This window comes from Paenibacillus sp. FSL M8-0142, from assembly GCF_038597315.1.
In the GTDB taxonomy this organism is placed as follows: domain Bacteria; phylum Bacillota; class Bacilli; order Paenibacillales; family Paenibacillaceae; genus Paenibacillus_AQ; species Paenibacillus_AQ lactis.
In genome coordinates this window covers 345630-460972 of the sequence record NZ_CP152008.1, presented here as the reverse complement: position 1 = coordinate 460972, position 115343 = coordinate 345630, and the positions used below count along the sequence as shown (strand labels likewise).

Below are 115343 nucleotides of genomic sequence, written 5' to 3'. Positions count from 1 at the left end.
GCCGAGGTCGTTCATGTTCACGTCCATCAGCTCAACCTTCCAGCCCTGGGAATCGGCATAACGGGTGTACATCCGGTACAGATCGGACGCGAAGAGCGCCGCCTCGTCTCCGCCGGCTGCACCGCGAATCTCGACGATAACGTTCTTGTCATCGTTCGGGTCCTTCGGCAGCAGCAGAATCCGGATTTTCTCCTCCAGCTCCTGTTGGCGGGCGGAGAGCTCCTCGATTTCCATTTTCACCATTTCGCGCATTTCGTCATCGAGCTTCTCACCCTGCATTGTTTTTGCAGCTTCAAGCTCTTCCATTACATTTTTATATTCAACATAAGCCTCATAAGCAGGCTGCAGATCGGATTGTTCTTTGGAATAATCCCTTAGCTTCTTGGAGTCATTCGCGACATCCGGATCGCACAGCAGCTCGCTCAGCTTCTCGTAACGGTCCGCCAGGGATTGCAATCGGTCTAACAAGGAATTCACCTCTCTTACGTAATATTCCTGATTCTAGCGCCTATCGCTCCCTCGAATATGCGAAGCGTAAACGACTGTTTATTATAGCATGAAACGTCCTATTTGACTAGAAGGGCATAGGCGCGGGAAACGCAGGAAGCGTTCCCTGCCCTGCATGAAACATCCGCTTGGCAAAAAGACCATGATCCCATGCATCATCTGGCATGGAGCCATGGTCTTTGTATCATAATATGCTACACGTTGAAGCGGAAGTGCATGACATCGCCGTCATTGACGACATAGTCCTTCCCTTCAAGGCGGAGCTGTCCGCGCTCCTTCGCGCCGTTCATCGATCCCGCGGCAACAAGATCATCGTAGGACACCACCTCGGCCCGGATAAAGCCGCGCTCGAAATCGCTGTGGATGACGCCGGCCGCCTGAGGAGCCTTCGTGCCTTTGCGGATCGTCCATGCGCGTACCTCCTGCACGCCTGCGGTAAAGTAGGTGTACAGGCCGAGCAGGCTGTATGCCGCTTTAATGAGGCGGTTCAGGCCGGATTCCTCCAGGCCCAGCTCTTCGAGGAACATGGCCTTGTCTTCACCTTCAAGCTCGGCGATTTCGGCTTCCACCTTGGCGCTGATCGGAACGACGGCAGCATTCTCGGCAGCCGCGAACTCGCGGACCTGCTGCACGTACGGATTGCTGTCCGCGTCAGTCACGCCATCCTCGCTTACGTTGGCCGCATACAGCACCGGCTTGAGCGTCAGCAGATGCAGATCGCGGACGATCAGCTTCTCCTCATCGGACAGCTCGACGCTGCGTGCCGGCTGATCATTGTACAGGGCTTCCTTCAGACGCTCCAGCAGCTCTACTTCCTGGGCGTACTGCTTGTTGCCGCCCTTCATGTTCTTCTTCGTACGCTCGATCCGCTTCTCGACGCTGTCCAGATCCGCCAGGATCAGCTCCAGGTTGATGGTCTGGATGTCGCTCACCGGGTTGACCTTGCCGTCTACGTGGGTGATATTCTCATCCTCAAAGCATCGTACGACGTGCACGATCGCATCGACCTCGCGAATATGGGCCAGGAACTTATTTCCGAGCCCCTCCCCTTTGCTCGCACCGCGAACCAGTCCCGCGATATCAACGAATTCGAAAGCGGTCGGAACGGTTTTATTCGGCTGCACCAGCTCGGTCAGCTTATCAAGGCGCTCATCCGGCACCTCAACGACGCCGACGTTCGGGTCAATCGTACAGAACGGGTAGTTCGCCGATTCGGCGCCCGCCTGCGTTATCGCATTAAACAATGTGGATTTGCCGACGTTCGGCAAACCGACGATCCCTGCTTTTAAAGCCATTTATATGACAACTCCTTATCAGGTTACTCTATCACTTATATGCATTTTCTTTCAGAGGCTGTGGGGGTTTGTGCTCCCTTAAACCTCAGGTCCAAAACAATCTTATTAATTATAGCAGATACCCGATAGAGTTCAACACGTATTGCTGCAGATACTCCCGCGTGTTCCATAACGTTTCCTGCATGGCGATCAGTCCTGTCGTTATCGACCTTGCTTTGCGGTCGTTAGAGCTTTCAGTACAGACCACCTTGCTTGTCGTTACAACCCTTGCTTGCGGATCAGGCGAGTCGTTGACCTTAACGACTCGATATCTGGAGCCCCGATCCCCAGCATCGCGGTTCGAAGCTCCAGCTCCGTCTGAGCGAGGCGCCGGTCCAGCGCTTCCTCGGAATCGACGGCAGGCCCGAGCAATCCCCGCCCAAAGCCCGCCAGATCAGCGCCCAGTGCAATCGCTTTGGCGGCATCCACGCCGCTGTTGAGCCCGCCGCTGCCGATCATCGGAAAATCCGGAACAGCTTCCCGCACCTCGACGATACATTCCGCCGTCGGATTGCCCCAGTCGGCAAAGGCCTCCGCTGCGGCGCGACGTACCGGATCATTCGCCCGGAATTTCTCGACCTGGCTCCAGGAGGTGCCTCCCGCTCCCGCCACATCGATGAAAGCAACACCGAGCTCCATCAGCATCCGGGCCGTCTCCCCGTCAATGCCCCAGCCGACTTCTTTAACCCCGACAGGAACCTCAAGGCTGCTGCACAGCTCTTCAATCCTGGAGGCAAGTCCGCCAAATCGCGTATTCCCTTCCGGCTGGAACACTTCCTGCAGGGCGTTGAGATGCAGCACCAGCATATCGGCACCCGCAATGTCGACCGCCCGGCGGCAATCATCCGTTCCGAAGCCGTAATTGAGCTGAACCGCCCCAAGGTTCGCGATGATCGGTACGCTTGGCGCCCGCTCTCTCACGCGAAAGGTCGGGGCAAGCTCTTCCTTCTCCACCGCTGCCCGGATGGAGCCGACGCCAAGCGCCCAGCCCCGGCGCTCCGCCGCTTCCGCAAGCCGCATATTAATCTCCCCGGTTGTCCGGCTCCCCCCCGTCATGGAGCTGATGAGAAACGGCGTCCGTGTTGGAATGCCAAGAAAGGAGGTGTCGAGCCTGATGTCCTCGAAACTCACCTCAGGCAGCGCGCAATGCCGGAAGCGGTAGCGCTCAAAGCCTGAAGTAATGCCTACGGAGCCGACCTCTTCCTCCAGGCACAGCCGCACATGCTCAATCTTCCGCTCGCCGGTGGGGACATCCGGAAGCAGCCTGCCGCCGGATGACTCCAAGCCGTCTGCCCGATTACAAATTGCGGCAGGCTCCATCGTTCCGGCCCTTATTTTTTTCCATGCATTCATTTCCATAGCACCTCCTGTTTAAAAATTTTTGTGATCGATATTATGGCGGCTTGTAGGCTTGTCGAACCGATGGGTGCTCAGCCAGAACGATAAATCCGGACCGAACGAAATGCCTGTCCATACTGCGCCGCATCTGTCCGGCTTATTCGTGAATCATCACATATTAACGAGCTCCGCCCATGTTGTTATCCATATATTTCTCTTAAACGGCTGTTACACATCAGCCCAAATATTCCCTTGCACCCGAGCAACGCTACAGCAGCGGCGACATCAACCGCGCCGCGGATTCGAGCAGCCGGGTCATGATGCGCTTCTTCCTCGTGCGGCTTCGGTCATACAGCACTGCGTGCTCCAGATCCTGCTCAAAATCGGCTACCAGCTGATTGACGCTGTCCGTATGCACGAGAAGCGCGTTCACTTCAAAATTCAGGTGAAAGCTGCGCATGTCCATATTCGCCGTTCCGATAGTGGCAACCTCTCCATCCACAATGAGCAGCTTGGAATGCATAAAGCCCTTCTCGTATTCGAATACCCGCACTCCCGCATCCAGCAAAGCCGGGAAATACGAATGCGAGGCCAGAAACGGCAGCCACTTGTCCGGTTTCGACGGAAACAGGATCCGGACGTCAAGGCCGGACAAAGCCGCGACCCTCAGCGCCGTCAAAATATCTTCATCCGGGATAAAATAAGGCGTCGCAAGCCATACGGAATGACGTGCCGATGCGATCATGGAGAAGAAGATATGCTTGAGCGCCCGGCGCTCATTATCCGGTCCGCTGGCAATAATCTGCACGGCTCCGGAGGAGTGATCGACGAGATCCGGGGAGAAATACACCTGGTCTGTAGGCTGCTCTCCGGTCATATATTCCCAGTCCTGCAGGAACACAATTTGCAGCGTCCTGACGGCCTCGCCCCGGACCAGCATATGCGTGTCCCGCCAAAACCCGAAAACCTTGCTGCGGCTCAAATACTCGTCCCCGACATTCAAGCCGCCGATGAAGCCGACGGTACCGTCGATGACAACGATTTTCCGGTGATTGCGGTAATTGACCCGGCTCGTGAAGAATATCGCCTTCGGGCTGCCGAATACGGCTACCTTAATCCCCGCAGCTTTCATCTCCTCCAGGAAAGCGGGCGGCAGCTGCAGGCTGCCTACCGCATCGACCATGAACCGGACGGCAACCCCTTCCCTGGCCTTTCGCACCAGAATGTCCCGAATTTGGGTCCCGATATCGTCAGGACGATAAATGTAATATTCCATATGAATATGATGCTTGGCCAGCTCCAGCTCGCGAAGCAGTGCCGCGAACGTCTCCTCTCCGTTCGTGAGCACCTTGGTATCCGAAGAGAACGAAACCGGCGCACGCCCGAGGCGGGTGGACAGCTGCAGGAGCTGCTGGTGCTCCCTTTTAAAACGGGAGATATCTTGGTTGCTGCGCCGAAGCACTTCGCTGGTATAGGCCAAGCCGTCCTTTTGCGCCTTCTTGTCATATTTTCTGCGTTTAAAATAGTTCTGTCCGAACAGAAAATAAAAAACTAGCCCTACGATCGGTACTAGTGCAAGCAGTAGAATCCAGGCCATTGTACTGGTCGGATGCCGGTTCTCCATGAAAATCATGAACCCGATCGAGACGACGGTCAGGGTCGAAAATATCCCGATGATAGTTCCTGTCGTCTTGCCGAAATAATCGATGCCAAAATAATAAAACGCGAATAATAACGCGGTAATCAGTACGGCCTGTATTCCCTTTCTCATATCCTTCTACCCCTTGCTTCATCGCTTCATCTCTCTTTTGTATGTACGATGCTGGTCAACCCATATTCTACATGATAAGTCTCGGGAACTAAAGCATGAACTAAAAAGCCCCGATCCTCGTTAGGCCCAATAAAAAGACTATTGACAGAAGCAGCTCCGTTTGCTAAAAATATGACTAACGACCGTTAGTTAGGAGGATTGCGATGAGTGCCGCTGAGATAAAACAGTCCGCTCTGGCCCGCTTCGCCCAAGACGGCTATGAAGGAGCCTCGCTTAAACATATTGCCGATGATTGCGGAATAAAGAAGCCATCGATCTATGCTCATTTTTCCAGTAAAGAGGACCTGTTCCTGCAGGTGCTGGCCGATGTATTCGAGCGGCAGAAGCAGCGGATCGAAGACTATTTCGAGGAGCACACCTCCCTTCCGCTTGAAGCGCAGCTGAAAGGATTTGTGGTGGATTGGCAGCAGATTTACGAACGGGATGCGGAGAGAAAGTTTTTCCTGAGAATGGTTTTTTTCCCGCCAAGCGCTCTGTATGACGATGTCATGAATCTCGTCTATCCGTTCCTGGATGAGCAGGAACAGAAGCTGTCGAGGCTTCTAGCCGCAGGCTGTCCGGTACAAGGACGGATCATTCGGCACCCTAGGCAGGCCGCCATTGCCTACCTTACCTTGCTCGACGGCATTGCCGTCGAGATGCTGTACGGCGGGGAAGCCCGCACCACTCGGCGGCTTGAAGCCGCATGGCCCGTGTATTGGTCCGGCGTGTCGAGAGAAAGATAACGATACTTCCCGATCAAACATCGGCCTGACGCTCCAGCGCGAAATGGCACAATCCATAAAATTTGCGCAAAAGGAGCACTTCGTGTTAGTCAAGAAAAGGAGAGGAATCATCATGAATCGGAATTGGGTTTTTGTACTTTTGGCCGGCTTGGTCGAAATATTGTGGGTCATCGGCTTAAAACACGCTTCAAATACGTGGGAGTGGCTAGGAACCGCTCTGGCGATTGTCGCCAGTTTCTTTTTGATCATTGAGTCGGCTAAACGGCTCCCTGTGGGGACGGTATATGCGGTTTTTACCGGGATCGGCACGGCTGGAACGGTCGGCACTGAAATGCTGCTGTTCGGCGAACCCTTTAAGCTGATTAAGGTGCTGCTGATCGGAGTGCTGCTGGCCGGAGTCATCGGACTAAAGCTGGTCACCGCTGACAATGCCGAGCAAAACGGGGAGGTGAGCCGATAATGGCCTGGATCGCGCTTATTTGTGCAGGATTGCTTGAAATCGGCGGGGTGATCGGCATTAAAGGAGTGTCTCAGCGTAAGGGCTGGATCTATCTGCTGCTGATGTTCGCTTCGTTTGCAATCAGCTTCTCCCTGCTGTCGTTTGCCATGGAGAGCATCCCCATGGGTACGGCCTATGCCATCTGGACCGGAATCGGGACGGTCGGCAGCACCGTCACGGGCATGGTCCTGTTCGGCGAGCCGAAGGAATGGCGGCGTATCCTGTTCATCGCCATGATTCTGTGCTCTGCCGTCGGATTGAAGCTGATCACTTAAGCTACTTCCTTATTCGTAAATGTACGGTGGTTGCATGGGTTAGCCATTGATGCTTGCGAGCGGATGTAGCTTTTATGCGGCGGAAACAAGTCCCTTTTGAGTACTTGTGAGGCGAATATAGCCTCATGTGACGGTAACAAGTCCCTTTTGGGTTCTTGTGTGGCGAGTATAGCCTCATGTGACGGAAGTAAGTCCCTTTTAGGGACTTGTGAGGCGAGTATAGCCTCATACGGCGGAAACTAGTCCCTTTTAGGGACTTATGAGGCGGATATAGCCCCATGCAGCGGACTTTTCGGGACTTGTGAGGCGAATATAGCCTCATGCGGCGGAAGCAAGTCCCTTTTAGGCATGAGCGTTGCATAAATCTTTACATCTGCAAGCACTTGGATGAAATCTGAATAAGAACAATTAATTTACAGTTGTTTTTTCGAGAATTACACTAAAAGATCCAACACTTCTTAAATGTAGCTACGTTTTCCCATAAAATGTATTTTGTGCGAGATTTTCGTTTCCTAAGTCACTTTGCTTGTTTTAAAAATGCCAATGCTCGTTCGTAATTCAGGTACCTTCCTTGGTGCACCGCGTGGCTTTCCAGAAGTTGTTCGCGTAGGTGCTCGAAACAGAGCGTTCAAGAACTGGGACCACGGATGATACATGTGAATTCGAAACAATTCAAGGACACGCCAAACGCTTTTCTTGGTTTCTAGACGTAGCTGCATATACTGTGCCAGCACGTAAGCGATCAGCGCAAGGTAAATCTGGTTCCATATCGCTTGCGGCTTATAGCTGTGCAGTTTTTTTAGGCGCAGATGCTGCTTTATCCATTTAAAGAAAAGTTCAATAAGCCATCGGCATTTGTAGATATGAGCTACTTCTTCGGCCGTTATGTCCTGTCGAGAGGTAAGTAGGCGATAATAGCGCCCCTGCTCATCATAAAACTCTACGAGCCGGACTCGTTCCTTCATCTTGCGCCAACCGCTACCTACGTTCACAAGAGCATCTCGTGTGATCGGACTTCCTGGAGGGATTTCTCGTTCCTCCACAACATGGATTGAGGTGCGATCTCTCATTCGCATGACAAATTGAATGCCGCGCTCCATCCAGTTATCCATGTTTTTGTAGCTATCATAACCACGGTCCATGACATAAGTTGCCGCCTGCTCGGTGACCAGTTCGACCGCCCCGGCTCGGTCGCCTACGTTTAAAGTCGATGGGATGACAGCGTCCGGATATACCACTTCGGGTGAAGCGGCTACGAGCCGCACATGCAGCTTTACCCCGCTGGAGGTATGCGAAACTCTGGCCCAATCCCCAAGTACCAAGGGGAGTGTGATTTTCGACGAATCAATGAGTGCCAGAGGTCCAATGGTTGAAGAAATGCCCTGCTGGTGAGCCGTCAGCTTCTGGACACGGGCAACGCTATGGAGAAAAAGCATGTGCAAGATTTCCGTCGGGATTTCGCTGAGTTTCCGTGACAATTGGGCTGCGCTGATGCTGGGCAGATCAAGGATGGACCGAATTTCAGAGTGTGCATAAATTTGTTCTTCCATCTCGATATAGCTTTGCCAATGGTTGAACTGAGCCAGAATGAAAATGAGAATGCTTTTGTTGATGGTGAGCTTCTTGGCGTAGCGATCGGCATGAAGGAGTCGATCGTGTACATCCAAAGGCAGTAAAGAAAGCAGTTGACGAACGACAGTGTTTTGGGTTACGTTATCCATGGTTTGGACTCCTTTTTAGAGGTCGTGGACAACGTGCTACGTCTTCTAAATTAGGAGCCTTTTTTTGTTTTGTCCATGAAAAAGATACAGGTAGTTACAGAAATAGTAACTTCAGCAAAAGTTGTGATAGGTTTTATGCAACGCTCATGCCTTTTAGGGACTTGTGAGGCGAATATAGCCCCATGCGGCGGAAGCAAGTCCCTTTTAGGGACTTGTGAGGCGAATATAGCCTCATGTAGCGGAAACAAGTCCCTTTTGAGTACTTGTGAGGCGAATATAGCTCCATTGTTGCAAAATAAGTCCCTTTTGAGTACTTGTGTGGCGATTATAGCCTCATGTAGCGGAAACAAGTCCCTTTTGGGTACTTATGATGCGAATATAGCCCCATACGGCGGAAGCAGGTCCCTTATGGGTACTTGTGTGGCGAATATAGCCCCATGTGGCGGAAGCAGGTCCCTTATGGGTACTTGTGTGGCGAATATAGCCCCATGTGGCGGAAGCAAGTCCCTTTTGAGTACTTGTGATGCGGATATAGCCCCATGCAACGGAAACAAGTCCCTTTTGAGTACCTGTGTGGCAAATATAACCTCATACGACGCAAACAAGTACCTTTTGAGTATTTGTGAGACCGATATAGCCCTATACAGCGGAAACAAGTCCCTTTTGGATACCTGTGTGGCGGAAGTAAGCCCTTATTCATAACTAGTATAAGATCTTTCAAAAGAACGGCCTTTCACGAAAGTTGAAACGGCCGTTCTTTTTCCTTTATAATCGGAAATGACCGCAAGGTCAATAACGGAACTCTCAAGTTCCCAAGTGAGGTGAAATCAGGCTTGGCTGATAAAACGGCAGATAAAAGGCAGCAAATTCTCATCACTGCGATGCAGCTGTTTTCCGCGAAGGGCGCCTCGGAAACCTCCATGCAGGAGATCGCCGAAGTATGCGGGATGTCGAAAGGCAGCCTATATTTACATTTCAAATCCAAAGAGGAATTGGAAAAGAGCATCTACGAGCATATCATCGGCCGGATCAAGGATGAGATTTTGCGGGTGGATAACGATCCGCTCCTTGAACCGAGGGAACAGCTTCGCAAGCAGGCCGAGGTGCTACTTATCCATTTCATGGAGATTCGCGAATTTCTGCTGAAGCAGTTTCACGATCAGACAGTGCCGGGAAAGCCGCCGTTTGACAAGGATAACGCCCAGCAGGAAATTGTGCAGGCATTGCAGTGGTTTAACCATAAACTTCAAGTCATCTACGGGCCTGAAGCCGCTCCCTACACGATGGAGATCGCCATGCTCATGGGCGGTATATTGGGCACCTACATCCGGTTCCTGTTCATGCCGGACTTCCACCTGAATGTGGGACAAACAGCCGAACACCTTATTCAGCTGATGGACGACGTGATGGCAAGCATGCTTCGCCGGCGGCCGAAGCCGCTTATTCCGCTGGAGGTCGTTCTGGGGCAGAAGGATCTGTGTCAGGTCGACCTGCGGTCGCCGCGTCACCCGCTTATCGTGATTAAGGCAATGAAGAATGAACTAAAGCAGCTGAAGCTTGATCACGAGCTCCGGCAAGACACCCTGGAGTCCCTCGGGATTATGGAGAAGGAACTGATCACCCTCCAGCCGAGCCGGGCGGTACTGAAGGGAATGCTCAGAAACCTTGAAGGAATCGAAGGTCTGGAAGACTTATATGAAGAGCTGAAGAATACCATCACGACCGTACTGGAAACCTACTTAGCACCTGGCGGAATGACATAGGAAGATTTGTTCAAAGCTAGAGACATAAGTTATGGAGAGGGGAGAAACCCGACGCATGAAAGGAATTATTAATTTTTCGCTGCGGAACAAATTTGCCATCTGGCTGCTAACCATCATCGTAACCTTCGCCGGACTATACAGCGGGGTGACGATGAAACAGGAAACAATCCCGGATATTAACGTGCCGTTCCTTAGCGTAACCGCTGTTTATCCGGGCGCCGCACCCGAAGGCGTTGTGGAGGAAGTTACCAAGCCGCTGGAGACGCGTCTCCGGAATATCGATGGCGTAAAGACCGTCACTTCCACCTCAATGGAGAATGCGGCAAATGTCATGGTCGAATTCGATTACGGAACCGACCTCGACAATGCGACAGCGGCCGTTCGCGAAGCCATCCAAGAGGTTCAGCTGCCGGATGAGGCCCAGAAGCCGACCATCTCGAAATTCAGCATGAGCTCGATGCCGGTGGTCTCGCTGAGTATTTCGAACAGCAATAACATGAAGCTCGACGAATTGACCCGCATTACCGAGAATGACATCGTGCCTGCTCTCGAGGATCTGGACGGCGTAGCTTCCATCCAGGTTGCCGGCCAATACGTCAATGAAGTCCAGCTGAAATTCAAGCAGGACGAAATGGATAAGCTTGGCCTCACGGAAGATACCGTGAAGCAGATCGTCCAAGCTTCCTCGCTGTACGTTCCGCTCGGCATGTTCGAGATGGATAAATCGCAAAAGGCCGTTGCGATCGACGGCGGGATCATTACCATTGATGATCTGAAGAACTTGGCGATCCCCGTTATTCCAGGCGGTGCAGGCGCGCAAGCCGGTGCAGGAGCAGGGGCTCCGAACGCAGGCGGCGCTGGTCAGCCGGGAGCTGCTGCCGGTCAAGGGGCCGGAGCAGGGGCAGGCGACCAAGGAGCTCCACAGAACGGCACGGGTGCCCAGGCAGCAACGCAGACAGGCGCAGGCGCTCAAGGTCAGAGCCAGGGTGCCGCAGGCGCTCAGGGACAAGGCGCTCCAGGCGGACAAACCGGCGCTCCTGCCGGCATCCCTACCGTGAAGCTGAGCGAAATTGCCGATATTAACGTCATCGGCACCTCGGAATCGATCTCCCGCACCAACGGGAAGGAATCGATCGGCATTCAGATCGTCAAGTCCAATGATGCCAACACCGTTGACGTGGTCAACCTCGTGAAGGATAAGGCCGAAGAACTCGGCAAATTGTATCCGGACATGGATCTGACCATTATGCTCGACCAAGGCAAGCCGATCGAAGACTCTGTGCATACGATGCTTTTCAAAGCGTTGTACGGGGCGTTGTTCGCGGTCCTGATCATTATGATCTTCCTTCGCAATATCCGTTCGACGATTATTTCGATCATCTCGATCCCGCTGTCCCTGCTGATTGCGATTCTGTGCTTGCAGCAGATGGATATCACCCTGAATATGATGTCCCTCGGCGCGATGACCGTTGCCATCGGACGGGTTGTGGACGACTCGATCGTTGTTATTGAAAACATATACCGGCGCATGTCGCTTTCCACCGAGAAGCTTTCAGGCAGGGAGCTCATCAGCGCCGCCACCCGCGAAATGTTCGTGCCGATTATGTCCTCGACCATCGTAACGATCGCGGTATTCCTGCCGCTCACCCTGGTCAGCGGCATGGTAGGCGAACTGTTCATGCCATTCGCATTGACGATGGTATTCGCGCTGCTGGCTTCTCTCGTCGTTGCGATCACGCTCGTGCCGGCCATGGCACACAGTCTCTTCCGCAAGGGACTGAAGAACAAGCATGACCATGCGGAGAAGCCGGGCGCAATCGCCAAAGGCTATCGCTCCATCCTGAAATGGTCCTTGAATCATAAGGCCATTACCTTCCTGATGGCGGTAGCTCTGCTGGTCGGCAGCCTGTTCCTTACGAAATTCCTGGGCGTCAGCTTCATTCCGGAGCAGGAAGACAAATACGTAATGGTGACGTATTCCCCTGAGCCGGGCGTCCTGCTCGAGGATGTTGAGCAGCGTGCGCTGAAAGCCGAGAAGCTGATCATGGATCAGCCGGGCGTAGAGAAAATGCAGTATTCCATCGGGGGCAGCAATCCGCTTGGCATGGGCTCTGCTAATTCGGGATTGTTCTATATTATGTATGAATCGGACACCAAGAACTTTGAGGATGTCAAAACAGCCCTGATTGAAGACCTGACGAAGGCCGTTCCGGAAGGAACCTGGGCCAACATGGACATGGCCGGCGGCTTTGGCGGCAACCAGCTGACGGTGAACGTGTTCGGCGATTCTCTGGATCAGATCAAGCCGGTAGCCGATCAGATTGTGGAGCTCGCCAATAAGGACACCGCGACATTCGATAACGCCGAAACAAGCTTGTCCGAGGCGTTTGAGCAGTACACGCTGGTCGCTGATCAAGAGAAGCTGAGCTCGCTCGGTCTCACCGCCGGACAGCTCGCCATGAAGCTTAGCCCGGTACGCGAACGTCCGGTGCTGACAGAGGTAAACATTGAGGACAAAACCTATAATGTCTACATCGAAGCCGATACGACCACTTACAAGAGCATCAAGGAGATTGAGAACGAAACCGTAACATCCCCGCTTGGCATCGAGGTGCCGATCAAGGACGTTGCCGAAGTCGAGGAAGGAACGACTCCTGATACAATCACACGCATCGACGGTAAAATGGTTGTGACGGTAACTGCCGACATTTTGACCAATGACGTTGGAACAGCATCCAGCAACTTGGAAGCTGAAGTCGATAAGCTGGAAATTCCGGACGGCGTCTCCGTACAATTCGGCGGAGTTACGGAACAGATTAATGAAACGTTCGGGCAGCTGGGTCTCGCCATGCTGGCCGCGATCGCCATCGTGTATTTCGTTCTCGTTGTCACGTTCGGGGGCGCGCTCGCTCCGTTCGCGATTCTGTTCTCGCTGCCGTTCATCGTCATCGGGGCGATTATCGGTTTGCTGGTGACCGGCGAAACGCTTAACGTTTCCTCGCTGATGGGCGTGCTGATGCTGATCGGTATTGTCGTCACCAACGCGATCGTTCTGATTGACCGCGTAATTCACAAAGAGCGCGAAGGCCTCAGCACTCGCGAAGCGCTGCTAGAGGCAGGGGTCACCCGTCTTCGTCCAATCCTGATGACCGCACTCGCGACCATCGGCGCTCTGCTCCCGCTCGTATTCGGATGGGAGAACAGCGCAGGAATTATCTCTCGTGGACTCGGCATCACGGTAATCGGCGGCTTGATCAGCTCCACGCTGCTGACGCTTGTCGTCGTACCGATCGTGTATGAGTTCTTGATGAAATTCCGCAAGAAACAAGTTGCCGAATAAAACGGCTCGTCTATAACAATAAGGGCATCATTCAGGTCTGCTAAGACTCGAATGATGCCCTTTTGTTCATTCTATAGTATGCTTTCGGACCGAGTGCAGCCATCCAGACTTTCACATTCGCTCCATTTTATCCGCTTGGTTAATGTACTAGCTCCGCCTCACGGGATTGCCTCCATACCCTCAGCATCCGCAAATCCTGCACGAGAAACTCCTCCAGCAAGCGGAACAATGCGCGATAAAGCGGACTATCAGTCGAAGTCTTCATATCCTCACAGAGCGAGGGCACCCACGCCAGCAAATGCTCCTCCAAAAATTGTTCCTGTGCGGCCATCAGCTTCAGCAAGCCGTCTTCGCCATAGCAATTATTCAGCATCCGGTCGTGGAGCACCGTCATGAATTCCAGCTCGATCGCCAAATGATCGTCGGCCTCTCCGTGCAGTTTGTTAAACGCGACGCCGACCGTCTCATAACACTCGGCAACATCCCGAACGCAGCCGCTCTTCGTATACTGCGATTCGGACAGCGGGCGCTGCTTGTTCCGCTCGAGCAAACGGCGGTATTCCACCCCTTCGTACTCGCAGATCTTAACCAGCTCCTCGGGTGACCGGCCGCATAAATAATTCACCAGGTCGGCTCCCCCTTGGGTGCCTTCCGCTGCTTTGCCGATCCCGCTTCCGCGGCTCCATTCCGCAATCATAGACAAGCTGGGCGAGTTGCCCATAAAATCGATCAAAAGCTCATAAACCGTCCCTCGGTTTTCCAGCCACCGGTGACAGACGTCAGGTACCTCCAATGTTTGAACAGGTGATATCGCCATTTCGAACCTCCTAATGGTAACCTCTCTTGTTGGATGTGATATCCATGACAGTATAGCTTAGATGATTGTCTATTGAAAGTGATTTGAAATGATTTCCGAAAGTTTCGGAAAATTAAGGAAACTTTCGGAAAATGAGAATGCCGCGACTTCCTGCTTCCAAGGGGAGAAAGCGGTTATCTGCAGCTTCATTATAACAGGCAATGGTAAACGCTTTCTGTGAGACCGATCACAGGCTCATGAAATCTGATCCCGGCTTGTCCTATTAAAAACAGGGCTTACCCTCATTGACTCCTGTTCGGGGAATGGCTACAATGTGACCATGTCATGCAACTAAAGGGGGATTTCAATGATTGAGCCGCTGACAGACTCCTTCGGTCGGATCCATGATTATATCCGCATCTCGGTCACCGATCGATGCAACCTGCGTTGTGTCTATTGTATGCCGGAGGAAGGAATGGAATTCCAGCCCCACGATCAGATTATGAGTTATGAAGAAATTGCAGCTGTCTTGCGCGTGCTAGCCCCCATGGGTGTGTCTAAGGTTCGCTTGACCGGCGGCGAGCCGCTGGTGCGGAAAGATCTTGAAGCCTTAGTCCATATGATTGCGAGCATTGATGGAATTAAAGATATATCTCTTACCACAAACGGATTGCTGCTGCCCTCCAAAGCCAAGCTTCTGAAGGAAGCGGGACTGACCCGCATCAACATTAGCCTGGATTCGCTTCAGGAGGAGCGCTACGCCCGAATCACTCGCGGCGGCAGTGTGCATAAGGTGCTGAAAGGCATCGAAGCCGCTTATGAAGCCGGACTCGACCCGATCAAATTGAACATGGTGCTGATGAAGGGCTTCAACGAGGATGAAATCCGCGACTTTATCGCCATGACCCTGGATCGCCCGCTGCATGTCCGGTTTATTGAATACATGCCAATCGGCCATGCCTCCGAGGAATGGCGAGACTCCTACCTGCCGCTTAGCCGGGTCAAGGAAGTGTGCAACGAGGCGGGCTGGGAGGTTCGGGAGGAGAAGGGTCCTTCCGGCAACGGCCCGTCCCGCAATATGAAGGTGGCCGGCGCCGTCGGCACCTTCGGCCTGATTCATCCCGTCAGCGACCATTTCTGCGATTCATGCAACCGGCTCAGGCTGACGGCGGACGGCAACATTAAGGCCTGCCTGTATTGGTCCGACGAATTCAACGTCCGCCGGGTCATCGATGATCCGGTCGCGGTGGCGGACCTGTTCCGCAAGGCCCTGGGCGCCAAGCCCCTCAACCACGAGATGGCGCTCGCGCTCGAGAAAAAAACGCAAAGCCATACCCCGACCGTACGGCGCATGTCGCAAATCGGGGGATAATATCGAACGATAAATTTATCAACGATGGCTGCCGCACGATGCTCAGCATCGACGTTTGGACGGCAAGCCAATGACACGTCAAAGCTTTCAACATTTGCAAAAAGCCCGGCCGATATCCAATCAGCCGGGCTTTCTTTGATTCCCCTGACCTGCGCTTTCTTTGATTCCCCTGATCTGCGCTGCCGCCTTCGGATCCATGTACGGACTTTTCGTTGATCCGGCTCCAGAACATTTTCCCTCTTTTCCTTTTCCCCTTCCTTTTCCCAGAACCTGAACTTTCAGCGGCTCATCGCATCTTTTAATCCTCTGCATCCATACGACAAGCTTCCTCGTAATCCTCCGGGCGGTTCATGTTGAATACCGCTTTGCGTGGGGAGCATCCCATCAAGGCTTCCAGCTGGTCCTCCGGCACGAGCAGGGCATCCAGCTCTTCGACCCAATCGGTCATGCGCAGCTCCCCCTCCTGCAGTCTTCGCTCGAGACCAGCCGCCGTTTCCTTCCGGTACAAGGCCAGCAGCGGATGAATTCTCCCTTGGATCACCGGAATAACCGCTCCCGGCCCGGCTGCTGCCGGATCCCCTTGGCCTTGCCCAGCTTCAGCGAGACCGAGCAGCGCACCTAACAATGCCGGACTGATGAACGGCATGTCACATGCTGCGACCATATTCCATGGGCGATCGGACGCCATCAGGGCAGCATGAATCCCTGCCATCGGCCCTTGGCCGGGATAAACGTCCGGCACGCATTCCACTCCGAGATGCCGAAACGAATCCGGATCATTGGCCGATAGGAGGATTCGCCCGCAGACTTGTTCCAGGCACCGAACGGTTCGCTCAATCAGGCTTTCTCCGTTCAAGGACAAAAGCGCTTTGTTTGCCCCCATTCTACGGGAAGCCCCGCCTGCAAGAATAATGCCTGCCACCCGCTCGGACGGACTGCTGCGTCTCCACTCCCCAACCTCCATCATGTTTTGACCCCTTTCTGATATACAAGTTGACTACAGAATCCTCCAATTGGTAATTAAGTTAATTAAGGTTAAACTAACAAAAGATGGTTTGTATCCCTTTTCAATGCGTGATACATTGGAGAAGGTAAGCGGTGTGGTTATGCCGCAAACATAATGCATTCGGTTTGAAAGGAATGACCTGCTTGCGGAATATGGATAAAGATCAACCTTCTCTTACATCGCTCAAGCTGTTCAACTTCTTCATTTACGGAACGATGGTCATATTCACCGGTTTCTTTCAGCTGTATTTGCAAGATATCGGCATGAGCAAAATCGAGATCGGCAGTCTGATGGCCATAGCTCCCTTCGTGTCGATCTTCGCCAACCCCTTCTGGGGTTACTGGGGCGACCGGACAGCGAATATCAAGCGCGTGCTTCTGATGATGATGACCGGCACGCTGCTCCTGGTTCATTTTGTCTTCCAAGCGAATACGTATGCCATGATTTATATGGCCATGATTCTGTTTTATTTTTTTCAGACCCCGATGTTCTCGCAGACCAATTCGCTAATATTGACCTATATCGACGGAACCCGGCACAAATTCGGCTCTTTCCGGCTATGGGGCTCGCTCGGCTGGGCCCTGACCGCGATCGCAGCCGGCCCTGTCATTGATCAGCTTGGCTCCGGACGTATTTCCATCGTCTTCTCGATCATGCTGTTCGTGGCGGCCATCTTCATCTTCACGCTTCCCGGCGTGCAGAAGACGACCGGGTCAGCTACCGTAACGCTGAAGGGATTAAGCCAGCTGTTTTTGAATTCGTATTTTGTCTGGTTTATCGTTTTGGGCATTTTGGTATCCATCCCGAATACGGCCAACAATACGTTCATGTCGCTGTATATTTTGGAGCTTGGCGGCACGACGCAGACGGTGGGGCTGGCCATCTTCTTTTCTTCGGTGTTTGAAGTTGTCATTTTCCTTGTCCTGGACCGGTTCTTGAAACGGAAGATCCATGTGCTGGTCGGCTGCCTGGCGGTCGTGAGCCTGCTCTTTGCCCTTCGCTGGCTTCTGATGGCTGAAGCGAGCAGCCCGGTTCATGTAGCCTTGATCCAGCTGCTTCACTGCGTTACCTTCGGCGGCTACTTCTATGTCGGCGTCCAGCTTACGATGCTGTTCGTCCCGAAGCCGTACCGCGCATCCGGACAAGCGATCTATACCTTAAGCTGGAGCGGGATTTCCGGCGTCGTCGGCGGTCTCGCCGGCGGCTGGATGTTTCAAAACTTCGGCGCCCAAACGATGTACCGCACCGGGATGATGCTCGCGATCATCGGCGTCATCGGCTTCGGCTGGATGTGGTACAATCTGCACAAGCACGGGTATCAGCCGCGGCAGCCCGATGAACTGCCGGACGACGCGGAGGAGGAATACTCCACCGTCTGATCCTCACACTTGTACTTTCATCTCAAGGCTTGCCCTTGGCACGGGATGTATCCTGCTGTATATGACAAGACTCGAAGACGCCGCCCAGCGGAATCTTCGAGTCTTGTTGGTTAAGGGGGGCTGTGGTAACCGTTCTGCATCACAGTGCCCTGAGATGCTTATCTTTTCGGGAGCTGGAACGAGCTCTTCAGCGAGACGACCCGGTTAAATACTGGACGCCCAGGCTGCGAATATTTCGTATCGACATTGAAGTAGCCATGACGGAAGAACTGGAATTTATCCTGCGGCTTGGCATCCTTCATATTCGGCTCCACGAACCCGTGCACGATCTGAAGCGAATTCGGGTTAATATCGTCAAGGAAGGATTTCTCCGCAGCAGCTTCCGTGCTCTCCTCCGTTTCACCGATGGCCTCCTGCGTCAGTTCCGGCTCGGCTTCAGCCTCCTCGTCCTTGAACAGCGGCTCATACAGGCGGAATTCGGCAGGCACGGCCTGGCTCGCTTCGACCCAATGGATCGTCCCCTTGACTTTACGGCCGGTAAAGCCGGTGCCGCTCTTCGTCTCCGGATCATAGGTGCAGTGTATTTCGATGACCTTCCCGTTCTCGTCCTTGATGACATCGTTGCACTTGATGAAGTAAGCATGCTTCAGACGGACCTCGTTGCCCGGGAACAGACGGAAATACTTGCTCGGAGGATTCTCCATGAAGTCCTCCTGTTCGATGTATATTTCACGGGAGAACGGAATTTGGCGGGAGCCCATTTCCGGATTTTCCGAGTTGTTCTCCGCCTCCAGCCATTCCACCTGACCTTCCGGGTAATTGGTGATCACGACCTTGAGCGGATCCAGCACCGCCATCGTCCGCGGCGCCTTCAGCTTCAGATCCTCCCGGATGAAGTGCTCCAGCATTTGACGGTCCACCGTGCCGTAAGCCTTGGAGATCCCGGTCTCATAGACGAAGCTCCGAATCGCCTCCGGCGTGTAGCCAAGCCGGCGAAGGCCGGAAATGGTCGGCATGCGCGGATCGTCCCAGCCGTCCACATACTGCTCGTCCACCAGCTGCTTCAGCTTGCGCTTGCTCGTTACGGTCTGGGCAACGTTCAGCCGTCCGAACTCATATTGGCGCGGCGTGCATTCCATCTCGCATTCGGCGACCACCCAATCATAGAACGGGCGCTGATCCTCAAATTCCAGCGAGCAGAGGGAATGGGTAACTCCTTCAATCGCATCCTCGATCGGATGGGCGAATGCATACATCGGGTAGATGCACCACTTGTCGCCCGTATTGTGATGATGCGCGTGGGATATGCGGTAAATAACCGGGTCGCGCAAATTGATGTTCGGCGATGCCATGTCGATCTTGGCGCGCAGCACCCGCTCGCCATTGCCGAATTCGCCCCGGCGCATCCGTTCGAACAGCTCCAGATTCTCTTCCACGCTGCGGTCGCGGTAAGGACTGTTTTGACCCGGCTCCGTCAGCGTGCCGCGGGTCTGCCGAATTTGGTCGGCGGTTTGATCGTCCACGTATGCCTTCCCTTTCTTAATGAGCAGCACCGCGCGATTGTACATTTCCTCGAAATAGTCCGACGCAAAGCGCAGCTCTTCCCAATCAAAGCCGAGCCACTTTACATCCTCCTTAATGGAGTTGACGTACTCGATGTCTTCCTTCACCGGATTCGTGTCGTCGAATCGAAGATGGGTCCGTCCGCCGAACTCGTCGGCCAGCGTAAAATTAATCCAGATCGCCTTGGCATGTCCGATATGCAGGTAACCGTTCGGCTCCGGCGGGAAGCGGGTGACGATCTCCTTCACCTTGCCGGACTTCAGATCTTCGGCGATGATATTTTTTATGAAGTTGGAGGGGGTGCCCCGGTGGTTCTCCACGTTGATCAACCTTTCGTCCTGTAATTTCCGTCTATCTCCTGTATAAACGTGTTTCCCTTAAATATACCTGTAATATCCCGATTGTTCAAGGAACGCGGGCGCTTCCAAGGGATAAGGCAGTCCTTTCAAATAAACCGGATATATCCGCTGGGAGCCCTTATAGCCCCTGCTGCCCAGTGGATGTGAAGCTTCGCTGGGCAAGCCAGCAAAAAGCGGGCAATCCGCGAGTAAGCCAGCGCGTCTGCCGCGGCACTACATATGCTTTGACGGGTGCGGCTTGAATGAGGTAGCATGGATACAAAAACAGCCGACAGGAGGCAATCCTTCATGAGACCGATCAAGCTTGCCAAGGAACAGCGCGATCTGCTGGTCGAAGAAGTCCGCCATTATTTCGAAACCGAGCGCGGCGAAATGATCGGCCATCTAGCTGCGGAAGGTATCTTGGACTATTTTGCGGCAACCCTGGGACCTTACATTTACAATCAGGCACTCAGCGATTGCAGGCAAGTCGTAAATGAGCGGATGATTACGCTGGAAGAAGACATTTACGCGCTGGAAAAAAACACGAACACGAAGCGAACCCGCTAAAGCAGCGGACTAGGATCAATACAAAAGAGGGAGATACGAGATGTTTGGATATGCGCTTGACGAGCACGTCGAGCTGCGTCCGCTTGCGATCGAGCATGCGCGGGCGCTGTTCGAAATCACGGACCGTTCACGGGATCGGCTGCGGAAGTGGCTTCCCTGGGTGGATTCCGTACAGGAGGTTAACGATACCGTCAACTATATAAAAGGAGCCATGAAGCAGGCTGCGGAAAACGGCGGCTTCTCCGCCGGCATCTGGGTGAGAGAAGAGCTGGCGGGAACGATCTCCTTCCATGAGATCGATTGGAACAACCGCTCCGTCGGCCTCGGCTACTGGCTTGATCAGCAATTCACCGGACAAGGGCTGATGACGAGCGCTTGCCGGGCTTTCACGGACCATGCGCTCATGCGGATGGGGCTGAACCGGGTGGAGATTCGCTGCGCAACCGCCAACCACCGCAGCCGGGCAATCCCGGAGCGGCTGGGATTCGTCCTGGAGGGCGTTATCCGCGAGGCGGAGAAGCTGCCCCAAGGCTACGTCAACCATGCCGTCTACGGCATGATTCAGAGCGAATGGAAGCGGCTAGGCTAGATTGGAATTTTATTTTATTATCGAACGGGGGCAGGACGCAGCATCCAGACATCCGGCGAATCGCCAAGGTCATGGATGGAGGCGCCTGTCCCCTTTTACTGCCTAAGTCATAGCCTGGAAACCTATCCAGTAAAACTTCGCGGACCGCTTCTAGCTTGAGGGTGCGGTCGGCAAGCTGCAGGGTGCAACGCAATCAAGCTTTCGCTGAATTAGGATTCCCTTAATTTCTCCAGCGACTTTGCGAACTGCCCCTTCAAGCTTGCAGCCAGCTCCTCCAGCTCCAGCATCCGGCTTAGCGCCTCCTCATCCTTGCGGCCTTCCTTCATCACGCGCAGCACTTCCCGCACCGTTACACCGGAGCTGCGGCGATCCAGCCGGGTCACAGGGGAATCCGCGCTAACCTCGCCTTCCTCCAGGACGCGGAAATAAAACCCGCTGTAGCCCGTGTTCAGCACCCTGGCCGGCATATCCTTCACCCCGTGCTTGTGCGACAGCTTGAAGCACGGATATCTGGGCTGGCTGACCTGCAGGACTGCTTCGCCAATCCGAAACACATCGCCGATGCATACCTGGTCCTCCAGGAGGCCTTGCAGCGTTAAATTTTCCCCGAAAGAGGCATACTGCATATCCTTGCCCAGGGATCTTCGCCAATATGGATAGTGCTCGTATGGATAAGCGCACACCGCCTTGTCCGGACCTCCATGATTCACGAGATCGGCCTGACCGTCCCCTTCGAAATTCACATTGCTTAAAAATACCGGTCCTTGCACAGGCTGCTTATAGATTCCGGTTGTCAGAGCCTTGCCCTCATAATCCACCGTGACCGGCTTCCCTACATTCAGCGAAACGATTCCCAACGTCATGGCAACTTTACCTCCGTCTATCTGATCTTTTCATCATACTATATGAGGTTGTTCAAAAAGTCATCATTTGATCACGGGGCAACTCTAAAAGGCATATTCACATCGGCGCTTGCTCAACCTCCAGAGTCCGACACGCATACCGGTTATGACGTTGCATAAGGCCTGTACGCATACCGGATATGGCAATGCGTAAGGCCGGCCGGATACAGCAAACGGCCCGGCAGCAAGCGCCGGACCGTTCATCCCAAACCGCGCCCATCGCCGGGCCGGATGCTGAGCATTCCTGATATTTTTATAAAAAGCAGACACATCCATATATCATCCACATACCGGCCATCCACATAAAACTCCCGGACCAGCCTTCCCTCTTCCCGGAAGCCGCAAGCGCGGTATAAGGATAAGGCCGCAAGATTCGAGGACAGCACCCGGAGCCTCAGCTTGGCAATACCTTCTCCACTCGCCAGCTCCTTGGCCGCCTCGATCAGCTGCAGGCCGATGCCTTGGCGCTGATAGGACGGATGGACCGCAATATTCAGCTCCATCACATGGCGATGGCTTGCCAGCCCGCTGGGAGAGCGAAAGCCGACATAACCGCATAATATATCTTCGCAAGCCGCTACCAGCTGGCTTCCGGGAGGGCAATGCAGCAGAAACTGCTCCCTCGAGGTCCAATGCAGCGGCTCGGGGGCCGTATTCCTGTTCCACACCAGATGGTCCAGCTCCATCAGCTGGGCGGCGTCCTTCATCTCCGACAAGCGGATGGTGACGATTTCCTGACTGGCTTTCACCCTAGCATCCCCTCACTTTAAACAGCGCGTACCTCTTTATTATAACAGGTGGGGGCAACCGCTGCAGGGTAAGCTCGGTATGCAACAGCCTATCCTATATCGTTCGATCCGGCCGAGAGAACAATGGCAGCGGGGACCCTATGTCCAAGCAGAACCGGAATCCCCTACACACGGTATCTCATTGTACTCATCTATAACAACGGGTAAATTTCTGTCCAAATTGCATCCATGATCTCCTGCATTCGATCTTCCCGGCTATTCACCGCGATGACCGCATCTTTGCCGGGGAGAATGATGCATAGCTGGCCGGATGCCCCATCTGCACGATAGGCATCGTGAGTGCACATCCAAAATTGGCAGCCATACCCCTGAGCCCAATCGGGGCTGCCCTGCGTATCGATCTGTTTGGAGGCTGCGAATCGTATCCACGCTTCAGGCACAATCTGTTGTCCTTCCCACAATCCGCGCTGCAGCAGAAGCTGGCCAAAAATGCTGAGTTCCTCATTGCTGATAGATAAGCCCGCACATCCCAGCGTCACACCCAGCGGGGATGACTCCCAATGAACATTTTCTATACCCAAGGGCTCAAACAGGCGTGGAGTCAGATAGTCCCTTACCGTCTCGCCTGTCGCCGCCTGGAGCATAGCCGAGATCATAAACGTATCTCCACTGCTGTATGTAAACATGTCGCCCGGCGTCCGGTCAAGCGGTAGCGACATATAGTACTTAGCCCAATCCTTCTCTTTCAAGGATGCTCTTTCGTTTGCCCATAAGGGCGGCGAATCATGGCCCGAAGACATTCGAAGCAAATTGTATAGTGTGATGTTGCCGGGATCGAGAGACGGCTCCAGATTGTCAACTATCGAAGAGTTACTATTAAAAAATTCACCCAGCCGGCTGTTCAGCGCGAGCTTGCCTTCCTCAATGGCCAGGCCGACGGCCATACAAGTAAAAGATTTGCTAATGGAATGCTGAACACGCCGTTTGTCCTCCGTCAAATCGTACTTCCCCCACAGCCGGCCGTTTTGACGAACCCGCGCTGAGTGAACCTGCAATCCTCTGTCTGCGATGTAATCAATAAAGCCGGTTAATGAATGATTAGACATGGATTTACCTCCTATCCGATTAGGCATATTCGCTTCGGTCTCGTAAGACCGCAGCCCCTGAAAGGGTCTTCAGCAAGATTCATGCTCTCATCTCAGAATAACATGTTTCAACCCCAATAGAAACGTTTCAACAAACGATGATTTTTTTGCCAATACACGATTACAGGAATCCCTTGTATCCCCAATGAAATGAAAGCGTTTTCTATGGCGAAAACACACTCCATTTAGGGAAAAATATAGATTTCAGTCCTTAACTGGATCATTTCACATGAAAAATTATAATTTTTAAAAACGATATTGACAAAGATTTGATGTGCAATTATGATGTTATCGAAACGATTCGATAAATCGCTTTCATAAAATAACGATCATATCTTGAATCACATCGGTAACGGAACTGACAGGTACCTTCAGCAGTCCCGCTTGGATATTGCGAATATCGGGGGATGCTTAGATCCCTCCGCCTATTTGCCTAGATCGTTCACACTTGAAAGGGGTTACTTATGGCGCATATTACGATAGAGACCGGCTCCCCCACTTTATGCATGACGACAAGCATCCATGTCGTGTCGCCCGTGGAATCAGGCAAACCGCCGGATTACACACTCTATCTTCTTCATGGAGCAGGCGATAACGCAAGTACTTGGCAGCGCCTGACTACCGTTGAGCAATACGCACATCAATACAACTGCACTGTCATTATGCCGGAGGCAAACCGAAGCTACTATACAGACATGACGTATGGGCTTAACTATTTTTATTACATTACCCAGGAGCTCCCGAAGTTTTGCAGCCGATTGTTCCAACTGAATGAGGACCGGGCCCGTACCTTTATCGCCGGCTTGTCCATGGGCGGATACGGAGCACTTAAATGTGCGTTAACTTATCCCGGACAATACGCAAAAGCCGTTTCGTTATCCGGTGTAACCGATATTCGGAAGAGGATTCACGATATGGACATGCCTGCCGGTATGGTCAAGGAAATGCAGGCCGTATTCGGTCCGGAGCTCGACATCAAGCCGGATCAGGATCTGTACAAGCTCGCGGAAACGGCACTTGCGCAGACCGGAAAGCTGCCCCCGATCCTCTGCTGCTGCGGAACGGAAGATCCCTTTATCGAGATGAACCGCGAATTTGCCGCGTACCTGAGACAAAGCGGTTCCGACTTCCACTACGTGGAAGGACCCGGAGCGCATGAATGGCGATTCTGGGAGCAGCATCTGGAAACGGCATTTGATTTTCTTTTTAACGACAAGACTCAAGAAGAGTGAGGAGATGCCACTTGAAACCTGCAGCCTTAGGGCCCACCAAGAAACCGCACGGACGCTCAAAATTCAAGAAGCTTGCGTCTGAAATCAAAAAAAACCGAATGACCTACACCCTGCTGATTCCGGGGCTTGTCTGGCTGATCATCTTCGCCTACATGCCGATGGGCGGCCTGTCCCTCGCATTCAAGGACTACAAGGCCAATCTCGGGATCCTGGGGAGCCCTTGGGTCGGATTCGAAAACTTTAAGTATGTATTCCGGGATCCGACCTTTATCGATGCCGTCTGGCGTACGCTCTACATTAACATTATCAAGCTGGCGGTCACGTTTCCGGTTCCGATCATTCTCGCACTGATCCTGAACGAGCTGCGGATGAGCCGGATGAAAAAGGCCTTCCAGACGGTGCTGACCTTCCCGCACTTCCTGTCCTGGATTATCGTCTCCGGTATTGTCATCAACGTGCTCGCTTATGACGGCCTGGTGAACAGCACCCTTGCGATACTCGGTCTGCCGACCATCAACTTCCTCGGTTCGGAAAGCAACTTCATTCCGATGATCCTGCTCACGGATATCTGGAAATCCGCCGGCTGGGGAGCGATCGTCTACCTCGCCGCCATATCCGGTATCGATCAAGACCAGTATGAATCGGCTCAAATCGACGGAGCTACACGTATGCAGCAGATGTTCCGCATTACGCTGCCTAATATTATGCCAACCGTGACGATCATGTTCATCCTTTCGGTAGGCGGACTGATGTCCTCCGGCTTCGATCAAATATTTAACCTGGCGAATGCCGCAACCAAGAACGTATCGGAAGTGCTGGACGTCTACATTTACCGGATTACGTTCCAGTCGTCAACGGACTTCTCGTTCTCTACGGCGGTCAGCTTGTTCCGGTCTCTCGTCAACATGGCGCTTCTGCTTATTGCAGACAGAGTCGCCAAAAAAATGGGCGGAGACGGTTTATTCCGTTAAGAAAGGAGTCGAAAAGAAATGAGCACCATTACTTCAAGTCCCAAGAGGACGAAGTTTCGCAAGAACAAGATGAAGATGACTCTTCTCGATTATATTTTGCTGGCCGTGCTTGTCGTACTGGCTCTGCTGATCGTGATTCCGTTCTGGAATGTCATTATGATCTCGTTCTCCACGCCAAAAGAATACGCCGATAACCCGCTCATGATGCTGCCTGCTAATCCAACGCTGGAGAATTATAAAGCGCTGTTCGCCGACGGAAGCATCTTGACCGGCTACTGGAACACCTTCAAGCTCCTGATTATCGGTTTGCCGCTCAGCCTGTTCTTAACCATTACGATGGCTTATGCGCTCAGCCGGAACAAGTTTCCGGGCAAAAAGCTGATCTTTATGCTGGTCCTGTTCACCATGATCTTCAACGGCGGGATTGTTCCGCTCTATCTCATCATGAAGGCTCTGCACCTGACCGGAACGCTCTGGTCCGTTATTCTCGCAGGCAGCTTCAGCGCCTTCAACATGATTCTGATGATGAACTACTTCCAGGGGCTCCCGGAATCCTTGATGGAATCCGCCCGGCTTGATGGGGCCGGAGAATGGAAAATCCTCTTCTCCGTCGTCCTGCCGCTGGCCGCCCCGATTATTGCGACCATTACGCTGTTCTACGGCGTAGCCATTTGGAACAGCTGGTATGACGCCATGATCTTCCTGCGTAAGGCGGATCAGCTCCCGCTCCAGAACGTGCTGCGAACGATCATCGTCGAATCGCAGACCAACGCCTCCAACGCTTCAAGCGTGGATGCTGCCGGGAAGTCCAACTTCTCGACCGGTATGAAAATGGCGGCGGTATTCGTCAGTATGGTACCGATTATGTGCTTCTTCCCGATGCTTCAAAAGCATTTTGCCAAAGGGGTATTAACAGGGGCTATCAAGACCTGATTAATGCATAGATTTCAGCCAAAAAAATCTAATCATTCATGGGGGTAGAACATGAAAACGAACAAACGGCTGTCGGCTAAATCCATTCTGTTGCTGCTGCTGAGCATGAGCCTTGTGCTTGTGACCGCATGCTCGAAGGGAGATTCCTCAAGCAGCGGAGAAAGCGGGAAAGACGAGAACGGGAACTACAAAGATAAGCTGAAAATTTCCGTAGCAAGCACCGTTACGGTCAAGGACGGCGATATGGACAACGAGTTCCACAAGTACTGGATGGACAAGTACAACATCGAGTGGGATTACAACTTTGTCGAGTGGGATTCCTGGGGCGAGAAGCTCCGTCTATGGATCAACTCGGGCGATTTGCCTGATGTGGCTGTCTGGGATTATGTTCACGGCGATGCGATGAACTACATTGATCAGGGTCTCTTGTACAAATTCCCTGATGACTGGAAGGAACGCTGGCCGAACGTTGCGAAGGCTTACAGCCTGACCGGGCTTGGCGATAAGCTGGAAGAGCTGACTGGTGGAACTTACATTCTGCCAAGACCGGTATACTTCGAGAACAAACCAGCTGATCCGCTCACGAACCAGATTGGCGTTATCGCTATTCGCAAGGACTGGGCAGAAGCAGTCAATTTTGAACTCAAGGATGCTTACACAACGAGCGAACTCATGGAATACGCCCGTCTGGTGAAAGAGAAGGATCCGGGCAAGGTGGGATCGAAGCTCGTTCCGATTTCCTACAAGCCTGATGATGTCCTGACGAACATCATGATGCCGAACAGCGCACATTCCCGTGTGGAATCGGCGTTCTATAAAGGTGAAGACGGAAAATACAAGTGGGGTCCGGCAGATCCGGAGACACTTACCGGCCTGAAGCTGGTTCAGGAAGCATACAAGGAAGGCCTTCTGAATCCTGAATTCTATACCTGGAAGAGCAGTGAAGCCAGCAACAACTTCCGTGTGAACGGCACGGCTGCTGTCATGAGTCTCGGCGGACTGGCTTCCTACCGTCAAGACGTGGACAAAGACATGAAGAAGAACCTGAATCTGAACAGCGATGACGTTGTTCATACCGCTATCGTCCTTGGCGAAGACGGCAAGTACCGCAATCTGGAGCAGGTTAACTTCTGGTCCGCCCTGATCTTCTCGCCGGATATCAGCAAAGAGAAATTCGAGCGCGTTATGGACCTTGTTGATTTCTCCGTCACAGAAGAAGGACAAATGATTCTGAACATGGGCTTTGAAGGAACCGACTGGAAATACGGTGAGAACAAAGAATTGATCAGCCTCCTTCCCGAAGGAACGAGCGTCGGCGACAAATATCCTGGACGCTTTGAAGGTCTTTACTTGCTTGGCGACGATTTCAGCATGATCAACCCTGCAATCAAGCAAGAATACCGTGATACGGCAGTCAAGCATTACCAGAACAAAGCGAAGTTCGGCAAGGAAGGCGGCGCGCTCGCTCTGTACGATTGGGATGTCCAGCTGTATGATTCCAAGGCTAAAAACCAGGCAACCTTCAATTACGCTGAAGAATACACCAACCTGATTCTCCAAGATGGAGATTTGGAAACGAATTGGAAGAAATGGGTTGAGAGCAAGCAATCTCTTGTACAACCCGTCTTGGATGAACTCAATAACTTAAAAAAGTAAAACAAACAGCTTCAAACTAGAGTTGGCCTGAGGCATTCGCCAGCGGTACAAGTCCTTTGAACCCGGTGTGCAGGATTTCGAATGCAGCCGGGTTCTTGACTTCTGCCCTGCTCATTCTTCTGAATGAGGAGTTTGCACAACTACATGCCCATCCATGTTTTGTGCATGCTCCTGAGAAAGGAGATAGAGACATCAGTCAACCCGTTCTCATTCTATTTATTCTCGTAGATATAAAGAAGTGGAGGGAAATACATGGACCAGAAGCAGTTAACCGACCTTTTAACAAAGATGACGCTAGAAGAAAAGATAGCACAGTTGCTGCAGCTTACATCTAATCTCCATGAAGGCACGGAAGATCAGGGTCAAATTACAGGGCCCATGGAGGAAATGGGGCTCACCACAGACATGGTCCGTGCCAGCGGTTCGGTTCTCGGTCTGTCAGGAGCCGCTTCGATCATAGCATTACAACAGAATTATATGAAGAACAGCCGTCTCGGGATTCCGCTCTTGTTTATGGCTGATGTGGTGCACGGGTTTAAGACCATCTTTCCGATCCCGCTTGCCATCGGCTGTTCCTGGGATCTCGAGCTTGCCGAGAAAAGTGCAGAAATTGCCGCACGGGAGTCCGCCGTCTCCGGCATCCATGTCACGTTCGCTCCAATGGTTGACCTGGTACGCGATCCGCGCTGGGGACGAGTCATGGAAACAACGGGCGAAGACCCGTATTTGAACAGCTTGTTCGCCAGAGCTTTTGTGCGCGGGTACCAGGGAAGCGCGCTGGCGGAGGATAACGAACGCCTGGCCGCCTGCGTCAAGCACTTTGCCGCGTACGGGGCTGCGGAGGGCGGCCGTGATTACAACACGGTGGACATGTCGGAGAGACAACTGCGCGAATATTATCTCCCTGCTTATAAGGCCGCGCTGGATGAAGGCTGCGAAATGGTGATGGCCTCTTTCAATACCGTTGATGGCATTCCTGCTTCCGGCAATGAGAAGCTGATGCGCGGTATTTTGCGTGATGAGTGGGGATTTGACGGGATTCTCATATCCGACTGGGCATCCATTCGGGAAATGATCGCCCACGGGGCCGCAGAGGATGACCGTGAAGCTGCCTACCGGGCGATGCGCGCAGGCGTCGATATCGAAATGATGACCCCTTGCTACGTCCATCATCTTCCGAATTTGATCAAGAGCGGGCTCATCGATGAATCGCTGATTGATGAGGCCGTCATGCGTATTCTGCAACTGAAAAACAAGCTGGGATTGTTCGAAAATCCGTTCCGGGGAGCGGATCCGGAACGGGAGCGCGAGCTGCTCTTCTGTGACGAGCATCGCCAGGCAGCTTACGATCTGGCGGTGAAGTCCAGCGTCCTGCTAAAAAATAACGGTGTTCTTCCTCTTCAACCTGATTCCAATGTCGCTTTGATCGGCCCTTTTGCAGACCAGGAGGACATCCTCGGATGGTGGTCCTGTGTCGGCGCCAAGGAAGATGCCGTAAAGCTGGGTACGGCCATGAAAGAACGCATCAGCGGCAAGCTGACCATCACCGCCGGATGCAATTTTGACTCGATGGACGCAAAGCAGCTGGAATTGGCACTGGACGCTGCCCGTGAAGCAGATGTCATCGTTCTGGCACTCGGCGAAGAATCCGAAATGAGCGGTGAAGGCGGTTCACGCACGGATATTACGCTGCCAAAAGCGCAGCTTGAGCTGGTTCAACATCTGAAGCAGTTAAACAAGCCTATTGCTGCTGTCATCTTTAACGGCCGTCCACTGGATCTGCAAGGTATTTTCGATGAAGCGGATGCCGTGCTTGAAGCTTGGTTCCCGGGCAGCGAAGGCGGTGCAGCCATTGCCGATCTGCTGATCGGCCGCATGAATCCGTCCGGAAGGCTCACCATGTCCTTCCCGCAGTCCGTCGGTCAGGTTCCGGTTTATTACAACGTCTTTAACACAGGCCGTCCTATGGACCCTTCCAAAACCGGCGAACGCTATGTATCTAAATATATCGACAGTCCTAATGAGCCTCTGCTCCCGTTCGGCTACGGCCTGTCTTATACCACCTTTGAATTCGGTGAGCTTCAATTGTCCAGAAGCGAGATCACAGCAGATCAGCACCTTACGGCGCGGATTCGGGTGACCAATACGGGTGCAAGAACGGGTGTCGAAACCGTTCAGCTGTATATACGGGATATGACAGGCGAAGTCGTTCGGCCACTGCGCGAGCTGAAAGGGTTCCAACAGCTGAAGCTTCAACCGGGCGAGAGCAAAATCGCCGAATTCACCATTAGCGAAGATATGCTCCGTTACCATCACAGTGATCTCAGCTTTACTAGTGATCCGGGCCGCTTCCAACTGTTTGTCGGTCCTAACAGCCGGGATTGCCTGCAGGCTTCCTTTAAGCTTGTATAAATCTATTACAATATCGATTTTTTAAACTACATCACAACTGCCTTGGCATAGCCGCCGGACTTGGCGGTTACTGCCAGGATAGGAGGAGTGACCTACTTTATGACAACCATTACACAGGATCTGATTCACATTCAGGCGGGCGATCTTTGCTTTAGTTTCTGGCAAAGCGGTGACTTATATAAAGCCGTAAGCGGAAATACAATGATCAATCAGCTGATCTCCAGTCCGCTGGACGGCTCCATGAACAATATCTATTTGCGAATTCACAATGAAGCGGGCATAACCAGTTATCCCCTGCTCGGTATTCATTCCTCCAGTAAAGTAAGCACGGGAAAAGGAATGATCGTCTGGGAGGGTACAGCGGAAGACGTGGAATACAAGGTTTCGTTCGTACTCCAGCCGGAGGGCATCTGGTTCTGGGATGTTCAGACCCGTGGACAAGGCCAAGTCATTGACATCATCTACGGACAGGATGTAGGAATTGCTGACATTGGAGCGGTTCGCAGCAATGAAGCTTATCTGTCCCAATATATTGATTACCGCGTCTTTGAGCACAGTGAACAGGGTTATGTGGTATGTTCCCGCCAAAACCAACCCCAAGGCGGTGCCTTCCCTTATCTCCAGCAAGGTTCACTTTCGGGAGCTTCAGCATATTCAACGGACGGCTTTCAATTCTTCGGACTTTCGTACAAGGAAACGAACACGCCGGTCTCCCTGAATCAGGAGAAACTGGCCTGTGAAGTGTACCAATATGAATTTGCCTATACCGGACTCCAGTCTGAACAGAAGACCTTGAACGGTGAAGAGCGTTTTGTATTTTATGGCCTCTTTAAAGGAGATCACCCGGCTGCTGTTGAGGAGCTTGAATACTTAACGGAGGTTCAGCAAGCTTGGCAGTCCTATGAGAATCAGACTTCCAAGCATAAGCTCGAGCCCCTCCCCGCCACTCGTCTTAAACCGTACATCGGCGAACCGCTGCAAGCGCTCGAGTTGTCCGAAGAAGAAATCAGTGCGCGTTTTCCAGTAGGCAGCAGACATCAGGAGGAGCGAAATCAGGGTAACCTGCTGGCTTTCTTCACAGATACCTATGAACATATCGTTCTGAAGCAAAAAGAAATGCTCGTTGAACGCCCGCATGGGCATATTCTGTTGAGCGGCGACAACCTGAAGCTCGGTGCTGAAGTGATGGCAACTACCTCTTTCATGTACGGCATCTTCAACTCCCATGTCGTGGTTGGCAACACGAATATGAATAAAATGATGAGCAATTCCCGCAGCGCACTCAATGTGCCAAAAACGTCGGGCCAGCGGATTTATGTAGAAAAGGACGGAACGTATCATCTGCTGACGATGCCGTCTATGTTCGAAATCGGCTTTAACTATGCTCGCTGGTACTATAAAACGGAAGACGACATGCTGATCATTACGAACTATACGGTGCTGGATGCCCCCGAAGTGCGGCTGCATGTCCGATCGGAGAATGGAATCCCGTACAATTATCTAGTCACGAATCATGTGACGATGAACGTTAATGAGTACGAAACTCCGGTACACATGACAGAAGAAGCCGGAGTGCTGACGTTCCACTCCGATACGAATCCTGTATCGGCCAAAGCTTATCCGGAATTGCAATACCGCCTTTGGGTTGACGGTGCAAAGGTAACGGTTGGAGATGAAACGACGATGGCTGACGGTGTGGCACCGGGCTCCTCTTCCCTGGTAACCCTCCGTCTGGATCGCACAAGCGATTGGACGCTTACGATCCAAGGCCTGCTGGAGGGCAAGACCATTCCAGACCGGCCGCGCAGCGCATCCGAAGAAATCATTCGTTACCGCGAATACTATCGCCGCGTCATGAACGGCTTCCATCTCACGCGTCCCGGAGATGATGCAAATTCATTATTCAAAGTAAACGCACTAGCCTGGTGGTATACGCATAATATGTTCGTCCATTACTCGTCTCCTCACGGCTTGGAGCAATACGGAGGCGCAGCCTGGGGAACACGTGATGTCTGTCAGGGACCTGTCGAATATTTTATGGCTACACAAAAATATGAGCAGGTGAGAGATATTCTCAAAATGGTATACTGTCATCAATACGAGGATGGCGGAAACTGGCCGCAATGGTTTATGTTTGACCGGTATTTCGCCATACAGCAGGAAGAGAGCCACGGCGACATCATTGTATGGCCGCTGAAAGTACTAAGCGACTATTTAACGGTCACGCAGGATTTCAGCATCCTGGATGAACAAGTTCCTTATACTTTGAAGCATTCTTTCCAGTTCACGGAGAATAAAGCGTCGATTCTGGAGCATGCCAAAAAAGAAATCGAATATATACGCAGTCATTTTCTGCATGATACCCATCTATCCTCCTACGGAGACGGTGACTGGGACGATACCCTCCAGCCTGCCAATGCGCAGCTTAAGCAGTTTATGGTCAGCAGCTGGACAGTAGCCCTGACTTATCAAACGATGAAGCAGCTCTCTACAGCTCTGCAATCGTTTGATCAAGAACTGGCAGACACAATATCTGATATTGCAGCAAATATCGGGCAGGATTTCAAGAGGTACATGCTGAACAATGATGTTATACCTGGATTCCTCTACCTCGAGGATCCGGAACAACCTAAGCTTATGTTACACCCTGAGGACCAGGACACCGGTATACAGTACCGGCTGCTCCCCATGACCCGCAGCATGATTGCCGAACTCCTCGAACCGGAGCAAGCCCGTTCCCATTACGAGCTTATTCAGAGTACATTGCTGTTCCCGGACGGCGTGCGTCTGATGAACCGTCCAGCCTCTTATAAAGGCGGCGTTAGCACACATTTTAAGCGGGCGGAACAGGCTTCCAATTTCGGGCGCGAAGTAGGCTTACAATATGTCCATGCCCATATCCGTTACATCGAAGCGATGGCGAAGCTTGGACATGGAGAGGATGTATGGAAAGGGCTTGAAACGATTAACCCTGTCGGTATCCAAGAGGTGGTACCGAATGCGGCAATTCGCCAGAGCAATGCTTATTTCAGCAGCTCTGACGGCAAGTTCAATACCCGCTACGAGGCTCAAGAGCATTTTGATGACTTGCGCAGCGGAAAAGTGGAGGTCAAGGGCGGCTGGCGAATTTATTCCAGCGGACCGGGGATCTACATGAACCAGTTAATTTCAAACGCCCTCGGCATCCGTCAGGATCGCGGCGACCTGGTATTGGATCCGGTTATACCCGTCAGCATGGACGGACTTCATTTTGACTATGAATTCGCCGGCACCAAGGTAACCTTTATCTACCACGTTACGGGCAACAGCATCAGCCGCGTTGTGATGAACGGGACCGAGCTGACAGCTGAGCGTATCACTAACCCTTACCGAGAAGGCGGTCTACGCGTTTCCAGACAGCAATTCGAACAGATGATTCAGGGACGGAACAGGATTGAAATCTTCATGTAGTCTGCAATCCCGCCAGGGATTGGTTTATGAACGAAGGAGCGAGCAAAATTGGTAAGTATTAAGGATATCGCAAAAAAAGCCGGTGTTTCGATATCGACCGTATCTTATGCCCTCAACGGCAGCAGTAAAGTGACGGATGAGACGAGCTCTCGAATTTTGGCCATCGCTCAGGAACTGAACTATATACCGAATGCGGCAGCCAGAACGCTTAAAAAGCGAGAGTCCAAAATCATAGGCGTCTTTCTGACGGATTTCAAAGGAGAAGTGTACGGAGATCTGCTGGATGGCATGAAGGAAGTCGCCAACACGCAAGGCTATGATCTGATTGTATGCAGCGGCAAGCAGTCCCACCGAATGCTTCCCGAGCGGATGATTGACGGTGCCATTATTCTTGATCAGGCCTTCGAAAGCGAAGAGCTGCTGGAATATGCGGATCGCAATCACAAAATCGTTGTTTTAGACCGCGAGCTCGATCACAAAAACATCAATCAGGTGCTTCTAGACAATAAAGCAGGCGCTACGCTCGCTATGGAATATTTGATCGAACGCGGGCATCAGAAGATGTATATCGTTACCGGTCCGCCGGGATCCTTCGACTCCATGCAGAGAATGAAGGCCGTTAAACAGGCCCTGGACCGGGTAGATCACATCGAGTGGATCGAAATCGAGGGAGATTTCAAGAAAAGCGGCGGTGAAAAAGCGGCTAAACAAATCATAGCGGACTATAAGGATCCGGTAGCCGTATTCTGCCTAAATGATGAGATGGCCATCGGGCTTTGCAACCAAATAACCGAAAATTCTTCTCTGGTCATTGGCGAGCAGATTCATTTAATCGGCTTTGATAATATTGAGCTGACCCGCTATATGCAGCCGCGCTTGGCAACGATCGATTACTCCAAACGCAAGTGGGGGGCCCTTGCAGCCGAGCAGCTGATCAAGTTGATCGCTGGGGATACCGTTGAGAATGAACGCATCTACGTCACCCTGGTCGAAGGCGAATCGGTTGGATACGCCGTCAAATAATTTAACAGTACTAATATAAATATCTAAAGAGGGGTGTCCCAAAAGAAAATTTGGAACCCCCGCAGCAATAAAGTAGGATGGTATTCGAAAGAAATTAAGGAGCTAAGCGATTTATTCTCGCTTAGCTCCTTGTCTTTTGGCGTCGACGGAGGCATTGACGACTTGAAATTCAGCAGGCCACCCGGCCTGCTCTCTATCCAACCTTATTAGCATTCGTCTTGCTTGAAGCAATCACTTATAGCGGCAGGGTTTCCTTCGAAACGCCTCGCTGCCCGCCCACCTGTAAACGGCCGTCATCACCCAGGATGACGCTGCGGCTGATCCGGGCATGGACAACAAACGAGGCGAATGACAGCACCGCCGTGGCTGCGGCCAGCCAAGCCACCGGCGTCAATCCGCCGCCGTCATACATCGTGCCCATCGCGTACGGGCCAAGCACCCGCCCGGCTGCCCCCATTCCTCCGGCTACGCCTATGTAGAACGGGGCCGCCCGGCCGGCCCGCTCCGATATGAACGCCGGAATCGCCGGCGAGATCAGCATTTCGCCAAGGGTCGCCAGCACCATCGCCAGCACCATGCCCGGATAGCTGTGCATGGCGACGATGACAAGGTAGGCGGACAAATAGAATAAGGCGCTGACGGCCATCTGGCTGCTCTCCGTCCGGGCGAACCAGCGCTTGATCAGCTTGGTTACGGGCTGTGCCGCAAAGATCAGAATGCCGTTAAGCGTCCACAGATAGCCGTAAGCAGTCTTGGACATCCCTTCCGAAATGATGAAGGGCGACACGCCCGTGTTCCAGATGGAATTGCCGAACCAGAGAAACAGCGAGCCAAGCCCCATATAGAGGTAAATGCGCGTGTGCCCGAGAAGTGCCCATGTCCCTGGCCCTGCTGCGAGGGGCGCCCTCAGCTTCGGGTGCCGGTCTTCCTGCTGCACGGCGCCGCCATCCAGCTTGGTCAGATAGGACAAGAAGAAGATAGCGAAGCCGAGCGAGGTCACGCCGTTCAGCACAAAGCTCAAGTGATACGAAATTTCCGCCAGAAATCCGCTCATGGCGGTGCCCAGGGCAACGCCGATATTATTCGCTACATAGATCACATTAAAGAGCTCCCCGCGCCGATCGGCAAACCGGAAGCCGATAAACGCCTGGATCGCCGGCATCGATACGGCATTGCAAAAGCCGATGAAGCCCATCATCGCCACGAACAAGCCCCATAAGCCGTTAATGAACGGCAGGGTGAACAAACCCAGCGCATTCAAGAGGAGAGAGCCCACGATAAGCCGTTTCACGCCGACCCTGTGATACAAGCCCCCGCCCACCAGCTGACCGGCGATTCCTCCAAGCGATTGAATCAGGATGACGAAGCCTGCATCCTGCATGCTCCGTCCCAATTCGTCGAACACGTACATCGTGGTGAGCGGCCACATGAGCGAGCCGCCGGCCGAGGCCACGAGACTTGCCACAAGAAAACCTTTTACTTCCTTAGGGTACTGCTCCAACCATTTCATCGTCTCAATCTCCCAGCAGCCTCGCAAGCAGTATTCAGCAGTTAATGCCATGATCATTATCCAAATAAAAAAGCCCTTGGCGGGCTTGAATAGGTATCACTCGCAGGGCAATGGGCAGGATGCCACTCCCGCTTCTGCTGCAGTTTACATAACCTGTAACTTTGTGCTTGCCCAATCTCTAGTATCGCCGAAAGCGATGTAATTTCGCAAGCACATTTAGTGACGCTTTAATCGAGCAGCGAAACAGGACCGCTTCAGCTGCCCTGCTGCTCCGTTTTCCGCTCATCGCTCCGGTGCCCCCGTCTCCTCTTCGCAGGAATCCGGATTTGTACCGAGGTTCCGATGCCGACCCGGCTAAAGATGCTTACGCCATACTCGGGGCCGTAATGCAGCTTCACCCGCTCGTCGATATTCCGAATGCCGCAGCCGACATGGCTGTGATCCCCCGGATCGAAGATCTCGCGGATGCGTTCCGGCTTCATGCCCAGACCATCGTCGATGACCCGGTAGAGGATCGTGTCCCCCTCCTTCTTCACCAGCACCCGGATATGAATCCGGTCTCCGCTCCAAGCATGCTTCAGCGTATTTTCGATGAATGGCTGCAAAATCAGCTTGACGGTCTCGTAGGGCCAGATGTCCGGATCGATGTCGAAGGCAACCTCCATGCGCCTACCGTATTTCACCTTCTGGATATCCAGATAAGCCGAAGCCTGTTCGATCTCCGCGGCGATCGGGATCATCGTTCGGCCGGAATTCAGCGTCAGCCGGTAAAACTGCGCCAGCTGGACCACCATCTGCTGAAGCTTCTCCGTCTCGCCGAACTTGGCCAGCTGATTGATGGACGACAGCGTGTTATACAAGAAATGCGGATTGATCTGCGCCTGCAGCATCTCCAGCTCCGCCTCCTTCTTCTGAAGCTGGGTAAGATACACCTTATTGATAAGCGCTTCGATATCTTCCCCCATGGCGTTGAGCGCATCGGCGATCTGCGGAAATTCTCCCCGTCCCCGGTACTTGATCCGCTTGTTCAGGTTTCCTTCCCGAAAGGCGTTCAGCACGGATACGATCTTCGTAATTCGAATGGACAGATACCGGGACATGAGAAATCCCGTCAGGACGAATAGAATGACGCACGCCAAACAGATAAGAATAAAGACGGTGCGTACGCGCTTGGCCTCCTGCTCGATAATGTGAAGCGGGACCTCCGCAACGAGTCTCCAGGACTGCTGGGGAAGCTGTTCCTCCAAGACCAAAGCATTGTTCTTGGCGTCTGCCGCCGGTAGCGGGTCCATACCGGTTTTAAGACCATGGGCTTGAACGCCCCCGCCCGGTCTCCCGGAGGAATAAAGGACGTTCCCGGAGGCATCGACCACCGTCAGCGTGCTGCCTTCTCCCAGCTTCTTGTAATCTACGCTTTCGAACAACTCGGACAGGCGGACGCTGAACCGCATGATTCCCACTTCCTTGATCTCGAGCAGGTTCCCCATATCCACGATCCGCCGGATCAGCGAAATTCTGCCGTCCGTTTGATCCTCCTCGACCTGCCGCCACAGCATGGTTTTGTTGTAGCTCTCTTCAGGAAGCTCTTCATACCAGCGCTTATTATAAATGCGCTCCATATGATAGACATTGTAGGTTTGTTCACTGTAATCTTCGCGTCCTCCCCACAGCCGGTATATTTCGTCCAAGCTCTTATTATGGAAGTATACGGACAGCCTTAGATTCAGTCCGATTGCTTTGGAGGCGCTTTCCAATTTCGGGATGATGACCTTATTCATCCGGTTATAATTGTCCATCCGCTCGTCCATCCGCTTCACGCTTTGGATCAGGCTTGAGTCATTGTATAAAGTCGCGGAGGTTTGAACGATATCATCGACCTTGTAAGCCACATTATCCCGGATCTGTGCCAGCGTCCCCTGAATATTCTTCCGGGTCTGCCTCCGCATGCTCTCGTCGTACATGGTCTGGGATATATAAAAGTTCGCGGAAACCAAAAGGATAATAAACGCCAGATACGACAGCATCAGCTTGTAACCGATCGGTATGTATCCCGTCCCGCTGCCTTTGCGTTGTCCGGGTTGAAGGAATCGGCGGATCATTCGCTTTCTCTCTTTCGGTATTCCAGCGGTGTGATGCCGAATTTTTCCTTAAACTGCCTGCTGAAATAAGGAAGATACCGGTACCCCACCTGATCGGCCACTTCATAGATTTTCATGCCGGGCTGCTTTAACAGCTCGCAGGCCTTCTCCATCCGAAGCTGCACCAGCAGCTCATTGAACGTATGGCCCGATTTTTCCTTGATTAAATACCCGATATGGCTCGGTGAAAAGGAAAAATGCTGGGCGATATCCCGAATGGTGATATTTTCGCTCATATGCTCCTTGATAAAGCTGATCACGCTCCGGATGAACTTGCTGTCCTTGCTGTTTGCCTTCTCATACAGCTTCTCCGATATTTCGAACATGCGCCGGACCAGCCAGCCCCGGATATCGTTCACCGTCTCAAACTGCATCAGAATATCCAAGTGCTGCATCTCCATGCCGAGCAATTCGAACAAATCCTCATCTTTGCTGCTTAAATATTGATCAAGCTTCCAGATGATATAGCTGGACATATTGTGTACGGTAAATCGGGAACGCAGTCTCTTGACCGAATCAAACCATTTATCGAGCTCATCGCAAATCCGGACCAGCTCGTAATCCTCCATCGCTGCAAGCAGGCTCTTCATCCGTTCATCCAGCATCCGGGCATCCAGCATGGCCGGCTCGGCCCGTACATCCTCGTACTTGATCACGGTGCCCTTGCCCAAAAACATTTTGCCCTCCACCGCCTCTACGGCCTGCCTGTGCGATGCTTGAAGATCATCCGGCCCTTTAGCGGTTCCGCCGATTCCAGCGGTGACGGTTGCAGGCAATTGCCGACGGATCCGGTCAACCAAGTCCCGTACCATAGCGTCGGACTCGGCTTCCTCCAACAGCAGCGCGATCCGCTGGGAGGACAGCTTGCACCAAGTGACGATCCCGAGGGCCAATACGCTGTCCTGCACATGCTGCAAAAACTTGCGGGTCGTCTCCCGCTGCGAGGACATCCCTCCCGCCTGCTCCCACGGCAAATTGTCCAGCTCGATGACCGCTACCCGCACCGGCCAATGCATCCGGTCAAGCCCGTACGATACCATCTGTTTGGCCAGTGCTTCGCTGTCATCACTGTCCTCCCGTTCCAGCAGCCTTATCAGAATGTCGCTTTTGACAATCGGGATCATTTCCTGATAGGCCGTTTCCACTTCGCGCTGCTTGATCTCTTCATCCAAATCCCGCTTTGCTTTCAATAAAGAGGATACCAGCTCGCTATCGTTCATTGGCTTCAGAACATAGCTGTATGCCTTGAGGGATAACGCCTGCTGAACATAACTGAACTCCTGATAGCCGCTGACGAATATGATCCTGATGCTCGGCTTGCGTTCAAGCGCGATTCGGGCCAGCTCAAGCCCCGACATATAAGGCATATTTACGTCACTGACAAGAATGTCGATGTCTTCCTTCTCAATGATGTCGCATGCCGACAAGGCGTTGTTCACACTCCCCCTCACCACCATATTCAGGTCGGACCAAGGGATAAACCTCCTCATTCCCTCCAAATCAAGCTCCTCATCATCGACCAACAGAACCTTATACATGCCATCCCCCCTGTTCGAAATCGATCACAAAAGGAGGCCGCGGCGCTTCTGCGAAAGCCGCTGTGCTTTCCTGCCTGCGCCTGCGCCTGCTCCTCGCTCTTCCGTTCGTCTCTCTCTGCCTGTAAATTCCGTGATGTTTAACGCTCTCTTGCCGAAACCGGCAGTTACGTCTAACCACAAAGCCCTGTCTTTTGAAGCATCCTCCATCAAAACGGAGATATCCCAAAGAATCCACCCGCGGATTCTTTGGGACGTTGGGATAAGAATGGATAATATGTCCAGCAAGAGAAACTAGATTATTTCTGCATTTTGGCGAGGTTTTCTTGCCATTTGACCGTACGCCATTCCAGGAGCCTGTCATAACCCAGATCCATCAAGTCTTTATTGCCCTGGTCGAGGATTTTGTCGACTTCCTCGTCGCTTGCAGCCATGGACGACTTGGCATAGATCTCAAGGAACAATTCATCCACCGAAGTCCGGATAATGCCTTCCTCGGAATCGGTTGGCGGATTTAGTCCGGTAAACTCGGTCACATTCAATTGAGTCGGCCAGGTGATGGTCTGCTGATAACGTGCGACCCAGTCCTGCTCCTCAACCGGAAGGCTCTCCATGTACTTCCATTTGGCAGGGTCGATATAGCTGGTATTGCCCACGAACATCACTTTATCATTCTTGGTTTGAATCTCCGCCACTTCTTTCGGATCATAGTTCTCCGTGAAGTTCGGCTTGCCTTCTTCATCAAATCCTTTCCAGTTCTTCCCTTCCGGACCGAAGAACTGGACATTCATGCCTTCAGGTCCGGTATACCAATCAAGGAATGCAAAAATGGCTTCAGGGTCTTCGGCAGCCGTCGTGATATAAGCGGCATTCCAGCCGAAGCTGGTATACGTTCCCGGGTAAATTTTGTTCTTATCCAAGCCTTCCTTCCGGATCGGCCAAATCATGAAGTAGCCGGCATTCGGATCCGTCTTGGTTAATTCCTTGTGCGCCTCGCTGGCGAAGAGCGTAGGGTTCGCCGAAGCATAGACGGCTACTCTTCCGGTCATGACCTTCTCCTTAACCTGATCCTCCGTCTGGTTGAACGCATCCTGGGAGATCAGCTTTTCCCGATACAGCTTGGAAATATATTTCTGGGCTTCGCGGAATACCGGATCGGTTAGCAGCGATGTCAGCTTGCTGTCTTTCGGAACCGCCAGCAGATTCGCGTTCAGGTTCGTGTAGCTTGCTCCTTCTCCAAACGCGGTGTACAGCACGCCCAAACCTTGTCTTTCCTGGGCCCGATGCGGCTCGAACGGCACCACTTGGTCTCCGTACTTTTCTTTTACCTTGACCAGGTAGTTGTAGAGATCGTCGGTTGTTTCCAGTTTGGGTGAACCAAGCTCCTCATAGATTTTCTTGTTCACGGCATATCCCGCATTTCCGAAAGGACGGGAGGAGTACCAGTTCGGAAAGCGGTACAGCTTGCCGTCTGCCGAACGGAGCAGGTTCAAATCATCTCCCATCCAGGTCTTCAGATTCGTGTACTTATCCAGATAATCATCATAAGGAACGAGCTTGCCGGCCTTCTCCAGCCGGTCCATGTCCGGGTGGTCCCGGTCCGTCCAGATCATGTCAGGCAGATCATCGGAGGCCATCATGGCGCTCAGCTTTTGCGTATGGGCTCCGGCAGCTTTGATCATGTCAATCTTGACCTGCTTCTCCTCGCTGAGATATTTACCGATCGGCGTGCTTTCCCATTTAGGGAAGTCGGTATCCTGGTAATGGGCGTATGCGCTGAACTGGAGCGGCTTCTCTCCCAGCACCCACTTATCTTCTGTATTTTCTTTAGGCGGTTCATTCGGCTGTTCATTGGTCTTCGGTGGATTGTTTGTTGGCGGCGGCGAGCCTTCGTTGGACTTGGTGCATCCCGTCATGACGGTAACGAGCACCAGCAGCGCCGATGCCATGACCAGGAGCGGCTTTTTCATCTTGCTCATTCTCTTAACCCCTCTCATTCTCGAATTATATATGTTCAAAGCTGTTCGCCTTAAACCGATGCCAGGATTACTCTTTCAGCGAGCCTACGAGCACGCCCTTGACAAAATACTTCTGTACGAAAGGGTACACGAGGATAATCGGAGCGGTGACCACGATCATCATCGCCATCGTCAGCGATTTCGAGCTGGTGTTCTTGGAGCTTTCGATCAACGCAAGCGCGCTGCTGTCGATAGCGGAGCTTTGCGCTGTTTTGATATTGGCGTTCAGGGTCTCCCGCAATATCGTCTGGATCGGCAGCAAATCCTCGTTGGTGATATAGATGCTTGGCAGGAACCAGTCGTTCCAGTGACCGACCGCCGTGAGCAGCGCCAAGGTCGCGATGACCGGCCCCGAGAGCGGAAGCACGATCCTGAAAAAGGTCCCCCAATTGCTGCACCCGTCAATATGCGCAGACTCTTCCAGGCCGACCGGCAGCCCTTTAAAGAACGTGCGGAAGATGATCATATTCCAGACGCTCACCATAGAAGGAATGATAAACACCAGGAACGTATCCATCAGGCCGAGGGACCGGATCAGGAGGTAGGTCGGGATCAAGCCTCCGCTAAAGTACAGGGTGAATATAAAGAACGTCATGTAAAAGCTCCGACCATATAAATAAGAGCGGGTCATTCCGTATGCCACGATAGCCGTCATCAGAATCGAGGTGGCGGTTCCGACGACAGTCCGGGCGATCGAGATCATAAACCCGTTGATCAGACGCTCATCCTGCAGGATCACCTGGTAATTCTCCAGCGTGAATTGACGCGGCCAGAACGTGATGCCTCCTTTGGAGGTATCCACGCCGACGTTGAAGGAGATCGCCACCGCGTTCCAGAACGGATAGAGCGCTGAGAAGGCCAATAGACCAAGCAGAACGTATATGACGGCAAGCATGACCTTGTCTCCGAAGCTGATTCTTTTTAACATGCTGTACCTCCTAAGCTTGCGAATCTTACCACAGACTGTTGCCGGATCGGCGGGCCATGTAGTTGGCAATCGTCAAGAGCGTGACGCTGACGATAGCTTTGAATAGCCCGATGGCGACAGCATAGGAATAGCGGTGTGTGCCTAGCCCCACGCGGTAGACGTACGTATCGATAACATCGGACACCGGCCTCAGCACCGGATTCGTTGCGAGAAGCAGGATATCCTCAAATCCCGCGTTGACCAGGTTGCCAATGGCAAGAATCATGAAAATAATGACAACCGGCATGATGGAAGGCAGCGTAATGTTGAAAATCTGCTTGAATTTGCTTGCGCCGTCGATATCGGCTGCTTCATACAGTGCCGGGTCGATCCCTGCGATGGCAGCCATAAACACAATGGAGTTGAACCCGATTTCCTTCCACACATTCGCCGAGATTAGAATCGACCAGAAATATTCCTTCATGCCGAGGAAGTTAATCGGCTCGTTGATCAAACCTACGCTTTTCAGAAGCATGTTGACGCTTCCATTCTCTGTGGACAGCATCGACATCGTCAGACCGGCCACGATGACCCAAGATAGAAAATGAGGCAAATAGGTAAGCGTCTGGACCGTCCGTTTAAAGAACATATGGCGGACTTCGTTCAGCATAAGCGCCAGCAAAATCGGTGCCGGGAAGCCGATAAAGAACTTTAGCAAACTGATGACGAGGGTATTGCGGATCAGCCGCTCAAACTCCGGCGCGTTGAAGAAGGCTTCGAAATGCTTGAAACCGACCCATGGATTCTCCCAAATTCTCGAGCCCGTAAACAGGTTGTAATCCATAAATCCGGTAATCACCCCGTACATCGGCAAATATGAGAATATGAAGACGAGGATGACTCCGGGAATGACCATAAGCTGGACATCCCATTGTTTCATGAAGCGGCGCAAGAAGCTGGAGCTGTGGATTCGGGGCCCCGGGGTAACCGTTGCCGGCCGCTGTTTCGGTGCAGATTGGGACATGTTGTTCCTCCCGCTTGAAAAATATAGTCAAGGCGCATGCGAACATCCTTGCGACACACGTTAACGCCAGCCTAAGGGCTGCGGTCTTTCGGACTTAAGGACATTCTAACCTTGGCGATGGGGTGAAACTATATAACAAACCCGCGATTTTTTATACTTCTGACGGATGATCGGTACGGACACAGCTTGAAAAAGTATAAAGTCTGCCTGCCCACGGCATAAAAAAAGATGCCGCCTAATGATAGACGGCATCTTGATCTTATCAATTACTTTTTTTGTATCGGTTAAATGGATCGTTTCAGGGCATTGCCCATCGCATTTGAAGCACTGCACCCCGCGCATTCATTTAGCTCCGTACCGCTTACGGCATTCGCGCATATTCCGATATCGGGGAGAGGCCTCCCCTTCGGCTTATGTGCGCTTGATCTCGACAACGGTCGAGAAGAAGGTTGCCCCCTCACCCATGTCTGCCAGCCTGTCCGGCGTAAGGGCATTGGCCCGCTGCTTCCGGCCCTCGCCTTCCCACCAGAGGCCTTGGCTGACCACGGTGCCCGGCAGCATCTTATCCACCACTTTGGCGCGAGCCTCGTAGGTTCCGCGATCGTTGAACACAACGATCGGATCGCCGTCGGCAATCCCGCGCTGCTCCGCATCCTCGGGATGGATCTGGAGCGTCGGCTCCTTCTCCATCTTCTGATGCTTCTCGACATTGGCAAAGGTCGAGTTCAAGAAATTGTGGTTCGGCGGGGAAATGAACATCAGCGGATACCGGTTCCCCCGTCCGCGCCGCACCCCGTCATAGCCTTCCTTCAGCGGCACATAGGTCGGCAGCGGCGGAAGCTTGGCTTCCGCCAGTCTGGCCGAATACAGCTCGATCCGTCCCGAAGGGGTCGGAAGCCGGTCCAGGAAGCTCTCGAGAGGCGTCATGTCCAGCTTGACATGGCGCTCTGCCTTCAGCCTGTCCAGGGTCACTCCGTTTAAATACGGATTATCGGGATTATCAAGCGCACGGGCAATCATCTCTTCTTCCGATTCCCGGAAGGCTTCTTCCTCAAATCCCATTGCCCGGCCGAGCAGGGAGAACAGCTCAACATTGCTCTTGCTTTCCCCCTGCGCCGGAATAACCGGCTCCTGAAGCTGAACGTATTGGTGCCAGTACGAGGCGTACAGGTCCGTGCTTTCAAAGGAGGAGGTGGCCGGCAATACGATATCCGCATACTTGGCCGTGTCCGTCATGAATAAATCGTGAACGACCGTGAACAGATCCTCCCGTGCAAAACCCTCTTTCACGCGCTCCGTATCCGGAGCAACCACCAGCGGGTTGCTGCAATAGACGAATACCGAGCGGATCGGCTTCTCGGTCATGGCCAGCGCTTCCCCGATCCGGTTCATATTAATCGTGCGCGCACCCGGGTTCGGCCGCAGATCCGGCCGTTCCAAAGCCTCGCTGTTCATGCTGTTGTAACCCCCGTTTGATTTGGCGGCCCCGCCGCCCCGCTTGAGCCACTGCCCGGTCAGCGCCGGCAGGGCCGCAATGCTCCGCACCGTCATGCCGCCGTTATCATGATGCTGCAGACCGTTGCCGATGTGAATGTAAGACACGCCGGCACGGCCGTACAGCTCGGCCAGCTTCGCCACATCGTCGGCCGGAATGCCCGTTACGGAAGACACGTATTCCGGCGTGTACGTCTTCACATGCTCCCTCAGCTCCTCATGGCCGATCGTATAACGTTCCATGAACGCCTCATCCACCAGCCCGTCCCGGAACAGGACGTGCATGATCCCGACGGCAAGCGCGGCATCCGTACCGGGATACAGCGGAATGAACCAATCCGCCCATTGGCCGGTCTGATTTTTATGAACATCGATGACGACGACCTTCGCGCCCCGCTTGCGGGCTTTTTCGGCGAGCACCACCTGATGCATGTTCGTGCTGACGATATTGCCGCCCCAGACGATGATCACATCGGCGTTCACCGTGTCTTCAGGGACCGTCCCCCCGTTGAAGCCCATGACCGATTTCCAGCCTTCGTTTCCGGCCGAATTGCAGATGGACTGCTTCAGCTTGCTGGCGCCCAGCCTGTTGAAGAAGCGGCGGTCCATGCCGTCTACGCTCAAGATGCCCATGTTCCCGTAGAAGCTGTAAGGCAGGATGCTTTCCGGACCATCCGTTTCAATCAGCGCCTTGTACCGGTCCGCGATTTCCCGGATCGCCTCGTCCCAGCTGATCCGCTTAAATAATCCGGCCCCTTTCGGGCCGGTCCGGCGCAGCGGATAGAGCACACGCTCCGGATGGTATACCCGGTGAGCCATATTGCGGACTTTATTGCAGATCGCGCCTTGCGTGATCGGATGGTCGGGGTTGCCTGTAACCTTTACGATCTTCCCGTTCTCTTTATGCAGCAGCAAGCTGCAAGTATCCGGACAATCCAGCGGGCAAACCGCCGGAAATACGCCGTGTTCCTGATGAATCAATTTGTCCTCTCCCCCTTGTGCTCCAGCCTCTTTCGTATCCCCTTATCTTAAAAAAAATCAGCCTTATCGTAAAGTCATACATTTTTTTCTAAAGATGTGATTCACCCCTCGAACTCCCGGGTATATTTCTATCAAGAGCAAGGATGAGAAACCCAGACCCTTTCTCCTCCTCGCCATATCATGGACCACTCCCAAAAATTCGCCATGCATGTATCTCCTCCCCCGAGATACGGCATGGCGAATTTACATTACGGGCGGCTCAAGAAGCGGCCGCGAATGCTCTGTTCGGCTTGCTTCTTCGATAGGAGCATCCTCTTTTATCTGCACGCCTACCTTTTCCCCTCACCGCGTTTTCTGCTTTCCCTACCGCGCTTTCAGTTTCCAAATCTTCGCATTCAGCGATTTATTGCGTAAATCTGCAAAATAATGATCCCGCGAAAGTCCGTATCCTATGTAATCGCTTACTTATGGATCATTCGGTTCCTTACTGCCGAAAATAGCGGCAAAAGGCCGTTTTACAATCGAATGCCGCAGGCGTAATATACTATTCAGATTTCAAATCCAATATAATCTCACAGTTGATTCGCCGAATTTCCAGAGAGGAAAATGGGGGAACCAAAGCGTATGCCTGCCGATGCGGCAGCCATACTATGGGGTGAATCCTGAATAACCGCGGCCGGTCCCGCGCGGCATCAGGTAGGGCGACTCTCGCGCCCGAATCCGACAGCTAACCTCGTAGGCGTTAATGGGAGGGTTGTGAACTTGTGCAAAAAACACAGGCTCTAACCTGTGTTTTTTCTATGCCAAAAATCGAAAAAATCGAAATGGAGATGCATCCCATGCCCGGCCCTTGACCATTCACCCAAGCCACATAGCTTTATGCTTTTTTGGGGAGAACGACCCAAAATCCAAATCGAATCGGTGGTGAAACACGATGCTATCTTCCATCAAGCGCTTCCTCATCGGAAGACCGCTCAAATCCAATGAATTAGGCGATCAAAAATTGAATAAAACCAAGGCCCTGGCGATTTTGTCATCCGATGCCCTGTCATCCGTCGCCTACGGCCCCGAGCAAATCCTGCTGGTGCTGATGACTGTCGGCGCGGCTGCCTATTGGTATTCCATCCCGATCGCCATCGGCGTTCTCGTCTTATTGCTGGCGCTGATCTTATCGTACAGACAGATCATCTTCTCTTATCCGCAGGGCGGTGGAGCCTATGTCGTGTCGAAACGGAATCTGGGCATGTATCCAGGCCTCGTTGCCGGAGGCTCCTTGCTCGTCGACTATATCCTAACCGTTGCGGTCAGCGTATCGGCCGGGACGGATGCGATTACGTCGGCTTTTCCCGAGCTTCGTCCCTATAACGTCGGGATCGCCGTGCTGTTCGTCCTGTTTCTTACTGTGCTGAACTTGCGGGGCGTGACGGAATCCGCCTCGATCCTGGCCTATCCGGTCTACCTGTTCGTGCTGGCCTTGTTTATTCTGATCGGCGTCGGTCTCTACGATATTGCAACCGGCCACGCTTCGCCGGACCTGCACACCAAGATCGGCACGCCCGTCGCCGGACTGAGCCTGTTTCTGCTCCTGCGGGCGTTCGCTTCAGGCAGCTCGGCGCTGACCGGGGTTGAAGCCATATCCAACGCCATCCCGAACTTCAAGGAGCCCGCGCCGAACAACGCCGCCAAAACCCTGGCCGCGATGGGCTCCCTGCTCGCCCTGTTATTTTCAGGGATCGTATTCCTGGCCTATTATTACGGGGTCAGCCCCAGCGAAGAGGTGACGGTTGTCTCCCAAATCGCCGAGCATACCTTCGGCCGGAACGCGCTGTATTATTTCATTCAGGGGACTACTGCGTTAATCCTGATCCTGGCCGCCAACACGGGGTATTCGGCATTTCCTCTGCTGGCCGTCAACCTGGCAAAGGATAAGTTCATCCCGCGAATGTTCACGGTCCGGGGGGACCGCTTGGGGTATTCCAACGGCATCATCATCCTTGGCCTTCTGTCCATCGTGCTGATCGTGGCCTTCGAGGGCAAAACCGAGCATCTGATCCCGTTGTACGCCGTCGGCGTATTCATTCCGTTTACTTTGTCGCAGACGGGAATGATGGTGAAGTGGATTCGCGAGAAGCCTCAAGGCTGGATCCCCAAGCTGGTCATTAACTCGACGGGGGCTGTTATCAGCTTTGCGGTAACGTTGATCTTTTTCTTCACGAAATTTGCCCAGGTGTGGTCGGTGCTTCTGTTTCTGCCGCTTATCATCTGGATTTTCACCCGGATTCGGAATCACTATGAGGCGGTCGCCGATCAGCTGCGGATTACGACCTGCGAGCCGGCAAAGCCGATCGAAGGCAACATCATTATCGTGCCGGTAGCCGGCATTACGCATGTGGTGGAGAACTCGCTCAATTATGCCAAATCACTGTCCGCTGACCAAATCATCGCCGTTTACGTGAACTTCGAACGGGAAGACCAGATTGCTTTCGAGGAAAAATGGAAGAAGTGGCAGCCGGACGTCCGGCTGGTGACGCTGCATTCGCCATATCGCAGCATCATCTCGCCGCTCACTAAATTCATCGACACGGTACAGCGCAAGGCCAGCGAGTCCGACTACCAGGTGACGGTCGTCATTCCACAGTTCATTCCGAAGAAGGGGTGGCACAACTTCCTGCACAATCAGTCGAGCTTGCTCATTCGCGCTCATCTGCTTTACCGGCGGGATGTTATTCTTACAACGGTTCCTTATCATTTGAAGAAATAGCTGCAGCCCGGACCCATGGCGGGGACGGGCTTTTTTCTGCCTTTGCATCCGGTTCGCTTCCCACATCCGCTCCCAAGCGGCTGATGCTGATTCTTCTGAGATGGATTGGGAAGAGACTGGTAATTACCGAAGGAAAGCGTACGCGCATGGCCGCCAACACCTTCGACATAGGCTTTTTTCTGGGGACAGGCAGCCTTAGGCTTTCAAAGCGTCTTATTTTTCTTTATAATGTCGGAATGGATGGGTCATGCATCGGGGAAATCTATCTAAATAAACATCTAGGAGACTCCATTTATGAGCTTGAAACACAATCTGCTTCGCAAGAAGCCGATTCCGCCTTTGACAGGCGGAGAAGTGCGTTCCGCATTGAAGAAACAGCTCGGCGTCATGGACTTGATCGTCCTTGGCGTCGGTTCTATCGTGGGAACGGGAATTTTCGTATTAACCGGCGTGACGGCCGCCACCCATGCCGGTCCGGGACTGATCTTGTCATTCCTCCTGGCAGGGCTGGTATGCGCCTTCTGCGCACTATGCTATGCCGAATTCGCCTCCACCGTGCCGGTAGCCGGCAGCGCGTATACGTACAGCTACTCCGCCTTTGGGGAAGGCCTCGCTTGGCTGATGGGCTGGGATTTGCTCCTGGAATACGGCTTTGCAAGCGCCCTCGTATCCAGCAGCTGGTCGGGGTATGTGCAGAGCATTCTGTCCGGGTTCAATATTCATCTTCCTGTTGCCATTACAAGTGCCTTCAATCCTGCGAAAGGCACATACGTGGATGTGCCGGCGATCGTCATCGCGCTGTTGATTACATGGATCGTATCCCGGGGTGCGAAGGAATCGACCCGGCTCAACACCATCATGGTATATCTGAAGATAGCCGTCATCGTTCTGTTCATCGGTGTCGGAGTTTTCTACGTGAAGCCGGACAACTGGACGCCGTTCCTTCCGTTCGGCATCGAAGGGGTCATGACGGGGGCGGCCATCGCCTTCCTCGCATATATCGGCTTCGACGTCATCGCCACAGCTGCGGAGGAAGTGAAGCAGCCTCAGAAAAGCCTGCCAGTCGCCATATTAGGCTCTCTGCTTATCGTTGCCATCCTATACATTGCCGTTACGGCGGTATTAACCGGCCTTGTACCGTATCATCTCTTGAACGTGAAGGACCCTGTCGCCTTCGCGCTGCTGTATATTGAGCAGGACTGGATGTCCTACTTCATCTCGCTCGGAGCCCTCGCCGGCCTGACCACCGTCCTCATGGGGGTATTGTTCGGTCAATCCCGGCTGCTGTACGCACTCGGTCGGGACGGCTTGCTCCCGAAACGGATGAGCTCGGTCAATCCGAAGACGAAGTCGCCCGTATTCAGCACTTGGGTATCCGGGATCTGCATCGCGGCGCTGTCGGGCTTCGTTCCGCTTGGAAACCTGGCGGACCTGGCCAGCATCGGCACGCTGTTCGCCTTTATTACCGTTTCTCTCGGCATCATTGTCCTGCGCAAGACGCACCCTAACCTCAAGCGGACCTTTCGCGTGCCGCTGGTTCCATGGCTGCCCTTAATCGCCACGCTCAGCTGCTTGTACCTGCTCACGACGCTGCAGCGGATCACCTGGATCGGGTTCATCGTCTGGATCGGGCTCGGCATCATTATCTACGCCGTGTATGGTTACAGGCACAGCTCGCTGCGCCAAGACGCAGCACCAGACGAATCCTGACTTCGAGTGAACGTCTTGCGCGCTACCATAGATTAAACCAGCCTTGACCTCATCATTAACGAAGAGAAGAAGGGACTCTCCCGTAAGGTCCATTGACCTGGGACAGTCCCTTCTCTTTTCTTATAAGTAAGTTGTTGAGCTGAGCGCTCTAGGATTCCATCACGCCTTTAGGGGCAGCCGTCGGCCCGGCAGGCATGCCTTCAACCGGCACCTTGGCGGCGGGAAGCTTTATGCTGACGAACGAGGATACCAGGAATATGGCTCCTGCCGTGAAATATACCGCAATGATCGACGATGCCGCCATATACCATCCCGTCAGTCCGGAGCCGATCAGCAGCATGCCGGTAAAGACCGGCGTCATGACGCCATTGAGACGCCCGATATATTGTTCATCAACCTGCCGCATCATCAGCGCCATCAAGACGGTTTGCGCCAGCGCCATCAGCACGCCCGTAACAAAACGCATGGCACCGGTCAGGAGCGGCCACTTCGACAGTACTTCGATGCATGTGGACACCCCCAGGAAGGCAAGACCAGCAAACAGAAGATACGAGCCTTTCACCCTCCCGGCGATGACGGCAGCAATAATCCCCCCGATCAGCATCCCTGCACCCTCAAGCGCGGTAAACCACTGCACGCTGGTCATATCCAGCATCAACCGCTCGGTGATGACAAAGATATCGAGCGGCTGGACAAGTCCCGCCCCGAGCGCCAGAAGAACATAAACCACCAAAAGCACCTTCAGCCATCCGGTACGACCGATGTAGCGGAAGCCCTCCTTCAGTTCTTCTGTAAAAGAGCTTGCAGAGTCGGCCCTATCCGCTGCTTCATCCACATGCGAGGGGAGGAATGCCAATACGGCGGCAGAGCCGGCAAATATGACAAGCAGACCAATCAGTGACGCTTCGAGGCCGAAGGCTTGATAGATCGTCGTCCCGATCATCGGCCCTAGAATAATGAACAGCGACATGAGCGTCTGGGACAATGCCGTCGCCGACGAGACATGCTCATCCGGCAAGCAGCGCTTGATGATCTTGAACGAGGACGGCTGGGAGAATTGGGAGACAACGGCCGAGATCAGCGTCACGGCGAAGGCCGCCTGCCAATATCCTGCAAATACGACGAACAGGATGAGCAGCACGGATAAGAAACTCAGGATGTCCCCCCAAATCATCGTGCGCTTCGGCCGCCAGCGGTCGGCTAGTACGCCGCCGATAATCGAAACCAGAAAGATCGGCGCATATTCAATAACGGTCAGAAGCGATATGGCTACCGGGTTATGATGGCTTTTCTCCATAATGAAGTAGAGCAGCGCCATGTTGCGGATCCAGATGCCGATGTTCTGCAGGACATCCGAAATCGTGAGCAGTACAAATGCTTTGTTGCGAAACAGATGCTTCATTGTTCATGCCCCCTTAGTTGAAACCGACTAGTCGGTTTATTTATATTCATAAAAGCACGGAGCATGCCTTCGCATGTTCCTATGCTTTATCAAAAGAAGCTTGGTCATCCGGTCAGTCCTCGGCTCGCCCAGTCATCACCCCTTGCAGAAAAATGCTGACGCCCTTCCGGTACAGCATGCGCAATTCCTCTTGTGACCGTTCATAGAACGTGGTCGACAAGCCGTCGAGAAGGGATCCGAATATAACGGATACTTCCTCGATATCCTCCGGAGAAATGATTCCTTGATCGGCACCCTCCTCCAGGATTTCCAGGTACAGGGCCCGCGGCCCCTGCAGGATCGCCAGCAATTTATTCAGCAGCGTATTGTCATTCGGCTGGTTGATGTAAAATTCCTCTGCAACCTTCGTGAGCGGGTTTTGAAAATCATCGACCATATGATCAGCGATCCCATACAGCTTCTCTTCAAAGCTTCCGTACTTCGCCTTCTTCTCGTGCCATGCTTCCATCCATTCCTGATTCTGTTTGGCAAGTAGCTGGATAAAGAGATCCTCCTTGCTGTCAAAATGGTAATAGATGCTGCCCTTGCTGGCACCGGTAAACTTGACCAATTCGTCCATGGACGTTGCCGCATATCCGCGCTGGATGAAGAGCATCTTCGCTTTCTCCAGAATAAGGTCCCGCTTCCGTTGAGCTTTCTCTGTTGCCATCGAAAAGCACTCCTTGCTACAATGAATTGCCGTTACGGACAAGGTCCTGCAGCCCTTCTTGGGTGGAACCAGAGCCCGATTTATCGCCATTGTTCAAACCAATTCGTTGATTTCAGAAAAAAACCGACTATGCGGTTTAATTTCATCCATCATACCCCAACCCTCCCGCAATGTAAAGGAAAGGCCTGAATAACTAGAACAGGAGGGCTTTCGTTTTATCGAAAACCCTCCTGTCATCGTGCTGCCTACATTCTTAGCTATGATTCGTCTTATTCCAAATTCCAGACAGCTCTGTCCATCTTCATCGGATCCCCGAAGCTCAGCTGCAGACCTTTGGCATCTTTAGCTACCTCATAGGAAATTTCACCCTTCAGCTCCTCCCCGGGTGCTATGGTTCCATCGAGGGTCTGCACATCCGAGGAGATCGCCGGCGTATAGTGCACCTCCTGGTCATCTGTCAGCGCAAACGATAAGGCGGACGAAATGACCACCGGCTCGGTTCCGTTATTTTTAACGGTTAGATCGACAACCTTGAACATATTGCCATCCTGGGGCTTTTTATAATCGTCCCCTTCCGATTCCCGCAATCCGTTCAGCGTAATCACGATTCCGTAATAGTCGATCGTATCGCCGACAACGCCTGTCTCGCCGGCACTCAGCTTCTTGCCACCGTCCGGCGTAGCGGTCTGATCCTCTTGGGGCTTGGCTGAAGGGTCTTCAGCGGACCCTGAGGCATTGCCTGAATCGCCGCCTCCGCTTACGGCAGGGGGCTGTTCCGCCGGCGGAGCAGCCTGATCATTCGAGCAGGCTCCAATAAGCAGCATCGTCAGTATTGCAGCCGAAATTTTTATCATCATCGGATTCATCCTCATTCATATTACCTCCTATCGCAGTCATGGCTTGATTAGAATCTTTCCTTAATCCTGAACTTAAATAGTTTCGCCATGCGTTCGCAAAATCCTGCATAAACACGAAAAAGCCCCCTGGAAAGGGGGGCTTCGAAGGGATGAGTTATACGTGCACAGGTGTCTCGGTTTGGATTTCAGGCAGCGCCTGCAATCCCGCCGTATTCAGGAAGTTCCACGGCTTGTTGTAATGCGGCTGGAAGAAGAAATCGATAAAGGCCAGCTGGTCAATCGTCATCCGGTTCTGGATGCATACCGACAGCGTGTTGATCGACTGGGTCAAGTCTGCCTTGGAAATCACTTGGGCACCGATTACGCGGCGGGTTTCCGTCTCATATACGACCTTCAATGTTACCGATTCAGACGTAGGCATAAATTCCGGACGGTAATGATCGGTGATCGTTACGGCTTCGACCTGAAGTCCTTCATCCTTAGCGGCTCCTTCCGTCAGCCCAGTGGACGCGATGTTATGCTCATAAATTTTGAGGCCCGAGGTGCCTTGCGTCCCCATATAAGGGGTGGTGTGCTTCACCAAATTGCGGGCAACCAGCGTCCCCATCCGCACGGCGTTCGTCGCCAGCGGAATGTACATCATCTTGCCTGTCGGGTTATAGAGCACCGAGCAGCAATCGCCCGCTGCATAGACATCCGGCTTACTGGTCTGCATGTACGAGTTCACAACGATGGCTCCGTTGTCGAGCATGTCGACCTGTCCTTTAAACAGCCCTGTGTTCGGACGGAAGCCGATGCAGAGGATGACCAGATCCGTTTGGATTTCTCCCTTGTCGGTAATCACCTTGTTTACTTTGCCCTCCTCTCCCTGGAAGGAGGTTACCGTCTGACCGAGTGCCAGCTCAATTCCTTTTTCCCGGAAAGAATTCTCGATCTGATCACTGAATTCACGGTCCAAATATTTGTTCAGAATGCGGTCAGCGCTGTCGATCAGCGTAACCTGCTTGCCGTTTTGCTGAAAGGCCTCGACCAGCTCGACGCCGATATACCCGGCACCTACGACGGTGATATGCTTCGCATGACGCGCTTTTTCGATAATCGTATTGGAATGGCGGTAATTCTTCGAGAGCAGGATATTGTCCAGGTCAATGCCCTCAAGTTTCGGAACGATCGGCCAAGAGCCGGTCGTAATGATCAGCTTGTCGTACGTATCGTCAAAGGTTTCGGACGTGACCAGATTGCGCACCTTAAGGGTTTTGCGGTCGGTATCAACCGATACGATCTCGTGGCGCATCTTGGTGTCGACGCCCAGCTCTTCGAGCTTTTCCGGCGAGGAATAGAATAATCCATCCGGATCCTTCACGACGCCTCCGACATACAGTGCAATGCCGCACGATAAAAAGGAAATATTGTCATTGCGTTCATAAACGGTAATCTGTGCATCTGGATACAGCTTGGCGGTATTTACAATGGCAGACGTTCCTGCATGGGTACAACCAATAACGGCAACTTTCATGGTTTTTCCTCCTCCAAAGTAAAGCTTGTATTTGTTTAAGATGATCTGTTTGGCATGGAATCATGCTTGGTAACCGTTGATGCCATTTTGATCCGATGCCCAAGCTCGTTTGTGAATTAATTCACTTGGACTATGGTTTCATTATAATGTGATTTTATTCACATTTCAATAGGCTTTTGAAATAGCCACACTTTGTTCACAAATTCACAATCTTGTTGTGACTCATTCCATTGATTCTTATGATTGCGCAAACGGCAGACTGTTATTCCGATTTTGAGACTGGATAAAAGGGAATGAACGAGCTGGCTTCAGAGCATACTAATTCGGTCGTTTCCGCCAGGTACGTTTGACACCGAAGCCAGATGTTTTGAAAGGGGCTGCACAGCAAATAACAGGACTGCAGTGACCGGATCGTCCAGCTAGATCCCGGCACTTACAGCCCTGCTCTTCGCATTCGCAAAACTCTCGAAATCTTTAATCCAGCAGCGATTCAATTGCGCTTCTCATCGATTCAGGGCTCTCCCGCGGCTCAAACCGCTGCACGACTTGACCCTCCCGATCTACAAGAAACTTGGTGAAGTTCCAGGCAATCTCTCCGTTTCCTTCAGGACCTGGCTGCTGAGACTTCAAATATTGAAAGAGCGGATGGGCTTCTTCCCCGTTTACATCAATCTTCCCGAAAATCTTGAACGTTACGCCGTAATTCAATTGGCAGAACGATTCCGCTTCCTCGCTTGAACCCGGCTCCTGTCCTCCGAACTGGTTGCAAGGAAAGCCTAGCACCTCCAGACCTCTGGACTTGTACTGCTCATATAACTCCTGAAGCTCCCCGTACTGCGGAGTCAGCCCGCATTGGCTGGCCGTGTTCGCAATAAGCAGCACATTGCCCTTATAATCCTCAAGCGAAATGGCTTTGCCTTGTGTATCGACGGCTTGATAATCATAGATTGACATCATTCATTCCCTCCTCTATAGTGCGACCCTGTTTGGATTACGCTGATCCGGCGTGCACCATCTATTCCTCATCATACCTGAAATCATGGGGTGAACCAAATTTCCATACCTCGGACTGATACCCAAATGAAAACATTTGTATTATGATAATTTTATATGGGCAGGCGAGGAACATTCACAGCCTGTTTTGCCGTCCGTGCAGGTCTTCAGTTTCGTCCTATCCCTTCCCGGGAATGGGATTGGATGGGCGTACCCTGCTGCAGCATGGAGCTGCCATTTCACATGTAAGCGAGGAAGAAGCATGAAATTGTACCCAGAAATGTTTTTATCCCCTTGGCATCTCATTGTCCTCCTCTTTGTCCTGATTGCATGGGTAGGACTTATGATTGGCCGTTACGACCGGAAAACCATACTGCGCAGTACCGGCCTCACGGCTTTGGTATTTTATTTTATCGTGACGATTCCCGTGGGTCTGATCACCCAAGACTCCTTGTATAAGCAAGAAACGATGCTGGCCGAGCTGGACCAGAGTTTCGCGGAACAGAAGGAGAAATCCAGTTTGATGAGCGTCCAGGATCATATCATGGTTTATGTCGGAGCTTACAAAAATGATGATGGTGCCGATATTCTCGTCTATGCCGGCAATTACCACAGCAGCGAAACATTCACCGGCAATATAAAAGTTTCCGTTTACGATAAGGACAAAGAAGACGTATTTGCTAAAACTTACGAGCACGTGACGCTCGCACCCGGGGAGAAGAAGGAGCTCGACACGACATATACAAGTCAGCCGATGGATACCTACTACATCCAATACGAAGCGCAGCCCTAGGGCTGCGCTTCTGTGATCTCATATGGGGCGCAGCGACGACAGGTATTCTCGACACGTGCGATCATGTCAAACACCACACATGCAACCGACAAGCTTTATGCTCACTACTCACTAAAGAAGTTTATTTTGCGCGATCATCCATCCGTCAATTGGTGAAGCGTACGGGAACAGAATAGCTGCTTCCGCTCAGCATTACAGCTACTGACCCTTTGACAAATCGATCTCCGATTCCGGGGTGTGCCGGGCTGGTCTGTACGGTTCAGGCGCCGGTGGCAAATTCTTGGCATCGCGGTTCTTCCGCAATCGGCGAACCCCAAGATAGATCAGACCATATAGGGGCAGAAGCATGAAGGACATGGCTATGAGATTCCCGGACATCATGTAGGACGGATCGGTTTCGACATCCGAAAAGTCCACAAAAAAGAATGAAACAAGTGAAGCCAAGGAAAAAATAATCATCTGCAGCCAGCGCATCCATTTCACTAAGGTAAAGAACAATATGCACGAGCACCCGAATAATACAGTCGTGTACCCGTAATTATTCGGGTCAATCGAGCCGTTCTCGGCCAATCTTACCAGCCAAAAGCCGATGGCGAATTGAACCGGGAATACGAGCCAAGCCAGCTTGCCGACCCCGCGAAAGGCGGATTTCCTTTTTCTCAGCTCCTCCTCGTATTCCAGACGCTTCATCTCATGCTCAAGCTCTTCCAATTCGGCTTCCGTATACTCGCGATGCTGCTCCTCTTCGATTAGCTGTTCCATGTACGGACGGAAGTCACGCTCGATATTCCCGTCAAATTCCGCTGCCTTCAAATCCTCATCGCTCCGCAGCTGCTGCGGCACCGATGCATCACGGAAATCATGGATGACGAGCGAGGTAAGGTATAACGGTATATTTCTTCGGCCCATGGCCTCCAGCCAGCGGTTCGCGTCCATCGGATCCAGGAACGGAACGGCGATGGCCCGCTCCCCCATTCCGCTTCGGGCAATCAGGTACAGGACCGGCATCAATTCGAACATCGCGCTTTTTTCCATCATTTTGGTTTTCTTATAAGCATAGCTGTATTGGAGCACGTAACGGCCATAGTACATCTCCACCACATCGGTCAGGAAGACGCTCCCTTGCTCCGATTCTCCCGTAGCCGAATCCCACAGCTCGTATTCAACGCGATCCTCATACAGCGCGAATCGGTCCAGATGCGTATTGGCCCACACCTGATTTCTCAGGCTTTTCAACAATTTGACCAACATGATCATTCCGACAGGCACGGCCAGCAAGCTAAGCCAGGTCCAGACGGAAGGCCAGCGAAGCAGAAGAATTACCGGGCCGACGATCAGCCCAAGGCCGATCAGTATGCCGATCGTATACGCCTCAAACGTCAGCACCCAGTAAAAGGGCTGCATCTTGGGCTTTTTCTGCTCATGAATCAACAGCGACATGCAGGCAACTCCTTTGTCTTCAACGATTGAATATCATCCTTTATGTATAAATGCTCTAACCTTTATAATACGGCAAAATCCTTTCCAAGAGGAGATGAATTTAGGCCCTATTTTAGGAAGCTCCATGTATATCTATCGGACAAAGATGGCGGTAAATCAAAAAAAGCCTTCCCCGGCATCACCTGCCGGAGAAGACCTATGACGCTCTTTGAAAATGCCTAAGCCTAGCGTTTCTGGGCCAGCTTGACGAGGAGATGAGCCAGCTTGTGCTGCTCCTCTGGTGTGCCCACCTTCCACAATTCCTGAAGAAGCTTCTCCTCCGAATTTCTAGGCTCTTCGTTTGCAGCCAGATAGCCGGCCACCTTTTCCGCCGCCTGGGCAAGCTGCTCCTCATTCAATCCGATGCTCTCGGCCAGCTGAATTCGCTTGTTCAAATAGGCCTGAAACGAGTCGAAATCAGCCAGGATCCGCTCCTTCTCCTTATCGTCAATCCGATCTATCGCGTCATCGACCTTACTTACATCGAGCTCACCGTTCTTGTTCACGACATGATTATGTTCAGACATGATAACGCCTCCTTGTGATTGGATTAGATAACGATCAGTTATTAACCGCAAGGCCTGCAAATGAACCACCGGATGGCGTTAACGGCCGCGCCGTCCACCGCTCCGGCCGCGTCCTCCCCGGCTGCCGGAGCCGCGGCTGCCGCCCTGGTTGGCCTGGCCACGGGCGGGGCTGCCGCTGCGGCCGCCGGATCTTGCCGATCCACGGCCGGCACCGCCTTGGCTCTTGCTCTGCCCACGGCTGCGCTCTTCCGCGCCTGCACGTCTCCCGGGCCCGCCGCTCTCTTCCCTGCGTGGCTGCTCCGCTCTCCCCTTGGCTTGGGAGCGGCCTCCCCGGCCATCGGCGCTGCCGCCGCCTCCCCGGGAGCTGCGGTCCGACTGGCCGCGGCGTGCCGAGCCCGTTCCGCCTTCTCTTCGCCCGCCGCCTTGCCCCCGCTCACGGTCAGACTCAAGCGAAGAGACATGTCTAGCTTTTCTCGGACGGCCGGACTCCATACCCGCATTGTTCGCGCGCTCCTCCTGGACGTTCCCCTCGTGTGCGTCATAGCGCACCCGCTTCAAGCGAAGCGAGATGCCCTCCTCGATCCGCGCCAGGTCCGAACGGTCCTTGGCAGCCATAAAGGTCACTGCCATTCCGCTGCCTCCCGCGCGCCCCGTCCGGCCGATCCGGTGGATGTAACTTTCAACATCATGGGGCATATCGTAGTTAAAAACATGGGTAACCCCTTCCACATCCAGCCCCCGGGCTGCCACGTCCGTGGCGACCAAGAGCTGAAGCTTGGCTTCCCGAAACCGTTTCATGACCGCTTCACGCTTGGCTTGGGACAGATCACCGTGAAGCTCGTCCGATTCGTATCCGGCAGCAAGCAGGGCTTCGTTTAGAGCCGATGCCCGCCGCTTGGTACGGCAGAAGATGATGGCAAGAAACGGCCGGTAGCGCTCGATCATGGCCCGAAGGGCGTCCTGCTTGGACCGGTCGGTGCACTCGACAACCACCTGCTTGATCTGCTCCAACGGAATGGGGGATGCCCCTTTTATAACAATATCTTCAGGTTTATTCATGTAACGAGCCGCAAGCTGCTTCACCCCTGCAGGCATCGTAGCCGAGAAGAGCATCGTCTGGCGTCGGTATGGAAGGGCATCGATCAGCGCCTCCACTTCGGCCAAAAAGCCCATATGCAGCATTTGATCCGCTTCATCGAGCACGAGCATTTTAACCCCGCCGAGCTCCAGTGTGCCGCGTCGCAGATGATCCAGCAGCCTTCCCGGCGTGCCGATAATCAAATGCCGGCCGCCCTCCAGCTTGCGCAGCTGCTTCTCGACATCCTGGCCGCCGTACACGGCCAATATTTTAATCCCGTCCGTTTCCCCTGCGGTCAGCTTCCGGGCTTCCTCCGTGATTTGGAGGGCCAATTCCCGGGTTGGCGCGATGATGAGCGCTTGCGGGAAAGGACGATTCGGATCGATATGCTGCAAAATCGGGAGCATAAAGGCCAGCGTTTTGCCGGTTCCGGTCCGCGCCCGGGCAATGACATCCTTCCCTTCAAGCAGCAGCGGAATCGTCTCCTGCTGCACCGGCGTCGGTACCGCGATTCCCTGCTCCTTCAATTTTCTCACTCTCTGCTCGTCAATGCCCAGCTGTTGAAAGTTCGGCAAACGTTCCACCTCATTTAAGTATTTTTCGCTATTGAATCGTATTAAGAAACTGACAAACGACCCTGTCTTTGGTAATGTCAATATTAGAAGATTCATCCCACCACGGCAAGGAGGTGTCCCGAATGAATCCGCTCCAGCTCATAGTCACTGTACTCGTTCTGCTGATCCTGCTCACCTTGATTAACATGATGATGAATTATGTTTCAAGACGGGACGGGGAGCCGCCCGTCCCCCTTAAGAGAAAGCTGTGGCTTGTTCCGCTTCTCGCAGCCTTTATCATTGTGCCGATCGAGCTGTTCTCCATCCTGTATGCACTCCTGTTCCGGGTGACCGATTCTGCGGGACAGATGCTTGCCTATAACAGCGGCGGCGTGCTGCTAAGCCTGCCCCTGCTGCTCTTGATCGGGTTCCTGATCTTTGAAGGCCTCGTGCACCCGATCATGATCACCCTGCTGCGCCTATGGCTGCGGCGGGACGCTTCCGTATACGTCAAGCAGACCGTCACCGTGATCACCGATTCGATCCTGATTTACGCACTCGCGTCGGTGATCCCTGCCGTTCCGGTCGGCAGCTGGCTCCATGCGCTCATCATCGCCGTATTCTATCATCTCATAGAATGGGTCCTGATCGGCATTCAGGCTTGGATCCAGCAGCGTAAACGGGCCAAAGCCGCGGCCCCTGGCTAAACAGCCTTGATAAGCCCACGGCTAGAAACGGCCCGATTTAAAGATCGAATACAGCAGCCATGCCACCATGAGCAGCGCCACGATGAACCCGACCTCGATCACCGGGAAATTCCATAGCATCATGGGCTCCCGGCTCAAGGAGGAACCGATGATAAGTCCAACCATAATGATGCTGAAGGCCAGCAACACGATGCTGAATGAGAGCCGGTTGCTGATCTGGTCCAGCTTCCGCATCAGCTGCTGCAGCTCCGGCACGCTGATTTCCACCCGGAGCTTTCCTTTGCTGATCAAGGCCGACAGCTGCCTGGCCTGTCCGGGCAAATCCAGCAGACTTTCTGCAAGCCCCGCCAATCCGTCCAGCACCTTCCTTCCAATCCTGCGCGAATTATAGCGCTCCTTCAGCAGCTTCCGTCCGAAAGGCTCCGCCATGTCGATGATGCTGATTTCCGGATCCAGCATTTCGATGACTCCTTCCAGCGTCAGCAGCGATTTGCCGAGCAGCGTCAAATCCGGCGGGAGCATAATCCGGTGCCGCTGGGCAACGGTGAACAGGTCGGTAAGCGCCTTCCCCAAGCGCACTTGAGAGAACGGCACGTCATAATATTCGCTCCGCAGCCGATCCATATCCGACCGCAAGGCGTCCATATCGCAATCATCGGGTATGAGTCCCATCTTGGAGATCGCGCGGATCATCCCTTCCGAATTTCGGCGCATCAAAGCAATGATCAGCCCCGAAAGATGATCCCTCATGTCCTCGCTCAACTGCCCGACAAGTCCAAAGTCCAGGAAGACGAGCTTTCCATCCTCGGCGACAAGCAAATTGCCCGGATGGGGATCGGCATGGAAAAAGCCTTCGATAAAAATCTGTTGAAGCATGCCGTCTATAAGATGCTCCGCAATCTCCTTCAGGTCATAGTTCTTTGCGGCCAGCTCCTGCCGGCGGCTAAGCGTAATGCCCTCCGCGAACTCCATCATCAGCACTTTCGAGGATGTATATTCCCAATATATCCGGGGAATACGGATATACTCATGGTCATCCAGCCGGGATGAAATCTTCTCAGCGTTACGTGCCTCGTGACTGTAATCCAGCTCCGCCATCATCGCTCTGGCAAATTCATCCACAATCCGGTCGACCCGGTACTGCTTCACCCAATCCCAGTGGCGCTCGGCGATCGAGATCATGTCCCGCAGGATTTCCAGATCGCGGCCGATCATCCTGGCCACACCCGGCCGCTGTACCTTGATCGCTACACGCTCACCGCTCTTCAGCAGGCCGGCATGCACCTGTCCGATTGAAGCGGCGGCAAGCGGCTTCTCTTCAAATTCCTGCAGTACATCATGTATCGGCATGCCCCATTCCTGCTCGATCAGCTCCCGCGCGCTGGCGGAAGAGAACGGAGGAACCCGCTCCTGCAGCTTGACCAATTCCTGGATAATATGGTCAGGCAGCAGATCCGATCTTGTGCTCGCTAATTGGCCCAGCTTCACGAATGCCGGTCCAAGATCCTCCAGCACCCTCCGAATCCGTTCCCCGAGCGTAACGGTCTCCGGCTGCTCCCTGGAGCTCCAGCGGACGGGCATCGACAGGACATGGAACAGTCCCATCTCCTCCACCATATAGCCAAAGCCATGGCGCATTAGCGCCATGGCGATTTCCCGGTAGCGTCCGGCATGCCTCATTCGGACCGCCATCTAATCCTGCTGCGGCCCTTCCAATTCCACGATTTTCCTCTCAAGGACAGCGATGCGCTGTTCCAGGCTCGCGACATCGGTTCCTTTCGGCACGTCCAGTTCGGACAGTACGCGCTGCACCTGTTCATAAATATACGTCTTGATCTGGGACTGCTCTTCCTCGCCGCGTTCGATGAGGCGATTCACCAGCGCTTTGGATTCTGTGGGCGCCAGCTCCCCGCGCTTAACCAGATCGTCCACGATTTTCTCGACTTTTTCTTTGCTGACAACGGTAAGGCCCAATCCTAACGAGATTGCTTTCTTAAAAAGATCACTCATGATTTTATCCCTCCCGATCTTGTCTGGTTCCATTATAACCGTTCGCGCTGGTAAAAACATCTATCCGCAAAGCTTCAGCACCCATGTCCTGTGAGCGCTCCCGGTTTATAGGCCGGCATTGTGAAAATTTAGATTCCAGCCGCTCCCCGGGTCAAATCCAGAGACGAACAAAGCCGTTTCGCTCTATAACTGTGCTGATGGGAAGTCGATCTTTGGATGTTGCAAAATCTCATATACTTAGAATTACCCGGATCCGGCCGTAAATATGAGAGCATGGATACCGATCTGTTAACGCCTAGTCGAGGAAAAGAAAACAGACCGACAGGGCATTGCCCCACGGTCTGCACGCTTTTCATAAGATCACTCAATCTTAATCGTTATAACGATCATCGTCATCGTCGTCATGATCATTATCGTCATGATCATTATCGTAACGGTCGTCTTGATCATCGTCATGATCGTCATCATGATCATCATCGTCGTGATCGTACTCGGACTTTACGATTTTCCCGCTCAGGGCGTTGACCTCGACTTCCATGCTGCCTTTGGAGGTCTTCACTTCAACGTCATAGATCCAGCGGTTATCGTCCTCATCCAGATCGACGTCAGTCACCGTGCCGCCTCCCGCATGCTTCAATGCAGCTGCAGCGGCCTGTCCTGCGCCGATCAAGCCGCTGGGATAACGATCGCGGTCATCATCAAAATCATCATCTCCATCATAGTGGTGGTGATATTCGAAAGTCCGCTTCCCGAGCGTTTTGCCGGTTGATGCGTCAATCCATAGCTTGGTGCCCCGATCACTTTGTTGGATGTACACCTTATAAGCGAGCTGTCCTTTATAGTGTACCAGATCGATATCTTTTACCGTTCCTTTGGCGACAGCCAGTGCAAGCTGCTCCGCCTTCTCGACACTGATCAGCTGCTTGCCCGTTTGCGCTGCAGTCGTCGTACCGGTGCTTGCACTTCCGTTCGAGCCCGCAGCCTGCACGGCATTATATCCGTATACGCCGCTTGCCGCTATAGCCACGGACAGCGCGCCGGCCCACAGTATTTTTTTCTTCATCTTGTTCTTTCCCATCGTAATAACCTCCTCATGTCTTATCGATCGTTCTCTTTACAATTTCATTATAACGCTCCAATATGAGAGCATTCAGAGAGAAAGATTAGAAAACGATGATAAATGATAAAAGAGGTTGTTCAAAAGATCGTCTTTTGATCACGAAGTGAAATCAAGAAGTAACTCGTCTGATCCATTCCCTAATCATCCCACGTTACGGTCATAATCTTGCCGGTAATGGCATGAACCTGGATCGTGGCTTCCCGCCCATCGCTCTTCTCAATTTCGACCAGATAATAACGAACGCCGTCATCCTCGCGGTATTCGATATCCTCGATCGTCCCGGGAACCTTAGCAAGCGATACCTTCTCGGCGTGCTCCCTCGTGATCATCCGCATCGGCGGATTCTCTGGTTCGGTGCCTTCGCCATCGTCAGAGTCCTCCGGGGTTCCGCCTGACCCCTCCCCATTCGGCTCCGAAGGTGGTTTACTCCCCTGGCCTTGTCCCTGACCCTCGCTCTGACCCGTCCCGCGGTTATCCGGATCAGGAGGCTCGGGCTGCTGTCCGGTCGGATCCTGATTGCCAGACCCGCCCTTTCCCTTCTCCAGCTGTTCGATCGACACAATGCTGCCTTCGCGAGCATCCACAGCCAAATCATATTTGCCTTGATCGGACACCAGCTGAACCCGGTACACATCGCCGTCCAGCGCTGTATCCGTTATCGTCCCATTTGGGTAGAGAGTTTCCACTTTACCTATAATTTCATCCTCGCTCATACGCTCGGACGAAACACTGAACGGCTTCCACAGCAGCGTACCGGCCACCACGACGACGACCAGCAGAAGACCGCCCGTCAGCATCCCCATTTGTTTTCGCATCCCAATCACCTCGGGTAGATTCTGTTCATTAACGCAAGTATACCGCAGCAAGGTTAGAAATCGATGAGAAACAAAAGGGCGTTTAACCTTGACCTCGGGTCCCGGAAGGCTGCAGCCGGATCGTGGCGGTGGTGCCGACTCCCGGCAGGCTTTCGAGCTCCAGTTCTGCCCCGACGGCCTCTGCAATCTCCTTCGCCAGCGACAAGCCGAGGCCTGCTCCGCCGGTCTTCCTGCCGCGAGCTTCATCGACACGGTAGAAACGGTCAAACACATGCTCCAAATCTTCCTTCGATATGCCGATTCCCCGGTCAATGACCCGAATATATACCCCGGGCGGCTTCCTTCCGACTTCGATGACGATCGACTCATCGCTGTACTTGCGGGCATTATCAAGGAGGATGAACAGCAGCTGCTTCAGCCTGCGGCTGTCCGTCCAGGCGTGCACCTCGCCTTCAGCGCGGACGTCAACCTTCCGACTGTAGGCATCCCGGATCGCACGCGCCGATCCGTTTGCCAGCTCGGAGAGCTCCACGGATTCCATCTCGATCTTCCATGAATCCTGATTCCTCGCCAGCAGCAGCAGCTGCTCGGTCATCTCCTTCATTCGGATCGCTTCCGAATGGATCGCTTCCACCGACTCCTGAAACAGCTCCGGCCGCTCAAGTCCTCTGCGCTTCAGCAGACTGGCATAGCTCTCGATAATCGTAAGCGGGGTCTTCAGCTCGTGCGAGGCGTTGGATACGAACTGCTCCTGCTTCTCATGATTGCTCTCGAGCAGCGTGATCATATCATTGAATGCCGCTCCCATCTCCGTCAGCTCGTTTTTCGGCTGCTCCTTAAGCTCGATCCGGCGGAACCGTCCGCTCTCGCGGATATCCTTCATCGTGCGGGTGAGCGCCGTTATCGGCTGCATAATCAAGCGGCCCAGCACGCGGGTCGACACGACGATCGGAATCAGGCCGATGGCCGTGACGGCCACGAGCACGACACGAAGCGCCTTCAGAATATCCATCGTTGGAGCAAGCGTGCGTGCAAGCTGAATATTGTTAACCGAGCCGTCCGGCCAAATGACCGGGATCGAGGCGAATGCGTACGTTTCCCCTTGGATCGTGATCAGCCGCACCTGCTCCCTTGTATCATACGGCTCATCAAGGCCGTCCAGCTCCACGCCTGGCGCCGTCGTCAACCGCTGGGGGCTGCTGTTATCGGGCATGACCACCTTGATCCCTGCGCCAGCCGGAACATAGCTGCGCTGCAAGTCGGCGAGCGGGACGGATTTCGCGGCCTCCACCATATTACCGGCGATCTGCACGGCTTCGGCCTTCGTCTGCTTAAGCTGGCTATCCACCGTCATCCGGCTGAATACAAAGTAAACCAAAATATTCATGACGATCAGAATGACCGCCATAAGTACCGATGAATACAGATGAATTCGGCTGCTCAGCTTCATGGGCTGTCCTTCAGCACATAGCCGACGCCGCGGACGGTATGAATCAGATCGGGCAGGCCGTCAAGATCGATTTTCTTCCGCACATAACGTATGTACACATCGACGACATTCGTATCGCCGTAATAATCGTATCCCCATACCGCCGCCAGAATTTGCTCGCGGTTCAGCACCTGCCGTTGATTTTTGAGCAGGTAAACGAGCAGATCGAATTCTCGGGGCGTCAGCTCGATCTTCGTTCCGGCCCTGACGACCTCGCGCGTTCCTTCATGGAGCTTAAGGTCACCGGCGGAAAGCCATTCTCCTCCCGGCTCATTGTCGTTCTGGCGCGTCCCCTGAAGGCGAAGCGCTGCCCGGATTCTGGCGAGGAGCTCCTCGATCTGAAACGGCTTCGTGATATAATCGTTAGCCCCCAGATCAAGACCCGACACCTTATCCTCAACCGAGCTCTTGGCGGTGAGCAGCAGCACCGCCGTGTGCGTATCCTGGCTCCGGATGCGCCTCAGCAGCTCGATGCCGCTCATGCCCGGCAGCATGACGTCTAACAGAATCAGATCGAAGGACCCGCTTCGATATACGCTCAGCGCATCCAGTCCGTTATCCGCTTTGGCAACCTCATAGCCCTCGCTCTCCAGCTCAATTTCCAGCAGACGGGATATTTTAGCTTCATCTTCGACGATTAAAATCTTCCCGTTGTTCATCCAATCCCTCCTACAGGCATGCTCCGTATGATTTAGCCCGGAACGCGCGCCGCCCATTTGGCGGCCTGCGTGATGAGCCTCCGAAGCTGCGGCTGAAGGAAGCTCGGCTCATGATGGCCCGGCATGACAAAGACCACCCGGCCGATTCCGTACGTATGGCACCAAGCGGCCGGCCACTGCTGACCTTCATACTCGTAGTGCAGCAGCACCGTTTTTTCCGTAAACGGGCTAAAGGTGAAGCGATACGGTTCCTCATCCAATACAAACGGCTCCACGCCTTCCGTAATATCAAGATCGTTCTCGGCGGGAACGAAATACAGCTTATCCATCGGCGGATGGCCGTCAAACCGCGCTCCGATGAGCTGGGCCAGCTCATACCGGTTAGCCAGCGTAATGCCGTTATGAATGACAAGCAGGCCGCCGCCGCCGCTGACATAGGACAGCAGGCCCGCCGTCTGCCGGGGAGATACGCGTTCATCCCACAAGTCGCTGTAGGCAATGCACAGCTCATAGGGATACAGATTGCTCTCGTGGAGCATTTTATGATTTTCGGTGCATTGCACCGTGAACATGTCGTTTAAAAGATGTGTTACTTGTTTATCGATCCCTTGGAGCGGGTGAAACTTGGGGTGGGTATAGCTGCCTAGCAGCAGTGCTTTTCTTTTATCCATGGGGCATCCTCCTATTTACTACTTACAATATTACACGCGATGGTCCATTACATGCACGAGCCTAAGAATCAATCCGGAAGACACGCCCGTCTCCCTCCCCTATCATGCCATTAATTCGCTGATTGGGCAAAATATCGACCGAGCTCGACCATCATGCTGCCCATGCGCTCATCTTCGGGGACAAGCAGGCGCGTGATCCCTTCCTCGCGCAGCCCCTGCGCCGTTACCTTGCCGACGGCAACGGCGATCACTGGCCCGCGGAATGCCTCCAGCACCGCTTCGAGCTTGCCGTGATCCTTGGCGAAATCAGCCAGAAACCGGAATTGCGGCGCACTGGTGAACGCAACGGCATCCACCTTGCCCTGGATAATTTCGTCCACCAGCAACGAGATGTCTTCCTCCCGCGGCGGTATATGCTTATACGGCAAGATCGGCTCCACCTGAGCGCCCCGGCTCTCCAGCCATTCCACAAGCTTAGGCGCGGATTCGCCATGCAGCTGGAGGATGACGCGCTGGCCTGCCAGATCAAACGGCGCAAGCGCCCGAATGAGGCCGGATGTGCTGCCGTCATCATCTCTTACGATGGGCGTAAGCCCTCTTTTTTTCAACGCGTTCACCGTTTTGTAACCGCGCGCGGCAATGGTTGTTTGCGTAAGCGTTGCATTCAACCGGTCCAAAGTGCCCATCTGCTCCGCCATATCATAGATGGCCTCAAGGCCAATGCCCGTCGTAAATATCGCCCATGGCGGTGCGGGCTCTTTAAGCCAATCCTCAATCGATTCACGCAGTACCTCATCATCCAAAAAAACCGTTCCCTGTGCCGGACGAATCAGCGGGGTTCCCCCCATCTTCTCCACCAGCTTTGCCATTTCCTCCGCTTTGCGGGGGCCGGCCAGGGCCACAACCCGATCTTTCATATGCTGTGCCATTATTTTGCCTCGCTCTCCTAGAGTGTGCAGGTTCTGCCATTTGACTCCAGTATACTGGCCCGATCCGCAGAGCGAAAGTCACTTTGGTCTTAAACTTCGGCAGCAAGCCTTATAAAAAAGCAGCGAAGGGAATGCATCCCCTTCGCTGCTTGAACGTTCAGCTCGAAGCGCTGCAAGACGCCCCGCTCCTCCTATAGCTGCTAAACCTTGAAACGCCGGACCAGCTCCTGAAGCTCCTCCGCCTGCCGGCTCAAATCCGTCGCCGACGCGCTTACCTCTTCCATCGAGGCAAGCTGCTCCTCGGAAGCGGCTGATATGGATTGCGTCCGTCCCGACGTCTGCTCCGAGATATTCCGAATCGCATCAATAGCCGTTCTCGCTTGATTCGCATCGCCCGCCAGCTGACGCGCAGCCTCGGCGGTTTCGCTTACTTGCCCGGTCACCTTGTGAACCGCCTTCTTAATGCGGGAGAAGGAGCGTCCGGTCAGGTCAGCCGCGCCGACGCCTTCGGAAACGTTCTCCTGAGCCGATGCCATTACCGCATTCGTCCGCTTCACCTCTTGCAAAATGGCGGCGATGAGCTCGGCGATATGCTGTGCCGATGCCTCGGAGCGATGCGCCAGACTGCGAATTTCCGCAGCCACGACAGCAAAGCCTCTGCCGTGTTCTCCCGCTCTCGATGCTTCAATCGAGGCATTAAGCGCAAGCAGGCTTGTCTGCTTGGCAATCTCTCCAATCGTCCCGACGATGCCTCGAATCTGCTCCGACCGCTCGGACAGCTGGCTGATGACGCCGCCGAGCTCTTCCATCGAATGGTTGATGTCCTGCATCGTAGCCGCGGCCGTGATCACGGCCGTATTCCCTTCCTGGGCCAGCTCTTCCGTCTGATTCATGGCCCCTCTCATAACCTCGAGGAGAGAGGCAATGGAATCGGCATGCTGCGATACTTGATTCATCCGCTTTACGATTTCCTCGACGGCGAAGAGCTGGCTCTCGCTGCCTGCCGCCACCTCCTGAATCGAGGAGGTCACATGCTGGACGGCCGCTGTGTTTTGCATCGCATTAGCCGACAGCTCCTCCGACGAGGCGGACACATTCTCCGACATCCCCATAACGCCATGCACCATTTCACGCAGATTATCCACCATAACCTGGAAGTGATCGGCCAATTCCCCGATTTCGTCCCGCTTGAATCCGCTCATACGATAAGTCAAATCTCCGTCGCTGATCACTTCGGTCGCCTTGCTCAGCTTGCGGATCGGCTTCAGCACCGAGCGGATATTCCATAAGGCCAGCGCAAACGCGCCAAGAAGAGACACCGCCATCACCAATACCATCGTATTCCGGATGCCGCGGACGGAATCTTCCACCTCCGAGAAATACATCGTACCGGCAATCTTCCATCCGGTCCGTTCATTGGTAATGTAATTCAATTGCTTGTCCTCGCCGTTATGCTCATAATGGAAGTGCCCTTCCGGCTCCTCATACAAGCGGGAGATCCAAGCCTCTTGCGCCAATGCATCCGTCCCTGCCGCGTATTCCGGGTGAAATAAATAGTGCTGCTCCTGATCCAGCACCATGGTATAGCCTTCGCGTGCAACCTTGACTTCAACCAGATCACGGATCTGGGTAAGGTTCAAATCAATGCCGACCACGCCGGATCCGTCTGGAAGCATCTGCGCAATCGTCACAACGATCATCGATCCGGCCTGTGATGCATACGGCGTCGTAATAATCGGTTCGCCCTTGGCGGTGATGGCCAGCTTGTACCACTCGCTCTGTCTCGGGTCAAATCCTTCAGGAAGCTCCTCTGTAGAGGCTCTCAAAATGCCGCCCCGGGCTGTCCCGGCAAAAATATCGACCGTTTCGGGGTGCAGCCCCAAATATTGCCGCAGCACCGCAGCGAGTCCTGTTTCGCTGCCCGATGCCAGCTCCTGATCGACCGCGGCCCCTTTGATCTTCCCGCTGAAATAGCTCAGGTCATGAATCTTATTTTCGATCGTCTGGTTGATGACATCATTCGCCGTCTCCACGCTGCGCGATGCGCTGCGCAAAATTTCCTCCTCCACGGTATGACTTGCATCGCGATAAGTAATATAACCGATCGCAAAGCTTGGAACGAGCAGCACCACAAGAAACGTGATGATCATGTTTCGCCGCAGCCGGTTGGTTCTCTTTGTCTTCATATGGTTCCTGTCCTTTCAATCCGCAGGGAGAACGCTCCCTCGTAACTAAAATCTTCCCTTCAACTTATCGGCATCCGGTAAAGGAATCGTTACATCCTACATGTGGTAATTATTTACAATTAAGATTGGGAGACTTGAGTTGGACCATGGTCCTCCGTGCGAGCGGCGGGTTACGGACAAGCGAAGCGGTCCTTGAAACACCCTGTTTGAAGCGGCTCACGGTTGACCTCAAGAAATTGGGATAACGGCAAGATGAGAAACGATTCATGCTAGAGCGTTCTCCTCCCAAGGAAGGAGCCATCCTCCCGGCAAGATCCGAAACGATACGCTAGCGCCCCTTAACTAAAAAAGAGGCGCCCCAAAGATCTCATGATCTTATCGGCACCTCTTTATATATGATGGCTTCACGGCCTGCACAGCGGAAGAAGCAGACCGTTAGGCTCTGGCTCTTTGGCGGACAATCGACCAAGAAGTTATTCCGTAATGCCTTCCTTCGTTAAAGACGCGGTTTATACAGACTCCGGCTTATTTGCTGCCGGAATGAAGCCGCTCAGATCTACGCCGAGTCCCTCGGCCAGTCTGGCTCCGTATTCGGCATCCGCCCGGTAGAAGTTGCATACGGCCCGCAGTTGGATGTCCTGCTTCACCTGGCTCAGATCGGCAATCAGGTTGCGGAGCAGATTGTCTTTCTGCTGCTCGGTGAAGGAGCGGTACAGCTCTCCGGCTTGGGTGAAATCGTCCGTCTTCTCGATACGCTGGCGAACGACATGACCGCTAAGCGGCGCTTCGCTCTCCTGAACGGATGGATCCTCGACCGGTCCGGTCGTATAGCTGTTCGGCTCGTAGTTGACCGGAGACGGATCCTGCTTGACGTTCATCAGGCCGTCGCGCTGATGGTTGCGCACCGGTGCATACGGACAGTTGATCGGAATTTGCAAGTAGTTGGCGCCCAGCCGGTGACGCTGCGTATCCGGATAGGAGAACAGACGTCCTTGAAGGAGCTTATCCTCCGACGGCTCAATGCCGGGAACCAGCGCGCTTGGCGAGAAAGCGGCCTGTTCAACTTCCGCGAAGAAATTTTGCGGATTGCGGTTCAAGGTCATGGTGCCTACCGTAATGAACGGGAAGCGGTCCTCCGGCCATACCTTCGTTGGATCCAGGGGATCAAAAGGCAAATCGTCCATCTCCTCCGGCGACATCAATTGCACCACCAGACGCCATTTCGGAAAGTCGCCTTGCTCGATATGCTCGCGCAGATCCCGCGTAGCATGGTTGAAATCCTTGCCCTGCACTTCAACCAGCTCATCCGCATCCAGGGTTCGTACCCCTTGCTGCGATTCCCACTTATATTTCACATAAGTCACTTTGCCTTCGCTGTTGACCCATTTGAATGCATGCACGCTGAATCCGTCCAGCTCACGGTAGTTGGCCGGCGTTCCATGATCGGAGAACACCCAGGTCATCATATGCGTGGATTCCGGGGACAGCGTCATGAAATCCCAATACCGTCCGGGCTCTTGAATGTTGCTGTCCGGAGCCGGCTTCAAGGAATGGACCATATCAGGGAATTTGATGGCATCCCGGATAAAGAAGACAGGGATATGATTACCAACGATATCGTAGTTGCCTTCCTCCGTATAGAACTTCACGGCAAAGCCGCGCGGGTCTCGTGCCGTTTCCGGGGAACCTGTTCCATGAATGACGGTAGAGAATCGAACGAAGACCGGCGTCTCCTGCCCGATCTCCTGCAGGAAGGCCGCTTTGGTGTACGGCTTCATGTCATTCTCCACGACGAAGATGCCATGCGCCCCGGCTCCGCGGGCGTGAACGACGCGCTCCGGAATCCGTTCACGGTCAAAATGCGCGATCTTTTCAATCAGATGATAATCCTCCAGCAGCGTAGGACCGCGGCGGCCTGCGGTCTTCGAATTCTGATTGTCTCCTACGGGAGCTCCTTGGTTCGTTGTCAATCTATCCATGCGGAAAACCTCCATCATTTCTATAATTGATTTTAGACTGAATCTAAATCTATGAAATGATTGTATCATCCCGGAATTTGTCCGGTCATGAGTGTCGCATGAACCTTCGATGAGCGTTGCGTGATTGACCAATGAGCATTCATGTTCATTCGATGAAGTTCTTATGAATGATCCGTGAGCAGAAAAAAAGGAGGAGGTTAGTCCGCCAAGCGGTAACCTACTCCACGTACCGTCGCGATATAGCGTGGTGCTCCCGCATTATCGCTCAGCTTCTTGCGCAAGCTCTTGATATGCACGTCAACTACATTGCTGCCGCCCATAAAATCCGTGTCCCAAATCTTGCTCATCAGCTCCTCGCGGGTGCAGACGGCCCCCTTGCTATCCATTAGCAGCAGAAGCAGCATGTACTCCGTCTTGGTGAGATGAATCGGAGCTTGCCCGCGATGTACCGTCATTTTATCCCGATCAATGGTCAGATCCTTAAATACGAGACCTTTAGCTTCCTCATCACCGGCAGGAGCGGAGACGGGGGCGAACAGGCGGATCGTCCGCTGCACTTGGTACATCATCGTATCCTTGGAGCGAGCCGGCCAGACCATCAGCTCCTCGTTCATCAGACTAGCGCCGGCATTGCTCATAAGCTCCTCGCCAACAAGATAGAGGACCGGGATCGAAGGATGCTCCGGCAGCAGCAGCTCCCGTTCTTTGCTGAAGGCAGCCATGTCCCTGCAGCCGGTCATGTCCGCAATGATCAATCCGGTGTTCAGAGCCGTCTGGAGACGCGGCTCCCACTTCCGGAACATCATCACCTCGAAGCAGTTCTCCGTCAGCGTCATGAACATTTCATGAACCCGTCCAGGTGACCGGCTTAACAGCGCCGCGCGCATCGTCGTAGGACAAGCATCGCCGATCGCCATACCCGCTCCCGGATGCTGGTACAGGCTGGTCGTCTTCCAGTCCGGAAACGAATATACGGTCGCCATCTCCATTATTTCTTCCGTTTGGTTTGACATTCTGGACACACCCCCCCGAATACAACGTGAGCATGATGGATGACGTAGCTGGTTTCGCTTGCTACGGTGTCCGCCCAATCCTTAGGCACCTCCGTCATGACCTCGTCGACTTTGCCGCACACTTCGCAAATGATATGCTGATGCTCATCCGTCCGGGCATCGTACCGGCTTGCGCTTTCGCCAAGCTTCAGCTCCCGGATCAGCTGCTTATCCGTCAAATAGCGCAAGGAGTTATAGACCGTCCCATACGCAAGATTATATCCTTTCTCCACCAGGCGGTTCATGATCTCCGCAGCCGTCGGATGGTCATGCGACTCCCGCAGCACATCATATACCGCTTGGCGCTGTGTGGTTAGATTTAATGATTTCAAGGTATTCACCCTTTTAATTTATTTTTAGATCAAGTATAAATCTTATTTTGGTCAGGGTCAACCTTATCGAGATACTCAATTGCTGGTAATCTTTATGTTTTCTTAAGAATCCATTTACAATTCCTTTAGCTCGCGCGGTTACACTGGTTTATATCAATTTTCGGTACATATCCGCTAAAAAGGAGACGATCCATCCGTCATGGCAACGGTATCCAAGTCGCGTTTCTCTTCTTCAAGGCAGAGCGCTGATAACTCTTTGCCGTATCGTTCCCCGCGTCGGTCGAAGCCGGCGGAAAGACGTAAGGGACAAGCCGGCATGGCTCTGTGGTTCCTGGGTCTTTGCGTCAGCCTGCTCTTCTTTTACATTGTAAAAGTCTTCATTCCGCCTGCGATCGAGGCCCGTTCGGCCATTCTCATCCATGCCGAGACCGGAAGGGTGCTGTATGCCCAGCGGGCCGATCTTCCGCTTCCACCTGCAAGCATGGCCAAGATGATGACCGAGCTCATGGTCATGGATGCCGTCTCTTCAGGACGGCATGATTGGAACGAGACGGTAGCCGTCAGCCGTTATGCCGAAAAAGCTCCCGGCTCCCAAGTCGGCATGAAGTCCGGGGAGACCTATACGCTTAGAGAAATGTTAGAAGCGCTGATTATTCATTCGGCTAATGATGCCGCCATCGCCATCGCCGAGCATCTAGCCGGAAGCGAGCGCGAATTCGTCGATAGCATGAACCGCCGCGCTAGGGAGATCGGCCTGTCAGGACGGACGGTATTTGCCAATGCATCCGGTCTTACCGCCAAAGATTTGAGCGGCTTTCCCGAAGCGGCCTCCGAAGGCGAGACGGTCATGACGGCAAGGGATGCAGCCATGCTCGCCAGGTGGCTGCTTCAGAACTATCCCGATGTGGTGGAGGTGACGAGCAAGCGCGACCTTTCGATCCCGCAGAAGGGAATCTCGCTGCACACGACCAATCTGATGCTTCCCGGCGAGCCGTATGCCTATGACGGCAGCGACGGCTTTAAGACCGGATACACCCGCTCCGCCGGCTATTGCTTCACCGGAACAGCGGCCCGGAACGGGGTCCGGCTTATCTCCGTCGTTCTTGGAACCGGCCATGCCGAACAGAGATTTACGGAGACTCAGAAGCTGATGGATTACGGATTCAGACGGCAAAACGCAATATTAGGCCTTTTTTCCATCCATATTTAGGGTAAACTGTTGCTAGGAGATACGACGCCGACCGAATACCTGCCTTAGGGGCAGCGACTCCATCGACGGAATGGTACATATATAGGATGAGCTGCCGTATCTAATGTGGATTTACTGGAGGATTCAAACGTGAGAAGCGTATTAATCGTTGACGATGACAAGGAAATATCGGGATTGATCTCGATCTACCTGGAGAATGAAGGATACCGGGTGATTCAAGCGCATGACGGGGAAGAAGCGCTGCTTGAGCTGAAGCTGCATCAGGGATCGGTGGATCTCGTCATCTTGGATGTTATGATGCCAAAACTGAACGGGATCGACACATGCCGCAAAATCAGGGAGACCTCGTCCATCCCGATTCTGATGCTGAGCGCCAAGAGCGAGGATATGGACAAAATATTAGGCCTGATGACCGGCGCCGACGACTATATGATCAAGCCTTTCAATCCGCTGGAGCTGACCACGCGCGTGAAAAGCTTGATCCGCCGCTCCACCCAATACAACACGGGGCTCGCCCAGATGGACAGCGACCGCCTGCAAATCGACGGCCTGGATATCAACCGCACGACCCATGAGGTCAAAGCGAACGGCCGACCGATCACCTTGACCGCCAGGGAGTTCGACATTCTGTACCTGCTCGCCCGTCAGCCGGGAAGAATCTTCAGCGCCGAAGACATCTTTCAGCAGGTGTGGAAGGAGAAATATTATGTCTCCAACAATACCGTCATGGTCCATATCAGCAACCTGCGGGACAAGCTGGAGAAGGAGCTCGGCTACAAGCTCATCCAGACCGTGTGGGGCGTAGGGTACAAAATCCATGCATAAGCTGCAGTGGAAGATCATCACCCTGTTCTTTGTGAGCGGGGCTTTGACGTTGTCCATCCTGTTCGGCTTCCAAAAAATCATGCAGGTGATCGGCCGGGAATACTGGCGGGAGCCTTGGGTAACCTCGCTGTTCAACATCAGCCGCAGGCTGGAAAATATGTTCGGCTTTCCCGTCGCTGCCACCATCATCGGGATCATCATCTTCATTTTTGTCGTGCTGCTCATGAGCCAGAGCACCATACGGCAGATCAATCAATTGATGCAGGGCACGGAGCGGCTGGCGCGCGGAGAGCTCGATCAGGAGATTAAGGTAAGCTCCGGGGACGAACTCGGCCAGATGGCCCTCCAAATCAACCAGATGGCCAAGCAGCTCAAGCTGTCCCTGGAGGAAGAACGGATGGCCGTCCAGTCCAAGAACGAGCTGATCAGCAATGTGTCCCACGACCTCCGCACGCCGCTGACCTCAATCATCGGCTATTTGCGATTAGTCAACGAAGACCGCTACAAGGACGAGGTCGAGCTCCGCTACTATACCGATATCGCCTATAGTAAGTCTTTGCGGCTCGGCAGGCTGGTCAACGATCTGTTCGAATATACCCGGATCGGTTATTCGCCTGTGAATCGTACCGATATTAACCTGGTTGAGCTGCTGGGCCAGCTGGCAGTCGACTTTTCATTAACCGGGCAAACCGTGAGGGGAGACGTGCAGGTACAGTTTACGCCTTCCGAGGAGAAGATCAGCCTCTCCGCCGACGGCGACAAGCTGATGCGAATCTTCGAGAACCTGCTGTCGAACGCGGTACGCCACGGCAAAGATGCCGGGAGGGTCGACCTGAAAGCGTTCCGGGACGGAAAGAGTGCCGTCGTTCAGGTGATCAATTACGGACCCCCTATTCCGCAGCATGCCCTCTCCCACCTGTTTGAACGGTTTTATCGGGCGGATGAATCCCGTACGGACCAGACCGGAGGCTCCGGTCTGGGGCTTGCCATCGTGAAATCGATCGTGGAGGCCCATGAGGGAAGCATCGAGGTGACCAGCAATACGGATCAGACCATGTTCGAAGTGCGCCTCCCTCTAAACGGTAGCTGAAAGCCACAAAATTTGGATTTTGTTCGACAGAATAATCTATTTTCCGATAAAATAGGGATGACTGTCCTTATCGCTCTGGGCGCATTTGTTCAGGGTTACGTGAAAGGAATGACTCCCTTACATGATCAACATCCTGTTTACCAACTTCTGTATTCTCGTAACTTTTCTATACGTATCGGGCCTGCTGTCCAGGCAATACGTAACGGGCTTCGATTCGCCCTCCCGCTCCGTTAAACTCTGCGGCGGGGTGCTCTTTGGAATCTACGGGATCATTCTGATGTATTACTCATTTCCGATCGATCCGAGATTTTTCGCCGATTTACGACATCTCGCCATCATTGTGATCGCCAGCTATCTCGGGTGGCTCCCGTCCCTGATTGCCGGATTGTTAATGGCCGTCGGGCGTGTGCTGCTCTTTGGCATGACCGGTTACTCCGCTGTAGCAGGCGCCGGAATGCTGGTGATTGGTATGATCTGCGGGCTTATCTCGTTAGCCCGATGGGACCGCCTGACTAAAATGATGACCATGTCCATCGCGAGCATGCTCGTGCTGTTCTTTGTGATTGCGTCGAACATTCCGGATCGCGATAAAGTGTTCAGCGTATTTACCCAACACCTGATTATCTCCCTGCTGGCCACGCTGGTCATCTACATGCTGACCGAGTATATCCATACATCCAATAAGCTGTTTCTTCAATTGAAAAAATACGCCGAAACCGATTATTTGACCAGCCTGAACAATCTCCGTCAATTTGAGCAGCTGCTGTCCGAGCGCTTTCTGGAAGCCCAGCATTTCAGCGAACGTCTGGGGGTGCTCATGATCGATATTGACCATTTCAAAAAAATAAACGACACCTACGGCCATGCGGCCGGAGATGCCGTTCTGCAGCAGCTGAGCAAGGTGCTGAAGGATAACGCCCGCTCGTTCGACGAGGTTTCCCGCAACGGCGGGGAGGAGTTCTCGGTCCTCGTCCCGGAAGCCACCATCGCCGAGACGACGGCCCTAGCCGAACGGATCCGGGCCGCGGTGGAGCGTCACGCCTTCACGCTCGATGATGGCACGAAGCTGCATATCACGATATCGATCGGCGTTGCGGTCCATCCGGACACGATACGCTCCAGGGAAGCCCGCCAGCTGATGGAGCAGGCCGACCAAGAGCTGTACCGGGCCAAAAACAACGGGCGGAACCGCGTGTGTTCCGCCCCCGAAATCCATGACTATATGCTGGGTTAAGCGTTACTAAGGATATCCTCGATCGCGGACAGCGTATCCGGCGTCAGCTTGATGCCGGATGCTTTGACGTTCTCCTCCACCTGCTCGGGACGGCTTGCGCCGACGAGCGCGCTGGATACGTTGTCCTGGCGCAAAATCCACGCCAAAGCCAGCTGACCGACGGTGATGCCGAGCTCGTCCGCGATGCGCCCAAGCGATTGCACCTTCCGAATGCGGTCCTCGCTGATCTTGAGGCGATCCGCTCCCAGCTTGGACGCCCGGCTCTCTTCAGGCACATCCTGCTTGGCGTTGTACTTGCCCGTGAGCACCCCTTGAGCGAGCGGGGAATATACGACCTGGCCGATGCCTTTCTTCTCGCCGAGCGGAATGATTTCTTCCTCGATCTTGCGCTCGAACATGTTATACAGCGGCTGGTTCACCACAATCCGGTCCAGCAGGTAACGGTCGGCGATCGCCAGAGCGGCTTCCATCTGGGCGGCCGTCCACATGCTGACCCCGACATAGAGCACCTTCCCTTGCCGAACGAGGTCGTCGAGCGCCCGCAGCGTTTCTTCAAGCGGCGTCTCCTCGTGAAACCGGTGGCAGTAGTAAATATCAACGTAATCGGTGCCAAGACGCTTCAGGCTTGCATGGCACTGCTCCATAATGTGCTTGCGGGATAACCCCTGATCGTTGGGCCCGTCGCCCATTTTGCCGAATACCTTCGTTGCCAGCACGTAGGATTCACGCGGGAATGCTCGCAATGTCTCGCCTACGACGACTTCGGCCGCTCCCTGCGCGTACACATTTGCCGTATCAAAAAAGTTCACGCCGAGGCCGTAGGCGGTCTGAATCGACTTCACCGCATTATCACGCTCTACATACCCGCCGTACGTGAGCCAGCTTCCAAGACTGATTTCGCTTACCTTCAGTCCGCTTCCGCCCAATCTTCGAAATTCCATATCCAAGCCTCCTCTTCTACAGAGATTGATGCCTACATCCGTATTGTACCATTTTCCGGTACGCTAGAGGGAGGGAATCCCTGCTTACCGTTTGTAGCCGGTGGACTTGATTGTCATTTTGACATGAACATTGAACTTGGCCCTCGGGTAAATTTCAGCCCACTTCTCCATTTCGGTATCGTTATTCCAGTGGGTACCCCCGTATCGCAGCCCGAAGCCCAAGGGATCCAGTCCCGTCTTCTGGATCTTCTCCAGCAGCTTGGTAATCGACTCGGTCAGGTCCTTGTTGAACTCCTTCTCAATTTTGCGGAGTCCTGCAGGGGTCATCGGCGCCTTATCCTCTTTCTCCTCCAGGATGGCCGTGATGCTGACCTTATAATCGATGGTCTCCGCTCCCTCTTTGGATTCGTTGATTTTATAGCGGCTTCGGGTCCGGTCCGTGTTCACCTCGAACAATTCCCCTTCGATTTTAATACCGAAGTTGGTGCTTAAGTGCCGTTGGTCCAGCAAGTTATACAGCCTTGTCTCATCCCGCGTCAGGATCGTCTTCACCCGGCTCTTGTCCAATAAGGCAACCTTGTCAATGTTCAAAATCTCCTTCCCGGTCGCTTCAATGACCGGCATGACGGGATCCTCCCCGGTTTCCGTCATCCGCCTGCTTAAATCGAAGGAGTACGTCTTTGCAATGAAAGGCGATTCTGTCCCATCCTCGCTAAGCGCCAGAAAAATAGCGTTCCCGGCGATCCGCTCCGTCGCGGGCTGCACCTTCAGGACCGCCTCGGCCGTCGGAATGGCAACGGCCGGATACATCAGGAGCTGCATATCCCGCCTTCGGACGGTCCAGTCCTGAATTTTGCCGATATCCTGCCGGGCATACGCCTCCCCGTACAAGACCCCTTTGCAATGACCGAAGTCCAGCTCCTTGTCCACTTTGGACTTCGCCTCCCGGATCGCCTCCGCGATGCTGGTGGATTCCTGCGTAATCAGCACGGTTTTGACGTCCCCCGATTTCGGATCGCCTGTAGGGATCGCGATTTTAAAGCTGAACCGGTTCATGTCCGGATTCGTCTCCGAGACGTCGATGCCGATCGCTACGACGAAGAGCCGAAGATCGATATCCCGAAATTCGCACCCGCCGAGTATCATAATCGAACCGCAGATAAGGAGCGTATACCACGTTTTCAAGGATTTCACGCCCTCCTCCTCCTTCCTCTTCTTATTGCGGCGTAGATCAAAAGAATGACGAGCAGGATTTCACCCGCAAACCGGACGTCCAGGAACACAATCGCCATATCATTGAGCGTATACTGATTGATAACCGTGGCCAGCACGAAAATAACGACGGCGAAAAGGGCCAGAACCCACCACTCCGCCTTCCGTTTCTTAGGCAGCAGCGAGGGCTTCTCGCCTTCCAGCTTAAATCCTCCCAGAACCAGCTCTTTCCCCACATGCCAGTGGATAATCGAGTTCATCAGAGACAGGATCATATAGACGACAAAGAACACATAGATCATCCGCTCAATAATAAAATACCGGATTCGGAGCGCATCGACCGTCGAGAAAGCGGGATAGACATGCTCGCCTGCTCCATTGGCTCCCAGAATCCCGATCGGCCCAAAGAGCGATATGAACAGAGATACGATGCTTACCAGGATGATCGAGAACATGTACCTGACTTTGAATCGGCGGAAGATCCGGTTGAAGACCACCATGTTGATGTAGCCGGTATAAATATAAGTCGCTGCGGCTACAGTGCGGTAATTCGGCATATTCCAGGCGTAAGTCATAATTTGCCTTACGGAATCCCAGCTGAAATACGGATTACTGTAGACTCTCCAAGCCATATAGGCAATCAGCGGCATCGTTATGTACAGCACCATTTCCAGCGCGTAGAGCAGCGATTCCGAATCCAGCCTTGCGCTTAGACCGACAACGACGAGAAATCCGGTCAGAACGATATAAGGCGATACGTCCGGGCTGATGTAGCGGGACGTGATATCCATGAAACTAATCAGCGTAATTGCGCTGGAAAAGTACCATCCCAGTCCATACAATACCAACAGCAAACCCGAAATCCAAACCGGAAACACCGAATGGAAGATTTCCGGCAGCCCTTCTCCCGGAAATCGTTGTAGTATCTTGGCGAAGACATACATCAGGATCGATCCGGCCGGGACCGCGATCAGGATGGACATCAGCACTCCGTCGAACCGGTCCTGGATCAGGATGCGAGGCACATAGTTGATCAGGTTGATCGAAGCATTGAGCAGAAAGAGATAGTAGAAGTATTTGTTCCTAACCACTCTGCTGATCTCCCTTCCTTCTCCACTCGATCGCAAACATCTTCAGATACGGCTTACCGAAGGAGCGCAGACTGGTCAGGTACATGATCAGCGAGACGATCCCAAGGACGATGCCGACCAGGCCGAAGAAGGTGGATAGGACAATGAATAAGTATTTAGTAACGCGGATCCCCATGCTCATCATCGTAATTGGAATCACGAAGTTCGTAATAGCCACCGCCGCAACGAGAATAATCATGACGTTGCTGACCAGGCCGGCTTCCGTAGCGGCCGTGCCCAAGATAAGACCGCCTACCGTTGTGGCCGACTGGCTGACCGCTTTCGGAAGGCGGACGCTCGCCTCGACGAGAAATTCCATCGCCAGCAGCATGAAGATGACCTCGAAGGAGGACGGATAGGGTACCGTTGCCCGGCTTCCCGCAATCAGCAGCGTAATCTGCATCTTCAGAATTTCCGGATTGTACGATGTAAAAGCTACGTACAAACTCGGCATCATGACCGTAATGAACAGGGCGATATACCGGATAGCCTTCAGGAACCAGCCAATGGGCGGCAGCTGGGTCTTGTCGTCCATCGCCGTGAAGAAATCATTAAAGATGGCCGGGAGCACTAAGACGTACCCGGTGGAGTCCATAAGCACGCATATCTTCCCCTGCGATATGTTCAGCACGGCCCGGTCCGGACGCTCGGTGAGCATCAATGTCGGAAACAGCCGCAATTTCGGATGCATCGTATGCCGCTCAATCTCAGAAGCAGACTGAATGATATCCGTCTTGAGCTCGGATAGCCGCTTCTTCAGCTCCTTCAGCACCGAGTGATCTACTTTCGCTTCGTCATACATAATAATGAGCCGGGTTTGGGAGATCCGACCGACCGTCATGAACTCCGTCTTTAAGTCCGTCGTCTGATAACGGTGACGGATCAAGTTGAGATTCACCTCGATATTTTCCGTAAAGGAATCGTCCGGTCCCTGCATTACATTCTCCGTGCTTGCCGGTTGGACGGGTCCAGCATTGACCAGCACGGCATCGAGCAGCAGCACCCGGTCGCGGATGAAGATCGCAACGCAGCCTCTAAGCATATTGCGCAGCAGCTCCTGCTTATCCTTAGGCTCCAGGCTTGACGGGAACGACCGGATAAATCGCTCGAACAGCTCCATGGAGTTCAGCTCGTAGAATCGGTTGATCAAATTGTCGTTAACTAGGATGGGGTCGCACATACTTTTGAGATAGATGAGATGCGCATGCCCTTCCTCATTCTTCAGCTCACGCTGCTCAACATCCCCGATATTCTTCAACTGCTCCTGCAGGCATTTCCTTGCTTCTTCGGCTTGCAGCTTTTGGTCGGTGGCCATGATCGATCCCTCCTTTATCATTGACAAGCAAACCGCTCATGTCCTTCTATTTTCTGTACAAATGTCCCAAATTATTAACAATCAACCAGAAAAGTTTGCCGGGATTCGCAAGCTTCGGGAAAGCACCCTATTTTTCACGCCGGTCTTCTCGTTTCTAATTGGTCTATTGTGGTAATAATGGGGACAAGCGTATTGGAGAAACAGCAGCTGAAATTATAGAGAGACTAAAGGAGGAATCCAGATGAACCCATCGGGCACATCTTATCATCAATTGCCCCGGTATCCGGAATCGCTGTGGAGAGCAACGACCGAGCTCCCTTCCTTTCCGCGGCTCGCGGAGGATATTGAAACGGACGTCGCGGTAGTCGGCGCAGGCATAACGGGCATTACGACCGCCTATTTGCTCGCAAAGGCCGGGAAGGATGTCGTACTTCTTGAGGCGGGGAAAATCTTCAACGGAACGACCGGTTATACGACCGCGAAGGTTACGGCTCAGCACGGACAGATCTACCATGAGCTGATCCAGCATTTTGGAGAGGAACAGGCGCGCCTCTATTATGAAGCGAACCGGGAAGCCATTGAGTTTATAAGAGATATCGTAGGCGGAGAGGAAGACAAGTTCGGACTGAAGCTGGAGGATGCCTACATCTATACAGAGCAGGATGGCAAAACGCTCGAGAAGCTGGAGCAGGAATACCGGGCATACGAGAAGCTGGACATTCCAGGCGAATGGACGGATCGGCTTCCATTGCCGATTCCGGTAACAGGAGCTGTGAAAATGCCGGGACAATACCGGTTCCATCCCCTGCACTATGTCAAGCATCTGACCGAGGAGTTTCTGAAGCTTGGCGGGCGCATTTATGAAAATACGACCATTGGAGGAAAGATTGAGACCGATGGTCCGCTGTCGCTGCAGACCAAACGGGGCAATCATCGCATCACGTGCAAATACGCGGTGTCCGCCTCGCACTTCCCTTTTCATGACGGCAAGGGCCTCTATTTCTCCAGGCTGCACGTCGAACGTTCCTATGCCATTGCGGTTAAGCCGGAGACCGCGTATCCGGGCGGCATGTATTTGAGCGTGGACAATCCGACCCGTTCCCTTCGGTCCGCATCGTACCAGGGCGAAGAGCTCGTCATTGTCGGCGGGGAGAATCATGCGACAGGCCGCAGCATCTGTACCCATCAGCATTATGAGAACCTGGAGGTGTTCGCAGGAAATCTGCTGGGGGCAATCTCCATCCCTTACCGCTGGTCCGCACAGGATTTGATCACGCTGGATAATGTCCCGTATATCGGGCCGATCACAGCGGACGAGGACCGAATCCTGGTAGCAACGGGATACCGGAAGTGGGGCATGACGACAAGCACGCTAGCGGCCCACATCATCAGCGATCACATCCTTGAAGCCGACAACCGGTACGCCGAATTATTCAGCCCGTCCCGGTTTAAGGCGGATCCGTCCATTAAAACCTTTATCGTTCAAAATGCGGCCGTTGCGAAGGATCTGGTGTCCGGCAAAGTGGATATGTCCGATGCGGATATGTCCACGCTTCAGAACGGAGAAGGCGCCGTGGTCCGCCATAACGGGCAGCGCGCCGGCGCTTATAAGGATGAAGAGGGCAAACTGTTTCTGGTGGACACCACCTGCACGCATATGGGCTGCGAAGTAGAGTGGAACGAGGGCGAGCGTTCCTGGGACTGTCCTTGTCACGGTTCCAGATACGGCTATAACGGCGAAGTGCTGGAGGGACCGGCGACTGAGCCGCTCAAGCAGCTGGACCCGGAGAGCTGATCCATAACGCAGAACCAGATGGATAAGCAGGTTCAACGCTGGCTAGGTCATTTGCAGTTGATGGGGCAAATGGCTGTCTGTCCACGTGTTGCGTTCTGTTTTTCTCATTCAAAAGCATGCAAAAAAGGCACCCCTTACGGGTGCCTTCATGTATTTGTAAGACGTCCAGCATGGAATTTCGGCCGACGACAGTTCAGCATGAATTAGGCGCTAACGGTTGCCGGTTCTTCCCGATATGCCTCGAGCGATTGATCCACGATAACCTTCACCAGGGACGAATCCACGTCGCTTATCCAAGGCATCGCAAGATTCCAGGCATTCTCCTCAATTTGCCGCAGGATCCGCATGTCTTCCCATTCATCAACCGATGAATCCAGCAGATCGCACAGCTCGGATAATTGGCCGTCCATCGAATGACCCAGTTCATGCGCGAAGACGACAGCATAATAAGCGTACACCTGTTCAAGCGATCCGAACAATTGCAGGCACTGCTGGCGAATGACCTCCGTATACATGGTCACGCTGTGATCGCCTATGGCATATTTCCCTCCGACTAACCGGCCCCCCGGGAAATAGCCGTCCAGCTGTACGGTAACGCTGCTGCCCGACCGACGTAGAAGCTCTTGCGTAATGCGGTTCAGTTCAGACTTATTCAATAATGATCATGGCTCCCTTAAAAAGTATAAACAACATTATAGTAGAACCCTATGAAATTGCAACAAGAAATATGCTGTTCAGCTTGCTGTTACGGGCTTTTTCGCCGGCTTCCATGCCTACGAAAATCATCCCGCTTCGGGCTGATCGCTGAACTGGCTGTTGTACAGGTCCGCATAAAATCCGCCTTGCGACAGAAGCTCATCATGCGTCCCTTGTTCGATAATGCTGCCCTTGTTCATCACCAGAATGAGGTCCGCATCCCGAATCGTCGACAGCCGGTGTGCGATAACGAAGCTGGTCCGATTCTTCATCAGCTCCTTCATCGCCTTCTGGATATACAGCTCCGTCCGCGTATCGACGCTGCTTGTCGCCTCATCCAGAATCAGAATGGCCGGATTGGCCAGAATCGCCCGCGCAATCGTCAGAAGCTGCTTCTGCCCTTGCGAGATGTTGGATGCCTCCTCGTTCAGCACCGTGTCATACCCGTCCGGCAGCGTCCGGATAAAGTGGTCCGCATGCGCGGCCTCCGCCGCCCGTATGATCTCTTCTTCGGTTGCGCCTTCGCGGCCGTATCCGATATTATCCCGGATCGTGCCGTTAAAGAGCCATGTGTCCTGAAGCACCATTCCGAACAAGCTTCTCAAGTCGCTTCGCTTCATGGAGGCAATATCCTTGCCGTCGATCATAATGCGGCCGCCGTTAACCTCATAGAAGCGCATCAGCAGATTGATGAGCGTTGTCTTCCCGGCTCCCGTCGGGCCGACAATCGCGACGGTCTGGCCCTGCCGGACATTCACGTTCATATCTTCGATAAGCAGCTGATCCTCCTTGTACCCGAAGCTGACATGCTCGAAGGACACGTCCCCGCGAGGATGCCGGAGCACGGCAGGTGTGGATGATTCGGCCACTTCCTCCTCTTCGTCCAGCACCTCGAATACCCGCTCCGCCGAAGCAATCGTCGATTGAATGACATTCGCGATATTCGCCAGCTGCGTAATCGGCTGCGTAAACTGGCGCGAATATTGAATGAACGCCTGAATGTCCCCGATCTTGATCGCCTGTCGGGTAACGAGCACCCCGCCGACAACGCTCACGATCACGTAGCCGATGTTCCCGACAAACCCCATCAGCGGCATAATCGTGCCTGATATGAACTGCGCGCGCCATCCGGCCTCATACAGCTTGTCGTTGACCTCATCAAACCGCTCCACCGACTGGCGCTCCCGGCCGAATGCCTTCACGACCTTGTGGCCGGTGTACATCTCCTCGACATGGCCGTTCAGCTGCCCCAGATGCTTCTGCTGGGCTACAAAATGCTTCTGCGACCGCTTGGCCACCATCATCGTCACGATCACGCTGAGCGGCAGCGTCAGAATGACGACCAGCGTCAGCAGCGGACTGATGGTCAGCATCATCACGATCACCCCGAGCAGCGTGACGGCCGAGGTAATCATCTGCGTCAAGCTCTGCTGCAGCGTGCCGGCAATGTTGTCCATGTCGTTGGTTACCCGGCTGAGCGTCTCCCCGTGGGTACGGGCATCAAAATATTTAAGCGGCAAACGGCCGAGCTTATCGTATACCGCCTTCCGCAGATCGTATACCGTTCTCTGCGCTACGCCAGCCATTACATACTGCTGGACGTAGGCGAACAAAGAGCTGAGGAGGTACAGCCCGGCCAGCCACAGCAGGATGCGCTGGATCGCAGCGAAGTCAATGCCCGCTCCCGGTTCGCCTTTCATTTTCGCCATGAAACCTTCAAACAGGATCGTGGTCGCATCCCCCAGAATTTTCGGGCTTACGATGCCGAAGATCGTGCTCAGCATCGCCGCAGCCAGGACGATCAGCAGCTTGCCGGTATGCGGCTTCAGATACGTCGCCAGTCTCCGGAAGGTTCCCTTGAAGTCCTTGGCTTTCTCCGCAGGCATGCCCGGACCGTGCGGGCCGCCGAAGGGACCGCCGCCATGACCTCTTGGATGTCCTCCGCGCTTCTTCTCGCTCATGCGATCTCCTCCTCCGAAAGCTGGGAAATGACAATCTCACGGTACACTTCGCTCGTATTCATGAGCTCCTCATGGGTGCCCATGCCCGCGATCCGCCCCTCATCCAGCACAATAATCCGATCGGCATCCATCACCGTGCTGACCCGCTGAGCGACGATCAGGACGGTGGCGTCACCGGTCTCCTCCCTTAATGCTGCACGTAGCTTCGCGTCCGTCTTGAAGTCCAGCGCCGAGAAGCTGTCGTCGAAAATATAGATTTCCGGCTGTCGTACCAGAGCCCGGGCGATCGAAAGACGCTGCTTCTGTCCGCCTGACACATTGCTGCCTCCCTGCGAAATCTCGGCATCATAAGCGCCTTCCATCGCTTCGATGAAGTCGGCGGCCTGGGCAACCTTCGCCGCGTGCCGGATCTCCTCGTCCGTCGCGTCCTCTTTACCGTAGCGGATGTTATCCGCGATGCTGCCTGTGAACAGGAGCGCCTTCTGCGGAACGAATCCGATCCGCTGCCGGAGCTCTTCCTGCCGCATCTCCCGGATATCGGTTCCATTGACGAGAATACGCCCTGAAGTTACGTCATAGAAACGCGGGATCAGGCTGATCAAGGTCGATTTGCCGGATCCGGTTCCGCCGATAATGGCCGTTACTTCACCCGGTCCCGTACGGAAGGAGAGATTCGATACCGCCGGCTCCTCCGCTCCGGGATAGAAGAACGTAACATCCTGGAACTCGACAGCGGCCTTCTGAAGCCCCGGCTTTCCAGGCTCTTTCGGATCATGAATGTCCGGCTGCATATGGAGCACTTCGTTGATCCGGACGGCGGACGCTTGCGCGCGCGGAATCATGACGAACATGACCGACAGCATAATGAGCGAGAACATGATCATCATGGCATATTGAAGAAACGCCATCAGATCGCCGACCTTCATATGGGCATCGTTGATGCGATGCGCCCCGAACCAGACGATCGCAATCGTCGCAAAGTTCATGACCAGCATCATGACCGGCATCATCGCCCCCATGATTTTGTTCACCTTGATCGAGGTCGCCGTCAAATCCTCATTCGCATCGTTGAAGCGCACGGTTTCATGCGCGGCACGGTTGAAGGAACGGATGACCCGGATCCCCGTCAGATTCTCCCGCACCACGCGGCTCAGCGTATCGATCTTGACCTGAATCGCTTTAAAGAGCGGAATTCCCTGCTTCGCAATAAGGAAGATCGCCAGTGCGAGAATCGGCAGCACGGCGAGGAGAACGGTGGTCAGGCCCGGATCCCTCGAAATGGCCATGACGATGCCCCCGATGCACATCATCGGCGCAATCGCCATCATGCGCAGGATCATGATCGTTACCTGCTGAACTTGCGTAATGTCATTCGTCGTACGGGTAATAAGCGATGCGGTTCCGATCTTGTCAAACTCCTGGAGCGTAAAATTCTCAACATGAGAGAACACGCGGCCCCGCACAATACGTCCGAACCCTGAAGCCGCTTTGGACGCCAAATAACTGGCTGCGATCGCGCAGACCATTCCTCCGGAGGCGACCAGAAGCATAACGCCTCCCACCCGCCAAATATATGGCACATTGCCAAGCGTGATGCCTTTATCTACAATGTCCGCCATCAAGGTCGGCAGATACAGATCCGATAAGCATTGAAAGAATGTAAACAATAGGACCAGCAGCACCGCGGTCCGGTACGGTCTCATATAACGAAACAGCTTAAGCAAAGCGAACCACCCCCTGATCGTGACTTATGTTTCCTGCGATCGTTGTTGCTCCTGATAATGGTATACCTTCATGAGGAGGTCGGCGAGTTTAACGCTGTCCTCTTCGCCAAGATATTCGACCAGGCCGTTAAAACGGCTTGCGACGTCTTGATACACCTGCTGAACGACCTGGACCCCCTCCGCAGTTAGCTTCACGCGGACAGCCCGGCGATCGTTCTCATCCATCACCCGCTCGACGAGTCCTTTCCCCTCCAGACCGTTGATGAACTGCGTGATGGTTGGAGAGGTGACATTCATCATGCTGCTGATCTCCGACACCTTCATGCCGGGCCCGCCAAGCCTGTTAAAATGCATAAGACCCATCAGCACACGGACTTCACCCGGTGTGTAGCCCGAAATCATGTGCCGATCCCACTCCTGCTTGTGAAACATACGAATGCTGTGCAGAAGCCTTCCGGCAATACTGTCGTCAGGCAGTCTCCCTGGGTGATGACAGCCTTCCGGCGAGTCCGGGTCCCTCCCGGCTTGATGACGCTTATGTAAATCTGGATGAAATTCCTGTGACATCGTCCACCTCCTGCGCATAAAACCGTAACCATCCGGCCGGGATGGCCGGGCGGTTACAATCCAAGCATGCAACGAATTAGTTAGCCTGCCTATTAATTAGGCAACCTAAATATAATCCCTGGCGAAGATCGATGTCAAGTTCAGTTCAACCCGCAGCTCCCATGAAGGCCCGAGTTACTCATCCATCAGCTCGAAATACGATCCGGCATGCACGTTACGGCTCCTGGCCGCATGCTTTCCGCCAGGCTTCTTGCCTTGCTTCTTCTGGCGCCGCGTGTTGGCCTGTTCCTTGCGGGCCTGATGGGCCAGCTCTCTCTCGGTTTTTCTATAATTCGCGTACCGATCGGCATCCAGCGTCCCGGCCTGGAGTGCCTCCTGGACCGCGCATCCATCCTCCTTCTCATGCCGGCAGTCGTGAAATCTGCACTGCGCCGCGAGCGAGGAGATGTCTGCGAATGCCGCCTCCCAGCCATCCTCCGATTCCCACAGCTGAAGCTCCCGCATGCCCGGCGTATCAACCATGATCGCCCCGCCCGGCAGCACAAACAGTTCGCGGTGCGTCGTCGTATGGCGTCCTCTGGCGTCCTCTTCGCGGATGCTCTGAACCCGCTGAACGTCTTGGCCGGACAGCCAGTTCAGCAAGGTCGATTTTCCGGCGCCCGACGAGCCCGTTACGGCCACCGTCGTGCCAGGGGTCAAATAGCCCTGCAGCTGCTCCTTTCCCTGATCCAGCAGCGAGCTGACGGCGTGAACCGGCACCCCCGGAGCCGCAGCTTCGACGAGGGCGGCATGCGATTCCGGAGAATCGCATAAATCCGCCTTGGTCAGCAGCACGACCGGCTGGGCTCCGCTCTCCCACACGGCGATCAAGTAACGCTCGATTTTGCGGATATTAAAATCCTTATTAAGCGCATTGACGATAAATACGGTGTCGATGTTGGCGGCAATGACCTGTTCGTCCGGCACGCTCCCGGCCTCCCTGCGGGAAAACGCCGACTTGCGCGGCAGCAGCTGGTGAATCACCGCCCTCGGTTCGCCCTGCAAGGGCTCCACCATAACCCAATCGCCGACAGCCGGGAAATCGCTCTTGCTGGCTGCCTCATATTCATATTTTCCCGTTACGGCGGCCGTCATCTCTCCATCTGGCGTGACGATCCGGTATTGCTTCGAAAATTGGGCGACGATGCGCGCAGGCACCAGGCGTTTGTCCCGCTGGATCGATTGGAGCGCTTCCTTCGCCGCCCGGTCCCAATCTTCATTCCATCCATAGTCGTTTAATGGCTTCATGTTTTGATTTGTCAAAATGGTTGTTTTCTCCTTATCTTGTTTAGGTTTAGGTGTTTCTGAACAACAAAAAAACCGCAGAATCATATTCTGCGGTCCATCTTGAATACAGCCTAAGAAAGACGCCCTCCCGGCCAAACGGGCTAAAAAATCCCCGTTTATGCCGGTGACGTTAAACCTATGCATATACCAAAAAGACCCGCAGAATACCAATCACGGTCTCCTGCGGGTCTTGATCTTAGCGAATCATGCAAGGAGCAGTCCTTAAACCTTTAGCGCCCCATGCCTATTCAACTTATCGATAACCCGTTCGAGGAGACCTAGCGCCGACAATTTGTCATCATTCATATACATCATCATGGTCATCAGCCTCCTTGTGCTCATAAATATATCCGTATTATAGATTCCGCCGCAGCGGCTGTCAACTTTTTCCTGACGCTTGTACCGCGCTCGGGCTAAATCCGCTTATAATGCCGCCATTCCTCTGGCAAGAGCATGCTGTACTGCCGGTTAAGAAACCGGTCATCAACCAGCGTCAGCGTGCCGGTGTCATGCTCGGAGCGGATCAAGCGGCCTCCGGCCTGCAGCACCTTGTTCATGCCGGGGTATACATAAGCATAGTCATAGCCCCTTTTGCCGGTACGGTCGAAGTAATCCTTGATAATATCATTCTCGAAGGACAGCTGCGGCAGCCCTACGCCTACAACCACAACGCTGGAAAGCCGCTCTCCCTTCAGATCAATGCCTTCCGAGAAAATGCCGCCCATCACCGCGAAGCCGATCAGCGGCTCCGCAGCATCGGCCTGAAAGGCCCCGAGGAAGTTCTCCCGCTCCTCCTCACTCATGCCATGGCCCTGAAGCAGCGTCCGCCATCCGGGATTGCTCTCGGTAAACGCCTTGTGAATATCCTGCATATAGGGATAGGACGGCAGAAAGATCAGCGTATTGACCGGCTTCTCCCGAACCAGCTCGCTCAGCATGCGCACGATCGCATCCTTGCTCTGCTCGCGGTCCTTGTATCGGGTCGAAAGCGGCAAGATCCTCACATCCAGCTGCTCCCGGGAAAAAGGCGACGGAATGGACAGGCTGTAATCCTCCTCTTCCGCCCCCAGCATATCCCGGTAATAACCGAGGGGCATCAGGGTCGCGGAGAAAAAGACGGCCGACCGGTAGTTCTTGCCCGCCTTCTGCAGCAAATCGGACGGATCCAGACAGAACAGCTTCAAATACACCTCGCTTTGACTGATCTCGGCGTACGTGACGAAGCGGTCGTCATAAAGCTTGGAGATCCGCAAATATCCCTGCGCGGCAAAATAGCACTCCAAGAGCGCATCCGCCTCTTCGCCACTCTTCCCGGTCATCAGCTCGGCCTCGGCCTGCAGAACGAAATCCTCCAGCAGCTCGTCCATCATTTCCGGCTGCTGCGAGCCGACGAACCGCTCCTCCTCCCCGCTGACCTTGCGAATGACGATAAACCGGTTATTGACCCGCTTCGCGGCATGGTACAGTCCCGGATTACTTTCTTTATACGCCCGCTGAATGTCGAGGAAAGCCGATTTGTACAGCTCCGCCGAGAACATCCCGCGCGCCCGGTCCACCAGATTATGCGCTTCGTCGATCAGGAGAACGCTGCGCTTCTTCACTTCCTCGGGCATCCGTTTAAAGGATACTCTCGGATCAAAAACATAGTTATAGTCGCAGATCACGACATCGGCCGCATACGAGGCATCCAGGGAAAATTCGAACGGGCAGACCTGATGCTTCCGCGCATACGTCTCAATGACCGACCGGGTGATCAGCGTTTCGTTGCCCAGCAGGTCCAGAAGCGCGGCATTGATCCGGTCGTAGTAGCCTTCCGAGAAGATACAGCCCTCCTGACCGCAGCCTTCGGCCTCGCTGAAGCAGATCTTATCCTTAGCGGTCAGCGTGACGGCATGCGTATGCAGTCCCTGGCGTTCCATCAGAGCCATGGCCTCCTCCGCTGCCGTACGGGTAATCGTCTTCGCCGTCAAATAAAAGATGCGCGACAGCAGGCCCTCGCCGATCGCCTTTACCGACGGGAACAAGGTAGATATCGTTTTGCCGATGCCGGTCGGCGCTTTGGCGAACAGCCGCCGGCCCTCTTCAATGGTTTTATAGACCGAGCCCGCCAGCTTGCGCTGTCCCTCCCGGTAAGCCGGAAACGGAAACGCCAGGCTCTTGATGCTTCGGTCCCGCCGCTCCGCATGATCCCGGAGCAGACGGGCATAAGGGGCGTAAGCGGCTATGACTTCTTCGACGAAGGTCACCAGCTCATCGATGCTGAAGCTGCGTTCAAACTGCTTTCGCTCGCCGCTCGGCACCTGGAAGTACGTCAGTCTGACCTCCATCGTTTCAATACCATGCTGCTTCGCATACATATAGGCGTACATCTTCGCTTGCGCCCAGTGTACGGGATAGCTGTCCTCCTCGATTTGGGAAAGGTCTCCCGAGGTCGACTTGATCTCATCAATCATGATCCGATCATCCTTCCGGATCAATCCGTCGCATCGTCCCTCTACGACAAACAGCAGCTCCTCATATGCAATTTCGGCCTCCAGCTGGACCTCTTTCTGGTCGTTCTCTCCGTATTCGCGCTGAACCTGCTGATGCGCCCTTGTCCCTTCCGTGAGGGAAGCAGCGCTGCGGAACCCCGAAACGATGCTGCCGCTGCGAAATACATACTCCACCAGCGGCCTAACGGATATTTGTATCGTATGCGGCATGTCGGTCTCCTTCGCTCCCATAGTGTTTGGTGCTGTAATTATACCAAACATCCGTTCCTCACGGGTAGCGAGATGCACCGATTTAAGGTTGGCCAACCGAATGGAAACCGATGTGTGACGGAAGTGACGGATACGCTGTAAAATCCTCTTTTCCGGAACTCGTCTAAGCTCCCAGCGTGCGGTGATCGCGTCACAATGACGGCAGCCGACCCTATGCCGGACACTTGCGCTCATGCCAAAAAGCGCAGTCCCTCCAAGCGGAAAGGACTGCGCGCAATATGCAGCCGGATCGAAAATGCCAGCCAATTTTTTCTTGAGTTACGGCGCTTTCTTCTGCATTTGGTCCAGGCTCTTAAACTCGTACCCGCGGCTGCGGGCCTCATCGATAATCCGGCCGAGCGCCTCCGTGTTATCTTTGGAGATCGAGTGCAGCAGAATGACGGCCCCCGGATGCAGCTGTGCCGTTACCTTATCAAAGGCGTATTGGGCGCCCCGCTGGGATTTCACATCCCAATCCATATACGCGAGCGACCAGAATACGTTGGTATATCCGAGCTGCTTGCTTACCGCAAGGGAACGCTCGTCAAAAATGCCGCGCGGCGTGCGCAAATACTTCATCTCCTGCTGTCCGGTAACGCGGGCCACTTCCTTCTTCACCCGCTCCAGCTCCTCCGTCAGCTTCTCCGCGGAAATCGTGGTTACGTCCGGATGATTCCAGGAGTGGTTGCCGATAATATGCCCTTCCGTCGCCATCCGCTTGAGCAAATCCTCCTGCGTTTTCACATAATGCCCTGTAACAAAAAAGGTAGCCGGTACCTTCTTCTCCTTGAGCGTATCCAAAATACGAGCGGTATACCCGTTCTCGTACCCGTTATCGAACGTAAGGTACAATTCTTTCTGGCTGGCATCGCCCATAAAGATGGCATCGTATTTTTGCAGCAGCTCCTTAAAGCCTTCTTGATCGATCGAAGGTAGCTGACCGTTGACGCTTCTCTTAAAACCGAAATGAAATGGACCGCTGCCGGCCGCAGCTGCTGCCGGAACTGCCAGGGCCGCTGACAGAAGCACGGCAAGGGCAATTCCAAGCAGCCATGCCGGCCGAAGAGCATTGCGCTTCTTCATTCCTGTTCTCTCCTTCTTGAATGTGGTGTTGGGATCCTAATCCCCCATGGCAAGGCATGCTAAGGGGTCATACACCCTACTATCCCACAAACCGGAGCAAACTATGTGCCGTGGCATGCCAGCCAGGCTGCCACATACCGTCACCCTCGCCGGACGGCTCTCGAAAATTAGATGACCTCCACCGTGCAGCCTTTACGATGGCTCTCCGCGGCATATTCGATCATCCGGATCACATCCCGCGCCTCTTCCGGCCGAACAGGCAAAGGACCGCCCTCGAGAATCGCTTCCGCCAAGCCCTGATAGAATGCCTGGTACCGCCCGGGCAGCGTCTCGATCTCGCCTTGAACCGCGAGGCCGCTCAGCTCCGTTGACAGCTCGCCGTACATATCCGGCTGATCCTCTCCCCAGCCGGCATCCCCCGGCCGCATGCCTTGCTTCAATTGACCTTCCTGGGGATCCATGCCGTATTTCAAGAAGCTTCCCTTGTCGCCATGAAGCTCGAATTTCGGCCCGGCTTGCCGGACCAGGGAACCGGCGTGCAGGATGACGCGATGGGATGGATAGCCCAGCACCAGATGGAAGTAATCATGCGCCTGGGAGCCCTCGCGCTCCTGCCGTAGATCCGCCCACAGGGTCCGGGGCTTGCCGAACAGGAAGAGCGCCTGATCAATCAGATGAGAGCCTAGATCATACAGGATCCCGGAGCCGGGCAGCGCCTGCTCTCTCCAGCGTTCCAGCTGCGGATCGGGGCGGTAGCGGCTGAACTGCGATTGATAGATAGTCAGCTTGCCGAGCGCGCCGGTCTCAAGGAGATTGCGGACGGTTAAGAAGTCATTGTCCCAGCGGCGGTTATGGTATACCGTCAGCAGCACGCCTCTCTCGGCAGCCAGCGCAATCAGCCGGTCCGCTTCCTCCGAGGTTACGGTAAACGGCTTTTCCACCACAACATGCTTCCCCGCCTCAATCGCAAGCTTGGCGTATTCATAATGCGTTGTATTCGGACTCGTGATGATGACGAGCTGAACTTCCGGATCCGCCAGCAGCTCATCCACGCTGTCGACCACTTCGGTATCCGGCAAGTCCCGATGCACCTTGTCAGGATCCGACGACACGACGGTCCGTACATTAAAATCCGGCACGCTTCGAAGAATCGGTGCATGAAACACCGAGCCGGATAACCCATAACCGATGATTCCCGTCTGTATTGCCATAACGCATATGCCCCCTTTTCATTAGTACTAGGTTCTAATTCGAGATTTGCCGGGTCGATTCCTTGCGCACCTCCTAAATTCCATGAAAAACCAGGGAACGCATCACGCCAAAAGCCGCCCTCCACGATTCCTCGTGCGAAGACGGCTTCTTGTGCTTATTCGCTTTCGCGTAATAAAACCAAATCGTTACGATAGGTTGCTGTCCGCTTAGTAAGGATCCGCCTCGTGGCCCATGCGCTCGGCATCCTCCACCGCTTGATCCCGCGCGCTTTCTGCGGCGCCTGCCTTCTTCTTGGCGTCCAATCCTTCCCTCACCCGACGGCCGTAATCCTCGTCGGCGTTCGTAAAGTATTCCACCATTTTATCCTGAATGCGGACGTCGCACTGAATCAGCGCATTAACCAAGTTGTTGATCAGATCGTCGCGCTCCCAATCCTCGAACGCTCTGTACGTATCGCCCGCCTGCTTGAAGTCGAGCGTCCGGTCCAGCTTCTCGCGGACCAGGCTGGCATCGTAATGCGGCTGATGCGGCTTTGCGGTCTGCGACGCCTCCTTCAGGCCGTCCGTCATCGACGGTTCATAGTCGACATGCGGGCTTTGCCCTGGGGCCTTATCGACGAAGTAAGACATTTGCCCGCCGCGCTGGTTCGTCGCCACCCGCTTCTTCGGCGCGTTAATCGGCAGCTGGAGGTAGTTCGTTCCTACCCGATACCGCTGCGTGTCGGAATACGAAAAGGTCCGTCCTTGAAGAAGCTTGTCGTCGGAGAAGTCGAGGCCGTCCACGAGCACGCCCGTCCCGAATGCCGCTTGCTCCACCTCGTTATAGTAATTTTCCGGATTGCGGTTCAGCACCATTTTGCCGACCTTCAGGAACGGGAACTGGTCCTGCGGCCACAGCTTGGTCGGGTCAAGCGGATCGAACTCCAGCTCCGGATGCTCATCGTCGGTCATGATCTGGACGCACAGCTCCCACTCCGGATAGTCCCCGCGCTCAATCGCTTCATACAGATCCTGCGTCGCATGGCTGTCGTTCACGGCCTGGATTTTGTTCGCTTCCTCTTGCGTTAAGTTTTTGATCCCCTGCTTGAGCGGCTCCCAGTGATATTTCACCAGCACGGCTTGGCCCTCGGCGTTCACCCATTTATATGTATTGACGCCGGAGCCCTGCATTTGCCGGTAGTTGGCGGGGATTCCCCATGGAGAATAGACGAAGGTAATCATGTGCGTGGCTTCCGGTGAGCGGGATACGAAATCGAACATCCCCACCGGTCCCGGAACGTTGGATACCGGATCCGGTCTGAACGCGTGCACCATGTCCGGAAACTTGAGCGGGTCGCGAATGAAAAATATTTTCAAATTGTTGCCGACCAGATCCCAGTTGCCCTCCTCCGTGTAAAACTTGACGGCAAAGCCGCGCGGATCTCGAAGCGTCTCCGGGGAACCGGCGCCGTGAATGACGGTCGAGAATCGGACGAACACAGGCGTACGCTTTCCCTCCACCTGGAAGAGCTTCGCGCGCGTATACTTGGATACCGGCTCGTCACCCACCTTGCCATAAGCCTCGAAATACCCGTGCGCCCCTGCCCCTCGGGCGTGGACGACCCGCTCGGGAATTTTCTCCCGGTCGAAATGCGTGATTTTCTCCAAAAAATGATAGTTCTCCAGCGTCATGGGTCCACGGTTGCCGACGGTTCTTACGTTCTGGTTATCCGAGATCGGATGCCCCTGCCGGTTCGTAAGCGTGTCCTCGCGCTCGGTTTCCCCGCGGTTCTGGTCATAGCTCCGGCGTCCGTCTTCAACCTGCTTTCCTGCTTCAAACTCCTGATCGCTCACGGATTTCATTCCTCCTTGGATATATCGCTTGCTAATGGCTTTCCTTACTAGAGGTTGTTCAAAAAGCCGTCTTTTGATCACGAAGCGAATCAAGAGGGAAAAACCGACTTTTTGAACTCACACTAATATGCATATTATGTCCAAAGCCTGAAAATGTATGAAAGGATCGAAAGGTTTGATAGGGCGGCCCACACCGGCGCTACCGGCCCTCTTCCAATCCATGGAAATATGCTGAGCGCTCCGGCAAATCACCAAATGCTACTCCTGCTCCCCCAGCAGCCCGCGCGTAAATGCAATCCACTCCCGCACCGCAAAGGACAAGTAACGGTCCTTCCGCCAGATCATCCCGAGCTGCCACGGAATCGAAGGATTGTCCAGCGGAATAATGGAGACGCGCGAGGAATCGATCTCCTTGCAGATCGTTTCAGGCAGAAGCGCGATCCCCAAATTTGCCGCCACCATCCCGCTGATCAGGTCCCACTGCGAGCTTTCATATACGACACGCGGCTCGAACCCGGCCTCCACGCATTCGCGGATAATCCGGTCATGCAGCGTGAAATCCTCCCGGAACAAAACGAACGGTTCCTCTGCAAGCTCCTTCAAATTCACGCTGTCCCTGCCGGCGAGCCGATGGGACGGATGCACGAGCAAATTCAGCTTCTCCTTAACAAAGGAATAATAGTGAAACACCTCTTCATTTACCGGAAGCACCGCCACGCCGATATCCGTCTGGCCGCTCTCCACGTCGGCCTCCACCTTCTTCGCCCCGTCTTCGATCAGCTGAATCGTGATTTTCGGGTAGCTCTTATGGAACTGACCGATCACTTCGGGGAAAAAGCTTGACCCGACCATCGGCGGCAGACCGATCCGCAGATGCCCGCGCCGAAGATTCATCAGATCCTCCAGCTCCGCGGACACGCGCTGAAAGGCCTCTACCATCTGCTGCGCCTGCTGGTACATGATATGCCCGGCATCCGTCAGCTCAATCCGCTTGCCTGCCCGGTGGAATAGCGTGACCCCCCACTCGTCCTCCATATTCCGGATCGTCTTGCTGATGGTCGGCTGCGTGATATAAAGCTTCTCCGCCGCCTTCGTAAAGCTCTGATTTCTCGCAACCTCAAGAAAATACTGCAGCTGCCGTATATCCATTCGCGCATTACCTCCATGCTCGTATGTATAGATATATTTTGTGTGTATAGATAAATGGAATAGTTGGCATTCGATATATGCATTTTACCTATGAAAGCAATCGCTGTAAAATTTCATTAAAATGAAAGTGCAAAAAGTCGGTTTTTCAGCACCGAGAAGGTTGGATGAAGTTAGGGACTGAGGAGCGGAGCGTACGTTTTGGGTACGTGAGCCCCGGGAGCCCGGCTGAATTCAAGATTCGATGCCGAGCTACTTCGTGACTCACTTCGTGATCAAAAAACGACTTTTTGAACAACCTCTTAAAACATGAAAACAAGGAGGCGGAGGCCGGTCATGAAAAACATCATCAAGGGAAGCCTGCAAGTGGCCGGTTTCATGCTGCTGTCGATTCTGATGAGTCAGCTTGCCAAACTGGCCCATATTCCGATACCCGGAAGCATCCTCGGCATCGCCGTGGTCTTCATTCTCCTCGAAACGGGCGTCCTGAAGCTGGAGTGGATTGAACTCGGCGCCAATTGGCTCCTTGCCGAGCTCCTGCTCTTCTTCATTCCCGCCGCAGTCGGGGTCATGAATTATTTCACCGTACTTGAAGCCGACGGATTCCGGATTCTGGCCGTCGTCCTGCTCAGCACCGTTCTCGTCATGGCGGGCTCGGGATTGACGGCAACCTTAATTTCTTCAAGAAAGGAGCGTAAATCATCATGACAACTTTGCTATCCGTCCTGACGGGTTTGCTGCTGACCATCGGCATCTATGCCGGAGCCAAGCGATTATACCGCCGTGTGCCGAAGGTCTATCTGTCCCCGCTCCTTATTACTCCGCTGCTTATTATTGTGATCTTGACCCAGTCGGGCATATCCTATGATGCATATAATGAAGGTGCGAAGTGGATCAGTAAACTGCTGGAGCCGGCAACCGTCGCATTTGCCGTCCCGCTGTACAAAAACTTTCAAACCCTTAAGCGCCATGCGGCTGAAATTATATGCGGCGTCGCAGCCGGTTCCGTGCTTGCCATGGTGTCCTCCGGCATGCTGGCCAAATGGATGCATCTGAGCAGCCCGCTTGCCACAAGCCTGATTCCGCGCTCGATCACGACACCCATAGCCATGAATGTGTCCGAGGTCATCGGCGGCTTGCCCAGCATGACCGCCGTATTCGTCATCATGACCGGCATTCTCGGCTCCATGGTCGGGCCCTCGATTATGCGGATCTTCCGGATTCGGGGAGATATCGCACGCGGAATTTTGTTCGGGACCGCGGCACATGGGACCGGGACTTCAAAGGCGTTCGAATTCAGCTCGCTGTCCGGAACCATTTCCAGCATCTCCATGATCATGGCGGCGCTGTTTACCCTCGGTGCCGCGCCGATGATGATGGCATTTTTACACTAGAAGAGCTTTACTTCGATAAAATCGGCCTCGGGCCGGTTTTTTCATTGTTTAATTTCGGTTGTTATGCGAAGAATATGGACTTACTTTAACTCTTTGACAACCTCCTTCGAAGAGGTCATAATAAATTCTGTTCATAACTTTTGTAAAATTTATGGGTTAATTAGTTGTAAACGCAGCTGTCGGCAAGCCGCGTTTAACTCTGCTCTTAGCCGCTAAGGTATCGTATAGGCGGTACGAAGAACGCGCTTTGCACCGGACTGATCAGAGAGCATCATCAACATCGTAAAATCTGCATGTGCGACATGAAAGGAAGGCGATACAGGTGTTTTCCATCTCACGGTTTCGTTTAACCATTACGAAGCCATTTATATTTTTCTCCGTCATTATGCTGCTTAAGAGCTACTTGGCCTGGGTCGTCATATTTGACGATGTGCTTCCGTGGAGGCCGCTGATTACGGAGATCCCCTTTATCTGGCTCGTGTTCAGCTTGATTGAGTGGTTTGCCTCCAAGCGCAAGCTGGCTGTCTACATGGGCGTCAACCTGTTGTTGACCGCCATTTTCTTCGCGGCCATCATGTATTATAAATATTACGGCGTTATCGTCACTTATCATGCACTAGAGCAGGTGAACCAAGTCACTGCGGTGAGCAACAGCGTATTTTCGCTCATGGATCCGTACTACCTGCTGATCTTCACCGACATTATCGTATTGTTCGTGCTCCTTTGGCGCAGCGACCGCGTCAAGAACTGGAAGAACCGGCACACCAAGAAGGAGAAGCGGAAGTTTGCGCCGATTATGTTCGTGCTCTCCCTGATGCTCTGCCTCTTCCAGATTATGCCGAACCGGGCAAGCATGAACGAAATCGTGAAGGCACAGGAAATGGGCATCCTGAATTATGAAGCGTACACCATTTTCCAGCAGGAGAATAAAAAGCTCGAGGATGCCAAGGCGATTACACAGGCTCGAATCAACGAACTAAAGGGCCTTCAGCCCGCCGAGAAGCCTGTGTTATCCGGCGCAGCCAAGGGCAAGAACCTGATCATCATTCAAATGGAATCCTTTCAGAATTTCCTGATCGATTTGAAGATTGACGGCAAGGAAATTACGCCGAACATGAATAAGCTCGCCCGTGAGAGCCTGTACTTCCCGAACTTCTTCCAGAACGTTGGACAGGGCAACACCTCGGATGCCGAGTTTGTTGTCAACACGTCCTTCTACATTCCTCCGCGGGGGGCGGCGACGCAGCATTATGCGGACCGGGTTCTTCCGAGCCTGCCGAGACTGATGCAAAGCCAAGGCTACGATACGGCAACCTTCCATACGAATGTGGTGGAATTCTGGAACCGCGGCGAGCTATACAAGGCGCTTGGGTTCAACCGTTATTACGATAAAGCCTTCTTCGGGGAGGATGATAAGCTGTTCTTCGGCGCATCGGATGACGCGCTGTATACCAAAACGGCGGCCGAGCTGGAGAAGATGCACGAGACGGGCAAGCCGTTCTATACGCAGATCATATCGATGTCGGCCCACCATCCGTTTACCATTCCGGAAGAGAAATACCGGATGACGCTGCCGGAGCGGTATGAAGGCACCTTCGTCGGCGACTATATCCGTGCGCAAAACTATGCGGATGACGCCCTCGGCAAATTCATCGAGCAGCTGAAGAAGGACGGCATATGGGACGACAGCCTGATTGTCGTCTACGGCGACCATCTCGGTCTGCCGATTTATTCCTTGGACAACAAGGATAAAGAGCTGATGCAGGAGATTTACGGCCGGGAGTACACATCAGCCGATATGATCAACATCCCGCTCATGATTCACGGCAATGGTCTGGAGCCGGCCGTGAAGGAGCAAGTCGGCGGGCAGATCGATCTGCTGCCGACCATTGCGAACCTGCTTGGCGCTCCGCTCGATGGCCAGCTTCACTTCGGTCAGGACCTGCTGAACCATGCGGACAGCAATCTGCTGCCGGAGCGGTACTATCTGCCGTCCGGGACGTTCATCAACAATACGACCATGTACATCCCGGGAATCGGCTTCGAGGATGGCACCAAGCATCCGCTGCCTCATCAAGATAAGGCGTCCACCCAAGCTTCGCGGGAAGAGTTCGAACGCGCCCTGCAGCTCCTCCATCTGTCCGACAGTTATGTCAGACAGCTCCCGCTCCATAAATAATAACAAGGCATGCAAGGACCTCACCCGTCTGTTTGGGTGAGGTCCTTTTTTCTTCGACAGATGCCGCCAAGGCAATCCTGAAGCGGACTTTCATCGGCTTAACCAGCTGACATTTGACATAGTGGCACACTTTTTCTTATGATGTATAACAATATACCTTGTTTTAAATATGATGATCGTGGTGAAATTAGGTACAACAACGAGATTCATTGAATCATATGAACGCATTTCAGCCATATATTTGTTAGAGCAAATCGATTACGAATTCTAGGAGTGACGATCCGACTTGGACCCCATACGAAGGATAAACAGAATTATATGTTCCGCTCTTGGCTTCATGCTGCTCTCTTACGTTACGCCCGCGCTCGGCGAGGATCTGTCTGATTCCGTTATTGCCCAGCAAGGGATGGAGGCGCCCGAAGGAGCATATCCAGCCCCGGCCCCCGTGCCCAAAAGCCCGGATCCCGTCCGGCTGATGCTGGAGCTGCCTCGCCATGAGTCTCTGCTTTCCTTGAATGACGTTACATGCTCCACTGAAACCGATATGTTCCTGATCCTCAAGCACATGATGCTCGAACCTTTGAAGTTCCGGTCGAATTATGTTGACAGCCATGTATAGTTGACACTGGTTATTTAAAAACTAATTCAGATCAGAAAGAAAAAGGATGTGTTTTGTTTGGATGACAATATTGGCCTAAATATATTTCTTGTTGTATTATTAATCGCCGCTACAGCTTTCTTCGTTATGACGGAATTTGCCATCATCAGGCTTCGTCCCAGCCGGGTCGACCAATTGGTCATGGAAGGGCGCAAAGGCGCGCTCGCGGTTAAAAAGGTGACGTCCAACCTCGACGGCTACCTGTCGGCGTGTCAGCTCGGGATTACGATCACCGCGCTCGGCCTCGGTTGGCTCGGGGAACCGACCATCGAGAAGATCCTGCATCCGGTATTCGATAATTTCGCGATTCCGGCCGCCATATCTTCGTTGATCTCGTTCCTGCTCGCGTTCATCATCATGACATATATTCACGTCGTGATCGGCGAGCTTGCGCCGAAGACCATCGCGATCAATAAAGCCGAAGCTGTTACGTTCTTGTGCGCGACGCCGATTATCTGGTTTAACCGCATCATGTATCCGTTTATCTGGCTTCTGAACGGCTCGGCGAATAAAATCGTCCGCCTGTTCGGCATGCACCCTGCAAGCGAGCATGAAGAGGCTCACTCCGAGGAAGAGCTGCGCATGATTCTAAGCGACAGCTATGAGAGCGGCAAGATCAACCAGGCCGAATACGGCTACGTTAGCCGGATCTTCGCCTTCGACGATATGCTCGCCAAGGAAATCATGGTGCCCCGCACCGATATGATCTGCCTCTATGTCGATAAGCCGCTGTCTGCGAACCTGCAGATCATCAAGCGTGAGCAGTATACCCGTTTCCCGGTTGTCCGGGGAGATAAGGACCAGATTGTCGGTACGATTAACACCAAGCAGTTCTTCCTGGAGTTCGACGACAATTCGAACATGGACCTGACCAAGCTGATTCATCCGGCGATGACGGTATCCGAAGCGATTCCGATCAAGAAGCTGCTGCGGAAGATGCAGCTGGAAGGCACGCATATGGCTATCCTGATCGATGAATACGGCGGCACGTCCGGGATGATCACCATCGAGGACATTCTGGAAGAGATCGTCGGTGAAATCCGCGACGAATTCGACGAGGATGAAGAACGCGAGCTCATCCAGCCCGAGCCGAACCGCATTATCGCGGACGGCAAGGTGCCGATCAACCGGATCAATGATCTGCTGCACACCGACCTGTCCACGGACGATCTGGACACGATCGGCGGCTGGCTGTACGGACACAACTCGGAGCTGTCCAAGGGCGACATCTGGACATACGAGAACTTGACCTTCACCGTCTTGGAGAAGAAGACGCATCGCTATACGAAGCTTCAAATCGTCAAAGAGGTTGCCGAGGAATCGATGCAGGAAGCATCGGCGGCTTTAGCCGGAGAACGTGATTCCTAATCGTGAGTCCTTAGGCATAGATGATAGATACAACCGCCGTACAGGCCCCAGTGGGCCGGTACGGCGGTTTTTATCTGTGCACGAAACAAGAGAGCCTAACGGGTATCGCTGATATGCATCACATAGGATGACGATTGTCCATTTTACTGCTTTAATAAGTTACTCCAACGCTGTAATATAGAAAATAACATTTCTCACTTACGGGAGGCGGCTTATTATGAATCGTCAAATTGCCATCATCGGGAGCAGCGGCGGCAATCTGTATAATTTGGGCGGCAAGGAGCCCGGCAAACTGCTGGACGAAATCCTGGTGCAGATGGAGAGCGCGGGGCTGTCGTGCGGGGCGCTGCAGTTCATTGCTGCGGGGGTTTCCATGGATGCTGCCAAGGAGACCACACCTGCGGCGCTCTACAGCTGGAGCTCTTCGCAGGGAGCACCTGTCATAATCGCTGAGGGCACTCTGCAGCAGGTCAATCAAGCCGCAGAGCGGCTGGATCGGGAAATTGCCGAGCAGATTGAGCTCGGAGAGATAGACGGAGTCATCGTCATGAGCGCTGACCCGGAGGGCAGCAACCGCCATGCGGTGGAAGCCTGCGCTAAATACAAGCTGCCGGTGACCGGAACCGGCGGCACCTCGATGGCGATGATTCAGGCGAAAGGCGTGCATGTGATTGCCGCTTCCGGCACGACGGGAACGACGAACCGGACCCGTGCCGTTACGTTCGTCACTTCGCTCAGCAAGCATTGGCGGATTCCGTACCGCCCGGTGATCGGCACAGCCCAGGCATCTTCCTCTTCCGGTTCGGGAAGCAGCGCATCGCCCTGGCGCAGAATTAATATTCGCGGCATGATGATGGCATCGCTCCCTGGCTTTATCGGGATGGCATTGGTCCTGGCTGTGAGTAAAATCCCCGGCTTGTCGGCATTATCCGAGGTATTCGACCTGATGATCAAAGCGCTGCCGGTCATCCTTGCCGCTATCGCTGCCAAGCAGGTATCCGAGCTGGACGAGGTATCGATCGTGGCCGGTATCGTGGCCGGCATCCTGTCCGTAGAGGGAGGCATCATCGGGGGCATCATCGGGGGCATCGGCGCCGGGATCATCGTCCATTACCTGTTCCGTAAATGCGTGGAATGGCGCTTCCCCGCCACAACGGTCAATATCGTCGCCGGAGGCATTTCCGGTCTTATTGCCGGCCTCATCGTCTACTTCCTCATTGCGCCGATTGCGCTCAGCGCGGGTGAAGGCATCCGCACGCTGATCGAAACGCTCGTCTCCTGGAGCCCGGTCATGGCGGGGCTGATTGCCGGCCTGCTCATCTGGCCTGCCATCATCGGTGGCGTATACCATGCCGCCATCCTCCCTATTGTTCTGCTGGAAATGGAGACGACGAGCAACAGCTTCCTGGGTGCCGTCGACATGGTGGGCCTGGTGATGGTATCGTGCGGAATCACGCTGGCCAACATGATCGCCCCCCGCGACAAGGGAGAAGCAGCGGTTGCGGCGCCGGGATTCGCCATGAATATGGGCTTTGGCACATTCGTTGAAGCCGCGTATCCCTTCATGTTCTCGAACAAGCTGGTTTTTGCAGGCGCGATTGCTTCAGCCGGTCTCGGCGGCATGCTGGTCGGACTGTTCGGCGTTCGGGGAACGGCCTACGTGCCTTCCTTTGTCGGTCCGATCACATCCAACAACACGTTCGGCTTCCTGATCTCAATGCTGGCGAGCCTGCTCTGCTCTTTCTTGATCACCTTCTTCGTTAACAAAATGTACGTCTACCGGAGCGCCAAGGGCACGATCGGCATGTAATGTAATAGGCAAGCGAGGCGTTACGGCGCTTCGGGCTTAGAATTACGGTAACACTCCATAAAACGGCCTGGGGGGCATCCTCGAGGCCGTTCTTTATTCGACAGAGAGAGCTTTTTCTGTGCAGACTCGTGTCGCATCTTGGAATCACTCTACCAACACTGGTAAAATAGGAGATACGGCCTTCAACATTTAAACGGCTTTATCTAGCCATGGGGCAACTCTAAGCGCCTGCAACAGTTCCTTAACCGGTTCCGTGCAGACGCTCGGATTAGAAAGAGGGGATAATTGACACAATGACGATGATCGGTATTGATCTTGGGACGACAAACAGCCTTGCGGCTTATTGGGCCGAGGACCGGGCGGCAATCATCCCGAACGTGCTCGGAGAGCACCTCACACCTTCGGTCGTAAGCGTTGACGACAACGGGGAGATTTTGGTCGGCCGGGTTGCGCAGGAGCGGCTTATCACGCATCCGCAAGCGACGGCAGCGACGTTCAAACGATTTATGGGGACAGAAAAAACCTACGCGCTCGGCCCCCACACCTTCACGCCGGAAGAGCTCTCATCCTTCATCATCAAAGCGCTGAAGGCCGATGCCGAAGCTTATTTGGGCGAGACGGTGACGGAAGCCGTCATCAGCGTTCCCGCCTACTTCAACGATACCCAGCGCAAGGCAACGAAGACGGCCGCGGAATTGGCCGGTCTCAAGGTGGAGCGGCTCATCAGCGAGCCGACGGCTGCGGCGGTTGCCTATGGATTGCACCAGGAGAGCCCCGAAACGAAATTTCTCGTATTCGACCTGGGCGGCGGCACATTCGATGTATCCATACTGGAATTGTTCGAAGGCATCATGGATGTGAAATCCATTGCCGGCGATAACTTTCTGGGGGGCGAGGATTTTACGGAGCTCCTCTTTACGCACTTTTTACATACGCATGACTTGAATGCCGAAGATCTCAGTGCCAAAACGAGATCGCTGATCTATAAGCAGGCCGAAATGTGCAAGCTGGCCCTCGGCCAGGATAACGAAGCCAAGATGACCGTCCCTGCCGAGACCGGCAGCTTGGAGCTGCGCATAAGCCGGACGGAATTTGAAAAGCTTGCCCAGCCGCTTCTGCTCCGTCTGCGCCAGCCGATCGAGCGTGCGCTGCGGGACGCTTCCCTTACACCTTCCGAATTGGACGCCATTATTCTCATCGGCGGAGCTACGCGCATGCCGCTGATTCGCAGCGTCATTGGCAGGATGTTCGGCCGGATGCCTTACAGCAACATCCATCCCGATGAGACGGTTGCGATCGGTGCGGCGATCCAAACGGCGCTGAAGCAGCGCAACCAAGCGCTCGAAGAGATGATTTTAACGGATGTGTGCCCGTATACCCTCGGTACCAGCGTTGTGCGGGAGATGGGAGGCGGCCAATATTCAACAGGGCATTTCCTCCCGATTATCGAACGGAACACGCCGATACCGGTCAGCCGGGTCGAGCGCCTCTACACGATTTCCGATAATCAGCGGCAAATGACCGTCGATGTGTATCAAGGGGAGAGCCGGCGCGTGGAGAACAACATTAAGCTCGGTGAGCTCCGGATCAAAATTCCGCCGGCCCCGGCGGGGGAGCAGAGCATTGACGTGCGCTATACGTATGATATCAACGGCATTTTGGAGGTCGAGGTCATCAGCGTGGCAACCGGCGAGAAAAAAAGAGCGGTCATCGAAAGCAACGTCGGCTCCATGACCAAGGAGCAGATCGAGGCCCGGCTTGCCGAGCTGAAGGATATCAAGATCCATCCCCGGGATCGTACCGAGAACAGGCTGCTGATCGCAAGAGGCGAGCGGCTGTACGAGGAATCGCTGGGCGACCGCCGAGAGATGATTGCCCGGCTGATTCAGCAGTTCGAGATGCAGCTGCAGACGCAAAATGAGCAAGTGGTTAAACAGGCTGCCGAAGCGCTCAAGGAGCAGCTGGATCAGCTCGAAAGGTGGATGGATTTGACATGAGTGTATGGGACATTTTGGGGATCGAAGCAACCGGAGATACATCAGCCATCAAAAGAGCCTATGCGAAAAAGCTGAGACTCCACCACCCGGAGGATGACCCTGAGGGCTATCAGCGCCTTCGCGAGGCTTATGATTCCGCGCTTACGATGGCGCCTTACGTTGAGCCGGAGAAGGATGAGCGCCTGGATTTCGATGAGCCATCCGCTTACGATCGCGGCCAGACGGCGTTCTCTGGCGGCGAGCTTTGGACGGGTGAAGAAAAAGACGATTACCCCGCATCCGGACAATCTCCGGCTGCTTCCGATTATTACAGAGAACCGCTTCACCACGCCCGCGAGCCGATTCCGCAAGACCCGATTGAGCAGTTCATCGATGAGATCGACGAAATTTATGAGAATTTCCAGGCGCGCATCGATCCCGAGGCCTGGGAGGACGCGCTTAACCGGGACATCGTATGGGATGTCGAGCGGAGCGGGGAACTGCAGTACGAACTGATGGACTTTCTGGAGGATCATCGCCATCTCCCCCGCCCGGTATGGCAGCGGCTTGACGACATGCTCCACTTCACGGAGAACAAGGAAGACCTGCTGGGGGAATACCCCGATTCGCTCATCGAATATATCATGAGCCAAATTAACGGTACCTCCGAGCTGCGGTACGAGTGCTTTAAGGAGCATCCTGCTAAGGATATCGATATCGAGCAGTATCTCGATCTGAGGGAACAGGGGGACAGTACATGTTGAAGGAAGGCGAGCTGGAAGAAGCCCTCGACGATTTGACCCGCGCCAACGAGATATATCCTCATGATCCCGACCTTCAGCTTATGCTCGGTAAATGCCATGCGCGGACCGGCAACCTGACCGCCGCGGACGAATGCTTCGGTCAAGCCATCCGGCTGGCGCCGGAGGAGCTTGATGGATATTGGCACCGTGCCCAGATCCGGTTCGAGCAGGCGGATTACTCGTCCGCATTGAGCGACCTTGAGAAGGTGCTGGGCCAAGAGCCGGAAAATACCGATGCGCTCTGCCTGAAAGGACGATGTTATATAGGACTTGAGGAGATAGATCAGGCACGGGATATCTTGAAACAGTCCAATCAGCTCGAGAATCCCCATATTCACTCGTATATCTACCTGTGCATGGCGTCCAACAAGCATAAATACGGCCGGAGACACATCACAGCCGCTGACCGGTGGCGGTCATGGAGAAGCAATCTGTTATTCGATACGCTCATGGTGCTCCGCTTAAGCTGGCTCTACATTCTGGTTTATCTAGCTCTGCAAGTATTCTTCGACCTGCACCCGGTATATACGTGGCTATTGATTGCCGTCATCCTGTGGAACACCTGGAAGGCCATCAAAGTGCACTGGGTGCTTGCAACCTAGAAAGGAGGCATTCGCATCATGGAAGGATTCAGCCGCAAGCACAAGAAAAGAATCGAGCTCTACCTCCGCTGCTTGTCCAGCGTTTGTATCGATAGCATGCTGGGCTATTATTATATTCCTTATGAATTTCATCCCTCGGAGCGTTGGCTGCGAAAAGGCGTGATGAAAAAAGCGCTGGCTGACTGGAAGATCACGGACGCGGCCTCCCTCAAGGAGCGTATCGATTTTTTGCTAAACGACGGCCACTGCCAGGAATACCTGGACATTCATAACCGTTTGTCCGCCCTAACCCTCAAGGCACGCGAGCGTTATCTCGAGGACGCCAAAGACGATCCCGATTACAAAAAAATGATTGTTGTCGGCAAATGGATGGGGATGCTGCCTTCGGCCGATATCACCGCATTAGGCGGGGGCTGGGCCATCCTTCTTAGCCGGATCGGACGGATCTATCGCTTCCTGAGCGAAGAGGAGGCCTGGGAGATCAAACAAAAGGCAGCGGCCCTCCTGCAGCAGCATTACCGCAGCTGGGACGAATATCTTACCGCCTTTGCGGCCGGCACGCATTTTATCAAAGAGGATATCGCAATGAAGTACTCCCACCATGTTATAAGCAGAGCCAGCAACATCCTCGGGGGCAGCAAGCTTGCCTACAATAAGGTGCCTTGGGATCTAAGCCTGCTGCCGGACAAGCACGCTTCGGCCAGCATGTCGGCCTCAGTCTGACTGAACCTGGGTAACTGACGCTTGCGCTTGCGCGAACAAAGGCGGGAAACTCCCCTATCACGAAATAAACAAAAGCCAGGACAGACCGAATAAAGGCTCTGCCTGGCTTTTTCAATTCTACAATTTACGGAGCTCGATGTCCGAAGTGCCCGTGATCCGCGAAATATCGAACTCCCTGAACTGATACGTCGGCGTCGCATCTTGCAAGGCGCCACTCCCCTTCTCCAGCTTCGCTGCATTGGCGGGCGTGTTCAGTTTTGCCGGATAATACTCGATCTGAAGATCGGTCTTGCCCGGAACCGTAACTCCGGGCAGCTGCTTGACCAGCTCCAGAAGGCGCTCCTTCTCTTGGTCCAGGCTGCCCTCCGCAACATCGGCAAACACCACGATGTCTACATTCTGGCTAACCGGCTCGCCGCTGCAGGAATCCAGCTTGTCGTATTCCCGCACCACCTGCTTCATATTGCAGCTCACCCAGGCCTGAACGAAAGCGCCGTCCGGATACAGCCGGTCGATGACCGGCTCCGCCTTGTCACGAAGCTGCGCCCCCCATACACGATTGAGGTAGGTTTCACCGGATGGGACCGGCGGGCTGCCGTCGGTGCTGTCCAGCGTGAATTCCAGCTCAGGAGCTCCTTCGGGAATCGCCGTAAGATTGTATGATCCGACAGCCCATATATAGTCCATCTTGGTGACCTTGAACGGCTCGCCGTATTTTTGCTCCAAATAATGTTCGGCGGCTTCCCGAACAACCTGCTTCTCCGCAGCCGACTTGGTAAACGGGGCGGTTCCCTCCGTGTAACCGACATACACGGATCCGGCAAGCAAGAGGAGACCGATCACCGTGCGCGCGGCGATGGCACCTGGTGAAGACAGCTGCTGCTGCCGTTTCTGCTCCAGCCACGGTTTCTTCGGCGACCGGTAGGTAAAATAAATAATCGTGATCACGATGCCCGCAATATGCAGCGCAAGTGCGGCCGGCAGCGCCAAAAAGCCGAGAAAGCCGAGCGTCAGCAGCAGAAAATAAAGCACAGCTCCCTGCAGCGCCATAAGCAGCGCCCCGGTAATGATCAGCATCGGGGTCCCGATGTAGAATAGGCCGAGGCCTGTAAAGATCACGGAAAGCACCACCGCGGTCAGCTGATGTTTCTTCACTGGTCATCCGTCCTTTTTAAGAAAAATTCCGCCCCATCCATCCGTCGAAGCTTTATTATAACAGCCGCTCCCCCGTTAGAGAAACAAAAACCCATCCACCTCGCGGGTGCATGGGTTGATTGGCCTTCACAGCATCCTGCTTATTCCTTCGGATGAATCATCTCTTCCGGCCGCACGATCCGGTCAAATTCCTCGGCGGTCAGCAGCCCGCTCGCCAGCGCAGCTTCCCGAAGGGTCGTGCCCTCTTGATGCGCGCGTTTAGCGATCGCGGCCGCATTCTCGTATCCGATATGCGGATTGAGCGCCGTCACCAGCATCAGCGACCGCTCCATATTGCCACGGATGACTTCGAGATTCGCTTCGATGCCGACCGCGCAGTTCCGGTCAAACGAATCCATCGCATCCGACAGCAGGCGTGCCGATTGCAGGAAGTTATAGATGATCACCGGCTTGAATACGTTCAGCTCGAAATTGCCCTGGCTTGCCGCGAACCCGATCGTTGCATCGTTCCCCATCACCTGGCATACCACCATCGTAAGCGCCTCGCTCTGGGTCGGATTTACTTTGCCCGGCATAATCGAGCTTCCCGGCTCGTTGGCCGGTATGGTCAGCTCCCCGATGCCGGAGCGGGGCCCGCTCGCCAGCCAGCGCACGTCATTGGCGATCTTCATCAGATCGGCAGCCAGCGCCTTGAGCGCTCCGTGCGCAAAGACCACTTCGTCATGGCTTGTCAGCGAGTGGAATTTATTGCTGGCAGAGGTGTAGCTTTTGCCGATCTGCAGGCTGATTTCCGCCGCGGTCATCTCGCCGAATTTCGGATGGGCGTTGATGCCCGTACCGACGGCCGTTCCGCCGATCGCCAGCTCCCGCAGCGGCTCGATCGAAGAAGCGACCATAAGCTCGCATTTCTCAAGCATACGGTGCCAGCCGCTGATTTCCTGCCCCAGCGTAAGCGGCGTGGCATCCTGAAGATGCGTGCGGCCGATTTTAATGAGATCCTTGTACTCCTCGCTCTTCTCTTTCAGCGTCTTCTTGAGCCGTTGAAGCGACGGCAGCACGCTGTCCTCCAAGGCGATAACGGCCGCCATATGCATCGCCGTCGGGAAGGTGTCATTGGAGCTTTGGGATTTATTCACGTCATCGTTGGGGTGAATGCGCTGGTCGCTGCCTTTTTCCTGAAGCAGCTGGTTCCCCCGGTTCGCGATAACTTCGTTCACGTTCATATTGGACTGCGTGCCGCTGCCTGTCTGCCAAACGACAAGGGGAAAATGCTCATCATGCTTGCCTTCAATGATTTCATCGGCCGCGACGGTAATGGCCCAGACCTTATCTTCATTCAGCTTGCCGAGCTTGCCGTTGACAATCGCGGCGCTCTTCTTCAACACGGCGAACGCCCGGATAATCTCCTTCGGCATCGTTTCCGTGCCGATCCGGAAATTCTCGGAGCTGCGCTGCGTTTGGGCGGCCCAGAGCTTATCGGCAGGCACCTTCACCTCACCTAGCGTATCCTTCTCAATACGGTATTCCATCTTGTCTTCCTCCTTTGGCATTCTTGACTTCAGCATTAAACGCTTTATAGAGGTTGTTCAAAAAGTAGTCTTTTGATCACGAAGTGAATCAAGAAGTAACTCGGCATCGAATCTTGAATTCAGCCGGGCCTAAGCAGATGCTTCCGAAGCATGTTTCCTGCGGAAACATTTTAGTGCTCACGTACCCAAAACAGCAGATGCTTTCGAAGGCGTTTTCTGCGAAAACGTGTAGCTCCGCTCCTGACGTCCCTAGCTTCATCCAACCTAAAGCGTTTTGAAAAAACGCACTTCGGAAGGATAAGCCTCGGTGCTGAAAATTCGACTTTTTGAACTCCTATTTATATTCCATCTCCCCTATTATGGCACAGTCTGGCGCCGGAGAAAAATGCCGCGGCATGGAGAAGCGTAATGAGGGCACGGGTGAGGATTGCAGACGGTGTGGCGAAGAGAGATGAAGCACGAAGAAGGATTGCAAACGACGTGGAAAATAGGCGGACTAGCGATTCATGCCAGCCATTCAAACCAGCGCCCATGGCCGTCGGCTCTAAGGATGGTCTGTTCGCTCGATATGCCGCCGACAATAAAGTCGGCATGGAGATCGCCATCCCACATGTTGTTGTACACATGGACGATGTCGCGTTGTTTACCGATCGTGCTCAGATGATGGAGCAGCCGATGTTTGTTATCCTCGGGAATCTGGTTGGCTACATGCGTATGAAAGACGCATACGACGGCCTCTCCGGGAATGTCCC

General features: G+C 53.8%; 90 protein-coding genes and 1 riboswitch (2 of these 91 cut by a window edge). Of the genes, 34 read left to right on the top strand and 56 right to left on the bottom strand.

The window, feature by feature from the left end; genetic code table 11:
- The 4 genes from prfA to cls all read right to left on the bottom strand — a co-directional run.
- Positions 1-468 carry the beginning of a peptide chain release factor 1 gene (gene prfA / locus NSQ46_RS01990; protein ID WP_007128795.1) on the bottom strand. The gene continues 600 nt to the left of window position 1, outside the view, so only the first 468 of its 1068 coding nucleotides appear in the window; its start codon is at positions 466-468; its stop codon lies off the left edge, out of view.
- A gap of 233 nt (positions 469-701) precedes the next feature.
- Positions 702-1802, bottom strand: a complete 1101-nt coding sequence (gene ychF / locus NSQ46_RS01985; RefSeq protein ID WP_007128796.1) for a redox-regulated ATPase YchF — start codon at positions 1800-1802, stop codon at positions 702-704.
- Positions 1803-2060: 258 nt separating this feature from the next.
- The gene (gene fni, locus NSQ46_RS01980; RefSeq protein ID WP_007128797.1) at positions 2061-3194 is read right to left on the bottom strand and encodes a type 2 isopentenyl-diphosphate Delta-isomerase; all 1134 of its coding nucleotides are present in this window, start codon (positions 3192-3194) and stop codon (positions 2061-2063) included.
- Between the two features lie 253 nt (positions 3195-3447).
- Positions 3448-4950: a cardiolipin synthase gene (gene cls, locus NSQ46_RS01975; protein ID WP_007128798.1), complete on the bottom strand. Its 1503-nt coding sequence runs from the start codon at positions 4948-4950 to the stop codon at positions 3448-3450.
- Positions 4951-5153: 203 nt separating this feature from the next.
- Between cls and NSQ46_RS01970 the strand changes: the two genes are divergently transcribed.
- The 3 genes from NSQ46_RS01970 (at position 5154) to NSQ46_RS01960 (ending at position 6509) form a co-directional block, all read left to right on the top strand.
- Positions 5154-5735, top strand: coding sequence for a TetR/AcrR family transcriptional regulator (locus NSQ46_RS01970; RefSeq protein WP_007128799.1), 582 nt, complete (start codon positions 5154-5156; stop codon positions 5733-5735).
- Between the two features lie 112 nt (positions 5736-5847).
- Positions 5848-6195 carry a multidrug efflux SMR transporter gene (locus NSQ46_RS01965; RefSeq protein WP_007128800.1) on the top strand — a complete coding sequence of 116 codons (348 nt, stop codon included), beginning with the start codon at positions 5848-5850 and terminating at the stop codon, positions 6193-6195.
- Positions 6195-6509 (top strand): multidrug efflux SMR transporter, encoded by a 315-nt coding sequence (locus tag NSQ46_RS01960; RefSeq protein WP_007128801.1) that lies wholly within the window; start codon positions 6195-6197, stop codon positions 6507-6509. The genes NSQ46_RS01965 and NSQ46_RS01960 overlap by 1 nt, the downstream gene beginning before the upstream one ends.
- Positions 6510-7021: 512 nt before the next feature.
- Here NSQ46_RS01960 and NSQ46_RS01955 read toward each other — a convergent pair.
- Positions 7022-8230, bottom strand: coding sequence for an IS4 family transposase (locus tag NSQ46_RS01955; RefSeq protein ID WP_342575273.1), 1209 nt, complete (start codon positions 8228-8230; stop codon positions 7022-7024).
- 833 nt (positions 8231-9063) lie between these two features.
- Here NSQ46_RS01955 and NSQ46_RS01950 point away from each other — a divergent pair.
- Together NSQ46_RS01950 and NSQ46_RS01945 are read left to right on the top strand one after the other, a co-directional pair.
- Positions 9064-9993: a TetR/AcrR family transcriptional regulator gene (locus tag NSQ46_RS01950; RefSeq protein WP_007128803.1), complete on the top strand. Its 930-nt coding sequence runs from the start codon at positions 9064-9066 to the stop codon at positions 9991-9993.
- A gap of 55 nt (positions 9994-10048) precedes the next feature.
- The gene (locus NSQ46_RS01945) at positions 10049-13333 is read left to right on the top strand and encodes an efflux RND transporter permease subunit (protein ID WP_342576219.1); all 3285 of its coding nucleotides are present in this window, start codon (positions 10049-10051) and stop codon (positions 13331-13333) included.
- A 139-nt stretch (positions 13334-13472) separates the two neighbouring features.
- On the opposite strand, the gene NSQ46_RS01940 is transcribed toward NSQ46_RS01945, so the two are convergent.
- Positions 13473-14150, bottom strand: a complete 678-nt coding sequence (locus tag NSQ46_RS01940) for a molecular chaperone TorD family protein (RefSeq protein ID WP_340898611.1) — start codon at positions 14148-14150, stop codon at positions 13473-13475.
- A gap of 346 nt (positions 14151-14496) precedes the next feature.
- On the opposite strand from NSQ46_RS01940, the gene moaA reads away from it, so the two are divergent.
- A complete protein-coding gene (gene moaA, locus NSQ46_RS01935; RefSeq protein ID WP_342576218.1) occupies positions 14497-15501 on the top strand; it encodes a GTP 3',8-cyclase MoaA in 1005 nt (334 codons plus the stop codon).
- A 298-nt stretch (positions 15502-15799) separates the two neighbouring features.
- On the opposite strand, the gene NSQ46_RS01930 is transcribed toward moaA, so the two are convergent.
- Positions 15800-16468, bottom strand: a complete 669-nt coding sequence (locus tag NSQ46_RS01930; protein ID WP_210094009.1) for a molybdenum cofactor guanylyltransferase — start codon at positions 16466-16468, stop codon at positions 15800-15802.
- A 191-nt stretch (positions 16469-16659) separates the two neighbouring features.
- On the opposite strand from NSQ46_RS01930, the gene NSQ46_RS01925 reads away from it, so the two are divergent.
- A complete protein-coding gene (locus tag NSQ46_RS01925; protein WP_186332877.1) occupies positions 16660-17886 on the top strand; it encodes an MFS transporter in 1227 nt (408 codons plus the stop codon).
- Positions 17887-18044: 158 nt separating this feature from the next.
- Here NSQ46_RS01925 and NSQ46_RS01920 read toward each other — a convergent pair whose 3' ends face one another.
- A complete protein-coding gene (locus NSQ46_RS01920) occupies positions 18045-19778 on the bottom strand; it encodes a glutamine--tRNA ligase/YqeY domain fusion protein (RefSeq protein WP_210094010.1) in 1734 nt (577 codons plus the stop codon).
- A gap of 318 nt (positions 19779-20096) precedes the next feature.
- Here NSQ46_RS01920 and NSQ46_RS01915 point away from each other — a divergent pair, with 318 nt between their 5' ends.
- Complete coding sequence (locus tag NSQ46_RS01915; protein ID WP_210094011.1) at positions 20097-20357, top strand: DUF2164 domain-containing protein; 261 nt, start codon at positions 20097-20099, stop codon at positions 20355-20357.
- Between the two features lie 40 nt (positions 20358-20397).
- Positions 20398-20946, top strand: coding sequence for a GNAT family protein (locus NSQ46_RS01910; RefSeq protein WP_007128811.1), 549 nt, complete (start codon positions 20398-20400; stop codon positions 20944-20946).
- A 209-nt stretch (positions 20947-21155) separates the two neighbouring features.
- On the opposite strand, the gene NSQ46_RS01905 is transcribed toward NSQ46_RS01910, so the two are convergent.
- The 3 genes from NSQ46_RS01905 to NSQ46_RS01895 all read right to left on the bottom strand — a co-directional run bounded on the left by NSQ46_RS01905 (position 21156) and on the right by NSQ46_RS01895 (position 23703).
- Positions 21156-21809 carry an MOSC domain-containing protein gene (locus NSQ46_RS01905; RefSeq protein ID WP_210094012.1) on the bottom strand — a complete coding sequence of 218 codons (654 nt, stop codon included), beginning with the start codon at positions 21807-21809 and terminating at the stop codon, positions 21156-21158.
- Between the two features lie 239 nt (positions 21810-22048).
- Complete coding sequence (locus NSQ46_RS01900) at positions 22049-22597, bottom strand: GNAT family N-acetyltransferase (protein WP_342576217.1); 549 nt, start codon at positions 22595-22597, stop codon at positions 22049-22051.
- A 191-nt stretch (positions 22598-22788) separates the two neighbouring features.
- On the bottom strand, positions 22789-23703 hold the full coding sequence (locus NSQ46_RS01895) for a serine hydrolase (protein WP_342576216.1): 915 nt from the start codon (positions 23701-23703) through the stop codon (positions 22789-22791).
- A gap of 503 nt (positions 23704-24206) precedes the next feature.
- On the opposite strand from NSQ46_RS01895, the gene NSQ46_RS01890 reads away from it, so the two are divergent.
- The 7 genes from NSQ46_RS01890 (at position 24207) to NSQ46_RS01860 (ending at position 35419) form a co-directional block, all read left to right on the top strand.
- Positions 24207-24974 carry an alpha/beta hydrolase family protein gene (locus NSQ46_RS01890; protein ID WP_210094015.1) on the top strand — a complete coding sequence of 256 codons (768 nt, stop codon included), beginning with the start codon at positions 24207-24209 and terminating at the stop codon, positions 24972-24974.
- Between the two features lie 11 nt (positions 24975-24985).
- Positions 24986-25945: an ABC transporter permease subunit gene (locus tag NSQ46_RS01885; protein ID WP_007128816.1), complete on the top strand. Its 960-nt coding sequence runs from the start codon at positions 24986-24988 to the stop codon at positions 25943-25945.
- An 18-nt stretch (positions 25946-25963) separates the two neighbouring features.
- A complete protein-coding gene (locus NSQ46_RS01880; RefSeq protein ID WP_342576213.1) occupies positions 25964-26878 on the top strand; it encodes a carbohydrate ABC transporter permease in 915 nt (304 codons plus the stop codon).
- Positions 26879-26929: 51 nt separating this feature from the next.
- Positions 26930-28534, top strand: coding sequence for an extracellular solute-binding protein (locus NSQ46_RS01875; RefSeq protein ID WP_007128818.1), 1605 nt, complete (start codon positions 26930-26932; stop codon positions 28532-28534).
- A 252-nt stretch (positions 28535-28786) separates the two neighbouring features.
- Positions 28787-30946: a glycoside hydrolase family 3 N-terminal domain-containing protein gene (locus NSQ46_RS01870; protein ID WP_007128819.1), complete on the top strand. Its 2160-nt coding sequence runs from the start codon at positions 28787-28789 to the stop codon at positions 30944-30946.
- A 99-nt stretch (positions 30947-31045) separates the two neighbouring features.
- On the top strand, positions 31046-34396 hold the full coding sequence (locus NSQ46_RS01865) for a cellobiose phosphorylase (protein WP_342576212.1): 3351 nt from the start codon (positions 31046-31048) through the stop codon (positions 34394-34396).
- Between the two features lie 48 nt (positions 34397-34444).
- Positions 34445-35419: a LacI family DNA-binding transcriptional regulator gene (locus NSQ46_RS01860; RefSeq protein ID WP_007128821.1), complete on the top strand. Its 975-nt coding sequence runs from the start codon at positions 34445-34447 to the stop codon at positions 35417-35419.
- Positions 35420-35654: 235 nt separating this feature from the next.
- Here NSQ46_RS01860 and NSQ46_RS01855 read toward each other — a convergent pair whose 3' ends face one another.
- The 7 genes from NSQ46_RS01855 to NSQ46_RS01825 all read right to left on the bottom strand — a co-directional run bounded on the left by NSQ46_RS01855 (position 35655) and on the right by NSQ46_RS01825 (position 47026).
- Entirely contained in the window at positions 35655-36929 is a 1275-nt protein-coding gene (locus NSQ46_RS01855) for an MFS transporter (protein WP_342576211.1), read from the bottom strand.
- 254 nt (positions 36930-37183) lie between these two features.
- Positions 37184-39028 (bottom strand): sensor histidine kinase, encoded by a 1845-nt coding sequence (locus NSQ46_RS01850; RefSeq protein WP_007128823.1) that lies wholly within the window; start codon positions 39026-39028, stop codon positions 37184-37186.
- Complete coding sequence (locus tag NSQ46_RS01845) at positions 39025-40605, bottom strand: response regulator (RefSeq protein WP_007128824.1); 1581 nt, start codon at positions 40603-40605, stop codon at positions 39025-39027. Before NSQ46_RS01845 ends, NSQ46_RS01850 begins: the two co-directional genes overlap by 4 nt.
- A gap of 296 nt (positions 40606-40901) precedes the next feature.
- The gene (locus NSQ46_RS01840) at positions 40902-42581 is read right to left on the bottom strand and encodes an extracellular solute-binding protein (protein WP_007128825.1); all 1680 of its coding nucleotides are present in this window, start codon (positions 42579-42581) and stop codon (positions 40902-40904) included.
- A 67-nt stretch (positions 42582-42648) separates the two neighbouring features.
- Positions 42649-43548, bottom strand: coding sequence for a carbohydrate ABC transporter permease (locus NSQ46_RS01835; protein ID WP_144877950.1), 900 nt, complete (start codon positions 43546-43548; stop codon positions 42649-42651).
- A 25-nt stretch (positions 43549-43573) separates the two neighbouring features.
- On the bottom strand, positions 43574-44551 hold the full coding sequence (locus NSQ46_RS01830; RefSeq protein WP_007128827.1) for an ABC transporter permease subunit: 978 nt from the start codon (positions 44549-44551) through the stop codon (positions 43574-43576).
- Positions 44552-44962: 411 nt separating this feature from the next.
- Entirely contained in the window at positions 44963-47026 is a 2064-nt protein-coding gene (locus NSQ46_RS01825; RefSeq protein ID WP_144877949.1) for a molybdopterin oxidoreductase family protein, read from the bottom strand.
- A gap of 574 nt (positions 47027-47600) precedes the next feature.
- Positions 47601-47783, top strand: a riboswitch (cyclic di-AMP (ydaO/yuaA leader).
- Between the two features lie 177 nt (positions 47784-47960).
- Here NSQ46_RS01825 and NSQ46_RS01820 point away from each other — a divergent pair.
- Both NSQ46_RS01820 and NSQ46_RS01815 read left to right on the top strand, forming a co-directional pair.
- Positions 47961-49787: an APC family permease gene (locus tag NSQ46_RS01820; RefSeq protein ID WP_144877948.1), complete on the top strand. Its 1827-nt coding sequence runs from the start codon at positions 47961-47963 to the stop codon at positions 49785-49787.
- Between the two features lie 294 nt (positions 49788-50081).
- Entirely contained in the window at positions 50082-51497 is a 1416-nt protein-coding gene (locus tag NSQ46_RS01815) for an amino acid permease (RefSeq protein ID WP_144877947.1), read from the top strand.
- A gap of 148 nt (positions 51498-51645) precedes the next feature.
- On the opposite strand, the gene NSQ46_RS01810 is transcribed toward NSQ46_RS01815, so the two are convergent.
- The 5 genes from NSQ46_RS01810 to NSQ46_RS01790 all read right to left on the bottom strand — a co-directional run bounded on the left by NSQ46_RS01810 (position 51646) and on the right by NSQ46_RS01790 (position 56935).
- Positions 51646-52899: an MFS transporter gene (locus tag NSQ46_RS01810; RefSeq protein WP_342576208.1), complete on the bottom strand. Its 1254-nt coding sequence runs from the start codon at positions 52897-52899 to the stop codon at positions 51646-51648.
- Between the two features lie 112 nt (positions 52900-53011).
- The gene (locus NSQ46_RS01805; RefSeq protein ID WP_144877945.1) at positions 53012-53608 is read right to left on the bottom strand and encodes a TetR/AcrR family transcriptional regulator; all 597 of its coding nucleotides are present in this window, start codon (positions 53606-53608) and stop codon (positions 53012-53014) included.
- A gap of 269 nt (positions 53609-53877) precedes the next feature.
- A complete protein-coding gene (locus NSQ46_RS01800) occupies positions 53878-54480 on the bottom strand; it encodes a DUF4352 domain-containing protein (RefSeq protein ID WP_007128834.1) in 603 nt (200 codons plus the stop codon).
- A gap of 139 nt (positions 54481-54619) precedes the next feature.
- Positions 54620-55981 (bottom strand): FAD-dependent oxidoreductase, encoded by a 1362-nt coding sequence (locus NSQ46_RS01795; protein WP_342576203.1) that lies wholly within the window; start codon positions 55979-55981, stop codon positions 54620-54622.
- A gap of 474 nt (positions 55982-56455) precedes the next feature.
- Positions 56456-56935 carry a glutathione peroxidase gene (locus NSQ46_RS01790; protein ID WP_341342660.1) on the bottom strand — a complete coding sequence of 160 codons (480 nt, stop codon included), beginning with the start codon at positions 56933-56935 and terminating at the stop codon, positions 56456-56458.
- A gap of 301 nt (positions 56936-57236) precedes the next feature.
- Here NSQ46_RS01790 and NSQ46_RS01785 point away from each other — a divergent pair, with 301 nt between their 5' ends.
- The gene (locus tag NSQ46_RS01785) at positions 57237-57767 is read left to right on the top strand and encodes a hypothetical protein (RefSeq protein ID WP_341342523.1); all 531 of its coding nucleotides are present in this window, start codon (positions 57237-57239) and stop codon (positions 57765-57767) included.
- 198 nt (positions 57768-57965) lie between these two features.
- Here the strand turns inward: NSQ46_RS01785 and NSQ46_RS01780 are convergent, their stop codons facing one another.
- The 3 genes from NSQ46_RS01780 to NSQ46_RS01770 form a co-directional block, all read right to left on the bottom strand.
- A complete protein-coding gene (locus tag NSQ46_RS01780; RefSeq protein WP_341342524.1) occupies positions 57966-59207 on the bottom strand; it encodes a hypothetical protein in 1242 nt (413 codons plus the stop codon).
- A 224-nt stretch (positions 59208-59431) separates the two neighbouring features.
- Positions 59432-59773, bottom strand: a complete 342-nt coding sequence (locus tag NSQ46_RS01775; protein WP_007128839.1) for a DUF3243 domain-containing protein — start codon at positions 59771-59773, stop codon at positions 59432-59434.
- A 78-nt stretch (positions 59774-59851) separates the two neighbouring features.
- Entirely contained in the window at positions 59852-61426 is a 1575-nt protein-coding gene (locus NSQ46_RS01770) for a DEAD/DEAH box helicase (protein WP_341342525.1), read from the bottom strand.
- Between the two features lie 122 nt (positions 61427-61548).
- On the opposite strand from NSQ46_RS01770, the gene NSQ46_RS01765 reads away from it, so the two are divergent.
- Positions 61549-62112 (top strand): hypothetical protein, encoded by a 564-nt coding sequence (locus NSQ46_RS01765; RefSeq protein ID WP_007128841.1) that lies wholly within the window; start codon positions 61549-61551, stop codon positions 62110-62112.
- 21 nt (positions 62113-62133) lie between these two features.
- On the opposite strand, the gene NSQ46_RS01760 is transcribed toward NSQ46_RS01765, so the two are convergent.
- The 12 genes from NSQ46_RS01760 to NSQ46_RS01705 form a co-directional block, all read right to left on the bottom strand.
- Positions 62134-63804 carry an AarF/ABC1/UbiB kinase family protein gene (locus NSQ46_RS01760; RefSeq protein ID WP_341342526.1) on the bottom strand — a complete coding sequence of 557 codons (1671 nt, stop codon included), beginning with the start codon at positions 63802-63804 and terminating at the stop codon, positions 62134-62136.
- Positions 63805-64122 carry a phasin family protein gene (locus tag NSQ46_RS01755; protein WP_007128843.1) on the bottom strand — a complete coding sequence of 106 codons (318 nt, stop codon included), beginning with the start codon at positions 64120-64122 and terminating at the stop codon, positions 63805-63807.
- Positions 64123-64492: 370 nt separating this feature from the next.
- The gene (locus NSQ46_RS01750; protein WP_028404108.1) at positions 64493-65200 is read right to left on the bottom strand and encodes a PepSY domain-containing protein; all 708 of its coding nucleotides are present in this window, start codon (positions 65198-65200) and stop codon (positions 64493-64495) included.
- A 179-nt stretch (positions 65201-65379) separates the two neighbouring features.
- Positions 65380-66057 carry a PepSY domain-containing protein gene (locus NSQ46_RS01745; RefSeq protein ID WP_007128845.1) on the bottom strand — a complete coding sequence of 226 codons (678 nt, stop codon included), beginning with the start codon at positions 66055-66057 and terminating at the stop codon, positions 65380-65382.
- 82 nt (positions 66058-66139) lie between these two features.
- Positions 66140-67507 (bottom strand): HAMP domain-containing sensor histidine kinase, encoded by a 1368-nt coding sequence (locus tag NSQ46_RS01740; RefSeq protein WP_210094026.1) that lies wholly within the window; start codon positions 67505-67507, stop codon positions 66140-66142.
- Entirely contained in the window at positions 67504-68205 is a 702-nt protein-coding gene (locus tag NSQ46_RS01735; protein ID WP_341342527.1) for a response regulator transcription factor, read from the bottom strand. Before NSQ46_RS01735 ends, NSQ46_RS01740 begins: the two co-directional genes overlap by 4 nt.
- Positions 68206-68237: 32 nt before the next feature.
- On the bottom strand, positions 68238-68876 hold the full coding sequence (locus NSQ46_RS01730) for a ThuA domain-containing protein (RefSeq protein ID WP_210094028.1): 639 nt from the start codon (positions 68874-68876) through the stop codon (positions 68238-68240).
- Between the two features lie 110 nt (positions 68877-68986).
- On the bottom strand, positions 68987-69805 hold the full coding sequence (locus NSQ46_RS01725; RefSeq protein ID WP_342576195.1) for a uroporphyrinogen-III synthase: 819 nt from the start codon (positions 69803-69805) through the stop codon (positions 68987-68989).
- 200 nt (positions 69806-70005) lie between these two features.
- The gene (locus NSQ46_RS01720; protein WP_210094030.1) at positions 70006-71991 is read right to left on the bottom strand and encodes a methyl-accepting chemotaxis protein; all 1986 of its coding nucleotides are present in this window, start codon (positions 71989-71991) and stop codon (positions 70006-70008) included.
- Between the two features lie 509 nt (positions 71992-72500).
- A complete protein-coding gene (locus NSQ46_RS01715) occupies positions 72501-73970 on the bottom strand; it encodes a catalase (RefSeq protein ID WP_210094031.1) in 1470 nt (489 codons plus the stop codon).
- 197 nt (positions 73971-74167) lie between these two features.
- Positions 74168-74983, bottom strand: a complete 816-nt coding sequence (locus tag NSQ46_RS01710; RefSeq protein ID WP_007128852.1) for a winged helix family transcriptional regulator — start codon at positions 74981-74983, stop codon at positions 74168-74170.
- Complete coding sequence (locus NSQ46_RS01705) at positions 74959-75354, bottom strand: transcriptional repressor (RefSeq protein ID WP_007128853.1); 396 nt, start codon at positions 75352-75354, stop codon at positions 74959-74961. Before NSQ46_RS01705 ends, NSQ46_RS01710 begins: the two co-directional genes overlap by 25 nt.
- Positions 75355-75553: 199 nt before the next feature.
- Here NSQ46_RS01705 and NSQ46_RS01700 point away from each other — a divergent pair, with 199 nt between their 5' ends.
- From NSQ46_RS01700 to NSQ46_RS01685, 4 genes are all read left to right on the top strand, one after another.
- Positions 75554-76564, top strand: a complete 1011-nt coding sequence (locus NSQ46_RS01700) for a D-alanyl-D-alanine carboxypeptidase family protein (RefSeq protein WP_341342528.1) — start codon at positions 75554-75556, stop codon at positions 76562-76564.
- Between the two features lie 129 nt (positions 76565-76693).
- On the top strand, positions 76694-77389 hold the full coding sequence (locus NSQ46_RS01695; protein ID WP_342576193.1) for a response regulator transcription factor: 696 nt from the start codon (positions 76694-76696) through the stop codon (positions 77387-77389).
- Positions 77382-78479 (top strand): HAMP domain-containing sensor histidine kinase, encoded by a 1098-nt coding sequence (locus NSQ46_RS01690; RefSeq protein ID WP_007128856.1) that lies wholly within the window; start codon positions 77382-77384, stop codon positions 78477-78479. The genes NSQ46_RS01695 and NSQ46_RS01690 overlap by 8 nt, the downstream gene beginning before the upstream one ends.
- A 121-nt stretch (positions 78480-78600) precedes the next feature.
- On the top strand, positions 78601-79713 hold the full coding sequence (locus tag NSQ46_RS01685) for a diguanylate cyclase (protein WP_341342529.1): 1113 nt from the start codon (positions 78601-78603) through the stop codon (positions 79711-79713).
- Here the strand turns inward: NSQ46_RS01685 and NSQ46_RS01680 are convergent.
- The 4 genes from NSQ46_RS01680 to NSQ46_RS01665 all read right to left on the bottom strand — a co-directional run bounded on the left by NSQ46_RS01680 (position 79710) and on the right by NSQ46_RS01665 (position 84311).
- Positions 79710-80654: an aldo/keto reductase family protein gene (locus tag NSQ46_RS01680; protein WP_007128858.1), complete on the bottom strand. Its 945-nt coding sequence runs from the start codon at positions 80652-80654 to the stop codon at positions 79710-79712. The two genes, NSQ46_RS01685 and NSQ46_RS01680, sit on opposite strands and share 4 nt — an antisense overlap.
- Positions 80655-80738: 84 nt before the next feature.
- Positions 80739-81848 (bottom strand): Ger(x)C family spore germination protein, encoded by a 1110-nt coding sequence (locus tag NSQ46_RS01675; protein ID WP_340898554.1) that lies wholly within the window; start codon positions 81846-81848, stop codon positions 80739-80741.
- A complete protein-coding gene (locus tag NSQ46_RS01670) occupies positions 81845-82957 on the bottom strand; it encodes a GerAB/ArcD/ProY family transporter (RefSeq protein WP_340898552.1) in 1113 nt (370 codons plus the stop codon). The genes NSQ46_RS01675 and NSQ46_RS01670 overlap by 4 nt, the downstream gene beginning before the upstream one ends.
- Entirely contained in the window at positions 82950-84311 is a 1362-nt protein-coding gene (locus NSQ46_RS01665) for a spore germination protein (RefSeq protein WP_340898549.1), read from the bottom strand. Before NSQ46_RS01665 ends, NSQ46_RS01670 begins: the two co-directional genes overlap by 8 nt.
- 241 nt (positions 84312-84552) lie before the next feature.
- Here NSQ46_RS01665 and NSQ46_RS01660 point away from each other — a divergent pair, with 241 nt between their 5' ends.
- A complete protein-coding gene (locus NSQ46_RS01660) occupies positions 84553-86106 on the top strand; it encodes an FAD-dependent oxidoreductase (protein WP_340898547.1) in 1554 nt (517 codons plus the stop codon).
- Positions 86107-86309: 203 nt separating this feature from the next.
- Here NSQ46_RS01660 and NSQ46_RS01655 read toward each other — a convergent pair whose 3' ends face one another.
- From NSQ46_RS01655 to NSQ46_RS01610, 10 genes are all read right to left on the bottom strand, one after another.
- Positions 86310-86762: a hypothetical protein gene (locus tag NSQ46_RS01655; RefSeq protein WP_340898546.1), complete on the bottom strand. Its 453-nt coding sequence runs from the start codon at positions 86760-86762 to the stop codon at positions 86310-86312.
- Positions 86763-86888: 126 nt separating this feature from the next.
- Entirely contained in the window at positions 86889-88763 is a 1875-nt protein-coding gene (locus NSQ46_RS01650; protein ID WP_342576188.1) for an ABC transporter ATP-binding protein, read from the bottom strand.
- Positions 88760-90487 (bottom strand): ABC transporter ATP-binding protein, encoded by a 1728-nt coding sequence (locus NSQ46_RS01645; protein WP_342576186.1) that lies wholly within the window; start codon positions 90485-90487, stop codon positions 88760-88762. Before NSQ46_RS01645 ends, NSQ46_RS01650 begins: the two co-directional genes overlap by 4 nt.
- 24 nt (positions 90488-90511) lie before the next feature.
- On the bottom strand, positions 90512-91054 hold the full coding sequence (locus NSQ46_RS01640; protein ID WP_007128866.1) for a MarR family transcriptional regulator: 543 nt from the start codon (positions 91052-91054) through the stop codon (positions 90512-90514).
- 174 nt (positions 91055-91228) lie between these two features.
- Positions 91229-92356, bottom strand: coding sequence for a ribosome small subunit-dependent GTPase A (gene rsgA / locus NSQ46_RS01635; RefSeq protein ID WP_342576184.1), 1128 nt, complete (start codon positions 92354-92356; stop codon positions 91229-91231).
- Positions 92357-92793: 437 nt separating this feature from the next.
- Positions 92794-95082: an ATP-dependent DNA helicase gene (locus NSQ46_RS01630; RefSeq protein ID WP_007128869.1), complete on the bottom strand. Its 2289-nt coding sequence runs from the start codon at positions 95080-95082 to the stop codon at positions 92794-92796.
- Positions 95083-95400: 318 nt separating this feature from the next.
- The gene (gene pdaA, locus NSQ46_RS01625) at positions 95401-96204 is read right to left on the bottom strand and encodes a delta-lactam-biosynthetic de-N-acetylase (protein WP_007128870.1); all 804 of its coding nucleotides are present in this window, start codon (positions 96202-96204) and stop codon (positions 95401-95403) included.
- Between the two features lie 167 nt (positions 96205-96371).
- Positions 96372-97415 carry an oxidoreductase gene (locus NSQ46_RS01620; protein WP_007128871.1) on the bottom strand — a complete coding sequence of 348 codons (1044 nt, stop codon included), beginning with the start codon at positions 97413-97415 and terminating at the stop codon, positions 96372-96374.
- 207 nt (positions 97416-97622) lie between these two features.
- Positions 97623-99131 (bottom strand): catalase, encoded by a 1509-nt coding sequence (locus tag NSQ46_RS01615; protein ID WP_244152680.1) that lies wholly within the window; start codon positions 99129-99131, stop codon positions 97623-97625.
- A gap of 375 nt (positions 99132-99506) precedes the next feature.
- The gene (locus NSQ46_RS01610; protein ID WP_007128873.1) at positions 99507-100397 is read right to left on the bottom strand and encodes a LysR family transcriptional regulator; all 891 of its coding nucleotides are present in this window, start codon (positions 100395-100397) and stop codon (positions 99507-99509) included.
- A 333-nt stretch (positions 100398-100730) separates the two neighbouring features.
- Here NSQ46_RS01610 and NSQ46_RS01605 point away from each other — a divergent pair, with 333 nt between their 5' ends.
- From NSQ46_RS01605 to NSQ46_RS01595, 3 genes are all read left to right on the top strand, one after another.
- Positions 100731-101102 carry a CidA/LrgA family holin-like protein gene (locus NSQ46_RS01605; protein ID WP_007128874.1) on the top strand — a complete coding sequence of 124 codons (372 nt, stop codon included), beginning with the start codon at positions 100731-100733 and terminating at the stop codon, positions 101100-101102.
- The gene (locus NSQ46_RS01600) at positions 101099-101788 is read left to right on the top strand and encodes a CidB/LrgB family autolysis modulator (protein WP_007128875.1); all 690 of its coding nucleotides are present in this window, start codon (positions 101099-101101) and stop codon (positions 101786-101788) included. Before NSQ46_RS01605 ends, NSQ46_RS01600 begins: the two co-directional genes overlap by 4 nt.
- Before the next feature lie 322 nt (positions 101789-102110).
- Positions 102111-103967, top strand: a complete 1857-nt coding sequence (locus NSQ46_RS01595; protein WP_144879033.1) for an LTA synthase family protein — start codon at positions 102111-102113, stop codon at positions 103965-103967.
- A gap of 244 nt (positions 103968-104211) precedes the next feature.
- Here NSQ46_RS01595 and NSQ46_RS01590 read toward each other — a convergent pair whose 3' ends face one another.
- The gene (locus NSQ46_RS01590) at positions 104212-104463 is read right to left on the bottom strand and encodes a hypothetical protein (protein WP_251535782.1); all 252 of its coding nucleotides are present in this window, start codon (positions 104461-104463) and stop codon (positions 104212-104214) included.
- 180 nt (positions 104464-104643) lie between these two features.
- Here NSQ46_RS01590 and NSQ46_RS01585 point away from each other — a divergent pair, with 180 nt between their 5' ends.
- The 6 genes from NSQ46_RS01585 to NSQ46_RS01560 all read left to right on the top strand — a co-directional run bounded on the left by NSQ46_RS01585 (position 104644) and on the right by NSQ46_RS01560 (position 111907).
- Positions 104644-105993, top strand: a complete 1350-nt coding sequence (locus NSQ46_RS01585; RefSeq protein ID WP_028404092.1) for a hemolysin family protein — start codon at positions 104644-104646, stop codon at positions 105991-105993.
- 217 nt (positions 105994-106210) lie between these two features.
- The gene (locus NSQ46_RS01580) at positions 106211-107803 is read left to right on the top strand and encodes a PTS sugar transporter (protein WP_342576178.1); all 1593 of its coding nucleotides are present in this window, start codon (positions 106211-106213) and stop codon (positions 107801-107803) included.
- A gap of 293 nt (positions 107804-108096) precedes the next feature.
- Entirely contained in the window at positions 108097-109800 is a 1704-nt protein-coding gene (locus NSQ46_RS01575; protein WP_007128880.1) for a molecular chaperone HscC, read from the top strand.
- Positions 109797-110543 carry a hypothetical protein gene (locus NSQ46_RS01570; RefSeq protein WP_342576176.1) on the top strand — a complete coding sequence of 249 codons (747 nt, stop codon included), beginning with the start codon at positions 109797-109799 and terminating at the stop codon, positions 110541-110543. Before NSQ46_RS01575 ends, NSQ46_RS01570 begins: the two co-directional genes overlap by 4 nt.
- Positions 110537-111184, top strand: a complete 648-nt coding sequence (locus NSQ46_RS01565) for a tetratricopeptide repeat protein (protein WP_342576175.1) — start codon at positions 110537-110539, stop codon at positions 111182-111184. The genes NSQ46_RS01570 and NSQ46_RS01565 overlap by 7 nt, the downstream gene beginning before the upstream one ends.
- An 18-nt stretch (positions 111185-111202) precedes the next feature.
- Positions 111203-111907, top strand: a complete 705-nt coding sequence (locus NSQ46_RS01560) for a DUF1266 domain-containing protein (RefSeq protein ID WP_144879030.1) — start codon at positions 111203-111205, stop codon at positions 111905-111907.
- A gap of 117 nt (positions 111908-112024) precedes the next feature.
- Here the strand turns inward: NSQ46_RS01560 and NSQ46_RS01555 are convergent, their stop codons facing one another.
- The 3 genes from NSQ46_RS01555 to NSQ46_RS01545 form a co-directional block, all read right to left on the bottom strand.
- Positions 112025-113062, bottom strand: coding sequence for a hypothetical protein (locus tag NSQ46_RS01555; protein ID WP_342576172.1), 1038 nt, complete (start codon positions 113060-113062; stop codon positions 112025-112027).
- Between the two features lie 140 nt (positions 113063-113202).
- Entirely contained in the window at positions 113203-114591 is a 1389-nt protein-coding gene (gene fumC, locus NSQ46_RS01550; protein WP_007128884.1) for a class II fumarate hydratase, read from the bottom strand.
- A 504-nt stretch (positions 114592-115095) separates the two neighbouring features.
- A protein-coding gene (locus NSQ46_RS01545; RefSeq protein WP_340898518.1) for a DUF2332 domain-containing protein crosses the window boundary here: on the bottom strand, positions 115096-115343 show its 3' end. 778 nt of this gene lie beyond the right edge of the window; the window shows 248 of its 1026 coding nt (coding positions 779-1026); its start codon lies off the right edge, out of view; it ends in the stop codon at positions 115096-115098.

What these genes read in the sequence shown, in the direction of transcription:
- NSQ46_RS01680 (WP_007128858.1), bottom strand. Translation starts at nt 80,654, where the DNA reads ATGGAATTTCGAAGATTGGGCGGAAGCGGACTGAAGGTAAGCGAAATC.
- fumC (WP_007128884.1), bottom strand. Translation starts at nt 114,591, where the DNA reads ATGGAATACCGTATTGAGAAGGATACGCTAGGTGAGGTGAAGGTGCCT.
- NSQ46_RS01840 (WP_007128825.1), bottom strand. Translation starts at nt 42,581, where the DNA reads ATGAGCAAGATGAAAAAGCCGCTCCTGGTCATGGCATCGGCGCTGCTG.
- NSQ46_RS01880 (WP_342576213.1), top strand. Translation starts at nt 25,964, where the DNA reads ATGAGCACCATTACTTCAAGTCCCAAGAGGACGAAGTTTCGCAAGAAC.
- NSQ46_RS01955 (WP_342575273.1), bottom strand. Translation starts at nt 8,230, where the DNA reads ATGGATAACGTAACCCAAAACACTGTCGTTCGTCAACTGCTTTCTTTA.
- NSQ46_RS01605 (WP_007128874.1), top strand. Translation starts at nt 100,731, where the DNA reads ATGAAAAACATCATCAAGGGAAGCCTGCAAGTGGCCGGTTTCATGCTG.
- NSQ46_RS01620 (WP_007128871.1), bottom strand. Translation starts at nt 97,415, where the DNA reads ATGGCAATACAGACGGGAATCATCGGTTATGGGTTATCCGGCTCGGTG.
- NSQ46_RS01820 (WP_144877948.1), top strand. Translation starts at nt 47,961, where the DNA reads ATGCTATCTTCCATCAAGCGCTTCCTCATCGGAAGACCGCTCAAATCC.
- NSQ46_RS01715 (WP_210094031.1), bottom strand. Translation starts at nt 73,970, where the DNA reads ATGGATAGATTGACAACGAACCAAGGAGCTCCCGTAGGAGACAATCAG.
- NSQ46_RS01610 (WP_007128873.1), bottom strand. Translation starts at nt 100,397, where the DNA reads ATGGATATACGGCAGCTGCAGTATTTTCTTGAGGTTGCGAGAAATCAG.
- NSQ46_RS01755 (WP_007128843.1), bottom strand. Translation starts at nt 64,122, where the DNA reads ATGAGTGATCTTTTTAAGAAAGCAATCTCGTTAGGATTGGGCCTTACC.
- ychF (WP_007128796.1), bottom strand. Translation starts at nt 1,802, where the DNA reads ATGGCTTTAAAAGCAGGGATCGTCGGTTTGCCGAACGTCGGCAAATCC.
- NSQ46_RS01870 (WP_007128819.1), top strand. Translation starts at nt 28,787, where the DNA reads ATGGACCAGAAGCAGTTAACCGACCTTTTAACAAAGATGACGCTAGAA.
- NSQ46_RS01800 (WP_007128834.1), bottom strand. Translation starts at nt 54,480, where the DNA reads ATGAGGATGAATCCGATGATGATAAAAATTTCGGCTGCAATACTGACG.
- NSQ46_RS01895 (WP_342576216.1), bottom strand. Translation starts at nt 23,703, where the DNA reads ATGTCTAATCATTCATTAACCGGCTTTATTGATTACATCGCAGACAGA.
- NSQ46_RS01580 (WP_342576178.1), top strand. Translation starts at nt 106,211, where the DNA reads ATGAATCGTCAAATTGCCATCATCGGGAGCAGCGGCGGCAATCTGTAT.
- NSQ46_RS01690 (WP_007128856.1), top strand. Translation starts at nt 77,382, where the DNA reads ATGCATAAGCTGCAGTGGAAGATCATCACCCTGTTCTTTGTGAGCGGG.
- NSQ46_RS01685 (WP_341342529.1), top strand. Translation starts at nt 78,601, where the DNA reads ATGATCAACATCCTGTTTACCAACTTCTGTATTCTCGTAACTTTTCTA.
- NSQ46_RS01710 (WP_007128852.1), bottom strand. Translation starts at nt 74,983, where the DNA reads ATGTCAAACCAAACGGAAGAAATAATGGAGATGGCGACCGTATATTCG.
- NSQ46_RS01915 (WP_210094011.1), top strand. Translation starts at nt 20,097, where the DNA reads ATGAGACCGATCAAGCTTGCCAAGGAACAGCGCGATCTGCTGGTCGAA.
- NSQ46_RS01640 (WP_007128866.1), bottom strand. Translation starts at nt 91,054, where the DNA reads ATGTCACAGGAATTTCATCCAGATTTACATAAGCGTCATCAAGCCGGG.
- NSQ46_RS01925 (WP_186332877.1), top strand. Translation starts at nt 16,660, where the DNA reads ATGGATAAAGATCAACCTTCTCTTACATCGCTCAAGCTGTTCAACTTC.
- NSQ46_RS01575 (WP_007128880.1), top strand. Translation starts at nt 108,097, where the DNA reads ATGACGATGATCGGTATTGATCTTGGGACGACAAACAGCCTTGCGGCT.
- NSQ46_RS01565 (WP_342576175.1), top strand. Translation starts at nt 110,537, where the DNA reads ATGTTGAAGGAAGGCGAGCTGGAAGAAGCCCTCGACGATTTGACCCGC.
- NSQ46_RS01660 (WP_340898547.1), top strand. Translation starts at nt 84,553, where the DNA reads ATGAACCCATCGGGCACATCTTATCATCAATTGCCCCGGTATCCGGAA.
- NSQ46_RS01745 (WP_007128845.1), bottom strand. Translation starts at nt 66,057, where the DNA reads ATGCGAAAACAAATGGGGATGCTGACGGGCGGTCTTCTGCTGGTCGTC.
- NSQ46_RS01785 (WP_341342523.1), top strand. Translation starts at nt 57,237, where the DNA reads ATGAAATTGTACCCAGAAATGTTTTTATCCCCTTGGCATCTCATTGTC.
- fni (WP_007128797.1), bottom strand. Translation starts at nt 3,194, where the DNA reads ATGAATGCATGGAAAAAAATAAGGGCCGGAACGATGGAGCCTGCCGCA.
- NSQ46_RS01700 (WP_341342528.1), top strand. Translation starts at nt 75,554, where the DNA reads ATGGCAACGGTATCCAAGTCGCGTTTCTCTTCTTCAAGGCAGAGCGCT.
- NSQ46_RS01910 (WP_007128811.1), top strand. Translation starts at nt 20,398, where the DNA reads ATGTTTGGATATGCGCTTGACGAGCACGTCGAGCTGCGTCCGCTTGCG.
- cls (WP_007128798.1), bottom strand. Translation starts at nt 4,950, where the DNA reads ATGAGAAAGGGAATACAGGCCGTACTGATTACCGCGTTATTATTCGCG.
- NSQ46_RS01855 (WP_342576211.1), bottom strand. Translation starts at nt 36,929, where the DNA reads ATGAAATGGTTGGAGCAGTACCCTAAGGAAGTAAAAGGTTTTCTTGTG.
- NSQ46_RS01835 (WP_144877950.1), bottom strand. Translation starts at nt 43,548, where the DNA reads ATGTTAAAAAGAATCAGCTTCGGAGACAAGGTCATGCTTGCCGTCATA.
- NSQ46_RS01730 (WP_210094028.1), bottom strand. Translation starts at nt 68,876, where the DNA reads ATGGATAAAAGAAAAGCACTGCTGCTAGGCAGCTATACCCACCCCAAG.
- NSQ46_RS01960 (WP_007128801.1), top strand. Translation starts at nt 6,195, where the DNA reads ATGGCCTGGATCGCGCTTATTTGTGCAGGATTGCTTGAAATCGGCGGG.
- NSQ46_RS01805 (WP_144877945.1), bottom strand. Translation starts at nt 53,608, where the DNA reads ATGGCAACAGAGAAAGCTCAACGGAAGCGGGACCTTATTCTGGAGAAA.
- NSQ46_RS01735 (WP_341342527.1), bottom strand. Translation starts at nt 68,205, where the DNA reads ATGAACAACGGGAAGATTTTAATCGTCGAAGATGAAGCTAAAATATCC.
- NSQ46_RS01780 (WP_341342524.1), bottom strand. Translation starts at nt 59,207, where the DNA reads ATGTCGCTGTTGATTCATGAGCAGAAAAAGCCCAAGATGCAGCCCTTT.
- NSQ46_RS01850 (WP_007128823.1), bottom strand. Translation starts at nt 39,028, where the DNA reads ATGATCCGCCGATTCCTTCAACCCGGACAACGCAAAGGCAGCGGGACG.
- NSQ46_RS01970 (WP_007128799.1), top strand. Translation starts at nt 5,154, where the DNA reads ATGAGTGCCGCTGAGATAAAACAGTCCGCTCTGGCCCGCTTCGCCCAA.
- NSQ46_RS01600 (WP_007128875.1), top strand. Translation starts at nt 101,099, where the DNA reads ATGACAACTTTGCTATCCGTCCTGACGGGTTTGCTGCTGACCATCGGC.
- NSQ46_RS01965 (WP_007128800.1), top strand. Translation starts at nt 5,848, where the DNA reads ATGAATCGGAATTGGGTTTTTGTACTTTTGGCCGGCTTGGTCGAAATA.
- NSQ46_RS01630 (WP_007128869.1), bottom strand. Translation starts at nt 95,082, where the DNA reads ATGCCGCATACGATACAAATATCCGTTAGGCCGCTGGTGGAGTATGTA.
- NSQ46_RS01665 (WP_340898549.1), bottom strand. Translation starts at nt 84,311, where the DNA reads ATGGCCACCGACCAAAAGCTGCAAGCCGAAGAAGCAAGGAAATGCCTG.
- NSQ46_RS01775 (WP_007128839.1), bottom strand. Translation starts at nt 59,773, where the DNA reads ATGTCTGAACATAATCATGTCGTGAACAAGAACGGTGAGCTCGATGTA.
- pdaA (WP_007128870.1), bottom strand. Translation starts at nt 96,204, where the DNA reads ATGAAGAAGCGCAATGCTCTTCGGCCGGCATGGCTGCTTGGAATTGCC.
- NSQ46_RS01945 (WP_342576219.1), top strand. Translation starts at nt 10,049, where the DNA reads ATGAAAGGAATTATTAATTTTTCGCTGCGGAACAAATTTGCCATCTGG.
- NSQ46_RS01890 (WP_210094015.1), top strand. Translation starts at nt 24,207, where the DNA reads ATGGCGCATATTACGATAGAGACCGGCTCCCCCACTTTATGCATGACG.
- NSQ46_RS01930 (WP_210094009.1), bottom strand. Translation starts at nt 16,468, where the DNA reads ATGATGGAGGTTGGGGAGTGGAGACGCAGCAGTCCGTCCGAGCGGGTG.
- NSQ46_RS01875 (WP_007128818.1), top strand. Translation starts at nt 26,930, where the DNA reads ATGAAAACGAACAAACGGCTGTCGGCTAAATCCATTCTGTTGCTGCTG.
- NSQ46_RS01845 (WP_007128824.1), bottom strand. Translation starts at nt 40,605, where the DNA reads ATGTATAAGGTTCTGTTGGTCGATGATGAGGAGCTTGATTTGGAGGGA.
- NSQ46_RS01865 (WP_342576212.1), top strand. Translation starts at nt 31,046, where the DNA reads ATGACAACCATTACACAGGATCTGATTCACATTCAGGCGGGCGATCTT.
- NSQ46_RS01830 (WP_007128827.1), bottom strand. Translation starts at nt 44,551, where the DNA reads ATGTCCCAATCTGCACCGAAACAGCGGCCGGCAACGGTTACCCCGGGG.
- NSQ46_RS01590 (WP_251535782.1), bottom strand. Translation starts at nt 104,463, where the DNA reads ATGGCGAGGCAGCTCCAGCATCAGCCGGACGGGATCCGGGCTTTTGGG.
- NSQ46_RS01740 (WP_210094026.1), bottom strand. Translation starts at nt 67,507, where the DNA reads ATGAAGCTGAGCAGCCGAATTCATCTGTATTCATCGGTACTTATGGCG.
- NSQ46_RS01725 (WP_342576195.1), bottom strand. Translation starts at nt 69,805, where the DNA reads ATGGCACAGCATATGAAAGATCGGGTTGTGGCCCTGGCCGGCCCCCGC.
- NSQ46_RS01560 (WP_144879030.1), top strand. Translation starts at nt 111,203, where the DNA reads ATGGAAGGATTCAGCCGCAAGCACAAGAAAAGAATCGAGCTCTACCTC.
- NSQ46_RS01810 (WP_342576208.1), bottom strand. Translation starts at nt 52,899, where the DNA reads ATGAAGCATCTGTTTCGCAACAAAGCATTTGTACTGCTCACGATTTCG.
- NSQ46_RS01815 (WP_144877947.1), top strand. Translation starts at nt 50,082, where the DNA reads ATGAGCTTGAAACACAATCTGCTTCGCAAGAAGCCGATTCCGCCTTTG.
- NSQ46_RS01940 (WP_340898611.1), bottom strand. Translation starts at nt 14,150, where the DNA reads ATGGCGATATCACCTGTTCAAACATTGGAGGTACCTGACGTCTGTCAC.
- NSQ46_RS01790 (WP_341342660.1), bottom strand. Translation starts at nt 56,935, where the DNA reads ATGTCAATCTATGATTATCAAGCCGTCGATACACAAGGCAAAGCCATT.
- NSQ46_RS01750 (WP_028404108.1), bottom strand. Translation starts at nt 65,200, where the DNA reads ATGGGAAAGAACAAGATGAAGAAAAAAATACTGTGGGCCGGCGCGCTG.
- moaA (WP_342576218.1), top strand. Translation starts at nt 14,497, where the DNA reads ATGATTGAGCCGCTGACAGACTCCTTCGGTCGGATCCATGATTATATC.
- NSQ46_RS01795 (WP_342576203.1), bottom strand. Translation starts at nt 55,981, where the DNA reads ATGAAAGTTGCCGTTATTGGTTGTACCCATGCAGGAACGTCTGCCATT.
- NSQ46_RS01720 (WP_210094030.1), bottom strand. Translation starts at nt 71,991, where the DNA reads ATGAAGACAAAGAGAACCAACCGGCTGCGGCGAAACATGATCATCACG.
- NSQ46_RS01760 (WP_341342526.1), bottom strand. Translation starts at nt 63,804, where the DNA reads ATGGCGGTCCGAATGAGGCATGCCGGACGCTACCGGGAAATCGCCATG.
- NSQ46_RS01905 (WP_210094012.1), bottom strand. Translation starts at nt 21,809, where the DNA reads ATGACGTTGGGAATCGTTTCGCTGAATGTAGGGAAGCCGGTCACGGTG.
- NSQ46_RS01765 (WP_007128841.1), top strand. Translation starts at nt 61,549, where the DNA reads ATGAATCCGCTCCAGCTCATAGTCACTGTACTCGTTCTGCTGATCCTG.
- NSQ46_RS01650 (WP_342576188.1), bottom strand. Translation starts at nt 88,763, where the DNA reads ATGAGCGAGAAGAAGCGCGGAGGACATCCAAGAGGTCATGGCGGCGGT.
- NSQ46_RS01570 (WP_342576176.1), top strand. Translation starts at nt 109,797, where the DNA reads ATGAGTGTATGGGACATTTTGGGGATCGAAGCAACCGGAGATACATCA.